Annotated in this window: 86 protein-coding genes, 3 tRNA genes, 3 rRNA genes and 3 pseudogenes (2 of these 95 only partly in view); 45 read left to right on the top strand and 50 right to left on the bottom strand. The window is 56.3% G+C overall.

Annotated features, from left to right (window positions below; translation table 11 throughout):
• The 11 genes from CENROD_RS09660 to CENROD_RS09610 all read right to left on the bottom strand — a co-directional run.
• Positions 1-361, bottom strand: partial view of a hybrid sensor histidine kinase/response regulator gene (locus CENROD_RS09660; protein ID WP_022775368.1) — the start only. 1,931 nt of this gene lie to the left of the window's left edge; only the first 361 of its 2,292 coding nucleotides appear in the window; the start codon lies at positions 359-361; its stop codon lies beyond the left edge, outside the window.
• Between the two features lie 9 nt (positions 362-370).
• Entirely contained in the window at positions 371-1,864 is a 1,494-nt protein-coding gene (locus CENROD_RS12640) for a CheR family methyltransferase (protein ID WP_022775366.1), read from the bottom strand.
• Positions 1,861-2,907: a chemotaxis-specific protein-glutamate methyltransferase CheB gene (gene cheB / locus CENROD_RS09650; RefSeq protein ID WP_022775363.1), complete on the bottom strand. Its 1,047-nt coding sequence runs from the start codon at positions 2,905-2,907 to the stop codon at positions 1,861-1,863. Before cheB ends, CENROD_RS12640 begins: the two co-directional genes overlap by 4 nt.
• A gap of 58 nt (positions 2,908-2,965) precedes the next feature.
• Positions 2,966-4,045 carry a methyl-accepting chemotaxis protein gene (locus CENROD_RS09645; protein WP_022775361.1) on the bottom strand — a complete coding sequence of 360 codons (1,080 nt, stop codon included), beginning with the start codon at positions 4,043-4,045 and terminating at the stop codon, positions 2,966-2,968.
• Positions 4,046-4,071: 26 nt separating this feature from the next.
• A complete protein-coding gene (locus CENROD_RS13955) occupies positions 4,072-4,542 on the bottom strand; it encodes a hypothetical protein (protein ID WP_022775358.1) in 471 nt (156 codons plus the stop codon).
• 64 nt (positions 4,543-4,606) lie between these two features.
• Entirely contained in the window at positions 4,607-5,161 is a 555-nt protein-coding gene (locus CENROD_RS09635) for a chemotaxis protein CheW (RefSeq protein WP_022775355.1), read from the bottom strand.
• Positions 5,162-5,184: 23 nt separating this feature from the next.
• Positions 5,185-6,819, bottom strand: coding sequence for a hybrid sensor histidine kinase/response regulator (locus CENROD_RS09630; RefSeq protein WP_022775351.1), 1,635 nt, complete (start codon positions 6,817-6,819; stop codon positions 5,185-5,187).
• Entirely contained in the window at positions 6,816-7,199 is a 384-nt protein-coding gene (locus CENROD_RS09625) for a response regulator transcription factor (RefSeq protein ID WP_022775347.1), read from the bottom strand. The genes CENROD_RS09630 and CENROD_RS09625 overlap by 4 nt, the downstream gene beginning before the upstream one ends.
• 141 nt (positions 7,200-7,340) lie before the next feature.
• Entirely contained in the window at positions 7,341-8,855 is a 1,515-nt protein-coding gene (locus tag CENROD_RS12635) for an HD domain-containing phosphohydrolase (protein ID WP_187292295.1), read from the bottom strand.
• A gap of 417 nt (positions 8,856-9,272) precedes the next feature.
• Complete coding sequence (groL, locus tag CENROD_RS09615; RefSeq protein ID WP_022775337.1) at positions 9,273-10,922, bottom strand: chaperonin GroEL; 1,650 nt, start codon at positions 10,920-10,922, stop codon at positions 9,273-9,275.
• Between the two features lie 81 nt (positions 10,923-11,003).
• Positions 11,004-11,294, bottom strand: coding sequence for a co-chaperone GroES (locus tag CENROD_RS09610; protein ID WP_022775333.1), 291 nt, complete (start codon positions 11,292-11,294; stop codon positions 11,004-11,006).
• Between the two features lie 481 nt (positions 11,295-11,775).
• On the opposite strand from CENROD_RS09610, the pseudogene fliS reads away from it, so the two are divergent.
• From fliS to CENROD_RS13950, 5 genes and pseudogenes are all read left to right on the top strand, one after another.
• Positions 11,776-12,141 (top strand): annotated as a pseudogene (gene fliS, locus CENROD_RS14390) (flagellar export chaperone FliS); the annotation flags it as partial.
• A gap of 150 nt (positions 12,142-12,291) precedes the next feature.
• Positions 12,292-12,591, top strand: coding sequence for a flagellar protein FliT (locus tag CENROD_RS14385; RefSeq protein WP_051360450.1), 300 nt, complete (start codon positions 12,292-12,294; stop codon positions 12,589-12,591).
• Positions 12,592-12,671: 80 nt separating this feature from the next.
• Complete coding sequence (locus CENROD_RS09600; protein WP_022775323.1) at positions 12,672-13,448, top strand: ferredoxin--NADP reductase; 777 nt, start codon at positions 12,672-12,674, stop codon at positions 13,446-13,448.
• Positions 13,449-13,450: 2 nt separating this feature from the next.
• On the top strand, positions 13,451-14,533 hold the full coding sequence (locus CENROD_RS09595; RefSeq protein WP_022775320.1) for an adenosine kinase: 1,083 nt from the start codon (positions 13,451-13,453) through the stop codon (positions 14,531-14,533).
• A gap of 9 nt (positions 14,534-14,542) precedes the next feature.
• Entirely contained in the window at positions 14,543-14,827 is a 285-nt protein-coding gene (locus CENROD_RS13950) for a hypothetical protein (protein ID WP_022775319.1), read from the top strand.
• Between the two features lie 17 nt (positions 14,828-14,844).
• On the opposite strand, the gene CENROD_RS09585 is transcribed toward CENROD_RS13950, so the two are convergent.
• Positions 14,845-15,132: a hypothetical protein gene (locus CENROD_RS09585; RefSeq protein WP_022775315.1), complete on the bottom strand. Its 288-nt coding sequence runs from the start codon at positions 15,130-15,132 to the stop codon at positions 14,845-14,847.
• Positions 15,133-15,187: 55 nt separating this feature from the next.
• Here CENROD_RS09585 and hemA point away from each other — a divergent pair, with 55 nt between their 5' ends.
• From hemA to CENROD_RS09565, 4 genes are all read left to right on the top strand, one after another.
• Positions 15,188-16,453 (top strand): glutamyl-tRNA reductase, encoded by a 1,266-nt coding sequence (gene hemA, locus CENROD_RS09580; protein ID WP_022775311.1) that lies wholly within the window; start codon positions 15,188-15,190, stop codon positions 16,451-16,453.
• A 30-nt stretch (positions 16,454-16,483) separates the two neighbouring features.
• Positions 16,484-17,617 (top strand): peptide chain release factor 1, encoded by a 1,134-nt coding sequence (prfA, locus tag CENROD_RS09575; RefSeq protein WP_022775306.1) that lies wholly within the window; start codon positions 16,484-16,486, stop codon positions 17,615-17,617.
• A gap of 8 nt (positions 17,618-17,625) precedes the next feature.
• On the top strand, positions 17,626-18,486 hold the full coding sequence (gene prmC / locus CENROD_RS09570) for a peptide chain release factor N(5)-glutamine methyltransferase (protein ID WP_022775302.1): 861 nt from the start codon (positions 17,626-17,628) through the stop codon (positions 18,484-18,486).
• Positions 18,487-18,662: 176 nt separating this feature from the next.
• Entirely contained in the window at positions 18,663-18,917 is a 255-nt protein-coding gene (locus CENROD_RS09565) for a hypothetical protein (protein ID WP_022775299.1), read from the top strand.
• A 2-nt stretch (positions 18,918-18,919) separates the two neighbouring features.
• On the opposite strand, the gene CENROD_RS12625 is transcribed toward CENROD_RS09565, so the two are convergent.
• Entirely contained in the window at positions 18,920-22,153 is a 3,234-nt protein-coding gene (locus CENROD_RS12625; protein ID WP_022775295.1) for an ATP-binding protein, read from the bottom strand.
• A 264-nt stretch (positions 22,154-22,417) separates the two neighbouring features.
• Here CENROD_RS12625 and CENROD_RS09555 point away from each other — a divergent pair, with 264 nt between their 5' ends.
• Complete coding sequence (locus CENROD_RS09555; protein WP_022775290.1) at positions 22,418-23,779, top strand: glutamate-5-semialdehyde dehydrogenase; 1,362 nt, start codon at positions 22,418-22,420, stop codon at positions 23,777-23,779.
• Positions 23,780-23,828: 49 nt separating this feature from the next.
• Here CENROD_RS09555 and radC read toward each other — a convergent pair whose 3' ends face one another.
• Together radC and CENROD_RS09545 are read right to left on the bottom strand one after the other, a co-directional pair.
• Entirely contained in the window at positions 23,829-24,542 is a 714-nt protein-coding gene (radC, locus tag CENROD_RS09550; protein ID WP_022775286.1) for a RadC family protein, read from the bottom strand.
• A gap of 120 nt (positions 24,543-24,662) precedes the next feature.
• Positions 24,663-24,738, bottom strand: a tRNA-Ala gene (locus CENROD_RS09545).
• Positions 24,739-25,002: 264 nt separating this feature from the next.
• Between CENROD_RS09545 and CENROD_RS09540 the strand changes: the two genes are divergently transcribed.
• The 3 genes from CENROD_RS09540 to CENROD_RS09530 all read left to right on the top strand — a co-directional run bounded on the left by CENROD_RS09540 (position 25,003) and on the right by CENROD_RS09530 (position 32,330).
• A complete protein-coding gene (locus CENROD_RS09540) occupies positions 25,003-27,873 on the top strand; it encodes an Ig-like domain-containing protein (RefSeq protein WP_022775281.1) in 2,871 nt (956 codons plus the stop codon).
• Positions 27,874-28,075: 202 nt separating this feature from the next.
• On the top strand, positions 28,076-31,147 hold the full coding sequence (locus CENROD_RS09535) for an Ig-like domain-containing protein (RefSeq protein ID WP_022775278.1): 3,072 nt from the start codon (positions 28,076-28,078) through the stop codon (positions 31,145-31,147).
• Positions 31,148-31,217: 70 nt separating this feature from the next.
• Positions 31,218-32,330 (top strand): hypothetical protein, encoded by a 1,113-nt coding sequence (locus tag CENROD_RS09530; RefSeq protein ID WP_022775273.1) that lies wholly within the window; start codon positions 31,218-31,220, stop codon positions 32,328-32,330.
• A gap of 6 nt (positions 32,331-32,336) precedes the next feature.
• On the opposite strand, the gene pyrC is transcribed toward CENROD_RS09530, so the two are convergent.
• Genes pyrC through ispD form a run of 3 tightly spaced genes read right to left on the bottom strand, consistent with a single transcriptional unit; the run spans position 32,337 to position 34,753 of the window.
• The gene (gene pyrC / locus CENROD_RS09525) at positions 32,337-33,392 is read right to left on the bottom strand and encodes a dihydroorotase (RefSeq protein WP_022775270.1); all 1,056 of its coding nucleotides are present in this window, start codon (positions 33,390-33,392) and stop codon (positions 32,337-32,339) included.
• A gap of 33 nt (positions 33,393-33,425) precedes the next feature.
• Positions 33,426-33,956, bottom strand: coding sequence for a 2-C-methyl-D-erythritol 2,4-cyclodiphosphate synthase (gene ispF / locus CENROD_RS09520; RefSeq protein WP_022775269.1), 531 nt, complete (start codon positions 33,954-33,956; stop codon positions 33,426-33,428).
• On the bottom strand, positions 33,953-34,753 hold the full coding sequence (gene ispD / locus CENROD_RS09515; RefSeq protein WP_238551775.1) for a 2-C-methyl-D-erythritol 4-phosphate cytidylyltransferase: 801 nt from the start codon (positions 34,751-34,753) through the stop codon (positions 33,953-33,955). The genes ispF and ispD overlap by 4 nt, the downstream gene beginning before the upstream one ends.
• Positions 34,754-34,979: 226 nt before the next feature.
• Between ispD and metX the strand changes: the two genes are divergently transcribed.
• The 3 genes from metX (at position 34,980) to thiD (ending at position 37,659) form a co-directional block, all read left to right on the top strand.
• Complete coding sequence (gene metX / locus CENROD_RS09510; RefSeq protein ID WP_022775265.1) at positions 34,980-36,140, top strand: homoserine O-succinyltransferase MetX; 1,161 nt, start codon at positions 34,980-34,982, stop codon at positions 36,138-36,140.
• Positions 36,141-36,209: 69 nt separating this feature from the next.
• Positions 36,210-36,797 (top strand): methionine biosynthesis protein MetW, encoded by a 588-nt coding sequence (metW, locus tag CENROD_RS09505; protein WP_022775261.1) that lies wholly within the window; start codon positions 36,210-36,212, stop codon positions 36,795-36,797.
• Positions 36,798-36,825: 28 nt separating this feature from the next.
• Positions 36,826-37,659, top strand: coding sequence for a bifunctional hydroxymethylpyrimidine kinase/phosphomethylpyrimidine kinase (gene thiD / locus CENROD_RS09500; protein WP_022775258.1), 834 nt, complete (start codon positions 36,826-36,828; stop codon positions 37,657-37,659).
• Here thiD and CENROD_RS09495 read toward each other — a convergent pair.
• Positions 37,625-39,034 carry a purine-cytosine permease family protein gene (locus CENROD_RS09495; protein ID WP_151194613.1) on the bottom strand — a complete coding sequence of 470 codons (1,410 nt, stop codon included), beginning with the start codon at positions 39,032-39,034 and terminating at the stop codon, positions 37,625-37,627. The two genes, thiD and CENROD_RS09495, sit on opposite strands and share 35 nt — an antisense overlap.
• A gap of 230 nt (positions 39,035-39,264) precedes the next feature.
• Between CENROD_RS09495 and tldD the strand changes: the two genes are divergently transcribed.
• On the top strand, positions 39,265-40,725 hold the full coding sequence (tldD, locus tag CENROD_RS09490) for a metalloprotease TldD (RefSeq protein ID WP_041193495.1): 1,461 nt from the start codon (positions 39,265-39,267) through the stop codon (positions 40,723-40,725).
• A 94-nt stretch (positions 40,726-40,819) separates the two neighbouring features.
• Complete coding sequence (locus tag CENROD_RS09485; protein WP_041193493.1) at positions 40,820-41,197, top strand: CZB domain-containing protein; 378 nt, start codon at positions 40,820-40,822, stop codon at positions 41,195-41,197.
• A gap of 65 nt (positions 41,198-41,262) precedes the next feature.
• Here the strand turns inward: CENROD_RS09485 and pyrF are convergent, their stop codons facing one another.
• Positions 41,263-42,138, bottom strand: a complete 876-nt coding sequence (pyrF, locus tag CENROD_RS09480) for an orotidine-5'-phosphate decarboxylase (protein WP_022775244.1) — start codon at positions 42,136-42,138, stop codon at positions 41,263-41,265.
• An 18-nt stretch (positions 42,139-42,156) separates the two neighbouring features.
• Positions 42,157-42,513, bottom strand: coding sequence for a hypothetical protein (locus tag CENROD_RS13945; RefSeq protein ID WP_022775240.1), 357 nt, complete (start codon positions 42,511-42,513; stop codon positions 42,157-42,159).
• 258 nt (positions 42,514-42,771) lie between these two features.
• Here CENROD_RS13945 and CENROD_RS09470 point away from each other — a divergent pair, with 258 nt between their 5' ends.
• The 5 genes from CENROD_RS09470 (at position 42,772) to CENROD_RS12620 (ending at position 50,536) form a co-directional block, all read left to right on the top strand.
• On the top strand, positions 42,772-43,254 hold the full coding sequence (locus CENROD_RS09470; RefSeq protein WP_041194558.1) for a type II secretion system protein: 483 nt from the start codon (positions 42,772-42,774) through the stop codon (positions 43,252-43,254).
• Positions 43,255-43,267: 13 nt separating this feature from the next.
• Positions 43,268-43,639, top strand: coding sequence for a type II secretion system protein (locus CENROD_RS09465; RefSeq protein ID WP_022775232.1), 372 nt, complete (start codon positions 43,268-43,270; stop codon positions 43,637-43,639).
• A complete protein-coding gene (locus tag CENROD_RS09460; protein ID WP_022775228.1) occupies positions 43,626-44,198 on the top strand; it encodes a type II secretion system protein in 573 nt (190 codons plus the stop codon). The genes CENROD_RS09465 and CENROD_RS09460 overlap by 14 nt, the downstream gene beginning before the upstream one ends.
• 22 nt (positions 44,199-44,220) lie before the next feature.
• Positions 44,221-45,486, top strand: a complete 1,266-nt coding sequence (gene gcvT / locus CENROD_RS09455; protein ID WP_022775224.1) for a glycine cleavage system aminomethyltransferase GcvT — start codon at positions 44,221-44,223, stop codon at positions 45,484-45,486.
• 217 nt (positions 45,487-45,703) lie between these two features.
• Entirely contained in the window at positions 45,704-50,536 is a 4,833-nt protein-coding gene (locus tag CENROD_RS12620) for a PAS domain S-box protein (protein ID WP_022775220.1), read from the top strand.
• A 171-nt stretch (positions 50,537-50,707) separates the two neighbouring features.
• Here CENROD_RS12620 and CENROD_RS09445 read toward each other — a convergent pair whose 3' ends face one another.
• Positions 50,708-52,606, bottom strand: a complete 1,899-nt coding sequence (locus CENROD_RS09445; protein ID WP_022775216.1) for a hypothetical protein — start codon at positions 52,604-52,606, stop codon at positions 50,708-50,710.
• A 471-nt stretch (positions 52,607-53,077) separates the two neighbouring features.
• Complete coding sequence (locus CENROD_RS09440; RefSeq protein WP_022775211.1) at positions 53,078-56,983, bottom strand: glycoside hydrolase family 3 protein; 3,906 nt, start codon at positions 56,981-56,983, stop codon at positions 53,078-53,080.
• A gap of 904 nt (positions 56,984-57,887) precedes the next feature.
• Between CENROD_RS09440 and CENROD_RS09435 the strand changes: the two genes are divergently transcribed.
• From CENROD_RS09435 to CENROD_RS13655, 3 genes are all read left to right on the top strand, one after another.
• Positions 57,888-59,621 (top strand): AAA family ATPase, encoded by a 1,734-nt coding sequence (locus tag CENROD_RS09435; RefSeq protein WP_022775199.1) that lies wholly within the window; start codon positions 57,888-57,890, stop codon positions 59,619-59,621.
• Positions 59,622-59,807: 186 nt separating this feature from the next.
• Complete coding sequence (locus tag CENROD_RS09430) at positions 59,808-61,535, top strand: AAA family ATPase (RefSeq protein WP_022775195.1); 1,728 nt, start codon at positions 59,808-59,810, stop codon at positions 61,533-61,535.
• Positions 61,536-61,847: 312 nt separating this feature from the next.
• Positions 61,848-62,867 carry a hypothetical protein gene (locus CENROD_RS13655; RefSeq protein ID WP_151194612.1) on the top strand — a complete coding sequence of 340 codons (1,020 nt, stop codon included), beginning with the start codon at positions 61,848-61,850 and terminating at the stop codon, positions 62,865-62,867.
• Between the two features lie 59 nt (positions 62,868-62,926).
• On the opposite strand, the gene CENROD_RS09420 is transcribed toward CENROD_RS13655, so the two are convergent.
• From CENROD_RS09420 to CENROD_RS13195, 8 genes are all read right to left on the bottom strand, one after another.
• Complete coding sequence (locus tag CENROD_RS09420) at positions 62,927-63,862, bottom strand: Gfo/Idh/MocA family protein (RefSeq protein WP_022775188.1); 936 nt, start codon at positions 63,860-63,862, stop codon at positions 62,927-62,929.
• A gap of 41 nt (positions 63,863-63,903) precedes the next feature.
• Positions 63,904-64,944, bottom strand: coding sequence for an NAD-dependent epimerase/dehydratase family protein (locus CENROD_RS09415; protein WP_022775185.1), 1,041 nt, complete (start codon positions 64,942-64,944; stop codon positions 63,904-63,906).
• A complete protein-coding gene (locus tag CENROD_RS09410; RefSeq protein ID WP_081699870.1) occupies positions 64,941-66,188 on the bottom strand; it encodes a methyltransferase C-terminal domain-containing protein in 1,248 nt (415 codons plus the stop codon). Before CENROD_RS09410 ends, CENROD_RS09415 begins: the two co-directional genes overlap by 4 nt.
• Positions 66,185-66,631 carry a cupin domain-containing protein gene (locus CENROD_RS09405; RefSeq protein WP_022775177.1) on the bottom strand — a complete coding sequence of 149 codons (447 nt, stop codon included), beginning with the start codon at positions 66,629-66,631 and terminating at the stop codon, positions 66,185-66,187. Before CENROD_RS09405 ends, CENROD_RS09410 begins: the two co-directional genes overlap by 4 nt.
• A gap of 94 nt (positions 66,632-66,725) precedes the next feature.
• A complete protein-coding gene (locus tag CENROD_RS09400; protein WP_022775174.1) occupies positions 66,726-67,928 on the bottom strand; it encodes a hypothetical protein in 1,203 nt (400 codons plus the stop codon).
• 44 nt (positions 67,929-67,972) lie between these two features.
• Positions 67,973-68,731 (bottom strand): FkbM family methyltransferase, encoded by a 759-nt coding sequence (locus CENROD_RS09395; RefSeq protein ID WP_022775170.1) that lies wholly within the window; start codon positions 68,729-68,731, stop codon positions 67,973-67,975.
• Between the two features lie 117 nt (positions 68,732-68,848).
• Entirely contained in the window at positions 68,849-68,995 is a 147-nt protein-coding gene (locus CENROD_RS14515) for an NAD-dependent epimerase/dehydratase family protein (RefSeq protein ID WP_022775167.1), read from the bottom strand.
• Positions 68,992-72,378, bottom strand: coding sequence for a glycosyltransferase (locus CENROD_RS13195; RefSeq protein ID WP_081699869.1), 3,387 nt, complete (start codon positions 72,376-72,378; stop codon positions 68,992-68,994). The genes CENROD_RS14515 and CENROD_RS13195 overlap by 4 nt, the downstream gene beginning before the upstream one ends.
• Before the next feature lie 510 nt (positions 72,379-72,888).
• On the opposite strand from CENROD_RS13195, the gene CENROD_RS13190 reads away from it, so the two are divergent.
• From CENROD_RS13190 to CENROD_RS13640, 3 genes and pseudogenes are all read left to right on the top strand, one after another.
• The gene (locus CENROD_RS13190; RefSeq protein WP_151194611.1) at positions 72,889-73,599 is read left to right on the top strand and encodes an IS5 family transposase; all 711 of its coding nucleotides are present in this window, start codon (positions 72,889-72,891) and stop codon (positions 73,597-73,599) included.
• Between the two features lie 44 nt (positions 73,600-73,643).
• Positions 73,644-75,008, top strand: a complete 1,365-nt coding sequence (locus CENROD_RS09375; protein ID WP_022775148.1) for an IS1380 family transposase — start codon at positions 73,644-73,646, stop codon at positions 75,006-75,008.
• Positions 75,009-75,247: 239 nt separating this feature from the next.
• Positions 75,248-75,367: pseudogene (locus tag CENROD_RS13640) on the top strand (IS5/IS1182 family transposase); the annotation flags it as partial.
• Positions 75,368-75,371: 4 nt separating this feature from the next.
• Here CENROD_RS13640 and CENROD_RS13185 read toward each other — a convergent pair.
• Positions 75,372-77,141 (bottom strand): glycosyltransferase family protein, encoded by a 1,770-nt coding sequence (locus CENROD_RS13185; protein ID WP_022775145.1) that lies wholly within the window; start codon positions 77,139-77,141, stop codon positions 75,372-75,374.
• A gap of 602 nt (positions 77,142-77,743) precedes the next feature.
• Complete coding sequence (locus tag CENROD_RS12615; protein ID WP_051360361.1) at positions 77,744-80,743, bottom strand: FkbM family methyltransferase; 3,000 nt, start codon at positions 80,741-80,743, stop codon at positions 77,744-77,746.
• A 177-nt stretch (positions 80,744-80,920) separates the two neighbouring features.
• Between CENROD_RS12615 and CENROD_RS13180 the strand changes: the two are divergent.
• A pseudogene (locus tag CENROD_RS13180) lies at positions 80,921-81,760 on the top strand (IS5 family transposase).
• A gap of 79 nt (positions 81,761-81,839) precedes the next feature.
• A complete protein-coding gene (locus tag CENROD_RS13175) occupies positions 81,840-82,673 on the top strand; it encodes an IS5 family transposase (RefSeq protein WP_081699947.1) in 834 nt (277 codons plus the stop codon).
• A 204-nt stretch (positions 82,674-82,877) separates the two neighbouring features.
• On the opposite strand, the gene CENROD_RS09355 is transcribed toward CENROD_RS13175, so the two are convergent.
• Genes CENROD_RS09355 through CENROD_RS09320 form a run of 9 tightly spaced genes read right to left on the bottom strand, consistent with a single transcriptional unit; the run spans position 82,878 to position 89,571 of the window.
• A complete protein-coding gene (locus CENROD_RS09355) occupies positions 82,878-83,999 on the bottom strand; it encodes a DegT/DnrJ/EryC1/StrS family aminotransferase (RefSeq protein WP_041194544.1) in 1,122 nt (373 codons plus the stop codon).
• A gap of 15 nt (positions 84,000-84,014) precedes the next feature.
• Entirely contained in the window at positions 84,015-84,458 is a 444-nt protein-coding gene (locus CENROD_RS13635) for a class I SAM-dependent methyltransferase (protein ID WP_022775131.1), read from the bottom strand.
• A gap of 42 nt (positions 84,459-84,500) precedes the next feature.
• Positions 84,501-84,770, bottom strand: a complete 270-nt coding sequence (locus CENROD_RS12610) for a class I SAM-dependent DNA methyltransferase (protein ID WP_022775128.1) — start codon at positions 84,768-84,770, stop codon at positions 84,501-84,503.
• Between the two features lie 2 nt (positions 84,771-84,772).
• Positions 84,773-85,201 (bottom strand): cupin domain-containing protein, encoded by a 429-nt coding sequence (locus CENROD_RS14380; protein WP_022775125.1) that lies wholly within the window; start codon positions 85,199-85,201, stop codon positions 84,773-84,775.
• Between the two features lie 31 nt (positions 85,202-85,232).
• Positions 85,233-86,786 (bottom strand): ATP-binding protein, encoded by a 1,554-nt coding sequence (locus tag CENROD_RS09340; RefSeq protein WP_022775122.1) that lies wholly within the window; start codon positions 86,784-86,786, stop codon positions 85,233-85,235.
• 57 nt (positions 86,787-86,843) lie between these two features.
• Positions 86,844-87,143, bottom strand: coding sequence for an addiction module antidote protein (locus tag CENROD_RS09335; RefSeq protein WP_022775119.1), 300 nt, complete (start codon positions 87,141-87,143; stop codon positions 86,844-86,846).
• Between the two features lies 1 nt (position 87,144).
• Positions 87,145-87,381, bottom strand: a complete 237-nt coding sequence (locus CENROD_RS09330; protein WP_238551774.1) for a type II toxin-antitoxin system RelE/ParE family toxin — start codon at positions 87,379-87,381, stop codon at positions 87,145-87,147.
• 31 nt (positions 87,382-87,412) lie between these two features.
• Positions 87,413-87,997, bottom strand: a complete 585-nt coding sequence (locus CENROD_RS09325; RefSeq protein WP_022775113.1) for an FAD-binding oxidoreductase — start codon at positions 87,995-87,997, stop codon at positions 87,413-87,415.
• Positions 87,994-89,571 (bottom strand): ATP-binding protein, encoded by a 1,578-nt coding sequence (locus CENROD_RS09320; RefSeq protein ID WP_022775109.1) that lies wholly within the window; start codon positions 89,569-89,571, stop codon positions 87,994-87,996. The genes CENROD_RS09325 and CENROD_RS09320 overlap by 4 nt, the downstream gene beginning before the upstream one ends.
• Before the next feature lie 128 nt (positions 89,572-89,699).
• Here CENROD_RS09320 and grpE point away from each other — a divergent pair, with 128 nt between their 5' ends.
• The 5 genes from grpE to CENROD_RS09295 all read left to right on the top strand — a co-directional run bounded on the left by grpE (position 89,700) and on the right by CENROD_RS09295 (position 94,373).
• Positions 89,700-90,326, top strand: a complete 627-nt coding sequence (gene grpE / locus CENROD_RS09315) for a nucleotide exchange factor GrpE (RefSeq protein ID WP_022775106.1) — start codon at positions 89,700-89,702, stop codon at positions 90,324-90,326.
• Between the two features lie 180 nt (positions 90,327-90,506).
• The gene (gene dnaK, locus CENROD_RS09310; RefSeq protein ID WP_022775103.1) at positions 90,507-92,450 is read left to right on the top strand and encodes a molecular chaperone DnaK; all 1,944 of its coding nucleotides are present in this window, start codon (positions 90,507-90,509) and stop codon (positions 92,448-92,450) included.
• Between the two features lie 107 nt (positions 92,451-92,557).
• Positions 92,558-93,688 (top strand): molecular chaperone DnaJ, encoded by a 1,131-nt coding sequence (dnaJ, locus tag CENROD_RS09305; protein WP_022775099.1) that lies wholly within the window; start codon positions 92,558-92,560, stop codon positions 93,686-93,688.
• A 48-nt stretch (positions 93,689-93,736) separates the two neighbouring features.
• Positions 93,737-93,988 carry an AbrB/MazE/SpoVT family DNA-binding domain-containing protein gene (locus tag CENROD_RS09300; RefSeq protein ID WP_022775095.1) on the top strand — a complete coding sequence of 84 codons (252 nt, stop codon included), beginning with the start codon at positions 93,737-93,739 and terminating at the stop codon, positions 93,986-93,988.
• Entirely contained in the window at positions 93,972-94,373 is a 402-nt protein-coding gene (locus CENROD_RS09295) for a type II toxin-antitoxin system VapC family toxin (protein ID WP_022775091.1), read from the top strand. Before CENROD_RS09300 ends, CENROD_RS09295 begins: the two co-directional genes overlap by 17 nt.
• Before the next feature lie 68 nt (positions 94,374-94,441).
• On the opposite strand, the gene CENROD_RS09290 is transcribed toward CENROD_RS09295, so the two are convergent.
• Entirely contained in the window at positions 94,442-94,744 is a 303-nt protein-coding gene (locus CENROD_RS09290; protein ID WP_022775087.1) for a hypothetical protein, read from the bottom strand.
• A gap of 17 nt (positions 94,745-94,761) precedes the next feature.
• Here CENROD_RS09290 and CENROD_RS09285 point away from each other — a divergent pair, with 17 nt between their 5' ends.
• The 5 genes from CENROD_RS09285 to CENROD_RS09265 all read left to right on the top strand — a co-directional run bounded on the left by CENROD_RS09285 (position 94,762) and on the right by CENROD_RS09265 (position 101,556).
• Positions 94,762-95,682: a M23 family metallopeptidase gene (locus CENROD_RS09285; protein ID WP_022775083.1), complete on the top strand. Its 921-nt coding sequence runs from the start codon at positions 94,762-94,764 to the stop codon at positions 95,680-95,682.
• A gap of 174 nt (positions 95,683-95,856) precedes the next feature.
• The gene (gene secA / locus CENROD_RS09280) at positions 95,857-98,601 is read left to right on the top strand and encodes a preprotein translocase subunit SecA (RefSeq protein WP_022775079.1); all 2,745 of its coding nucleotides are present in this window, start codon (positions 95,857-95,859) and stop codon (positions 98,599-98,601) included.
• A gap of 123 nt (positions 98,602-98,724) precedes the next feature.
• Complete coding sequence (gene argJ / locus CENROD_RS09275) at positions 98,725-99,954, top strand: bifunctional glutamate N-acetyltransferase/amino-acid acetyltransferase ArgJ (protein ID WP_022775076.1); 1,230 nt, start codon at positions 98,725-98,727, stop codon at positions 99,952-99,954.
• A 12-nt stretch (positions 99,955-99,966) separates the two neighbouring features.
• Positions 99,967-100,419 carry a thioredoxin TrxC gene (gene trxC, locus CENROD_RS09270; protein ID WP_022775073.1) on the top strand — a complete coding sequence of 151 codons (453 nt, stop codon included), beginning with the start codon at positions 99,967-99,969 and terminating at the stop codon, positions 100,417-100,419.
• A gap of 141 nt (positions 100,420-100,560) precedes the next feature.
• Positions 100,561-101,556, top strand: a complete 996-nt coding sequence (locus CENROD_RS09265; protein WP_022775069.1) for an ROK family protein — start codon at positions 100,561-100,563, stop codon at positions 101,554-101,556.
• A gap of 64 nt (positions 101,557-101,620) precedes the next feature.
• Here CENROD_RS09265 and CENROD_RS09260 read toward each other — a convergent pair whose 3' ends face one another.
• Positions 101,621-102,055: a BLUF domain-containing protein gene (locus CENROD_RS09260; RefSeq protein WP_022775067.1), complete on the bottom strand. Its 435-nt coding sequence runs from the start codon at positions 102,053-102,055 to the stop codon at positions 101,621-101,623.
• Positions 102,056-102,257: 202 nt separating this feature from the next.
• Between CENROD_RS09260 and CENROD_RS09255 the strand changes: the two genes are divergently transcribed.
• Both CENROD_RS09255 and CENROD_RS09250 read left to right on the top strand, forming a co-directional pair.
• Positions 102,258-103,634 carry an MBOAT family O-acyltransferase gene (locus CENROD_RS09255; RefSeq protein WP_022775062.1) on the top strand — a complete coding sequence of 459 codons (1,377 nt, stop codon included), beginning with the start codon at positions 102,258-102,260 and terminating at the stop codon, positions 103,632-103,634.
• A 7-nt stretch (positions 103,635-103,641) separates the two neighbouring features.
• Complete coding sequence (locus tag CENROD_RS09250; protein ID WP_022775059.1) at positions 103,642-104,853, top strand: alginate O-acetyltransferase AlgX-related protein; 1,212 nt, start codon at positions 103,642-103,644, stop codon at positions 104,851-104,853.
• 64 nt (positions 104,854-104,917) lie between these two features.
• Here the strand turns inward: CENROD_RS09250 and uvrA are convergent, their stop codons facing one another.
• Positions 104,918-107,869 carry an excinuclease ABC subunit UvrA gene (gene uvrA, locus CENROD_RS09245; RefSeq protein WP_022775055.1) on the bottom strand — a complete coding sequence of 984 codons (2,952 nt, stop codon included), beginning with the start codon at positions 107,867-107,869 and terminating at the stop codon, positions 104,918-104,920.
• 197 nt (positions 107,870-108,066) lie between these two features.
• On the opposite strand from uvrA, the gene CENROD_RS09240 reads away from it, so the two are divergent.
• Together CENROD_RS09240 and CENROD_RS09235 are read left to right on the top strand one after the other, a co-directional pair.
• Complete coding sequence (locus CENROD_RS09240) at positions 108,067-109,257, top strand: amino acid aminotransferase (RefSeq protein WP_022775051.1); 1,191 nt, start codon at positions 108,067-108,069, stop codon at positions 109,255-109,257.
• Positions 109,254-110,621 (top strand): branched-chain amino acid ABC transporter substrate-binding protein, encoded by a 1,368-nt coding sequence (locus CENROD_RS09235; RefSeq protein ID WP_420795868.1) that lies wholly within the window; start codon positions 109,254-109,256, stop codon positions 110,619-110,621. Before CENROD_RS09240 ends, CENROD_RS09235 begins: the two co-directional genes overlap by 4 nt.
• 242 nt (positions 110,622-110,863) lie before the next feature.
• On the opposite strand, the gene rrf is transcribed toward CENROD_RS09235, so the two are convergent.
• The 5 genes from rrf to CENROD_RS09210 form a co-directional block, all read right to left on the bottom strand.
• Positions 110,864-110,976, bottom strand: a 5S ribosomal RNA gene (rrf, locus tag CENROD_RS09230).
• A 98-nt stretch (positions 110,977-111,074) separates the two neighbouring features.
• A 23S ribosomal RNA gene (locus CENROD_RS09225) occupies positions 111,075-113,957 on the bottom strand.
• 331 nt (positions 113,958-114,288) lie between these two features.
• Positions 114,289-114,364, bottom strand: a tRNA-Ala gene (locus CENROD_RS09220).
• Positions 114,365-114,403: 39 nt separating this feature from the next.
• Positions 114,404-114,480 (bottom strand) — tRNA-Ile (locus CENROD_RS09215).
• A gap of 114 nt (positions 114,481-114,594) precedes the next feature.
• Positions 114,595-115,343: ribosomal RNA gene (locus tag CENROD_RS09210) — 16S ribosomal RNA — on the bottom strand; it runs 787 nt beyond the window's last position.
• Together the 16S, 23S and 5S rRNA genes with 2 tRNA genes alongside form the textbook arrangement of a ribosomal RNA operon.

The raw sequence follows: 115,343 nt of genomic DNA, 5'->3' as shown, positions 1-115,343 counted from the left end.
CCTGGCAGACTTCCGCTGGCGCTGGGGTGGCGATATCCCCACCCTTGACTTTGGCCAGCATGGCCGTGAGTGCGTCCACCGCACGGAACAACACGTCGGTGAGCGCGGAAGTCAGCGCGATCTTGCCGCTGCGTGCGGCGTCGAGCACGTCTTCCATCTTGTGCGCCAGTTCGCTGACTCCGGTGATCTTGATCATCCGGGACGAGCCTTTGATCGTGTGCGCGGAGCGGAACAGGCCGTGCAGCACTTCCGGGTCTTGCGGCGTCTTGTCGAGGTTGAGCAACCCCTCGCTGATCCGGGCGCAGTGGGTACCGGCCTCCTCGACGAAGCGTGCGATGAATTTCGAATGGTCAAAAGCCATGGCGGGATTTCAGAGGAGAAGGGACAGTTTGTGGCGGCAAATCGTGGCGAAATGCGCTGTGGAGAACGCAGGAACGACCAGCGCTTGCGCAGGGCTTGGCGAGCCGGTTTCCAGGACACGCAATACGGTGGTGTAGGCGCTGCGGGCACGCTGGCGATCCCCCTGGGTGTGGTGGATCTCTGCCGCGAAAAACTGCGCCGGCCAGCACCCGGAATCCAGATACAGCGCCTGGCGAAAACGATCCAGGGCAGCTTCTGCGTCTTGGTGGCGCAAGGCCAGCCCCAGCATCAGGTAGATCCGGGCATCGACGAGCTGTGCGTCCAGCGCGTGCAGGCAGGCTGCGCAGGCTTCGTCGAAGCGGGCGGCATCGACGAGCAAGCCCGCACGCAGCACTTGGGCCGGGGCGTGGGAGGGGTTCTCTCCCAGCAGGCTACCCAGCACATCAAGCGCGGCATCCGTGCGCCGTTGCGCGGCCAGTTCCTCGGCGCGTGCATACAAGTCTATGCACGGATCTTTGCCAAGGTCTCTGCAAGAGTCTTTGCCTGCATCGACGACCACGGCAGGAGCCGCTGGGACAGATAGGGGGGTATCGACCACAGGAATCGGCAGCGGGGGATGCGCCACGCGATGCGCCATGGTTGTAGGGCGTCGTGAGGTCGGCCAAGCGTGGCTGCCTTTGCCATAGACAAACAGCGAACCATGCTGAATGAGCGAGAGCACGCCTGCGTCGTGGTGCATCGTCTCCGCAGCGCCGACGACCAGATACCCCCCATCACAAAGTGCATCGGCAAGCTGCCGAAAAATTTGCTGTTGCAACGGAGTGGGGAAGTAAATCGACACGTTGCGATAGAGGATCACGTCGGGGGATGCAATCGACTCCGGGTACAGCGCATCGAGCAGGTTGACGACCTCGAACCGCACCTGCTTGCGCAAGGATTCATCGATGCGGTACTGCCGTTCGCCACTGGGGCGGAAATAGCGATGCAAAAAGGCTTCGTGCGATCCCCGAAAAGATACCTCCCCATACACGCCGTGCTGTGCCGTCGCGATGGCGCCCGAATCGACATCGACGCCGACGACATCGAAAAGCACGGTGCTGTCGATGCCAAAGCGCTCGCGCAGAAGCATCGCCACCGAGTAGGGTTCTTCCCCGGTCGAGCACCCCGCGCTCAGGATGCGCAGCCTGGTCTTGTGGCGCCGGGACACCATGTGCGCAAGCAAATCGATCACCAGCTCCAGGTGCGCATGCTCGCGGAAAAAGTACGTTTCGTTGACGGTCAACAGTTCGCAAAGCCTGCGCAACTCGGCGGGGTCGCGCTGCAAGCGTGCGTAGTAGCCTTCGTGGTGGGGCAGGCCCAACGCATCAATGCGTCGGCAAATGGCGCTGCCCAGGGCATGTTCGCGCTCGTTGTCGAAGGTATGGCCGATGGACTGCAACAGCAGTTCCTTGAACGACCGCAGATCGATTGCGCGATCCCGGCAATCGGACGATGCACGGCTCATTGCCGACTGCCGACAACCAGGCGCAATAGTTCGGCTGGGAGATTCGCCAGCACGACGACGTTGTCGATGCATCCCTTCTGGATTGCCACGGCATTCATGCCAAAAACCACCGAGCTTTTGCCGTCCTGCGCGAGGGTGATGCCATGGTGGGCGCGGATGCTCTGCATGCCTGCGACACCGTCGTCACCCATCCCGCTCATGATCAACCCCAGGCTGCGTTCGCGAAACGAGGCCGCCACGGAAGACAACAACGCATCGCAAGAAGGGTTGTAGGGCTTGCGCTGATCCCGATCTCCCAGGATGATCGTGCTCTGGCGGGTCACGATCATCGAATGCTCGGCGGGGTTGACGTACACGTTGCCCGGCATCAGCACCTCACCGTGGCGAGCGACACGCACATGCAAAGGAGTGACGGCATCGAGCCACTCGACCATCCCTTCGGTAAAGCCGTCGGCAATGTGCTGTGCGATGACGATGGGAACGGGGAACGTGCCCGGCAATTGCGCCAGGATGTTGTGGATGGCATGAGGCCCGCCCGTCGATGCAGCGATGGCCACAATGCCGGGGCGACCACCAGCCTGCGGCGTGGCTACGGGCGTGGCCACAGCAGGCTTGGGCTGGGGTTTCATCGCACGCAAGTGCGCATGGACATCGACGATGGCCAGCCGCCGAATTTTGCGGATCAGGTTCTGCGTATTGACGATCGAGATGTCGGGCTTTTCGATGACGTCGAGCGCCCCCTTCGATACCGCAGTGAATGCCATGCGCACCCCGGTCAGCGCCGTGACAACCAGAATCGGAACGGGGTGCTTGGCCATGATCTGCTCAATGGCCTCCAACCCGCCCATGACGGGCATTTCGATGTCCATCGTCACCAGGTCGGGTTGCAGTTCGCCCACCTTGGCGATGGCCTCCTTGCCATCTCCGGCTTCACCAATGACTTGGATATCGGGTTCGGACTCTAGGATGTCGCGCAGGATGTCGCGAATCAGCGGACTGTCGTCGACCAGAAGGACGCGCAGAGGGTTCTTGGACTTGGTCATAACTGGCAGAACGGATCGGAGGAAGGGGCGAGAACATGCATGGGGCAACGCGCCGGAATCAGGCCGCAGGCGCGGTAGGCACCGTCTCCACCGACGCTGTAGACGCCCCGGAAGGCTTGCCTACCTTGAAGCGGAGCTTGGATACCAGGTCACGCAATTGCTGCGAGAGGGCCAGCATTTCCTCGGTGGCGCCGGTCGTTTCTTGCAAGGAGTCGCTGGACTGCCGCACCCCCTGTTCGATGTGCTTGAGCGCCAAAAAGACCTGGCTGCTGGCGATTTGCTGCTGCTGGGTGGACAGGGAAATCTGCCGGGCAGCGCTAGCGGTTTCGTCGACGCCATCAAGGCTCTCGATCAGCAGGGCCACCGTGCGGGAGGCGTACTCCTGCCCTTCCTGGATCAATTGAAAGCTCTTCTCCGAAGACATCACGAGCCGATTGACCGAGTCCAGAATTTCTGTGATCTTGCCTTCGATCTCCGCAGTCGATTCGACGACGCTATCGGCCAGCCTGCGGATTTCGACGGCGACGACGCCGAAGCGCTTGCCTGCTTCCCCGGCGCTGGCTGCTTCCAGGGCGGCGTTGAAGGCAATCAGCTTGGTCTGATTGGCGATGTTGTTGATGATCTCCTTGACCTTGTTGATCTCCTTGGACTTTTGCCCCAGCTCGACGATTTCGGTCAGGTTGGCCTGGATCGTCTGGCTGATGTCGTTGATCTTGAAGGTCAGGTTTTCCACCTCGGCAGCGCCGACTTTCGTGTCTTCGAGCGTTTTGTCAGCGCGCTCGACGACGCTGTGGCTGTGCTGGGCGATATGCGCTGCGGTGGAAGAAAACTCCTCCATCGTCGAAGAGATTTCGACGACGGAACTCGACAACTGCGCAGATACGCCGGATTGTTGATCCATGCTTTTGGCGATGGCATCCGCGTGGGTATGGATCTTGTCGGACATGCCGTCAACGAGGTGTACCGTGGGGGCTAGCACCCCCCGCACGACGAGCAAGGTGACAAACGAAGACACCGCAGCGGCGACGAGCGCCCAAGTCGTCGTGTCACAAATCCGGTCGGTCACGGCCAGGTAGGCAGTCAGGACCAGTACGGCAACGATGGCGGCGGTAAACAGGGACAAAGCGGACAGTTTCACGGCGTGCTCTCTTTCCAGGGGAGGGGTCACAAAAGGGATGGGGAGGATGGCGAGGATGGGGAAGATGGTTCGGCGGAGGATGGGGCTGGCGAAGTAGGCGCGGCAGGCGGCGTCGCTGCCCAGCGCAGGGGGTCGAGCAGGAACACCATACGGGGGCCACGGAGCCAGACGGCCCAGATTCCCGTACGCAATGCCAGGGGTTCGACGGTAGCCGGCAAGGGGCGAAGCTGGGCCATATCGACTTCCCCAATGTCTTCGAGGTCATCGACTGCAATAGGACGAATCCCATCGCGGGTGCGGGTAGACAGCACGAAGGACGTTGTGGATAACGCAGGGCGCCCTGCGGCCCCATCCTGCACGCCCAACATGCCCAGCAACCGGCATGGCGCAACACCAGCTTCCGGCACGGCTATGGCAGTGACGTGCTCGACATCGAAGCCGAACGCAACGCCGTTCACCGTACACAGCAGCAGATGAAGGGTGGCGGGAGGGGACATACAGCGCTATCGATCACGGTAGGACAAAGCAGATGGAGACAAGGCAGACCAAACAAAGGCACATTCACACCACGATCAATGCAGCCAATTTGCCCACATCGAGCACCGGGATGCTTGCCCCGGCGTAAGACAAGGTACCGCTGACCAATTCCCGCGTGGCGCCCTGCAAGGTCCCCAGCGGCGGGCCGATCGTTCCGACGGGAACATCGACCACATCGTCGATGGCGTCGATGAGCACCCCCGTGCGGAAATCTCCCCGTTCGGCCATGAGCACCATGGCGTCATCGGGAGCGCCTTGGCGTTCCTCGACGAAGTGCCCGAGGTCCACGACGGATTCGACGTCGCCTCGAACGTTGATCAGCCCAGGCAGGTACGCAGGCAGCCCCGGAACCCAAGAGATGGGGCTGGGAGGAAGCACTTCCCGAATGTCTGCCCCGCCAAAGGCATACCGGCCCGTTCCACACGACACGATCACGACCTTGACGCGCTCCTCTTCGACATCGACGATGCTGCGGCGCCGTTGCCGTTGCTTGACTTCATCGAGCACGCGCTGGCTTTTGAGGGGCGCGCCGAGGGGGTCGTCGAGGTTTTTGTCGAGGGGGGCGGATTCCAGGGACATAGGCTGCTCCATGTGCGGGAGGGTCACGCGGTGAGGGGGGGGGAATGTTGGATATGCAGCGGCAAGGCGAAAGCGAAAGTGCTGCCTTGGCCCATGCAGCTCTCGACCCAGATCCTGCCCCCGTGGTATTCAACGATTTGCCTGCAAATGGGCAACCCCAGGCCACTGCCTTTGGGGCGATCGGTCAAGGTATCGCCCACTTGCTTGAACTTTTCAAAGACATTGCGGAAATCTTTTTCGGCGATGCCCACGCCGGTATCGCTGACAGACACCAGCAGGAAATCACCCAAATCTGCCCCCAAATCCGGATGGGGTTCGGCAGGGTTGGCAGGATCGGCGAGGTCGGCAGGGAGGAGGTCCGCAGCAGTGCCCTGGCGGACGTGGACGGTGACTGCCCCTTTGTCCGTGAACTTGATTGCGTTCGAAAGCAGGTTGATGAGAACCTGGACGATGCGGTCGCGGTCACACTCGACGGTAGGCAATCCGGCGGTGAAATCCCGAACGATGGGGATACCTTTGTTCTCAAAAATCGCTGCCGTCGCTGCGATAGCGTGTTCGAGCACGTCAACAATGCATACCTGCTGGAACTTCCACTCGATCTTGCCTGCCTCCATCTTGGACAGGTCGAGCACGTCGTTGATCAGCACGGTCAGCCTTTCCCCTTCGGCAATGATGATTTCCATATTGCCCACGATCTGCTGCACGGCTCGCGTCGTTTTGGCATCATCCTGGGAAAGCTGAGGGAAGATGACCTCAGTGAGCTTTTTGCGAATGACTTTTGTAAAACCGAGCACCGAGGTCAATGGGGTGCGCAATTCGTGCGAAACGGTCGAGAGGAAGTCGTTCTTCATCCGCTCGACTTCCTTTTCCGTCGTCACATCGCGAATGATGACCAGGCTTCCCAACAAGGCATCGGGGTTGCCGCAAGCGCTGTATCGTTTGCGAATCGGCGCAGCCACCGCAGAACCGGTATTGCCGTTCGGCAGCTCCAGTTGCACTGCGGCGGGGTGATCTGCTGCGGAGGCCGCCATCTCGGCCAGTGGCGCCAGGTTCCCCTGCAACACTTCCAAACAGTGATGGCCGATCAGGCTGGTCGCGTTGATGCCACACATCTTCCCCAAAGCGGGATTGACGAGCGTGATGTGAGCGTGGGTATCCGTGACGAGCAGACCGTCGGGCATGTTTTGGATGATGGCTGTCAACGAGGAAAGTGTGTTTTCCTGCTCAGTCGTTTTCTTGGCCAAATCAGCCAAGAGTTGCATGTTCTGTAGCTTGAGCTGGTGCTTGGCCAGCGCACGCTTGACCGTGATGACGATCGTTTCCTCGACGCCTTCATCCTTGAGGACGTAGTCGATGGCGCCGCTACTCAAAGCATCGACGGCGACGGAAATGCTGCTGACCCCCGTCACCATGATGATCGGCACTTCCATTCCGTGCTTGCGAATCTCCTTGATCAACTGGATGCCGTCCATGATGGGCATGTTGACATCGGACACGACCAAATCGATCGTGGAGTCGCACATGCATCGTTCCAGAGCGGCTTGGCCGTTGTCGGCCAACGTGGTGTCGTACCCGGCGGATTCGAGGATGGACGACAACATCCCTTGCACGAAGGGATCGTCCTCGACGATCAGAATCTTGGTGCGTAGTCCGTTCATGGCCCTTCGATCCCCAGGACGCTGCGTGCCTTGGCCAGCACTTCGTCGGGATTGAAAGGTTTGGTCATGTACTGGTCGGCCCCCACCTCGATTCCCCTTTGCCGGTCGAATTCCTGGCCCTTGGCCGTCAACAGGATGATGTAGACCTCCTGGAGCCCCATCGCGTGCTTGACTTGGTCACACACGTCAAAGCCGTTGATCTTCGGCATCATCACGTCGAGGAAGACGAGCTGCGGCGTTTCCGCAGCGATGATTTCCAGGGCGGATTCGCCGTTGTTCGCGGTGATGATTTCCACCCCTCCGTCCTCCAGCGTTTCGAGCACTTGTTCCAGCAGCAGACGGATATAGGGTTCGTCGTCGACGATCAGGATTTTGGACATGCGTTCCACTAAAACGGTTGGGTTGCTATGGTGAGACGTATGCAAAACCACCCCGACATCGTGATACCCACTTGCCGTACTACTGGGTACTGTCTGCGTGGGATGCCTAGCCGGAACAATTTTGCGTACGTCCTAGATGGGTTAGAACAGAGGTTGGATTACGGTAGGAGGCACCACGCCACCGGATGAAGCGGAATCGGATGCGGCGGCGCGGCTGGGTGTAAGAATTTTGCGTCGGGCATTCGCGGTGAAAAAGGCATCCATGACGTCGGAAGCAAAAAAAGCGTCCACCACCGCTGGGTCGAACTGCGCCCCCGAATACTTGCGCAGTTCCTCAAAGGCAGCGTCGAGGCTCAGCCCATCGCGGTAAGGGCGATTGCTGGTCATCGCGTCGAAGGCGTCCGCAACCGCGATGATCCGGGCGGTGATGTCGATGTCTGTTCCTCGCAGCCCACGCGGGTACCCCGTGCCGTTGTATCTTTCATGATGCTGCACGACCCCCGCCATCGCAGGCTGGAGGTGGGGAAGGTTGGCGACGATCTCTTCCCCGTAGATGGGATGCCGTTTGATCTGCTCGAATTCTTCTGCGGTCAGCGGGGCATTTTTGAGCAGCACGCTATCGCGCACGCCGATCTTGCCCACGTCATGCAGCGCGGCGCCCATTTGCAGGCGGCGCATGTCCCCTGCAGAAAGCCCCAAGGTTTTGCCAATGGCCAGGCTGTATTCGACGACGCGCTTGGTGTGGTTGCCGGTGTAGGGGTCGCGCTTTTCGATCGTTTCGGCCAGGGTATACACCGTGGAATCGAAGGCGTGGTGGAGCTGTTCGTACAGGCTGGCGTTTTCGATGGCGCCGCCTGCAAGGGTAGCCAACGTCGTGAAGAGTTTGAGGTCTTCCGAGGTGTAAGCGATCGGCGTGGCGTGGCCGATCAAGACGACACCGGCAATGCGATCCTTGGCCTTGAGGGGGGCGCACATCAGGGAGGCAACGGCCTCCACCCCCTCAATCCACCGTAGGTTGGAATGGATGTCGTTAACGATCTGGGCACGCCCAGTACGCCAGACTTCCCGCAGGATGCCCACGACGGTGCCGGTGGACATATCGACCATTGCCGGGCCAAACTGGCCAATGCACCGCAACAAATGCGCGGGGGTAGGTGCAAGGCTGGGTGCAAGGCTGGGTATGGGGTTAGGTATGGGTTCCGGCGCGCACAACAACACGGCCATGCTGCTCAAAGGGATGACCCGCCGCGCTTCCTCGATGACGATCCGGGCGACTTCCCGGGTGTCGAGGCAGGCTGTAACACGATCAACCACGTCGTACAGCAGGGTGACTTCCTTGTAGCGGCTCAGGGTTTCCTCGACAAGGTCGCGTTTGTCGGATTCTGGTTCCAACAGCTTTTCCAGGAACGCCGCGATGGTGGCTACACGGGGAACGCCGACGACCCACGCAACGGCTTCGTCCCGAACCCGTACCGGGAATCGTTGCACAGCCTGCACTACGCACGGGGCAGCCTGCGCTTGCGGCCCTGTGGCCAAAAGCAAGGCACCCTGGGCGTCTTCGACACGAATGCCGACACCCAACTCTTCAGCCAGCCGGGCGATAAGCGGAATGACCGCCTGTTTCCTCATCCACCTGCCAAGGTTGACCCGAGCCACGACGCCATTTCCAGAGGAAGACACAACGCGAGATGCAGGCCCAACCACCTTGGCAGTATGGCCACCGGCACCCTGGTACCGGCTTGCACGAACCGCCTGCGAGCTTGCGCGCCACCCCCGCCAGCGGTACACAACACGGCGCACTGCCGATATGGGAATTCCAAACCAGAAATCCTGATATGGAAAGCCCAATATTTGGCCTTGTCCGGGCAATGCTTCCAAGCATTTCCGAACCATTCCGGGCCAACTTCTAACCGGCGCCGTGTAGAGAAAAATCATTATGCCATCGCACATTGTTGGGTACTTTTGGGCACTTTGGCGTACTCTGAACCCAGGTTTTCGGAACGCCGGGCACAAAAAAACCCCGCAAGAACCATCAGCTCTTGCGGGGTTGGGGGCAGGCTGCGCCCTATGGAATTACATATCCATACCGCCCATGCCACCCATGCCCCCGGCGCCACCAGCACCAGCGCCAGCAGCAGATTCATCCTTGGGGGCTTCGGCAACCATGCACTCGGTCGTCAGCATGAGAGACGCCACGGATGCAGCGTTTTGCAGCGCGGTGCGCGTGACCTTGGTGGGGTCGAGGATCCCCATTTCGATCATGTCGCCATAGGTATCGCTGGCAGCGTTGAAACCATAGTCGCCCTTGCCGGCCAACACCGCGTTGACGACGACAGAAGCCTCGCCACCGGCGTTGTGGACGATCTCGCGCAGGGGCGCTTCGATGGCTTTGAGCACGAGCTTGATGCCGGCGTCCTGGTCGGCATTGCAGCCTTTGATTTGCCCAGCGGCTTGCATGGCGCGCAGCAGGGCAACGCCACCACCGGCGACGATGCCTTCTTCCACCGCAGCGCGGGTGGCGTGCAGGGCGTCTTCGACGCGGGCTTTCTTTTCCTTCATCTCGGTTTCGGTGGCAGCGCCGACCTTGATCACCGCCACGCCACCAGCGAGCTTGGCCACGCGCTCTTGCAGCTTCTCGCGGTCGTAGTCGCTCGTTGCTTCCTCGATTTGGACGCGAACCTGCTTGACACGCGCTTCGATGTCGGCTTGGGTTCCTGCGCCGTCGATGATGATGGTGTTTTCCTTGCCCACTTCGATGCGCTTGGCGGAGCCGAGGTCAGCCAAGGTCACTTTTTCGAGCGTGAGGCCCACTTCTTCCGCGATGACCTTGCCGCCGGTGAGGATGGCGATGTCTTCGAGCATGGCCTTGCGGCGATCACCAAAGCCGGGGGCCTTGACGGCGCAGACCTTCAGGATGCCACGGATCGTGTTGACCACGAGGGTGGCCAGCGCTTCGCCTTCGACATCTTCGGCAATGATGAGCAACGGACGCCCAGCCTTGGCGACTTGTTCCAGCGTGGGCAGCAGGTCGCGGATGTTGCTGATCTTCTTGTCGAAAAGCAGAACAAAGGGGTTTTCGAGGATGGCCGATTGCTTTTCGGCGTTGTTGATGAAGTAGGGCGAGAGGTAGCCACGATCGAACTGCATCCCTTCGACCACGTCCAACTCGCTTTCCAGCGACTTGCCGTCTTCGACAGTGATGACGCCTTCCTTGCCAACCTTATCCATCGCATCGGCAATGATCTTGCCGATGTCTTCGTCAGCATTGGCGGAGATAGCGCCGACTTGCGCGATTTCCTTCGAGGTGGTGATGGCTTTCGATGCCTTCTTCAGCTCAACCACCAAGGCTGCGACAGCCTTGTCGATCCCGCGCTTCAGATCCATCGGGTTCATCCCGGCGGCCACGTACTTCATGCCTTCGCGGACGATGGCTTGCGCAAGCACGGTCGCCGTCGTCGTGCCGTCACCAGCGACGTCGGAGGTCTTGGAAGCCACTTCCTTGACCATCTGCGCGCCCATGTTCTGGAGCTTGTCTTTAAGCTCAACTTCCTTGGCGACGGATACGCCGTCTTTGGTCACCGTGGGGGCGCCAAAGGACCGTTCGAGCACGACGTTGCGCCCTTTGGGGCCAAGCGTCACTTTGACCGCATTGGCCAGAATGTTGACGCCTTCGACCATGCGTGCGCGGGCTTCCCCGCCAAAAATTACTTCTTTTGCTGCCATGATGTTTCCTGAAATGGAGAGAAAAAAACGCCGTGCTGTACCAAACCGAAGCCGCTACGGCGAAAACAATACCAAGAGTGCTTACTTCTCGACGACTGCGAACAGATCGTCTTCTTTCATGACGAGAAGCTCGTCACCGTCGACCTTGACGGTCTGGCCGCTGTATTTGCCGAAGAGCACGCGGTCACCGACCTTCACGCTCATCGCGCCAAGCTCGCCTTTGTCGTTCTTCTTGCCCGGGCCTACGGCAAGGACTTCGCCTTGATCGGGCTTTTCAGCGGCGCTGTCGGGAATGACGATGCCCGAGGCCGTTTTGGTTTCGTTTTCGACACGTTTGACGATCACGCGGTCGTGCAAGGGACGAAGTTTCATGGAATCTCCTATGGTTGAAAGGGGTACTTACGATCACGCGGCAAGACCCAGGTGGGACATTTGGTGCCGTCGTGGACACGAAGAGAGCGACGCTGTACGAAATACGACGCGCCGTGTTAGCACTCATCTATCGCGAGTGCCAAAGTTGAGGGCCTGCGCACGCCTTTCAAGGGGGAGGGAGCAATTTTTTGCAGCCCGCCATCGCGACTTTCCCATTCCACACGCCGCAATACCCAATCGCATACCCAACCGCAATACCCAACCGATATCCCAATACGCCTCTTTTTCCAGAGTTCGAGCCACGGCAGGGGTAGTACAGTGCCACGTGCTGATTTCCGGGGGGAGATGCCAACCCCACATGATCCCAAAGCCCAGAAATAGCAGGGAAAAATGGATGTGATGCAACGATGGATCGAATCAAGAGGGGGGAATGGGACGCCGATAAGACCTTCATCCTTTCTCCAATTTCCAAAGGTGCTTTATGTACAAGACAACCGACACAGACAGGGCGGCCCATCCCGGTAGCCCCAGTGGGGGCAGCCCCACCAGAGACGACGACGATGTCGTGGGCCTGCTGTACGACGGGTTCCTGGATCGGCTCGACCAAGCACGGGTGGCCATCGAACGCGGGGATACCGCCGCGAAGATTCGACACATCGACATGTGCATCCAAATCCTTAGCGAGGGCCTGCAAACCAATGTCGATGCAACCGTGGGTGGCGATCTGGCCAAGAACCTGGACATCGTCTATGCCCATTGCATTTTCCGGCTGATCCAGGCGAATCTCAAAAATGACCCCGCCATCCTGCAAGAGGTACACGATCTCATTGAGCCGCTGGTAACGGCGTGGAAAGCCGTCCGCCCAGACAAACTGGCCCGCTCCGCCGTAGTGGGAATGGACGAAGACGAGATTGCCAAGCAGGCATTCCGGGAGTTTTGTGGTGCCCACGTCTCCGGCGCGGGTGTGTATGCCAAACTTGTTTCACAGGGGTATGACATGTCACAGCAATTGATCGACTATTACCGGGCCATTGAAGACAGCAGTCGGCAAATGCTCGAAGCCGCCAGAGCGCGGGATTGGGAGACCGTCACACGCCACGAGGGGGTGTGTGCGATCCTGATCGAACAACTGCGCGAACGTGCGCAGAACGAGACGCTGCTGCCTGACCAGCGCGCGGAAAAGACGCGGATCATGCAGCGCATCCTTTCCAACGACGCGCAGATTCGTTATCTGGCCGAACCGTGGATCAATGAGGCCGAGCCAGCCGAATCGCCGCCACCACGGTATCTGCATTGACCGCAGGTGCTGCCCGACAAGGGCCAAGGGGGGCTGTTCTAGACTTCCCCCCTTTTTTTTCGACCCCTGCAAGGCCCCGCATGAGCGCATACCTGAATGAAACCGTGTTGAGCGTCCACCACTGGACGGATCGTCTTTTCAGCTTCACCACGACCCGGGACGTCGCGCTGCGTTTTTCCAACGGCCACTTCACGATGATCGGGCTGCGCATGGATGGGAGCAAACCCCTGCTGCGCGCCTACAGCATCGTCAGCGCGAACTATGAGGATCACCTCGAATTCCTCAGCATCAAGGTGCCCGACGGTCCCTTGACCTCGCGCTTGCAGCATATTCAGGTGGGTGATCACATCGTCGTGGGCAAGAAACCCACGGGAACCTTGCTGATCGACTACCTATTGCCCGGCAAGAACCTGTACCTATTCGGCACGGGAACGGGGCTGGCGCCTTTCCTCAGCATCGTCCGCGACCCCGCAACCTACGAGAAATTCGAGACAGTCGTGCTCGTCCACGGGGTGCGGCAGGTGGCGGAACTGGCGTACCACGACTACCTGACGCTGGAGCTGCCCGACCATGAATTCCTCGGAGAGATGGTTTCCCAGCAGATGCGCTACTACCCCACGGTGACGCGGGAATCCTTCCGCAACCAGGGGCGCATCACCACGCTCATCGACAACGGCAAGCTCGCCAGTGATCTGCACCTGCCGCCCATCGACCCCGCCACCGACCGCGCCATGATCTGCGGCAGCCCGGACTTTCTGCAAGACCTCAAAAAGCTATTGGAAAAGCGCGGGTTCCTGGAAGGCAACACCACCCGCCCCGGCGACTTCGTCATCGAACGCGCTTTTGTGGAGCAATGACCATGCATCGAGACTGCGCAGCCCATGACAGCCACGTTGATCACGTTGATCACGCTAATCACACCAATCACGGCAATCGCTACGACCTCTACGCCATCGGCAATGCGCTCGTCGATGCCGAGTACGAGGTATCCGAAGAGCAATTGCGCGATGCTGGCGTCGGCAAAGGGCAGATGGCGCTCATTGATGCAAACCGCTTGGCGCAATTGCAGGCATTGCTGCAAGGCGTAGCCGGGCATTGCGCGGGGGGCGGTTCGGCGGCCAATACCGTCGTGGCCTTCACCCAGCTTGGCGGGCGGTCGTTCTATTCCTGTTGCGTGGCCGACGACGACTTGGGCGACTTTTACCTCAACGACTTGCGTGCCCATGGCGTGGATGGCAACCTGGCCCGTGCGCCCCAGGGGCAGACCGGCAATTGCCTGGTACTCATCACCCCCGATGCCGAGCGCAGCATGAGCACCTTTCTCGGCGTGTCCGCGCAGATCGACCGCAACGCGCTGCACCCCGAAGCCTTGGCCCGTTCTGGCATCTACTACATGGAAGGGTACCTGGCATCTTCCCCCAGCGCGCTCGACGCCGTGCTGGCTGGGCGTGCACTGGCACGGGAACATGGCGTGGATTTGGCCTTGACGCTCAGCGACGTCAGCATGATCCGCTACTGCCGCGAAGGGCTGGATGCCATGGTGGGCAATGCAGATACGGGAGCGCTGCGCTACCTGTTCTGCAACGAAGCCGAAGCCCGCGCCTGGTGCGATGGCGAAGACTTGTCCGCAGCCTGCACCCGGCTTGCCCGGTGTGCGCAGACCGTGTGCATTACCCGCGCCGCGCAAGGGTGCATCGTCGTCGAAGGCGACCGGCGCACCGAAGTGCCTGCGCCGAAGGTACGCGCCATCGACACCAACGGGGCGGGGGACATGTTTGCGGGGGTTTTTCTGTATGCAGTGACCCACGGCCGCAACACCACGCAAGCCGCAGCCCTGGCCAACGCCTGCGCAACCCGGGTGGTGGCGCAATACGGAACCCGGCTGCAGCGGGAGACGTTGCTGGCCGTGTGTGCTGACGTGGAGCGCTCTCTATCGGTATAAACGCCGAGTATGAATGCCGACCCCGATCCTTACCAGCATCCCTACACGTTGGGGAAGATTCTTGGCGCGCTGTTTTGCTGCACTATGGCAGCGATTGCCACCAAAACAGAACATGCCGGCACGTGGAATGCCGTAGGGATCGTTGCCATCGCTACGTGGGCGGGGTGGGTGATCGGTGGTTATATCCACCGTGGCTGTGATACAGGTGACTGGGGCGACTGCGGTGATTGGGACATTGGCGATGGCGGGGATGGTGGAGACGGCGGTGGAGGAGACGGTGGTGGCGGGGATTGATCCCTATCCCTACCCCGTTATGCCCGCCCCCGACATCCGAATACGGTCTGCACCGTCGCGCCGACGATCACCAGAGCCAGATACGTCGCCATTTTTCCATCGCGCCCCAACACCAGCAGGCCCATAACAAGTACAGCGCTGCCCAGCAGCAGGTGCGTCCCTACTTGCCGCTTCCATGCCTGCCCGTTCCAAGCAGCACGTGCGGCCCCTCCCAGCAGGGCAGCGATAGTGGGGAACGCCAGCGCCATCCACAAGGCAGGTGCCAGGAAGTTCGCCAGATGCAAGATAGTGGAATACAGCCCCATGCAATCGCCTACATTGCTCTGTTTCGCCAAAAACCCAAAATTTTAGAATCTGACTATGGCGACCACGGCGGTATGGGCAGTAGGCATCAATCACACAACGGCGCCGCTAGCGGTGCGCAGCCGCTTTGCGTGGGCGCTGGAGCAAGTGCCCCTCGCCTTGCAGGACTTGCGTACTGCCCTGCCCGGCCAGTGTGAAGCCGCGCTGGTTTCGACCTGCAACAGGGTGGAAATCTACGGCGCCGACGACGGTGCCTACGCCGAGCCAGCCCTGGCATGGCTGGCCGACCACGGTGGCATGGCCCCGGACACGCTCCGCACCCACGCCTACACCTTGCGCGATCGGTTGGCGGTGCGCCATGCCTTTCGCGTGGCCAGCGGGCTGGATTCGATGGTGCTGGGGGAGCCGCAGATCCTCGGCCAGCTCAAAAAAGCCGTTCGCGCCGCCCGCAGCGTAGGGACGATCGGCTCGACGCTAGGCCACCTTTTCGAGCGCTCCTTCGCTGTAGCCAAGCAGGTGCGCAGTTCCACCGGCATCGGTGAACGTTCGATCAGCATGGCCGCTGCGGCGGTGCGCATGGCCGAAACCTGCCTGGGCGACTTGCAGCGCACGCGCATCCTGTTCATCGGCGCCGGGGACATGATCGAGCTGTGCGCCACCCACTTTGCCGCACGCCGCCCCAACAGCATGGCTGTGGCGAACCGCACCGTCTCTCGCGGGGAAGAGCTGGCCCGCCGCCATGACGCAGACGTGATGCGCCTGGCTGACTTGCCCGAGCGCCTGCACGAATTCGACATCGTGGTGAGCTGCACCGCCAGCACCCTGCCCATCATCGGACTAGGCGCCATGCAGCGATGTCTACACCGGCGCACGGCACCGATGTTTCTGCTCGACCTAGCCGTTCCCCGCGACATTGAACCTGAAGTGGCTGCCTTGCCCGGTGTCACGCTCTGTTCGGTCGACGACCTCGGCGCGGTGGTGCGCAGCGCTTGTTCCCACCGCCAGGCAGCGTTGGAGCAGGCAGAAGCGATCGTCGATGCCGCAGTGCAAGGGTTCCTGCATTGGGTCGACCAGCGTGGCGCGGTTCCCTTCATCCAGCAGGTCAATGCGCAGTCTGACGCCTGGCGCGACCAGGAATTGGCCCATGCACGCAAGCTGCTTGCGCGTGGCGTTCCCGTAGAGGATGCACTTGCCACGCTGACCCACCGGCTCAGCCGCAAGATGCTCCACGGCGTGCGTTCCGAGCTTCGTAGCGGCGACGCTGCCTCGCGCGAGCGCGCCGCAGCCGCTGCCTTGCAATTCTTTCTGCGCAAGACGCGCTAAGCGTGCGCTGCACGCGCCGCGCCCCCAACGATGAAACTTTTTTTGCGCCACCGGCTTGCCCGCTACGTCGATCGACTCGGCGAACTCGAATTCCTGCTTTCCCGCCCCGACATCATGGCCGACATGGGGCAGTTCCTTGCGCTCTCGCGGGAGCACAACGACGTCGCAGCGGTGGCGCAGCGGTACCAACGCTATCTACAGCGCGAAAAAGACCGCGACGATGCGCAAACCCTGTGCGCTGATGCAGGCAGCGACGAAGACATGGCCACGCTGGCCCGTGAAGAAATGGCGGCTGCGCAGGCGGAGCTGGACGAATTGGAAGGGGAGCTGCTGCGCATGCTCCTGCCCCGCGACCCCGACGATGCCCGCCCGGCCTTGCTGGAAATTCGCGCCGGAACGGGTGGGGATGAATCGGCACTGTTCGCGGCAGATTTGCTGCGCATGTACCTGCGCTACTGTGACCGCCGGGGGTGGAAACCCACCGTCGTGAGCGAATCGGCCAGCGAGCTTGGCGGGTACAAGGAAGTCGTCGTCCGCATCGAAAGCCGGGACGCTGCCACCCCAGGGGTTCCGGGGGCCACGGGTGTATTCGGTACGCTCAAGTTCGAATCCGGCGGGCACCGCGTGCAGCGGGTTCCCGTCACCGAAGCGCAAGGGCGCATCCACACCAGCGCATGTACCGTCGCCGTGATGGCCGAGCCGGACGAGGAACAGGCCATTGCGCTGCTCCCTTCGGACTTGCGCATCGACACCTACCGCTCCAGCGGCGCTGGCGGGCAGCACATCAACAAGACCGATTCCGCAGTGCGCATCACCCACCTGCCGACAGGCATCGTCGCCGAATGCCAGGACGGGCGCAGCCAGCACAGCAACAAGGCGCAGGCATTGCGCGTGCTGGTGGCGCGCATCCAGGACAAAGAACGTGCGCAGCGTGCGGCCAAGGAATCCGCGCACCGCAAAAGCCTCATCGGCAGCGGGGATCGCAGCGACCGCATCCGCACCTACAACTTCCCCCAGGGCCGACTGACCGACCACCGCATCAACCTGACGCTCTACAAACTCGGCGACATCCTCGACGGCGACCTTGACGACGTGGTCTCGGCACTGCATGCCTTCGAGGCAAACAACGCTCTGGCCGAGCTGGAACTGGCTGGCGCAGCGTAAAGGGCGCGATGCTGCCCGGCACCAATACCAATACCGTCACTGTTGCCCAGGCTTTACGCCATCTCGCCTTGCAAGGCGTGGACAGGCTGGACGCGCAACGGCTGCTGGGTTCTGTGCTGGGCTGTGAAGACCGTGGCTGGCTGCTGGCCCATGGTGAAGCTGTTGTATCGGCCCAATCCGCCCGACAGTTGCAGACCTTGCTCACCCGCTACCAAGCTGGGGAGCCAATGGGATACCTGCTTGGCGCGCAGGAGTTCCATGGCCTGCTGCTGCACGTCGATGCGCGCGTGCTCGTCCCCCGGCCCGATACGGAAACGCTGGTCGATTGGGCGCTGAAAGTGCTGCCGCCTGCGCCCGAGCAACCCCTGCGCGTGCTCGACCTTGGAACCGGCAGCGGCGCCATCGCCTTGGCCTTGCAAGCCCGCCGCCCGCAATGGCAGGTTTGTGCCACCGATGCCAGTGAAGATGCGCTCGACGTGGCACGATCCAACGCCCATCGCTTAGGGCTGACCATCGACTGGTTTGCGGGCGACTGGTTTGCGGCCCTACCACCCGGTGCGGCACAGCAAGGCTTTGACGCCATCGTCTCCAACCCCCCGTACATTGCCGAGGGCGATGCACACCTCAGCGCCCTGCACCAGGAACCCGCCCTAGCGCTACGCAGCGGCGCAGACGGCCTCGACGCCCTACGCACCATCATTGGCAATGCCCCGACACACCTGCGCCCCGGTGGCTGGCTACTCCTCGAACACGGCTACGACCAAGCCATGGCCGTGCGCAACCTCTTGCAAGCACAGGGCATGGCGATGGTGTCCACCCGCCGGGATTTGGCGGGAATCGAACGATGCAGCGGCGGCAGAGTGGAGTGAGTAGTAGGAGAAGAAGATGTTGACAGCCCCCTGTGTCACAGTAGATGTCCGAAAAAAACGAGACCACCGCACCGCCCGCCCCAGACTCCATCAACCAGCGGTTGACCTGGATAGAACCTGGATGTAGATTGCCATACACAACATTGTTGAATGTTTCCACAACCCAGGGAATTGCCATGTCAACCGTCCATTTCAGCGTGCCAGACGATGTCAAAGAAGCATGCAACGCCACCTTTGCCGAGCCGAACAAGAGTGCCGTCATTGCCGACTTGATGCGCGAGGCCGTGCAGCGCGCCCACGCCCGCCAGCAGCACATCAGCGCCATTGACCGAATCCTGGCCCGCCGCGCTCATGCACCCAACGTCACCGAAGTACAGTTTCAGGCAGCGCGGGAAGAGGGTCGGCGCCAAACCATTGGCCGATCCCAATAGGCCTACTGCATTTTTTGGGTTAGCCACTTGTATAAAGCGGACTTCAGGATATCCAATGCAATGGGCTTCGTCAGAAAATCGTCCATTCCCACAGCTAGGCAATGCTGGCGGTCTTCTTCATACGCATCGGCTGTCAAGGCAATGATGGGAATGCGTGGCCGGGTGTTATCACGCTCCCATTGGCGTATTCGTTTTGTGGCATCGTAGCCATCCATGACCGGCATGTGCAAATCCATCAGAACAAGGTCAGGACAAGCGCCTTGGGTGATGGTGTCCAGGGCTTGCTGGCCGTCGTAGGCTGGCATCACACTGAGGCCCAGTTTTGTCAGCAAGGACTCGATCACCATGCGGTTGACGGTGTTGTCCTCCACCACCAACACGCATCCGGCAAACAGCGCAGGTTCGGTGACGGTGTTGGCTGGCGCCAGAAGTTCCGCACCAGGTTCTGCACCGCTACGTATTCCATTCTTTGCGGCCTGTTTGACCCGTACACGAAACCAAAATCTGGATCCCCTGCCAGCAAGGCTTTCCACCCCCACGTCACCGCCCATCATTTTGGCCAGATGGCGCACGATAGACAAGCCCAGCCCCGAGCCGCCAAACTCTCGCGTGATCGAGTTATCGGTCTGCGAAAACGGCTGAAAAAGCAAATCCATTTTTTCTGGTGGTATGCCTATGCCTGTATCGCTCACCGAAAACTCCAGCCGGGCAGACTCCTCATCATGTTCCATCTCGACGCCTTCGATGCGAACATACCCCTCCCGGGTGAATTTGATGGCATTTCCAACGATGTTGGAAAGCATCTGACGAACACGGTTCGCGTCAGCCAAGTAGTGACTAACGGGCGAGCCTTTCCATTGGTATTCGAGTTGCAACCCCTTGGAATTTGCTGTGCTAGCAAACAACATTTGTATTTCGCGTAGAAGCAAGTCGGGTTGGAAAATAACGCTATCAAGCTGAAATTTCCCTGCCTCGATTTTGGACAAGTCAAGAATGTCGTTGAGCAGTGTCAACAATGTTTGTCCAGATAAGAAAATAGTTCTTGCATACTCGCGATACTCGTCTTCTTTCAGGTTGGGCATTAACAGCAGTTGCGCCATACCCAAAATGCCGTTCATGGGGGTGCGTATCTCATGCGACATCGTGGCCAAAAATCGGCTTTTTGACAGGTTGGCGGCTTCGGCAGCTTCTTTGGCACGGGTGATTTCCAATTCATACGCTTTTTGCCGAGAAATATCACGCAAGAGCAAGCACTCGCGTTCGGCATCCAGGCGCTTTCGCTCGGTAATGTCGGTAAGAATGCCATGCCACAATATGCTGCCGTCCTCCTGCTTTTCAGGCAATGCATGGCCACGCACCCACTTTCGTACACCACTCGTGGTTTGAATCTGGTGTTCATGCGTCCATGGCGATAACATTTCACAGGCATACAGCACAGAGGCCCGGTGCGATTCCCGATCCTCGGCAACAATACAGTTCGTCATCACCTTGTGGTCGCGGTAGACATCCTCTGGCGATACTTCATACAGCTCACAAAGCCGGGCGCTCAAATACAAAAATGTCCAACTGCCATGGGGCGTGACCAAAAGCTGATATACCACACCAGGCACGGAACTGGTGAGTTTGTTGAATTGCTGTACCGTGGTGTCCGAGGCCAGATGTGCTTGCCGGATTTTGTTGAGTTCTACCGCCAATTTGTGTTTTTGCGCCAGCGCTTCAGACACCGAGTGCGTCAGCATGGCGGCGATGCCGGTATCGGCCCGCGACCAAGGGTCGCTGCGTCCGCGCCAGGTTTCTGTCCATATTTCAAAAGATTTGCGGGGCGTGAGCCGGAAATTGCCCGCCGCATTCTGTATCAGTCCGGTTTGGTAGTTTCCCGCCCATTTCACGGTACTCGGCTTTTCTGGACGCAACCAAACGATGGCATTGCGCATTTTTTGGGTCAATGCGGTCGTCAATACACCTGATGCCACATTAGGGTAAGCCAACGCTGCCGTGTACACCTGCCCGAGTTCGTCACAAGAAAAAACCTGACCGGTGGGTTGCAACCCCAGCCATTGGAGCAGTGCGTGCGTCGATGCCGGGTCTGGCACCACACCATACACATGAGATTGGCCTTCCACTATCACAATCATTCCCGTCGCATGCAGCAAATCCATCAAACGCGGCAGCAGGTTCTGCAATACGACCGACTCTTCTTCCATCGCGATAGATTTGACCAAATCGCTCACCATCGTATTGGCCTGATCCAATTTGGCGCGTTGCTCGATAGCTGCGAAACTGGATAACTTGGCCGACACCATGCGACTAATAAAAATCGCCGATTCGCGCATGGCAATGGAGACCCGCTTGGGCGTCAAATGATGGCAAGCCACCAAGCCCCACAATTGACCGTCTTGCATCAAAGAAATCACCATGGAGGCTGCAACACCAATGTTGCGCAGATAAGCCAAATGAATCGGTGACAAACTGCGCAAGGCCGAATAGGTCATATCCAGCGGCTCACCCGTTACGGGATGGAGTGAGGGTAATAAAGGAACCGGCTGCGCATCAATATCCACCACAATGCGAACCAAATTGGTGGAATATAGGCGCCTGGCCTGCGACGGAATATCACTGGCCGGAAAGTGCTGCCCCAGGTAGGAGTGCGCAAATTCGGCTTTATCCTGCGCAATGATCTCACCATCCCATCGGGAATTGAATTGATACACCATGACGCTGTCATACCCCGTAAGCTTGCGCACCAGTTTGGCAAGCTCGTTGAGGTACTGAATCAGATCGGCGTCCGAATCAAAATTCAGCAAGGTTTGCTGAAACTCCAGTTGTAGTTGCGCCAATTGGGCTTCCAGATGCGTGCCTTCATCGCGTTCGAGTTCCAGCACCCACGGACCATTTCCGCTATACAGGTGCGCTTGCAGCCTGGTTTCAGCACCCCCGCTGGTGACGGCCAGCACTGCGGTAGCCGTATTCCTCTTGCTTGCAAGTGCTATCAATGTCTGCACTTGTGATGCGGCCTCTTCACCCAGAACCTCGACGAGGGGGCTGCCCAGTGCATTGCCTGAAGGCAAATCTACAAAATCTGCCAGGTTCTCACTGGCTTGCTGTACACAATGCAAAGGGGCAGCCCCCAGCACCAAAGCAGCGCCATGCGGTTGAATGTTGCCGATCAGGTGGATGCGCTCCTCTGCACATTCACGCAGCGCCTGTTCAAACTCCTCTTTGTTCAATGGGTTCATGATTGACTCGAAAATGAGGCGAAACGGTTATTTTTGATTGGTTGCGGTGGTCCCGATAGTTTGGACAGTCACCGTGCAGGAATACGCTAAAGCTGGTGCTATAGAAATGGCATTGACATTTCCAAAATGTGAAAAGTGTAGCTGTGGAGCTTCTGGGCAGTTGCCCTCACCCCCCGGCCCCTCTCCCGCTGGGCGGGGGAATTTCGTGAAGCCGCTTCGCGACTTTCACGGTAAGCTACGCTGAGCAAGAAGGAGAGCACGCCCATGCATACGACGTATATCCGGGATTACACGCATTCGCTGGGGTTGCAGGCCAGGCAGGCCGCGCACCTCATGGCCCGTTCCTCTACGGCGACCCGCAACGCTGCGCTGCGGCAGCTTGCTGCACTACTGCGCAGCAACGTGGAGATGTTGCAGACAGAAAACGCCAAAGATCTGGAGCGCGCTGCATCCGCCGGGCTGTCCGCGCCGATGATGGATCGGCTGCGGCTGACGCCCCCTATCCTCGAAACTTGCGCACGGGGCTGTGAGCAACTGGCCGAGATGGCCGACATCATCGGCGAGATGCATGGGGTGCGCGTGCAGCCCAGCGGAATTCGCGTCGGCAAGATGCGCGTTCCCATCGGGGTGTTCGCGATGATCTTTGAAAGCCGCCCCAATGTCACGATCGAGGCCGCGAGCCTAAGCATCAAAAGCGCCAATGCCTGCATTCTGCGCGGCGGTTCCGAATCGATCGAATCCAACATCGCGTTGACCAAACTGGTGCAACAAGCGCTACAGCAGTGCGGGCTGCCCCCTGTGGCGGTGCAATTGGTGCAGACCACCGACCGCGCCGTCGTCAGCCAGATCGTGACGATGCCACAGTTCGTCGATCTCGTCGTTCCGCGAGGTGGCAAGGGGCTGATCGAACGGGTCAGCCACGAATCCCGCATCCCCGTGCTCAAACACGTCGACGGGAATTGCCATACGTATATCGACGACCCCTGCAACATCGAACTGGCGCTGAAGGTGACGAACAACGCCAAGATGAACAAACTCAGCGCGTGCAACGCCACGGAAAGCCTGCTGGTGGCGCGTGGTATCGCGGGGGAATTCCTGCCACGGATGGCGGACATCTTTGCGGCCCAAGGCGTGGAAATGCGCTGCGATGCAGAGGCCATGGCACTGCTGCACAAGTGCCAGGAGGCCCGATTCGCGCAATTGGCTACCGACGCCACCGCAGCCGTTGCCGGGGGAGACGCCCCCCCCGCGCACCCCCAACCGCTGCCGCTGACCACTGCCACGGAGACAGACTGGTTCATGGAATACCTGGCGCCGATCATCAGTATCAAGATCGTCACCGGCGTCGAGGAAGCCATCTCGCATATCAATTACTACTCCAGCCACCACACCGATGCGATCCTGACCCGCGACTTTGCCCACGCGCAGCAATTTCTGCGAGAGGTCGATTCGAGCAGCGTAATGGTCAACACCAGCACCCGCTTTGCCGATGGCTTCGAATACGGCCTAGGCGCGGAAATCGGCATCAGTACGGACAAATTCCACGCCCGTGGCCCCGTGGGCGTCGAAGGGCTGACGTCGATGAAGTACGTCGTCCTTGGCGAAGGGGAAGTGCGCGGGGGGTAGCACGGGCGTTCCCATCCGGGGCTGGAGTTTGATAGCGGCTACCGCGCTTCTACGGTACACAGTATTTCGGCAACACCCCCGCGTCGGCAAAGCTGTACACCACGCTGCCCGCGACGATGGCGTGGTCCAGCACGGGGATGCCCAGAGCGCCGAGCGTCTGCACCAGCAACGCGGTCAGACGATGGTCTGCGGGGGAAGGCTCTGCGCTGGCTCCAGGATGGTTGTGCGCCAGGATCACACTGGCGGCGCGGTGGCGAATCGCGGCTTCCACCACATGCCGGGGGTGGACGTGCGCCTCCCGCACCGTACCTTCCCCCACCAATGCGGGGTACAGCACCCGGCAGCGGCTATCCAGACATAGCACATAGAAGACTTCCTCCGGCCGCCCTGCCATCAGCGGGACGAGGTACCGCTCCACGGCATGGGAATCGCTCAGCGCCGGGGATTCCCGCTCGATCCGATCCTGCAAATAGCGCCGGGTCAGCGCGGGGATCAACGCCAGCAAGGCCGCCGCACGCTGGCCTACGCCATCCACGCTCGCCAAATCTTTCGGGTCGGCCTCCAACACGGCGGACAACGAGCCGAACCGATGCAGCAAGGTATGCGCAATCGGGTTGGTATCTGCGCGGGGAATGGCGTGGAACAACAGCAGCTCCAACACCTGGTGGTCGTCAAAGCTGTCGAGTCCATCTTCCAAAAACCGCGCACGCAACCGCTGCCGGTGGCCTTGGTGGATGGATGCGGCGTCAGGGTTTGCGGCCATGGGGCGCTGGGGGCGAGGGGGCGGTGCGTTGGCGTGGGGAACGCGCCAGACGATCGATTTTGCAAGAGGCTTCACCAACACAAAAAAAAGGCCCGGGGCGCGCCCGAGCCGAATCGAAGATGGTGGAGACAGGCGGGATCGAACCGCCGACCTATTGATTGCGAACCAATCGCTCTCCCATCTGAGCTATGCCCCCATTGCTGGAAATTCTACACAGCCCCAATGCCGCAAGACCTGCGCCCATTCCCCCTGCAAGCCGCGCTACGCCGAGCCGCCACGCTACTAGGGAAAACCCCAGGTACCATCAGAGGGGCCACATAGGGTGGCAAGTACGCGAGGATTACACTCCTGCGCGCAACCGGTAAGGCGATGGCGACAAGGCAATGCCGACTGCGGTACTGCAACGTTGCGGGCGCCTTGCCCACGATGGTTTTTTTCACTCTTTCAGGAGCAATTGGCAATGAAACAACAAACGAAGAACTACTCGCTCACGGCATGCGCCCTGGCTGTCTCCGCGCTCCTCAGCGCTTGCGGTGGTGGTGGTGGCGTGGTGGATGATGTGCTGCCGACGGTGGCGATTGCTGCGCCTACGGGGTTGGTAAATGGGAAAGCAGTGTTCACTCTCACGTTTAGTGAAGACGTGGGGGATTCGTTTGTATTGGAAGACGTGACGGTTACCGGCAGCGGCACTGGTGCTGCTACCTTGACACCCAAGGCGGAATCGGATGGGCTTGTGTACGAGTTGTCTGTCCCAGCACCAACAGTGGCATCGGGTCAAACTGCGGACATCAAGGTTTCCGTAGCCGCCGACAAATTCGAGGATTTGGTAGGCAATGCCAACCTCGCCTTGGCAGAGGGAACATTCACTATTGACAAAAAAGCGCCGGTAGCCGATACGACGAATCCGGTGCAGCCTGTGTATGCCAACGGCGTTGCGACGTTTACGCTCAAATTCGACGAACCGGTCAGCCTGAAAGACGCCAACCTGATCACGGTGACCAATGGCACCAAGGGTGCCCTGACACCGAGCACTGGGTCGGCCAGCACGTTCACGCTGGCTGTAACGCCCAGTACAGGTGCCGCGACAGTCACGGTGAATGTGGGTGCCGGAAGCTTCCAGGATGTCCAGGGCAATGCGCTAGGCACAGCGTTCTCGCAGACTGCCACGATCTCCGATCCGACGCCAACTGGCACCAGTTTGTTGCCCAATGACGGGTTGACTGCTTCGGGTTGGCAATTGGGTACGGGTGGTTCTGCTACTGCGGCCAGCGGTGTCGTCACGGTCGTTCTCGGTACAGATTCGGGCAAAGATAGTTCGGGGGCCAATGCCTTGGCTGGTGTCCTCATGTCTACCCAGACTGGCGGCACAGTGCCCACGTTCTCCTTGTCTCCGCAGCAAAAGACCGTGCAATTGCGGATCAAGGCGCCGGGTGCAGCCACGAAGGTGAAGCTGAAGTTCGAGAAAACCGGTACCACCGTTACCGCCGAAGCAGATGCGGTAACGCAAGCCAACAATAACGATTGGCAAACGCTGACCTTTACTTTCGACAAGATCAAGACTACGGCTACAGACGCAGGAAGTGCGCTGACGTCTACGGTGCCATTTGACAAGATCGTTCTGTTCCCCGACGCCGACTTCACCCGCGTGGCCAGGACCATCAATGTCGATGATGTGATCCTTATGCCTGCCAGTACGTCGACGCAAGATCCAAACAGCGTGTTGCCCGATGCTGGGTTGGCTGCTTTGGGTTGGCAATTGGGCACGGGTGGTTCTGCTACTGCGGCCAATGGCGTCGTCACGGTCGTTCTCGCAGCAGATTCCGGCAAAGATGCAACGGGGGCCAATGCCTTGGCCGGTGTGCAGATGTCTACCCAGACTGGCGGTACGGTAGCGCCGTTCTCTTTGTCGCCAACGCAAAAGACCGTGCAATTGCGGATCAAGGCGCCGGGCGCAGCCACAAAGGTGAAGCTAAAGTTTGAAAAATCGGGTGCAACCCCCACCGTTACCGCCGAAGCAGATGCAGAGACTGTAGCAAACAACAACGATTGGCAAACGCTGACCTTCACTTTCGACAAGATCATGACTGGAGGCGTAGAAGGTGCGCTGACGGCTGCAGTGCAATTCGACAAGATCGTTTTGTTCCCCGATGTCAACTACACCCGCGTGGCCAGAACGATCTCCGTCGACGATGTGATCCTCCTGCCTGCTGAGGAGCCTACGAATCCAGGCGAAGGTGAGGTATTGCCCGATGCTGGTTTGCTTGTTGACGCATGGGGTTTAGGGACTAACGGAAAAGCCGAGGTTGTTTCCGATGGAACGACCACAGGCAACAAGGTTATCAAGGTGGACATTGGAACGGGTGCCGAATCCGGTGCCGGTGTGCTGGTATATACCAATGACACGACCAAGACAGTGCCGACGTTTGTGTTGTCCTCTGTGCAGAAATATGCGAAATTGCTAGTCAAAGCACCTGGTGCAGCAACGAAGATTCAATTGAAATTCGAGAATACCGGCTCTACCGTTGTAGCGAAGGCAGAGGCAACCACGAAAGCCAACAATGATGGCTGGCAGGAATTGATTTTCACGTTCGACAAGCTTTATACAAAGAGCACTACAGGTGAAGTGGAAAGCGGTAGCCTGAACGGGGAAACGGCGTTCAACAAGATCGCTATCTTCCCAGACTTTGGCACGACACCTACGGCACGGACGATATATTTTGATACCGTAACGTTGATGGCCAGCAGCACCAAAGCGTTGGTGGACTTTCAGGGGGATGTGGAATTCACCTCGTATGCCAAAGAGGGTGAAACGAAGCCTGAAGTCACGATCCCCGTTTTGGATCCCGCAGGGTCTACAACCAACAAGGTTGCCAAGGTCAAGATCTTTGGGAAGTCTATCAGTTGGGCAGGTGTACTGTTTGGCACATCCAAAGACATTAGTTATACCGTCAACAATAGCCAATCTGTGTTTGGCAGCAGTGGTAGCAAGAAATTGGTATTGCGAGTACGTGGAGAAAATGGTAGCCTTCCCGCTGGTTTCCCAGTGAACTTGAGGGTGGAACAGGCTGGTTACACATACGCGGATAACCGTCGCCTAGAAGCCCAGGCTATCGCACAGCAGGTTACTACTGCAGATGGCTGGCAGACATTGACCTTCGACTTCGATAGTGGGCTGGTATCGGGTTCTCCTGCATTCAATGCAAGTTATGTTTACAACAAAGTGTCTGTATATTTCAATATTGGCAAGGATTCTTTACTAGATTCAATGAAGACTTACAACTTTGACATAGACCATACCTACTATTTTGATGACCTGAGAAGCGTAGAATAATCGATAGACCTTCTTTGACCGGTCGAGGTCTTTGACCCGGTTTCACAATTCGGCCCGCCAGACATTGATTGCCCTGGCAGGCTATTTGTGAACCGGGTTTTTTGATTTTTATGTTTTCTTTTGGATGTCGTTGTGCCTACCACGCTAAATTGCGTGGTTCCGTAGCGACGTGTTGTTTCACACTTTGTTAGCAGGAGTTCCCATGAAATATCGTCTCCTTCCAGTGGCGTCGGCTGCCATGATGTTGGTTGCGTGCGGTGGCAGTGGTTCAGGGTCCGATCCCTCGACGGGTGGGGTAGCGGTCGATGGCTATTTGCAAAATTCGACTGTGCTGTGCGATGCAACTGGAAATTGGCAGCTCGATAGCGATCAAAACGAAACCACGGTTCCGACAAATGCCCAAGGCCAATTCGTCTTTTCCGAAGGGTGCCAACATCCTCTGATGCTGACGGGCGGGAAAAGCACAGATACCCAATTGGACTTTGTGGGCATGATCAAAGCCCCTGCACTATCCAAGGTAATTTCCCCATTGACGACCCTGCTAGTGCATGGCGCTTCGGCGCAGAATTTGCTCACTGCCCTAGAGTTGGATGCCAGCACAGCGCTGACGGACACCGACCCCATGGTGGAAGCGACAGAGGGTGTGCTCAGCCATCCTAATTTGGCGCGCAAGACCCTTGCCGTACAACAAATCTTGCAGAAGGCGACCGAAGTGCTCGCTACTTTGGCAGGAATCAACGATGTAGACAGCAAAAACGCCATCTATGACGCACTGGCGGCTGGGCTTGCGCAGGCAATCCAGGCATCACCCACAACCACCAAGCTATTCAACGGGCAAGATGTGAACCAGGCTGCACTGCGCACAGCACTGGCGAACATGTTCGGGATCAGCACCTTGCCCACTACAGCCAAGAATGCCGTTGCAGGCGTTGGCGGTGCAGCGCCCTTGGCGGCTGTGCTCGCCCCGACATTGGCAAAACAGGCCGACGCCTACATCGACGCAAGCAATCAGACAGCAGGGTTGACGCAAGTCACGATGGCACAACAGACCGATACGCAGCTTGCCAGCAAGGTGCAGGCAGCCAAGAACCAGGGCCACCTTGGCGCTACCACCACCGAAGCAGCCGCAGCCACCTTGGGCGACGAAATCGCAGGTGTGCCCGCCAACACCCCCCTCACGCTGTCGATCACCGACAACGTCGCTGGCACTGCAACCGGCCCCGTGATCTTCACGTTCACCTTCAGCGAAGATGTTTCGGACTTTGCATTGGGCGACATTACCGTGGATGGCGTGCTCGCTTCGAGCGTGGGTACCTTGTCTGGATCAGGCAAGGTATATACCCTGACTGTGTCCCCGGCTGAAAATACCAGTGGGACGATTACCGTCAGGGTGGCGGCAGGCGCTGCGAACAATGCAGCGGGCAAGCCCTGCCCTGCCCAGTCGGATAGTCAGACTTTCGACAGAACGGTCAATGCGCCTGCGCCCACCCTGGAGATTGGCGACAGTGTTTCCACCACCACGGCAACGGGCGCAGTGACGTTTACCTTCACCTTCAACGAAAGCGTCACGGGTTTTGCGAGGGACGACATTACCGTCACCGGGGTGCCCGAAGCGAACGTGGGCGCATTGTCTGGCTCCGGCAGCGTGTACACCCTGGTGGTCACCCCGCCAGCCAATACCAGCGGGACGATCAACATCGGCGTGCGGGAAGGCGCCGCGACCAACGGCGCTGGGAAGACCAGTCCCACCAAAACGACCAGCCAGAACTTCGATACGACCCTGGCTCCCACCTTGAACATCACGGACAGCGTATCCACCACCACGGCAACGGGTGCCGTGACGTTTACCTTCACGTTCAGCGAAAGCGTTACGGGTTTTGCGAGGGACGACATCACCGTCACCGGGGTGCCCGAAGCGAACGTGGGTGCCTTGTCTGGCTCCGGCAGCGTGTACACCCTGGTGGTCACCCCGCCAGCCAATACCAGCGGGACGATCAACGTCAGCGTGCGGGAAGGCGCCGCGACCAATGCAGCCGGCAAATCAAATGCCACCACACAGGTCGCCCCCCAAGCCTTTGATACCCGCATCGTCGTCGATGAAGGAACGGTATTGGCCAATTTCGAAAGCATACAGGGCGGCTCTGGCGGATATAGCGGTGCCCAGGCAAGTTCCCAAGTTGCGCCCACTGGCGGAACGGGCAACGCCCTCCAAATCACCAAGCCTGCAAGCGCCGACATCTGGGGGGGCGCATGGTATCTAGTGCCGTCAAACATCAACAATGGCAAGGTGCCTTTTGCCACCGGCCGTACCGTGATCGCGGCCAAGGTGTATTCCCCCATCGCCGGTTCGACGATCAAGCTCAAGGTTACTGCGGCAGAACGAGATCCGACGCACGTGGAAGTGGAAAGCCTTCCTTTGGCTACAGCCAACGCATGGCAAACTGTGTATTGGGACTTCACAGGGATTGATGTGAGCAAGGCGTTTACGACGCTGTCGATCACCCCTGACCCCAACCGCACGCCGGACGGCAAGGTCTACTACATCGACGACATCCGTCTTGCACCCGCTGGTACTGTCGTGCCCAATCCAACAGCCTACCTGTACATCGGGGCCGACAACATCAATGTGCGCGATGCTGCGACCACCAGAAGCTACACCCTGGCACAGTTTGAATCCACGGGGATCAACGTTCCGTGGCCTGTGTCCGACGACGCTGCGATCCGCTTTGCGTTGGGAGAACAAGGCACGGTGGTTCTCCCCGCCAACCTGACTGTTCATGCCGCAGTCAGCATTGAGCAGGTCGATCCAGTGGGTCATGGGTTGATGAAGGCCTACATCAAGAACGTGCAAGTGACCAAGACGGGTACCAACGTCACTATCACCGTTCCCACCACTGCCGAAGCCAAGGTGTTCGGCACTTCCTGGGATGGGGAAAACCAGGCCATCGTCAACTTTACGAATTCCGTCAAAGGGATCACGAACACGCTGACTACAGCCGCCAGCACGTTGAGCAACGTGGTGTTTGGAGACGTGGTGAATTGGGGCATCAACGGGGTGGGCAGCGACTTTGCCATGTCCGACCTGTACGGAAAATACAAAGTCACCATCGTTCTGCAAGGGCTGCCTTTGCGCAAGGCAGGGGGGGGCACTCTGCCAACCAAGAGCATCGAAGTACCTACCCTGATCCAGGGTGGCACTGCCTCGCTGACTTCGAGCTTTATCGTCACGGGTCCTGCAATAGAGGGAACCATCATCCTCGGCCCCAAAAATTGACCGCCGTTCCTGACACTACGGAAAAAGCGACGTAGTGCGCAACGCAGCGATCTACGGAGAAAAACGTCCCATGCGACTGGGTTACGGCTTTCCCGTGGTCGCGCTGCGTATAACAATCACAGCGGCGATCACAGCGCTGGGCTACGCCACCGCAGCGCATTCCGCCCCCTGGGATGCGCTGCTCCAGGCCACCCCCCCTGCGGACAAAGCCTACTTGGAACTCTCCACCGACCATCTGAACGGTGCATTGGATGTGTTCCGCGTTCGCGAAGACGACCCCGCCAACGCAGGCACCCCCGCCGGGGACTTTCATTCGGTCGCTATCAGCGGCGGGGCCAAGGTGGCCGGGGGGAATTGGCTGTCGGCTTCGCTAGGCAGAAAGTCGTTGCGCAGTGCTTCGGATGCGTACCACTACACGTCGTGGCAGGTTTCGGCGATGCATCCGCTGGAGTGGATCGGCGGGAACGGAACATGGGCGGCGCGCCTGTCCGCATGGGGCAACCACGCCAGCGCTACCGAATCGACAACGGCCATAGTGGTTCCCGGTGCGCGGCTGCGCACGGTGCATATCGACAAACCCGAAGATCGCCAGATTCAGGCAGATGTGGTGGGAAGCTGGAAGGTATGGGCGGGCGCCACCCTGAGCGCACACGTCGGCATCGGCAAAACCAAGCTGTCGTACCAGGGCATGGAAGCCACGACAAAACGCAACGGATGCCTCTACCACGTCACGTTCTGGGGCAATACGATGCTGGCCAACCTGATCCCCCCCTGCAACGTGGGCGGGATCGTGATGGAGCAGCTCTATGACCGAAGCGGGCTGTACGGTGTCGATATCCCGACCGAAATCGCGTGGCGTGGAAATTTCGCGCAGGTGGGGGGCAACGTGCAATGGCAACGCGGCGCATGGACGTTCAACGTCGGCTATCTCTATCACTACATGCGTCGCAATGGGGTCGATGGCATCCTGGCCGGGCGCGGCGCACGCAGTTACCAGCGCAATGAACATCTGCTATTCCAAGCCAGCTACCCAGTGCGGCCAGGGTGGACGGTCTATGGCAGGGCACAAACCACCAGCCACCTGCTGCTCGATGACATCCCCGTCACCTACAACAGCAGCACCGCCAAACGCTTCGGATCCGGCCACGCAACCTTTGGTGTGGGGGTACGGCGGGTATGGTGAAAGGCATCACCCATTCGCCACGCGCCACCCCAGCCCGCCTTCGGGAATCAAGGGGTGCAGCCCTTCGTCCGCTGTGTCGATGCGCTTCGGGGGTTCCCAGGCTACACGGTGCAAGGTCAAGGCGCCCAGGTTGCGGGGGAGTCCATAGAAATCCGCGCCGTGGTGGCTGGCAAAGGCTTCGAGCCGATCCAGCGCACCCGCAGCCTCGAAAGCCGTTACATACAACTCGATGGCCACGGGCGCGGTAAAGCACCCCGCGCAGCCTTGGGCGCATTCCTTGCGGTGAATGGGGTGCGGGGCGCTGTCGGTGCCCAGAAAGAACCGCCGATCCCCTCCCGTCGCCGCAGCCAGCAATGCATCGCGATGCTCGGCCCGCTTGAGGATCGGCAGACAGTAGTAGTGGGGACGCAGCCCCCCCGCCAACAGCGCATTGCGGTGAAAAAGCAGATGGTGCGCGGTGATCGTTGCAGCCAGGCCCTGCGCAACGGACTGCACGTATTGCACTGCCTCCCGCGTGGTGACGTGTTCCATCACAACGCGCAGCGCGGGAAAGTCTTTGCGCAGGGGGTCGAGCACCGTATCCAGAAACACCGATTCGCGGTCAAAGATGTCGACAGCGGGGTCAGTCACTTCACCATGCACGAGCAGGGGAACGCCCAGGCGTTGCATCGCCTCCAGCGCAGGGGCGACGCGGTGCAGCGCAGTCACCCCGGCATCGCTATTCGTCGTCGCCCCAGCGGGGTACAACTTGACGGCTACCACCCCGGCATCCCGCGCGCGGGCAATGTCTGCCGCCGTGGTGCGGTCGGTCAGGTAGATCGTCATTAAGGGGGTGAACGCCACCCCAGCAGGCACTGCGGAGAGGATCCGCTGGCGATACGCCAACGCCTGTTCCGCCGTAGTGATGGGCGGGAGCAGATTGGGCATGACGATGGCCCGCGCAAACTGGCGTGCCGTATAGGGAACCACCGCCGAAAGCATGGCGCCATCGCGCAGATGGACATGCCAGTCGTCGGGTTGCGCGATGGTGATCGAGGGTACTGGGCTACGGGTTGCACACATCGATACCGCCTTGGAAAACCATCGCAATGGCAATTACTCGTCGCTATCCATACCCATAGAACGCTTGCGTGGCTGGGCAGTTTGCGCCAACAGCACGACGGCCATGGCCTCAATCGACTGCCCCTGGCCGACGGGGCCTAGTTTTTCGGCAGTCTTGGCTTTGATGTTGATCTGCTCCTCTTCTACGCCCAGGATGAGCGCAACAGACGAGCGCATCGACGGGATGTACGGAGCCATGCGGGGGGCCTGGGCAATGACCGTGCTATCAAGATTGAGCAGCTCGTACCCAAAAGATCGCACCCACTGCCAGGCACGCGACAACAATACGGCGGAATCCGCGTTGTGGTACCGGGAATCGGTATCGGGGAAATGCGTGCCAATGTCGCGCAGCGCGGCGGCGCCCAGCAAGGCGTCGGTAATCGCGTGCAGCAGGACATCGGCGTCAGAATGACCGTCCAAACCCATGGGATGGGGAATATCCACCCCGCCGAGGATCAATTTGCGGTCAGGCGCCAGTGGATGCACATCCCAGCCTTGGCCGATACGAAAGGAAGCAGGGTTCATGGAGAGGTCAAAGGGCTAGGGGAGGCTGGAGGAGGGACGGAGCAGGTGCGCCCGCGAAGAATCGTCTCGGCAAATGCCAAGTCTTCCGGATACGTGACCTTGAAATTCTGGGTGCTGCCTCGAACGAGCAAAGGCGATTCCCCCATGGCTTCGATCGCCATGGCGTCGTCGGTCACTTCGTCGGGGGAATGGTGCAAAGCGTCAAGCAGCTTGCCGATGCGGAACATTTGCGGGGTCTGCGCCAGCCATTTGTCCTGACGGCGCAGCGTTGCGGCAACCCTGTCTGCACGGCCGTGCTTGAGGGTATCTGGCAACGGCAGGGCAAGAAGCCCACCGACGGGGTCCGACAGGCAGGCGTCAATCAACGTATTGATCGATTCCGGCTGAATCAGGCAACGAGCGGCATCATGCACCATCACCCAGTCTTCTGCGTGCGCTTCCGTGCGCAGCAAATGCTCCAGGCCTTGCGTCACGGTACGCGCTCTGGTGGCTCCCCCACAGGCGGAGAAGGCAAAGCGCGGATGATCAGCGCACCAGGCCTCCAATAAACCAGCGCCAACCGCATCATTGGGGGCCAGCACGACGAGGGTGGATGCCACGCGCTCCACCCCTGCAAAGGCAGCGAGGGTATGGAACACCATGGGTTGTCCGGCCAATGGGTGGAATTGCTTGGGCTGCCCCGCCCCGCAAGGGCCACAACGCAACCCCGCGCCCGCACAAGGAATCAAGGCAAAGATGCGCTGCGTGGCATCGTCTGCATAGGGGATGGTTGCGTGTTTTGGCAGGGGCATAACCATCGATTGTAGGTAGAGGCATGGCAGCAAAACCGGGCTTTGCAGCGCAATGGTCGGAAGGGGAAAGCGCCGGATTGGCGGCCGATTCGCGGCGTTGTAGCGGCGGTTTGGCGCGAAAATAGTCTATGGCCCAGGCGCTGATCGCGACTGTCATTGCTCCTGCCTCTTGCGCCAGCTTCGTCACCCTATCCCATCACGCACCCATTCCTTCCTCGCGCTTTCCTTCCTCATGCCCTACGTCAATCCCCAGTATCTGCACTTTGCCGACGCACTCCCCCTGCAATCCGGTGCGGTGCTGCGCGAGTACGACCTGTGCTTTGAAACCTACGGAACTCTCAACGCCGACCGTTCCAACGCCGTGCTGGTATGCCATGCGCTCAATGCCTCGCACCACGTTGCGGGCGAGTACGAGGGCCAGAGCAAAAGCCAGGGTTGGTGGGACAACATGGTCGGCCCCGGTAAGCCCATCGATACGAATGTCTTTTTCGTCATCGGCGTCAACAACCCAGGTTCCTGCTTCGGTTCGACAGGCCCGATGCACCCCAACCCCGATACCGGCAAGGTGTACGGGCCAGATTTCCCCGTCGTCACCGTCGAAGACTGGGTCGATGCGCAAGCGCGACTGCTCGACTCGCTGGGCATCGACACCCTCTCTGCCGTCGTCGGGGGCAGTCTGGGCGGGATGCAGGCGCTAAGCTGGACGCTCCAATATCCCCAGCGCGTTCGCCACGCTGTCGTCATTGCCAGCGCGCCGAACCTGACTGCGGAAAACATCGCTTTCAATGAAGTCGCACGCCGCGCCATCGTCACCGACCCCGACTTCCATGGCGGCAACTACTACGCACACGGCACCGTTCCCAAACGCGGCCTGCGCATCGCGCGGATGATCGGGCACATCACGTACCTGAGCGACGACGTGATGAATGAGCGCTTCGGCCGCCAGCTTCGCGACGCCATCGTCGCCAACGCCGCAGAACCGCCCCAACAGCGCCCGTACCGCTACAGCACGCAGGACATTGAGTTCCAGATCGAAAGCTATTTGCGCTACCAGGGCGACAAATTTGCCGAGTACTTCGACGCCAATACCTACCTGCTGATTACCCGAGTGCTCGACTACTTTGACCCGGCTTCGCGCTTCGGTGGCCATTTGACGGAGGCACTGCGCCGCGCCACTGCGCGTTTTCTCGTCGTGAGCTTTACCACGGACTGGCGTTTTTCGCCAAAGCGCAGCCGCGAGATCGTCAAGGCGCTGCTCGACAACAAGCGTGATGTCACCTATGCGGAAATCGACACGCCCCACGGGCACGATGCCTTCCTGCTCGACGATGCCCGGTACCACGGCGTCGTTCGCGCCTACTTCAGCAGGGTCGCCGCTACGCTGGGGCGATGACAGTGTCCCTCACCCCCCAGCCCCTCTCCCACTGGGCGAGGGGGGCTTGATGCCATAGACCTTGAACCCATGACCAGCTTTATCGACCCCACCCAACAAGCCATTGCCGAGTGGATTCCGCCAGGGTCCCGCGTGCTCGACCTCGGCTGCGGCGACGGCGCGATGCTTGCGCACCTGCAAGAAGCGCGGGGATGCAGCGGCTATGGCGTCGAAATCGCCGACGACAACGTGCTGGAATGCGTGCGCCGTGGCGTGCAGGTCATCCAGGCGAACCTTGATGAAGGGCTATCGATGTTCGAGGATGCCTCTTTCGACGTCGTCTTGCAGATCGATACCCTGCAACACCTGCGCAATGCGGAAGTCATGCTGCGCGAGACCGTGCGCGTCGGCAAGGTGGGCATCGTCGCGCACCCCAACTTCGGCCACTGGCCGAACCGCTGGAGCGTGCTGCGCGGGCGCATGCCAGTCACCCCCCGCTTACCTTATTCGTGGTACGACACGCCGAACATCCGCTTCGGCACGCACGCCGACCTCAGCATCCTCGCACGCCGGTGCGGGCTGCACATCCTCGATAGTTGCGGTATTCAGGATGGTCAGGTGGTGCGCCGGTTCCCCAATCTGCTTGCCAGCACATCGGTGTATCGGCTTTCGCGCTGAAGATGATCATTCTTCCCACGCTATACCCATGCAATATCCCCGCGTATTGACCATTGCCGGCTCTGATAGCGGAGGCGGCGCTGGCATTCAGGCCGACTTGAAAACTTTCGCTGCGCTGGGTTGCTATGGCATGTCCGCCATCACCGCGCTGACTGCGCAGAACACCTGCGAGGTGCGGTCGATTCATAGCGTTCCGCCGGAAATGCTGCGCGAACAAATCGACGCCGTTGTGCAAGACATTGGCGTCTGCGCGGTCAAGGTGGGCATGTTGCACTGTGCCGAGATCGTCCACACCGTGGCCCATGCCATCGACCGGTATGTGCTCCCCCATGTCGTGCTCGACCCCGTCATGGTCGCCACCAGCGGGGCGGTGCTGATCGACCAGCGTGCAGTCGAAACGCTCGTCCAACAACTTTTTCCACGCAGCGCCATCGTCACGCCGAATCTCGATGAGGCCGCGCTGCTCGTTGGCAAGCCACTCACCAGCCCCCAGGACATGGCCGAGGCTGCGCAAGCGTTGTTGGGCCGGGGCGCCCATGCTGTCTTGCTCAAAGGGGGACATCTACCGGGGCCGACTGTGACGGATTTGCTGCTCGTGCATGGGCAGGAACCCATCTGGATGGCAACGCCGCGCATCGATACCCCCAACACCCACGGTACAGGGTGTACGCTGTCCAGCGCCATTGCGGCGCATCTGGCATTGGGGGCTTCGCTCGTCGATGCGGTGCAGCGTGCGCACGACTTCGTCGCGCAGGCACTGCGCAGCGGGGCTGCCGTGCGCACGGGCCATGGCAACGGCCCGCTCAACCACGGTTTTGGCCCGGCGCCTATGCGCATCCTGCCGGACGACGCGCCTGCGTAGCCCGCATGGCCCGTACAGCCCACGTCGCGCCGATCGTCAGCGCCAGCGTGGGCAAGGTCGCTCCGTACTGCGGGGCCGCGTTCGCAATGGCGTGGTAGCAGGCCACGCCACCCAGCCATACCCCCGCAGCGCCCCAGTCCACTTTGCCGACCTTGCCCACCAAATCCACGGCCAGTTTGCCCACTGTGTCCAAGGCCAGCGTCGTGCGTTGCCAGCCCAAACTGCCCAAAATCACCCCGTACAGGGGAACGAATACCGAGCTGAGTAGTAGCAAAAAAGGCTCCAGCGCGTGCATCGGCAACACAAAAGCCAGTGCCACACACACCGCGCCCAGCCCCACCGCCCAACGGGACAGCGGCCAACGTGAAACAAGGCTGCTACCGCTGACGGCACACGAATACACATCGCCATAAGCGTTGTCGAGTTCGTCGATGAGGATCAGGCTCAGCGCCAGCAAGCCGCCTTGCGCAAGCAGCAGGGTATGGACGATTCCCGCGTCCGTCGCTGCAACGCTGGCAACGAGAAAGCCCAGCGCGTAACACCAGACATTGGCAATGGCGTAGCCCAGCCACGTTCCCCCCTGCGCGCCGCGAGCATGGATGCCGTGGCGGGCGTAGTCGGCCACCAAAGGCAGCCACGATGCGGGCATGGCTACGACCAGATCCATCGCGGAAAGCCATCCCATTTCTTGCGTTCCCGCACGGTGCCAGAAGGCGACGGGGTTGTCGATGCGCGCCGCGAACTGTGCGCTCAACCATAGCAGAGAAAGCACGACCAACGGCAATGCCACGTGGGAGACGACGCGACGAACCAGCTTCGTCATCGACCCCGCCAGCAATGCCACCAACACCAATCCCCACGGCAGCAAGGCGGCTGCATGGCCCCAGACCCCTTCAAGCCGAAACCCCAGTACCTGCGCAACGACGGCTTGTGTCCCATCGCGCATCACAACCAGCTCGAAGGTCGTCCACCCCACGAGTTGCACCATATTGAGGAGGATCGGCAAGCGGGCGAATCCACTGCCAAAGGTTGCCTGCATCAACCCCGCGCTGGATAGACCGTGCTGACAGGCGATGCGAGCCGTCCACCCCAACAGCCCCGCGCCGACGATAGACCCGACCACGATGGCCAGCGCAGCCCCCTGGGTTCCCATTGCCGGGACGAGGTACGCGCCGACCTGGACGACCAGCAACCCCACCCCGAGGCTGAACCACAGGGCGGTGTGATCCCACCAGCCGAAGACACGTTCGGGGGCGGGGGCAGACAACGAAGCGTTCGAGGAAGAAGCGGGCGCAGGCGCAGGACTGGAATGGAGCGCGGGCGCGAGGGCAGAAGCGGGAGTAGGAGTAGAAGCGGGAGCAGAAGTGGATGCCATGGCAGATGGAGCAGTTCCGCCATTTCCCGCTGGGGGGACGAAGGCACGCAATGCCCCCGAAAAACGGCTTCCCTGCGCGAGGATTACCTCAACAGGTTCAAAGGGACTATCTCAGCCCAACCCCGGCTCGCTGCTCTATGACAGCCAGCCCACAAGGTTCAGCACCCCCAGCGATGGGCAGTGTAGTGGGGCTTCCTTCCTCGCACAGGGGCGCTCCTACAATCTTTGGCATGTCTAGCCTAGCCGCACAGTTCCTTGATAGCGCCTCGGCGCAGCTTCTGGCCCCGGCGGGGCTGGATGAACCACAACTTTTCCGGGCGCTGGAGCTGATCCGCGCACACCGTGTCCAGGAGGCCGAGCTGTACTTGCAGTGCTCCCGCTCCCAAAGCTGGGGGCTGGAAGAAGGCATCGTCAAAACCGGGGCTTTTTCGATCGAACAAGGGCTGGGCGTGCGCGCAGTGAGTGGCGAAAAGACTGCCTACGCCTACTCTGACGACATCTCCGCCCCTTCCCTCTTCGACGCAGCACATGCCGTGCGTTCGATCGCCACGGTCGCGCAATCCCGGCGGGCGCGGGTGGGGGCACGCAAAACGCCACGGCTGCGCAAACCATCGCTGTACGCGGATATCGACCCCACCTCCAGCCCCGACAGCGCCACAAGGGTCGCCTTGCTCCACGACATCGACCGCATGGCGCGCGCCAAAGACCCTCGCGTCGTGCTCGTCATGGCCAGCGTCGCCGCCCAGCATGACACCGTGCTCATCGTCCGCGCAGACGGGCGCATGGTGGCCGATGTGCGGCCCCTGGTGCGCTTGCATGTCAAAGTCATCGCCGAACAAAACGGACGCCGGGAAACCGGTTCCTCGGGCGGCGGCGGGCGCACGGGCTTGTCCGTGTTCGACGCGGAATGGGTAGAGCGTTGCGTCGATGACGCCGTGTCCGAAGCGCTCACCAACCTGGAAGCCCGCCCCGCCCCTGCCGGGGAAATGACGGTGGTACTGGGGGCGGGCTGGCCCGGCATCCTGTTGCACGAGGCCGTGGGGCATGGCTTGGAGGCCGACTTCAACCGCAAAGGCTCCAGCGCCTTCAGCGGTCTGGTGGGCCAGCGTGTCGCTGCCCCAGGCGTCACCGTCGTCGACGACGGCACCTTGCCCCTGCGGCGGGGTTCTCTCAATATCGACGACGAAGGCAATGCCACGCAAAGCACCGTGCTCATCGAAGACGGCATTCTGCGCGGCTACCTGCATGACGCGATGAATGCCCGGCTGATGCGCCTGCGCACGACGGGCAACGGACGACGCGAAAGCTACGCCTGCGCACCGATTCCCCGGATGACCAACACCTTTCTGCGTGCAGGAACGCTGCCCCCGGAAGAAGTGCTGGCCAGCGTGCGCCAGGGGTTGTACGCCACCCACTTCAGCGGCGGGCAGGTCGATATCACCTCGGGCAAGTTCGTGTTTTCCACCAGCCGTGCGTACTGGGTCGAGAACGGCAAGGTGCAATATCCGGTCAAAGGGGCCACGCTGATTGGCAGCGGGCCGGAATGTTTGCAGCGCGTCACGATGATCGCTTCGGACATGCAGTTCGACACCGGCGTTGGCACCTGCGGCAAGGAAGGGCAAAGCGTTCCCGTCGGCGTGGGGCAGCCCACGCTGCGCATCGAAGGGCTGACTGTGGGTGGCACGGCGTAGCAGGCCCCGAGCGTTCTTGGGGCTAATCTGTACAGGAATTCCCCACGTGCGTAATTGCTTTCCTATCGCTTTGCTTTCCTATCGCTTTCTCGTCATGTCCGCCAACGACTTTACCCATCCCATCGACAAAGCACAGCGAGTGCAAGCAGCCATCGAGTCGCACTTTGCCTGGTTTGATCGCATCAAACAAACGATTACCAGTGGGACCAGCGAGTTCACGCCTGCCGAAGTCGCAGTGACCGAAACATGCGACCTGGGGCACTGGTTGCAGGAGAGCTTTCGCTCCTACTGTCCTGACCCCGCCGTCATGGCAGCCATTGAGCGCGTACACCACGAATTCCACTTGCGTGCATCCGCCGCGCTCGACATCGCGCTGCGCGGCGATAACAGCACGGCTTGCCGGGCCATTGCTTTGGGGTCGGAGCTGTCCAACCTATCCGGCAAGCTGGTCGTGCTGCTGCGCAGCATGTAGCACAAAGGCCGCGTTTCTTCTTTCTTCCAGCAAAGCTGCATCGCGACTGCCGTCGCTCCCCCTGCCTATTCCTCGGCTTGTCGGCACGCGGCGCGCAATTGGTCACGGGTATGGGTGGCCTCCCGCCGGGCTGCTGCGGCAAAGTCCTCTTCCGCGCTGGCGTAGAGGATGGCGCGGGACGAGTTCACGATGATTGGCGCGGGTTTCACGGATCCGGCGGATCCGGCCGAACCATCCTTCGCTCCCCGCCACCCCGCCAGCACTGTGGCGCGCACGTCGCCCCCCTGCGCGCCGATACCGGGGATCAGCAACGGCAGCGTGGGGGCCAATGCACGCACCCTTGCGATTTCCGCCGGGTAGGTTGCGCCGACGACCAGCCCAAGCTGCCCGTTGCGGTTCCACGCGCCTTGCGCCAACTGGGCGATGCGCTCGTACAGCGTGGGTTCCCCCGCCACCCCAGCAAGCCGCTGCGTTTGAAAGTCCTCCCCCCCCGGGTTGGAGGTGCGGCACAGCAAAAAGGCTCCCTTGTCGTGCCGACGGAGATAGGGTTCCACCGAATCGAAACCCATAAATGGCGACAACGTCACCGCATCGGCGCCATAGCGTTCAAAAGCCTCGACGGCATAACGCTCCGCAGTGCTGCCGATATCCCCCCGCTTGGCATCAAGGATGACTGGAATGTCTGGCGCAACGTCGCGAATATGGGCAATCAATCGCTCCAATTGCTGCTCTGCGCGGTAGGCCGAGAAATACGCAATCTGCGGCTTGAAGGCCAGCACCAGGTCTGCGGTGGCATCGACGATGGCCGCGCAGAACGCAAAGATCTGCTGGACATCCCCACGCCACCGATGCGGAAAGCGCTCCGGGTCTGGATCCAGCCCCACGCACAGCAGGGAATCATGGTCGCGCTGGGCGCGTTGCAGTCGTTCGAGAAAGGTCATGATCGCTCCCACCCCGTTCTACTGCGCCGCCGACGCAGGCGCCCGACGAATTCCCGCTCGCTCTTCGGCTTCCCGAACCTGGCGGAGCATTTCTTCCATACTCAACGGCGCGGAGCTGGGGACGAGCAGAAAGTGGGGGACGGGCGGGGGGGCAAAAGGGTCTGCGGCGTGGGGGGCGGCTGGAGCGGATGCAGAGGAACTAGCCGCTACGGCGGATGTAGCGGATGTGGCCGAAATGGCAGCAGTGGCCGATGCAGCGGTAGCAGCAGACGCCGCCGGGGAGATTGCAGCGGCCTCCCGCGCCACAGCGATCGACACAGTGCAAAACACCCCGCATAGCGCGGCCAGGGCCAAGGTTTTCCGTAGATTGGGCATCGTTCACACTCCTTTGATTTCCATACCAGTCTCCCTATTGCCCCCAATGCACTGCGGGGACATGCATCCTACTAAGAACCTTGTAGTATCTTGAACCTAGATAGTCCATGAGGCGCACCTTCGGTGCTGTTTGCGTGCAGACGGTGCGTAGGCCCCCCATGCATGGCACCGGCCCCCTCCCCCACCCCCATCCTGACAAACTGCATTCCCTTGGCGTTCCCTGGACTACGAGTCATGCGGCACCCGCCCCTTCCACCCATGCGATGCCTTCCCCACCGACGCACCGGCTTCACCCTGGTGGAAATGCTCGTTGTCGTCGTGATCGTCGGCGTGCTGGCCAGTGCTGCGATGCCTTTCGTGCAGTGGGGGGAGCATCGCGTCAAGGAACGCGCATTGCGCCAGGCGCTGCGCGATATCCGCTCGGCCATTGATACCTACCGCAAAGCCTATGACGATGGCCGCATCGCCCGCCGTGTCGATGCCACCGGCTACCCCCCCGATTTGGCCGCGCTGACCGATGGCGTTCCCGGCGCCAAAAGCCCCGAGGAACGCAAGCTCTACTTTTTGCGGCGCCTGCCGCGTGACCCCTTTGCCGACCCGGACACCCCCATGGAAGACATGTGGGGCCTGCGCAGCTATGCATCCCCCCCCGACGACCCCCAGCCCGGCGACGACGTGTACGACGTCTATTCGCTGCATCCCGGCGTGGGCAGCAATGGCGTGCCGTACCGTGACTGGTAGCCGCTGGGGCGCCATGGCACGCGGGTTCACCCTGATTGAGCTGCTGGTGGTGATGGTGATCATCGCCACGCTGCTATCGATCGCCGCGCCCCGGTATCTGCGTGGCGTGGACGACGCACGCGAGTCTGCGCTCAAAGCCAACCTCTCGACCCTGCGCGAGGCCATCGACCAGTACCACGCCGACCACGGCAAATACCCGCAAGCGCTGACCGACCTCGTAGACAAAAACTACCTGCGTTCGGTACCCGTCGACCCCCTCACCGAAAGCGACCAGACCTGGCAGACCGTGCCCCCTGCTGACGATGCAGAAGCTGCCAGCGTCTATGACGTGCATAGCGGCGCTGTGGGGCTGTCCCGCTTGGGCGAACCGTATGCCAATTGGTAAAAGCTGGGCGCGTTGTGCTCGGCAGGGCTGGGGCGCCCAACAAGGCAGTGGCCAACGTGGCTTTGGGTATGTCGGCCTGTTGCTGGCCGTCGCGTTTTTTGGGCTGGCCTCGGTCGGTGCAGCGCGGATGATGGCTGCGAGCGAGCGCGCGCAACAGGAGGCCGATTTGCTGTTCATCGGCCACCAGTTCCGCGCTGCCCTGCGCAGTTATGTGGCCAGTGGCTCCGGCGGGTACCCCGCGACGCTTGAAGACCTGCTCCTCGACCGCCGCTTTCCCACCGTACGCAGGCACCTGCGGCGCATCTATGTGGACCCCCTGCGCGGCGTGGCCGAGTGGGGGACGATCCCCGCCCCAGAAGGCGGAATCATGGGCATCTACAGCCTGAGCGAGCGCCCCCCCCGCAAAACCGCCGGGTTCGACCCCGAGGATGCCGACATCGCCATCACCGCACGCATGCCGCGCAGTGACGACGCCCCCCCGCTCACGTACCGCGACTGGCACTTCGTGTACCGGCCCGGTATGCCGGATTCTTCTTCCTCCATCGCCGCGCCACCGTAGCCCTAACCACTACCAAGCCCCCATGCATACCTCCCCATCGCTACTACGCACCCCCCTGTACGACCTGCACCAATCCCTGGGCGCACGGATGGTTCCCTTCGCCGGGTACGAGATGCCCGTGCAGTATCCGCAAGGGTTGTTGCAGGAACACCTGCACACCCGCAACGCTGCGGGGTGGTTCGATGTCTCACACATGGGGCAGATTCGGGTTACCGGGCCGCACGCTGCTGCGGCGCTGGAGCGCGCCCTCCCCTGCGATGCCCTCGACCTTCGGATAGGGCAACAACGCTACAGCCTGCTGCTGAACGAACAAGGCGGAATCCTCGACGACCTGATGCTCATCCGCCGTACGTACGACTTTCTGCTGATCGTCAACGCCGCGCACAAGCACGACGATCTTGCGCGTCTCCAACACCTTATCGGCAACGACTGCGCGCTGTGCCCCTTGCCCGACCACGCCCTGCTGGCGCTGCAAGGGCCGCAAGCCGTGGGGGTGCTATCCAAGCTGGCCCCGGGGGTCGAGAAACTGGTGTTTCTGACCGGCGGGTGCTGCACCATCCACGCTGCGGGGCGAACGATGAAAGTGTTTCTGACACGAAGCGGCTATACCGGCGAGGATGGATTCGAGCTGTCCGTCCCCGCCGACGACGCTACTGCGCTGGCACAAGCGCTGCTAGAGGATCCTTCAGTGCGGCCCGTGGGGTTGGGTGCGCGCAATTCGCTGCGGCTGGAAGCAGGGCTAGTGCTGCACGGCAACGATATCGACGCGACGACGACACCCGTCGAAGCCAACCTGTACTGGGCCATCTCCCCGGTTCGTCGCCCAGGCGGCGCGCGCGCCGGGGGCTTTCCCGGAGCGGAAGCCATCGAGGAACGCCGCACTGCCACTGCCACTGCCACTGCCACCACCACGATACGCCAGCGGATCGGGCTTATTGCGATGGAACGCACCCCGGTGCGGGAACCAGCCCCGCTGTATCAGCCAGATGGAGTGGCTGGGCAGCCATCGACTGGGAACACGGTTGCGTATCAGATGGAGCCTCCAGTGGGCCACAAGGGAGAGGATCACTTTTTGCAACAACGTGGCCAACCCAGTACCCAGCAAATAGGCCACGTGTGCAGCGGGCTGTTTTCCCCCACGCTAGGCCAGCCCATCGCCATGGGCTACGTGCCCCATGCCCTCGCCGCTGTGGGGACGCGCCTACACGCCATGGTGCGAGGCAAGCCCGTTGCAATGGAAGTCTGCAAACTGCCTTTCGTCCCCCATCGGTACGTGCGCCGCTGCTGATCTGGGTACCCGGTAGGGCGATATGGAATGGTGCATGGCAACCATCGCGACTTCCATCGCTCCTATAACACGTAACCAACGCAGGGCCTTGGGGTGCTACGCATCACCGTGAGCCGAACCCGAAAGCGCATGGTTTTTTTGGGATCATTGGCGCTACGCTGATCACGCATCGAGCAGGGTTTCCACATACCAAGGGGAAGCAAATAGGACAATCATTATGCAGCATGAGTTCTTACAAAACCTGATCACTGCTTCCCCCTTTGGGTTTGCGCACCATGCCATCATTCTGGATGAACAGAATAATCCAGTTGACTACCGCTTCCTCGAAGTGAATCGAGCCTTTGAGCAACTGACCGGGCTGGTGGCGCAGAAGATTCTTCACAAAACGGTACGCGACGCGATTCCTGGAATAGAGAAATCCACATTTGACTGGATCCGGTTTTACGGCAATATCGCTTTGAATAATGGCAATGAAACATTCGAGCAATATTCCGAAGCATTAGGGTCATGGTACAAAGTGCATGCGTATTCCCACGAGTACGGTTACTTCACAACAGTTTTCATCGATATCACCGAAAGCAAACGGCAATCCGAAGAATTGGAAGAGTTTTTTTCTGTCAATCTTGACCTGTTGTGCATAGCCGACTTGCAAGGGCACTTCATCAAAACCAATGAAGCCTGGACGCATACCCTTGGTTACTCCACAGCAGAATTACACCGCAATACATTTCTGGATTTTGTGCATCCTGACGACAAGGATGCAACGCTGCATGCGATGGGGAGACTGGAATCCGGTGAAGAAATTCTGCATTTCACCAATCGCTTGCAATGCAAGGATAGGACATACCGGTACATTGAATGGCATGCCCGTCCCAATAGGACACTCATGTATGCCTCCGCACGGGACATCACTGCACACATCTTGGCGCAAGAAAAAATTCAACATCAACTGCGTTTGGAGCGTTTGACAGCCGAGGCATCCGTATTATTTACGGCAGTCAAAGACCATACAGCTTTGGATCATGCCATCCATACAGCCTTGCATCTGCTTGGCACCTACTTCAAAGCGGATCGGAGTTATCTATTCCAGTTTTCTGACGACCTGACCATCATGAGAAATACCCATGAATGGTATTCTTCAGATACTGATCCACAGAAGATTACATTCCCAAATCAACCGGTAGAGTTACTGCCATGGTGGGCACAGCGCATTACATCGGAACCATTTGTTCATATCCCTAGCGTTACTGATCTGCCACCTGAGGCCCATGCTGAAAAAACAGAATTTATCGCACAAGGCATACAATCTCATCTTTCCATCCCCCTTGCAGGCGCTGACAACAAGCTTGTAGGGTTTTTTGGTTTTGATTTGATGCAGAAAACGTGTTGCTGGTTGGAAGAAGATATTTCTATGCTGAAGGTGATTGGTGGAATCATCGGCAATTCCATTCATCGCTTGCAAGCAGAGGAAGAACTGGAAGACAGGGACGAGAAACTGCGCTTGATAACCCACAATATGAGCGAGGTATTTTGGCTCCGCAGTGCGGACAATACCAAAATGCTATACATCAACCCTGCATACGAAAAAGTGTGGGGGCGAAGCTGTGAAAGCCTCTACAAAAATCCCGCATCCTTCATGGAAGCAATTTATAAAGAAGACCAAGCTCCTGTTGCCAGAGCATACGAAAAATTTCTGGATGCCGATTTTTTCAATATGGACTATCGGATTTTGCGCCCTGACGGCAAAATCTGCTGGATTCATGGTAAGTCTTTTCCCGTGCGCAATGCATCTGGACGCATTATTCATTACACTGGAATCGCCACAGATATTACCGAGCGCAAACTCGCAGAAGGTCAACTCAAGGCAAGCGAGGCCAATTTCCGCGCCTTCTTCGAATCCATGCAAGATATGCTCGTGGTGGGAACGCCGGATGGCCAAGTGCTGTACGCCAACGAGGCCACGATCCAAAAACTCGGCTACAGCTTGGAAGAACTCCATCATCGCGGCATACTCGGAATGCATCCTCAAGAAAAAATAGAGGAAGCGAAGGAAATATTTGCAGCCATGTTCCGGGGGGAACGAAATGCTTGTCCTTTGCCACTTCAGCGCAAAGAAGGCTCGCTGGTTCCTGTAGAAACCCGCGTCTCGTTTGGAAAATGGAATGGAGAAGATTGCATTTTTGGTATATGCAAAGATCTTTCCAAAGAACAGGATGCTTTGCAGCGATTCGAACGGCTTTTCCGCAATAATCCTGCGCTGATGGCATTGTCCAACATGCCTGATCGGCAACTGATCGATGTGAATGATGCCTACATCAGGACTATCGGATACGAAAGAAGCGAATTGATCGGCAAAAGCGGCGATGAACTGGGTTTATTCCATGATGTAAATCAAAAAAAGGCCATCGCAGAGCTGCTGGCACGTCAAGGCCGCATCAAGGATTTCGAATTGTCCGTTCGTTGCAAAGACGGTTCGGTTCGGCATGGCTTATTTTCAGGTGAAATTCTGGAAACCCAGGGACAAAAATATTTCCTCACCGTGATGGTCGATATCACTGACCGCAGGAGGGCAGAAGAAGCACTGAAGCACGAAAAAGAGCTTTTCAGTGCAGGGCCGGTTTTTACCATCGAGTGGGGATATTCCGAGCATTGGCCAGTGCGAACCGTCTCGTCCAATGTCGAGCAGATTCTTGGCTACAGTCCTGCGGAAATGGTCTCTGTCGAGTTTCGATACGTAGACCTGATTTATCCAGAAGACTGCGAACGCATCGCACGGGAGGTTGCACAGCATATCGAGAACCATCTCGACACCTTTGAACAGTCATACCGCCTGAAAACAAAAGGTGGCGAGTACCGCTGGTTCTACGATTTCACCATGCTGGTTCGCAATGAACAGGGCATTCTGCACAGCATACGCGGTTATCTATACGACCAAAGCATCCAAAAAACGGCAGAGCTACAGCTCGCTGAGGAACGCACGCGTCTGGCCGGCATCATTGAGGGAACCCATGTGGGAACCTGGGAATGGAATGTCCAGACCGGCGAAACCATATTCAACGAACGCTGGGCCGAAATCATCGGCTATACGCTGGAAGAGATATCTCCAGTTTCCATCGGTACCTGGATGAAATTCTCCCATCCCGACGATCTGAGGCAAAGCTGCGAAATGCTAGAAAAGCATTTCCATGGGGAACTGGATTACTATGAATTCGAATCCCGGATGTTGCACAAGAACGGAGAATGGGTATGGGTGCTGGATCGTGGCCAGGTAGCTACCCGAACTGCCGACGGAAAACCAATGTGGATGCTTGGTACGCACATGGACATTACCGAACGCAAGCGAGCGGAAACGCTGATTCTGTCGCAGTCTGCATTGCAACAAACACTGATGGATATTTCCAATGCATTCATCAATGTTCCGCTGGAACAGACAGAGTCCGCCATCAATGAATCGCTTGCCCGTCTAGGTCGGTTTGCCAACACAGATCGTACCTATGTGTTTTCCTACGATTTTGCAGCGCAAATCTGCAAAAACACCCATGAATGGTGCCGGGAGGGCATTGCGCCGCAAATCGGGGAGCTTCAGGCAGTACCTCTGGATGCGATTCCAGACTGGGTCGCGCACCACCGCAACGGGGAAGTGATGTATATCCCCGAAGTTGCGGCCCTGGCGCCCGACAGCGGATTACGGAAAATCCTGGAATCGCAGGGTATTCAGAGCGTCATGGCCTTGCCATTGATGGACGGCTGCCAGTGCATCGGCTTCATCGGCTTCGATGCCGTGCAGAATCTGCACCAATTTTCCGAAAAAGAGCAGGCACTCCTTCAGCTTTTCGCTCTGATGCTGGTGAATTTGTTCCATCGCATCAAGATTCATGATGAACTCATCAAGGCAGTTGCCTCCGCGCAAGCTGCCAACAGGGCCAAATCGGAATTTCTGGCCACCATGAGCCACGAGATTCGTACACCGTTGAATGGGATGCTGGGCATTGCCCAATTATTATTGAAACCAGATATTCAACCCGAGCAATACACCCGGTATACACGTACGATTTTGGACTCCGGCAACACCTTGTTGATTTTGCTCAATGACATTTTGGATCTTTCCAAAGTCGAAGCCGGTGAGTTGAAAATTGCAGCCAAACCTTTTGTTGTCGACTCTATACTTGACAATACGCAATCGATCTTTCAAGATTTGGCAGACTCCAAAGGAATCTTACTAAAGTGTATAAAAACTGGCAATCCACAAATCTTCGTGGGCGATGCATATCGGTTAAGGCAGATGCTTTCCAACCTAGTCAGCAATGCAATCAAATTCACCGAAAAAGGGAATATCTGCATTGAAGCCAAAATCGTTGCCATACACGGCATGGAAGCAACGTTGGAGTTTTCCGTCACTGACACCGGAATCGGTATCGCACCAGATTCCTTGCATCTGCTGTTCAAACCATTTTCTCAAATTGACAGCTCTACCACGCGCAGATTTACTGGCACGGGGCTTGGTTTGTCGATCGTTCGTCGTCTGGCCGAAATGATGCAGGGTAGCGCGTTTGTATCCAGCAAAGTCGGCGAAGGGTCAAGGTTCTGGTTTCAAGTCAGCGTCGGCCTCGGCAGCGAGGACACTGCATTGCCCACAACGACCAAGCCCCACCACACAGAACAACCTATAGTCTTGGCCGGACATGTGCTGGTCGTGGAAGACAATATAGTCAATTGCCTGGTGATCGAAGACATGCTGGACAGATTGGGCTTACAGCGCACAACAACTCATGATGGCCAAGAAGCCATGAATTCCATCATGCAAAACCATTTTGACCTGGTTCTTATGGATATCCAGATGCCGGTAATGAGCGGCTATGAAGCCACGGTACATCTGCGTCAATGGGAACAATCGACAGGTCGGGAGAGAATGCCTGTGATTGCGCTAACTGCCAATGTATTCGACGAAGACCGTGAACAATGCATGACTGTCGGCATGGACGATTTCCTAACGAAACCCGTTTCCTTGGAAATACTCGCGGCCAAGTTACGCCAGTGGTTAGGTTCGTAGCCGGGTTCCTGCTGCGGTGAAGGTGGGTCGAAAGACGTATCTCCAACTGGCCCCGGGCAATGGCGTTGTCGATGTCGATCTGCCCTTCCACCATGGCGCGCTGCCCTGCAGCACGGAAAAGTATGGCCCATAACCATCTTTTCAGTGACGATTCGATAATTTCTTGATCTTTCACAGGTCGTCCGATTTATGAACAACGAAGTGCTCGACAAAAAGAAATACTAAAGCCAGTGCTGTGATAAACATCTCTAGCATTCCCAATGCAAATTCGGAATATGGAAGACGGTATTCGAGCACGATCAAACTTTCCCCGCGCCCAACAGTTATTCCGATCAAATTTCTTTCCGAACGCTCAATCTGCGTAGATTTGCCATTGATCTCGGCCGAGAAACGTGGGTGATACGACAGACCCAAGAATAGCAGATTTTTTTCTAACTCACTATGAACGACCCAAGCATAGCGATGGCGAGAATGGAAGAAACTGGAAACCCGAACATTTCCGATCATTCGACTGAACGTGGCATTACGATACGAAAAAAGATGAAAATGTCCTTCAGACATCACTTCCATCAGGCAAGAAGCCTGCGCAAAACGACTGAGCGCGGGTGGACTCCATGCAAGAATATGCGTTGCACCAGTGCGTTCAAATAGGGTACATATTTCAGATTCTGAAGCATGGTTCAGGCGTGCAATGTCATCATCAAAGTTCAATCGCGATGATTCCACTTGATGGCCCTGAACGAGCGTGCGCTGGCTGAAAACGGCAAGACTGGATGCCAGGTAAACGAACGGCGCATCATGCCCATTGTCCCCGTTCAGTTGGTAAAGAATCACACTTTCTTGCGGTGTTTCCAACCGTATCCGATCCGCAATTCGTAGATAAGAATCCCCCTGAGGGGCTTGCAAAGAAGAAGAAACACGGATTGTGTCGCTCTCCTCGTAAGACTTGGACATTGCACTGATGACCAGAGCGGATACCAACCCCACCAGACCCCATCGAGAGACTTTCCGTGAAGTAGAAGGCATCGTTCCACTGCTCTGCCACAATTGGAATAGAGCAACACTTGCCAAAACCATCGCCACAACACCTGCAAAGCCAAAAGCACGGTGTCTGAATACGGAATTGAATATATCCAACATTCCTCCGAACCGCACGAAACCTGTGCCCAGGAACAAGAGCAAGGCACAAACCACTACCAGTGCGAGAGTACGGTGTCGAAAGCGTTCCAGCAGCAATGCGGCAATAATAATCACCACTACAGATGCGTTGACAAAACCAGTCGAGAATATGCTGCCCGACATTGACTGCTGTAGGAGATCAATATCTCCCCAACCGGTGCGTGCGCCTTGCTCGCCCCAATAACGCACAATTCGAAAAGCGAGGCTTCCAAGACAAACCACCGCTGGAAATCCCACTGCGGCCATTTTGACCCAATCTTCTCGTGCATACTGGCAGCGATATGGTCTTACCGAAGTGAAGTAAAACCACGGCAGGAGTATCGCCAATGTCAAGAATGTAACAGCCAAAGTGATGATGTGTGCCTGAACTATCAACAAAAAGATGCACAGTACTTTCATACCTAATCGCCACCCCCCCTTGTCGCGCCACTGTAGGAAGAACGTCAAAAAATACAGATAAAGCCCCATCCCAAGAGTCTGGTTGATCAACCCGATCTGAAAATGCCCCTGGATGCCTGCTCCAGAAAACACGGAGACCGATACAACCAATACCGCAGCTACGAGCGAAAACAGGACGGACCCCGAAAGGGTGAATGACAGCGCGTAGGCACCACAGATAGGCAAATAGAAAACGCCCACCAGTAGCAGTTTGTAAATATCAATGTCAGCGATCAATGGTGTGAAAAGTGCCTTGCTTGCTGAAAAGACAAGGTAAAACAAATCTGGATAATATGCGTATGGCGAAAATCCCAGATACCACTGGTGCAACAGCCCGTCCCGGAAACCGGTTTCTTGCAGGAGCGAATACTTCTCTACTGATAAATAGTAGTGCGTTCCCAAATCGAGGCCAGTCGGCCAACCTGGTAGAAAAAACCCTCTAAACATCACCATCGCTGAAACCAGGATGAGCAGTAGGAATATTGGACCCCTTGATATCATCACATCCACCACAAATAGGAAACTTCCAGATTCATTGCTGTTCTAGCGATTGCTGTATCCATCTCGAAAAAACTCATACACCGTGAGTGCGTCGGCATGGAAAAATTGAAATAGTGGTGCGGGTTCGATCCGTGCGTGAAGTAATTCCAGCACATCACTCCGGCGCGGCGATGGCCAGCAACACAGCAGCCTCGAATACCACGGCAACGACCCTGGTACGCAGGGGTTCTGGGAAGGGGTTTTTCATATCGTCGAAAAAAATCTGCCAATGCAGATGCCAAAAAAAACGGCGCGCCGCCAAGTCTCCCCGGCAACGCGCCCCGTGGGGTTGGCAACGAACCCGCCGATGGCAGGCCCGTGCCATGGGCAAGGCCGCTTCGAACGACCTCGCCCGACCCCTAGCCGACTATGGTTGCGCCATGGCTAGTTGCATAGCACCGCGTCGGCATCCTTCGCTGCGCCTACAACCCAACGGATGTTGGAGAACGAGGCTTGGAACTGCTTGTTGGTGCCTACGAAGAACAGCGTCAACGCTTTGTCGTAATGGAAGCCTGTGCTGTGGTCATCAGTCGTGTTGACGAAGCACGACAACGGCACCTTCACTGTCTTCTTCGTCGTACCTAGGTTCTGGAACATCTGCGTAGCGGTCCACAAAGCACGATTGGGCCATTGCGAGTCCAACTGCATCGTCACCACCCCCTGCGGAGCCTGGTACACCTGGGCATCAAATACCAGCGCAGTGTCCTTGTTCTGGTATTGCGTCACATCACCGGTGGGTTTCTCATCGCTGCGCTGGATGTACACCTGTCCAAGCTCTGTACCCGTCCACGTGACTTTCTTCGCGCTCGCGTCTGTCGGATCCGTCACCACACTCATTGCCGGCAATACGGCGCTGATCGGCTGCCTCCACCAGTTTTCTCCAGACGCTCCACTCGTTGGCGCAGTAGCAGACCCCAGGTACATCCCGTATGGCGATGGAACGGTTTGGTTCAACAACGCCAGTTCGGGAGTCGTCGGGCTAACGCTCGGGAAGGTCCCATCGCATTGCACCGCGTCGACATCTTTCGCTGCGCCTACAACCCAACGGATGTTGGAGAACGAGGCTTGGAAAGCCTTGTCGGTGCCTACAAAGAACAGCGTCAACGCTTTGTCGTAATGGAAGCCTGTGCTCTGGTCAGCAGTCGTATTCACGAAGCACGACAACGGAACCTTCACCGTCTTCTTCGTCGTACCGATGTTCTTGAACATCTGCGTAGCGGTCCACAAAGCACGATTGGGCCATTGCGAATCCAACTGCATCGTCACCACCCCCTGCGGAGCCTGGTACACCTGGGCATCAAATACCAGCGCAGTGTCCTTGTTCTGGTATTGCGTCACATCGCCGGTGGGTTTCTCATCGCTGCGCTGGATATACACCTGTCCAAGCTCTGTACCCGTCCACGTGACTTTCTTCGCGCTCACGTTTGTCGGATCCGTCACCACGCTCATTGCTGGCAATACGGCGCTGATCGGCTGCCTCCAAGTGTTGGCTCCAGACGCTCCACTCGTTGGCGCAGTAGCAGACCCCAGGTACATCCCGTATGGCGATGGCACGGTCTGGTTCAACAACGCCAGTTCGGCGGTCGTCGTGCTACCGCTGGGGGTTACCGACTCGCAACTTGCATCGGCATCATCCGCAGCGCCGGGAACCCAACGGATGTTGGCAAACGATGCAGAGAACGACGCATTGGCCACCCCCAACAAGAACGGCGTAGCCACTTTCTTGAACGAAAAAGCGTCCTTCTTGGTAAAGCACGTCAACGGCACTTTCGCGGTGTACTTGGTGCCCACCTGCATACTCTTGAACAGGTTCTTGGCGCTCATCGTTGCGATCTTGGGCCATGCATCTGCGATGCGCATCTCGACTTCCCCGGAAGGGGCGGTGTGTACGATGGTGTCGAACACCAGCGCCGTATTGGCTCCGTCCGCTGCATAGCTGCTCAAGTCGTTGGATCCGCCATGCGTGCCGTTCTGCGTGTACTGGATGTACACCTGCCCTTCCCCGTTGTTCGGGGACACCGTGATTTGGAACGCATCCCCCGCTGCGGTGATTTGCTTGCCGGTTTCAATCTGGATCGGAGCAACCGTCAATGACGACTGCGTGCCGACAGGTTTGTACCAATTGTCGGTACCTACCGACGACCCCAGCGCAAGCGTGAAGTCTGTCTGCGCGCTGCCGTTCTTGAAGAACGCAAGCTCTTCGGTAGCAGGCGGAACGACCACTGGAGCCGACTGGCCACACCCGTAATTCCGCGTGGGTTCGGTTTGGTTGGCCACGGTCTTGTTGTCGCCATAGCGCAGACCATACCCATAGGCAAACAGCGGGGTGTTGTCCGTCGCGTATGTCGTGCGATCACTGCCGACATTGAGCGGAGACTGGCACTCGGACTTCGGCCACGAGAAGGATAGCTTGCCGGTAAACCCAACGTTCACGGAACCATCCGCCTTGCGGAACAGCACATCGGCCACGCCCTTTCCTTCCGAACCCGGGAGCCATGCCATGACAAAGGCGTTCGAGCGGTTGAGTTCCTTGTTGACGACCAAAGGCCGACCCGCAATGAACACCGTCACCACAGGCTTGCCCTTGCCGCTGACTTTGTTCAGCACCGCCAAGTCGTCCGGGGCGCGCAGCGCGTGCTCCAACGTCCCCGTGTCTGCCATCGGATCGATGTCACCCTGGGACTCTGCATACGGCTCTTCGCCAAGCACGGCAATGACCGCATCGAACTGGGTCGGGTCCACCCCGGTGGCATCCTTGCTGTAGGTCACGTTGAAGGTGCCTGCGGCCTCCCGGATGCCGGCGAGGATGCTGTCGGCGTTCGGAAAGTCCGCATTGGTATTGCTGGTACCTTGCCAAGTCAGCGACCAGCCACCCATCTGATTGGGAATGCTGTCCGCACTCTTGCCGACGACCAGGATTCTTTTGCCACGCTGTAGTGGCAACACCTCACCGTTGTTCTTCAACAGCACCAAGGATTTCCGCACGGCCTCCCGCGCCAAGTCACGGTGCAGCAGCTTGGCTTCCACCCCAGCATTCGCACGCTGCGTCGGGCGCAGGGCAGCGAAAAGCCCAGCACGCTTCTTGACACGCAAGATGCGGGTCACCGCGTCATTGATACGCGCAATCGGAATGGTGTTGCTCTCGACCTTCGTAATCGTGTCGGTAAGGAATGCCTTCCAGTCAGCCGGCACCATGATGATGTCAACCCCGGCGTTGATGGCCGCAGCACAGCTCGTATTGGTACAGCCTGTGACCTGCGCATGGCCGTTCCAGTCCCCGATGACGAGGCCATCGAATCCCATCTTGGTTTTGAGCACATCGGTCAGCATTTCCTTGCTGCCGTGCATCTTCCCGACGGTGATGCCATCACTGACCCAACTGCTGAACGATGCCATGACCGTCTGTACCCCGGCATCGATCGCGGAGTAGTAGCCCCAGCCATGGATGTTGATCATGTCGATCTTGCTCGACTTGTTGACACCTTCGTTATCACCCAGGTCGGTTCCACCGTCGCCAATGAAATGCTTGGCGGTAGCAATCACGTTCGGGCTGGTGGTTCTCGTGAAATCGCCTTGCAGCCCCTTGACCATCCTGCTTGCATAGTCGTTGACGATCTTCGGGTCTTCCGAATAGCTTTCGTAGGTACGCCCCCATCGGTCGTCACGCGCAACAGCCACCGTCGGCCCAAAGTTCCAGTCAGTGCCCGTGGCGGCAAGCTGCATGGCCGTTGCCTCGCCAATGCGTTGAATCAACGCAGGGTCGTTCGCAGCACCCAACCCGATGTTGTGCGGGAAGATGGTCGCTTTGTAGACGTTGTTGTGCCCGTGTACGGCATCAATCCCCCACATTACGGGAACCTTGAGCCGCGTAGTCTGCGATGCCGCCCAATAATCGTCGGCACGCTGCACCCAATCGGCTGCGCTGGCAGTCTTGTTGCCATCAGGCCAAGTGCCACCTCCGCTCAATACCGATCCGATGAAGTATTGCCCTACCTCGGCCGGTGTGATGCTGATGGTTTCCGGCTGCACCATCTGGCCGACTTTTTCCGCCAGCGTCATGCTATCGACGAGCGCTTTCACCTCTTGCTCGATCGTCGCGTTTTTCTGAATATCGCTGACGAGCGTAGGCCAGTCCGTCAGGGGTGTATAGCTCAACCCCGTAGTGGTGCCGGGGTCGTCCGTGGAGGGGTCGTCCGTGGAAGAACCACCTCCGCAACCTGCCATGATTGCTACAGTCAACGCAGCAGCCAAAGCTACCGCATTGCGCGAATAAGGGAAAAAGGTACGCATAAATGCCCTCACAAATCCTTGTTGGTTGGGGCTACGCCGTGTTACCACGGCAACGAATAATGGCCCGCACTGGTAACTGGGCCTTTGCATCATCGGCCTACCAATCGGTAGCTGTCGGAAGCTGTCAGTAGCTATCGATGGCGCCGGTACTGGAGAGCAGCCTGCGATGCGCCGGAACATCCCCCCGGCAGCGGCCACGCACCCCATCATCCGCAAGCGCTTCGCGCCTAGCGGTCGCAATGCCCCCACTGGGGGCGACATCATGGGGAAAGGGGATTGGCTCTCTGGTCTGCCTGCGCTCCTTTCCTCACGATGCACTACACAGGAACAGGAAAAAAGGCTGTCGAACAGAGGCGGAGCGCGGCAATGCGATCCGCGCTATCGACATACCAGGCTTTCTGTCTGTCACCAACACAGTACGCCCACTGGCCCAATCCCCCGGGTGGTCTATGGCATGTACCAAGTCGGCACTGCACAAGACCGGAATGTGTGAAAAAAGTCACTGTACCACGGGATATTGCCGCGCTAACTACCGCTCCAACCGGGCTGTGCTGCAAGTGTGTCTCTCCCCGGTTTCGGCATCAGTGTGGTTCGTCACTTCGTGTCCCTTCCATGGCGTTCACCCTGTGGATGAGATCGCTACGCACCCGATTGCGCTACTGGCAGCGCGCCCCACTGAGGAATCCAGCATTGTGCAATCCGCTCCTATTTTTCAAAACTTCCTGAAGTAAAGATATTTTTCTGGTAGAGACAGGTGGCTATCATTCAGGAGCAGGTTGCATCAAACTACAACCCATAACAGCAGTGCAACGGTTGCGCGAGCAACGATCCAGAACCGGCCTTCAGGCCGGGGGCTCGGCTTACTGCCCGGAATGGCGGGGTTTCAAACCAGTGTAATTTTTCGATGAACATATTGCCCAAACTTCCTTACGGCCTAAGCAATTTTCACAAATTGATCTCTGAGAACCATTTTTATATAGATCGCACAAACTATATCGCCCAACTCGAAGAGCATGGCAGCTACCACGTCCTGATGCGCCCGCGCCGTTTTGGCAAAAGCCTATTCTTGTCGATGCTGGAGCATTACTATGACCAACTTCGCAAACCGGAATTCGATGCACTATTCGGCAAGCTGCATGTCGGCAGAAACCCGACTCCGCTGGCCAATGCATACCAAGTGCTGGTGCTCGATTTCAGCGGGATCGATACCTCACTCGGCATGGATATGCTGGTGCAAGGTTTTGCCAGGAAAGTAAAACATGGTGCGCTCTCCTTCTTGCAACGGTATGGGTATCCCCAAGAAGCCCACCTTGCCGTCGAACAAGAACCAATGCCCCAAGGCAAGCTCGAAGTATTGCTACGGCAGATTTCGGTTAGTGGCCAGAAAATTCTGCTCCTGATCGACGAATACGACCACTTTGCCAATAGCCTTCTTGCCGAAGATATGAATGCTTTTCGATCCGCAGTCGGCAAAGGCGGGTTCGTTCGCAGCTTTTACGAAACGATCAAATCCGCCACCCAAGCGGGCACCATTGACCGGTTTTTTATTACCGGCGTCACCGCCATTATGCTCGATAGCCTGACGAGTGGGTTCAATATTACCAAAAATCTGACTTTTGAAGAAGACTTTCACGATATCCTGGGCTTTACTCGGGAGGAAACGTTTTCGTTGATTCGCCCTTTGGCTGCATGCTGCGGAATGAACCCTGACGCAATGATGGAAGACGTCACTCTTTGGTACAACGGGTATCGATTCCACCGCAGATGCGACACCGTCTATAACTCAGACATGGTGCTGTACTTCGCAGACAACTTTGACCACAAGGCTTGCGCATACCCAGATCGAATGCTCGACGAAAACATTGCCTCCGACTACGGCAAACTCATGGCATTATTTTCGATTGGCGACCGCGAAGACAACTATCGCGTGCTGGAAGCACTGGTTACAGAAGGCGAAGTTATAGCGCAACAGCAACGGCGTTTTGACTTGGACAAAACCTTTGGCCGCGATGACTTCATCAGTTTGTTGGCATACGTCGGGTTCGCTTCCCTTTCCGGGGGAGATGGGAACGATATGCGGTACGCCATCCCCAATCATGTGATACGCGAGCTGTATTTCCAATACTTTCTCGTTGAATTGGAGCGACGCAATAACGTCGATCTGCCTATCTGGCAAGTGCGAAACGCTTTGCGATCCCTATACCGTTCCAACGACCTCGAACCGTTGCGCGCCCAATTGGAGCGCGTGCTGCGCCATTTGTCGAATCGCGACAGCATCCGCATGGATGAAAAACACATCAAGGTCATCCTGATTACGCTGCTTTTTCAAACTTCCGTATGGCGCCTACAAAGCGAACCGGAAGTAAACCGCCGCTACCCGGATGTGTTGTTGCGCGAACGCAGCCCTTTTGAACTGGCAGGGCAACATTTGATCGAATTGAAATACGCAAAAAAACAGGAAGGCGATGCGGGATGGAAAGCCAAGAGGCAAGAAGGACTGGAACAAATCACCGCATACCGTGCGTTGCCGGAGATTGCGGCTATGGCCAAGCTGCATTGCTGGTTGATGGTGACGGATGGGGAGCGGGTGGAGGTGGTAGAGGTCGTGGATGTGGTCGAATGTGGCCTAGCCAGATAGCCCCAAGTTTGTTGACGCCTTGTAGGAGCGACAGAAGTCGCGATAGCAGCGCATCCTCGGCCAGAATCGGCACCGAATCAAAACCGGCTTTCCGGCCGAGAGCAAGAAATTCGTGACAGGCATTCAGGCCGGGATCGGCTCCCCCTGCCCTGAAGGGCTGGGTTTCAAACCGAAGTTAGTTTTACGATGAACATATTGCCCAAACTTCCTTACGGCCTGAGCAATTTCCACAAATTGATCTCTGAGGGCCATTTTTATGTAGACCGCACAAACTACATCGCCCAACTCGAAGAGCATGGCAGCTACCACGTGCTGATGCGCCCGCGCCGCTTCGGCAAAAGCCTATTCTTGTCGATGCTGGAGCATTACTATGACCAACTTCGCAAACCGGAATTCAATGCACTATTCGGCAAGCTGCATATCGGCAGAAACCCGACTCCGCTGGCCAATGCATACCAAGTGCTGGTGCTCGATTTCAGCGGGATCGATACCTCACTCGGCATGGATATGCTGGTGCAAGGTTTTGCACGAAAGGTCGAACACGGTGTATTGTATTTTTTGCAGCGCTATGGCTATCCAGATGCACTGCAACATGCAGTGCAACAACAGCGCATGCCCCAGGGCAAGCTCGAAGTGCTGCTGCGCCAAGCTGCCCTTCAAGGCCACAAGCTCCTGCTATTGATCGACGAATACGACCACTTTGCGAACAGTCTTCTGGCCGAAGACATAAATACCTTTCGATCCGCAGTCGGAAAAGGCGGGTTCGTTCGCAGCTTTTACGAAACCCTCAAATCTGCCACCCAAGCGGGAACCATTGACCGTTTTTTTATTACCGGCGTCACCGCCATTATGCTCGATAGCCTGACGAGTGGATTCAATATTACCAAAAATCTGACTTTTGAAGAAGACTTTCACGATATCCTGGGATTTACTCGGGAGGAAACGTTTTCGTTGATTCGCCCTTTGGCTGCATGCTGCGGAATGAACCCTGACGCAATGATGGAAGACGTCACTCTTTGGTACAACGGGTATCGATTCCACCGCAGATGCGACACCGTCTATAACTCAGACATGGTGCTGTACTTCGCAGACAACTTTGACCACAAGGCTTGCGCATACCCAGATCGAATGCTCGACGAAAACATTGCCTCCGACTACGGCAAACTCATGGCATTATTTTCGATTGGCGACCGCGAAGACAACTATCGCGTGCTGGAAGCACTGGTTACAGAAGGCGAAGTCATAGCCCAGCAGCAGCGTCGATTTGATTTGGACAAAGCCTTTGGCCGCGATGACTTCATCAGTTTGTTGGCATACGTAGGCTTTGCATCGCTGGTCTCCGCCCAGTCGGATCGGATGCGGTATGCCATCCCGAACCATGTGATTCGCGAGCTGTACTTTCAGTATTTCCTTGTGGAATTGGAGCGGCGCAATCAATTGGTATTGCCGATGCACGAATTGGCCGATGCGCTTTATGCCTTGTCCGGCTCCAACAATATCGCACCCCTGCGCGCCCAGTTGGAGCGCGTGCTGCGCCATTTGTCGAATCGCGACAGCATCCGCATGGATGAAAAACACATCAAGGTCATCCTGATTACGCTGCTTTTTCAAACTTCCGTATGGCGCCTACAAAGCGAACCGGAAGTAAACCGCCGCTACCCGGATGTTTTGTTACGCGAACGCAGCCCTTTTGAACTGGCAGGGCAACATTTGATCGAATTGAAATATGCCAAGAAGCAGGACGGCGAAGCGGGATGGGGAGCCAAGAGGCAAGAAGGACTGGAACAAATCGCCATGTACCGTGCGTTGCCGGAGATTGCGGCAATGGCCAAGCTGCATTGCTGGTTGATGTTGACGGATGGGGAGCGGGTGGAGGTGGAGGAGGTGGTTGAATGTGGCCTAAGCCCCAAGTAGGGCGCCGGGTAGATCGGTCTACGCCCCCTCTCACAGAATAAGCCTTTATCAAGCACTAGGCAACGCTTATCCCCCTCCTGTACCATGGGTATCTACACCTCTCGCAATAGGTCAAAACCAGTAGGTTGCAGATGATATTATTGACCCCTGAAAGTTGGCTGAGGTGCCGCTACGAGATGCTGGAGGCTTCCCATTGCAATAGTCATCCTAAATTTTAAAAAGGCTTTAGTTTTTTCTTTTATAATCAATTCTAAATTTACTATTTTTTATGGCTTCTTCTGATTCAATTTTCATTTTTCAACCACAAATGGCTTGAGTTATATCACCGCACAATTTATTCAGGGCGCAATAATTCACGGAGTATCTGTCACAACAAATTGCCAATCTCTCGGCACAGATGGTCGACATTTGAAACCAGATTTAACGAAGCTAGGCATCAAATATCGCTTGCAGCCGACTGACTCGGAACTGGTATTCGTAGATGAATCCAGAATCATATCTCAAATGCCTGATCTCAATGCAGGATTTTTTGAAAACTTAAGGGAGTATGCGAGGACACGACCGATAGGATTATTTTATGATCAAGATGACACAAACATGATTGAATTCCCAACAGAATTCGCTTGTTTCTTGCCGCACACGAATTGTTTCATGACAAAAAATCCGAGAGCAATTCCAGTACAATGGGGAGCTTCCTTGGAAACGTTTGAGGAAGGAAAGTTGTGGTCAAAAAAAACACAAGTACGTTCCCCCGGGTCTATAGTCTGTAATTTCAATCCTACTTATAGTCAAACAGTGCGGGAGATGATTCTTATTGCAACTGAATCAAGGATTGGCAGCAAATTAATGCTTGACAAGCGCCATCTCTTTGGTGAAGAATATTCTAGCCAACTCCGTAACGCACAGTTCTGCCTTGCCTTTGGCGGGTCATTCCATTGGCCCAAAACAGATTATTCATGGATACGAGAGCATACAAGTCCACTGGCTCAAAAGTTCGAAACATTCCCCTTTCGATCCAGAACAGTAGGAGTATTGCGATGGGACTCTTTCCGATTTTGGGAAAGTATGCTATTTGGGTGTATTCCCATACAGTTGGATTTCGAGCAATACGGCTTTGTTCTACCGGTGCTTCCCACGCCTTGGCTTCATTACATCCCCATAGACCTTTTGAATGTCAGCTCTTGTTTTGAAAGACTTGAAGATCTGCTTCGGTCACCGGAATTACTCAGTCACATGGCAATCGCTACCCGCGAGTGGGCTAACGAGCACTATCACCCATCAGTATTTTTTCAGCGGGTGATCCGGGATATGATTGGATACCAAAAAGGATAAGAGTACATTTATATCATCCTCCCGCAAGGATGTATCCAATCTGTGAATTTCGCGGAACGTTACCGGTCATTTCTCGTACTCGAGACCCTGCACCACTCATTCGACACCGACGACTGCGAATCGAGAAGCCGCTCTGCTTCCGTCAGTACAGTCATCACCGCCAGTGGCAGCGCCCAACCCCAGCGTCCATCACCCTCCGGCGCACGTCCCTGCTCGATGGCAGCGCAAAAGGCCGCCAGTACCGCATTGAGAGGCATGGGATCGGCAAGCTGTGTCCCGTCGAACAACCTTTTTTCCCCCGACTCCAGCACTATTTGGTACTCACGCCGTTTCAGCACAGCACCATTGCCTACCACCAGCACTACACGGCACTGCGCATCGATATCCAGCTCCAGCTCTATGAGCATCCCTTTCTCGCTCCCCAATCGTTGCGCGCGAGTCACCCGCACATTGGCGCCCTGCTCGGCATTCAGCTTGGCCCCCGCCATCCACAATGCCACCGCCACGGCGTGCGGCCCATAATCCCACAGCGCAGAGCAATCGGTGCGGAACGGTCCCAGGTTCATATCCCAACCCTGTACCAGCGTCACCGGCGCAGACAGCCCAGCCACCAGCTCCAGCAAATTGCGATTGAACAGCAGGATGTGATCGACCAATAACAGCCCGCCGCCTGTATCGGCGTGCAGTCGCGCCAGATCCCGAGCCTCGGCGAGAACCAATCCCAGCGGCTTCTCGACCCAAACCGGCATCCCCGGACTCTGCGCCCAAATGGCTTTCAATGTTGGTACATGGGCGCTCGCCGGATTGGTCACGAGCACACCATCTGGCGCAAGTGTCAACGCATCAGCCAGATCCGTGCATACCCTGGTCTCCGCATCCAGCCAACAGCGTGCATCAGCCCGGCTCGTCACCACCGCCGAGAGCCTCGCCCCCGGGGGCAGTGCCCCGCGCAGTCGCACGCCCCAGGCACCCAAACCAACCTGAACCAGGTTCATGACAATGGCTGCACTATGCCGCCAAGTCGCCTCCAAGCCGCCTACTTGTACGCTACGCACGCCCAATGGAAGAAGGACAACAAGCCCTCGTTAAGGGTCATCCCCAGCTCATACCCTAGCTCCCGCCGTGCCTTGGAAATGTCCGGGCACCGCCGTTGCGGCTCGGTGACATAGACATCGGGCGCGGGAACGATCTGATGGGGAATCGGTTCCCCAAGCAAGCCACTGATCCGCTCGATCAGCTCCACCACCGTTTGCTCCGGGCTATCCATACCGATGTTGTAGGTTTCATCCGGCTTACCCTTGAGCAGCGCCAAAAACATTCCTGCCACAGTATTCACTGCAGGGCAATAGGTTCGCGACGGCAATTGCCCGGATGTGTACACCTGCAGCGGTCGCCCATGCACCAGTGCGCTGGCGATGCGCGGAAGAATCCGATGGTCGTTCTCCACCAGTCCAGGCCCAAAACTGTTGAAAATGCGAATTACACCGGTATTGACACCAAATTGGGTGTGATACACATGCGCGAAGGTCTCGCCCATCAGCTTGGAAACATCATAAGAAGAGCGATCATTGTTGGAGGCGATCGCACCGATATACGTCTCCGGCGTTGGTGTCACCGTTGCGGTCTGATATACCTCCGAGGAAGAACAGAACAAGTACCGTGCATTGTGGTGCCGCGCTATCTCTAGTGCGCTGCGCGACCCCTCCAGCGCCACATCAATGGTCTGCAATGGCCGCTGGCGATAGTGAAAGGGACTCGCAATCCCTGCCATATGCACCACGTAATCCAAGGGTTCCACTACCGGCCACAACCTCTGGGTCAAATCATGCGCATGGTAAAGAATGCTCGAATGTGTCACCGTCTCCGGCGATGCTGGATCCGGTAACGCCATATCTACAGCGATCAACTTACAGGGACGATGCAACACCCCTTCATTCAAACGCTCGATCACCCGCACTACCCAACGCCCCAAGAATCCGTTGGTTCCGGTCCACAGCAGCGTTTTGCCCGCAAGCCGTTGCGCATCTTCGCCCAGCATCGCCAGGATGCGGTCTATCTCATACAGGTCTTTTTTCATGACAAGATTCTCGGAAAAGGCATTGGGTTGATCCAGACTAGGTTGCTCAAGGCGGCGTGCTTCTCTCGGATCGCAGCGAAGAAATTCCAGGCAAACACGACTATGACATCCGGCTTCGTCTCCAGCTCATACAGCGCCGCAGACGGTTTGATCGCCAACTGCTTACCTGGCGTGAAACGTCCAACCTTCAGCGGATTGTCATCCACCACATACTCCAGCGCCGTCGCCGGTACTTCATAGGTGTACATCAATGTGGTGAGCTTTGCCGGTGCGCCATAACCCACTACCCTCCGCCCAGCCGCTTGCTGATCCCCGAGCAATTCGTGCAGACGCGCCTTGCCCGCCGCAATCCGTTCCCCCAGCTCCATCCAGGGTACACGGGTAAGCAGCCCTTGCTCCGCCTCGTGGGCCTGCCATTGCGCGATCGTCGCGCTGGCCACCTGATGCGGGCCACCGGCATGCCCCACATAACAGCGCATCGAGCCGCCATGGGTTGGCTCATGCCGCACATCGACCAGCGCCAAACCATGGCGTGCGAAAAACCCGATCAAGGGTGTCAGCGCGTGATAGTCCAAATGCTCGAAGTAGATCATGTCAAACAGTCCCTGCTCCAGCAGATCGCCGACATACTGCACTTCCATTGCCAATAGCCCGCCAGGTGCCAACAGCAATTGGACACCGGTCAACACATCGCTCAAATCGTCGATGTGCGCCAGGACGTTGTTCGCCACGATCACATCCGCTGGGCCATACTGCTTGCGAATCTCGCAGGCCAACGCTGAGGTGAAATAGGCATTCCAAGTGCGCTGTCCCGCCGCATTGGCCGCTTCGGCCAGATTGGCCGCCGGCTCGATGCCCAGGGTGCGCATCCCCTCGAAATACCCAAGCAGGGTTGCATCGTTGGAACCAATTTCGCATACGAACGACTCCGTTCCCAGCTTCAGTCGTTCGCGCAAATCCTTTGCATATTCGCAAAAATGCTGCCGAAACACTGGCGAGGTACCCGATACATACAGGTAATGAGAAAACATCGCCTCCGCGCTGACCACATGGCCCAACTGCGCATGCCCACAATCCGCGCACAGCCACACCTCCAGCGGGTACAACGGCTCCTTCTCCACCGGTTCCATGCGAAAGGCATTGGCCAGCGGAGAATCCGGCAACCGCAGCGCCGGACCCAGCCGCTTGCCAGCACATAGCCGACAACTCGCTCGAACGTGGCACTCCGTCTCTGTCGGCATCATGGCAGGACTGCGACCAGTTCAGGATAAGCCGCCCGTACTGCGGATAGTTCGCTCAACTTCACATCCAGTCGCACCAAATCGGCCTCATAAGCCGCATGCGTGCGGGAAAGCTTGCCCAGCGTCAGGAATTCGCTAGGCTCCAGAAATACCATGCTGTGCTCGACCAAGGGTGGCGTAAAAAATAGCTCCCCAGCGCCGATGCGCGTCACCACCGGCATCTCCTGGCTGCCGACCGGTCGTTCCAAATACAGTAGCGCGCCAGAAAGCAGGTAACAGTAATGAAAATCCTCCCGGTGCCAGTGCTCGGCGCGCACCGCGCCCGCCGTGCTGCGGATCAACACCGCGCTGCCCAGGGAACCATGCACCAGATTTTGGATGGCCCCGCGTGCGTCGATGAAAGGCGGCTCCAAAGGAACCATGGTTGTGGTCGGTATGTCGGTCATGAATGTCTCCAGTAATAGTGGCGGATTGTGCCAGTTTAGACGAAATGCCTTGCAATGTAGACAGCGATATACACAGCAATAGTCAAAGACCACGCTACGCTTGTGGCTGCTCCGTAGCTGGTTCGCCTCGAATAGGCAAGCCCCAACGGGAATGTAGCGCCTCTTGCGCAAAGCCAAGCATTTGTCGCAAACTGGCATAAGCATGGTGGTGGTCTAGTGCATAGCGATGCCTGGCGACAATGCCATCCTTGCCTCCTTCATCAAAAAGGCGATTGGCGTATGCAACCAATGGGGCTGGGTTGATGATGTCATGCGTGGAATAAAAAACGATCATCTCCCGGGGAATATCCCGAATCGGAGGAAGGAATCGCAATGAGTCAGGGACGATGGGAATACCGCCTGTAATCAGTGCATCGAATAAACGAATGGGAATATCATTGAGTACGGGAACGATCCAGTGCGTTTTGTGTCCACACCATTCGTACAGACGCTCCAATGGAGTCTGTGCCCAATAGCCATTCGAAAATCCAATCGAAGGATATATTTGCGAAAGAGTCAGCACAACCCGACGACGGTAATCGTACAAAGCATACTGCGCATGTTTCCCCAAAGGAGCGTTGGATCGTTCGACAGAGACCATGTGCCCAACGTGATCAGCCAGAAAAGTGCGCGTCCATTGCACGCAAGGGGCATATACCGGGCCGGCCACCAGGGGGTTGAATCGGGTAAGTAGATACAGATTTTCATGATGTGCAGGAACGTACACGTCCGTATGTGTGGCCAAAAATGTGCTGAGGTCTAGCCAATGGTGATTATCCCAATCCCACCCAACAAAACAGGTATGGGTACACCGTTCATACAGGGCGGTATATCCTGCACGCACTTCAGGATTCGACATTTCGTTATTATTGAGAATAACGATACATCCTGCCAGATCAGCAATAAGTTGTTCTTGCCGTGCAGGGTCACTCTCACGGAGACGGTTGGTATCGAAGCGTTCCACAACCAGGTCTTCTGCACCTACCTTGTTGTGGGATAGCGCGACCAAATCCCTGTTGCTGAGTGGCAAACAAGAATGGAAAGCAGAACCCACGCAAACCTTGCGAATACCACCTTTTGCAAAAGCAGTATGCAATGCCTGCAAGCGATGCTGCTTGCTGACACCAAGGTGAAAAAAAGCTTCATGCTGCCCGTATCGTATGCCCTCCACCCATTGCAAGGCTGGCTGATTGCGATCAGGGACAGTAGAAAAAAGAGTAGAAATGGGGTGGGTAGTGGGGTTGAAATTGGGATTCATCGTGCATTCAAGATTCGCATAGTTTGCAGTTTATAGTCTCCATGTTACTGCGCGTTGGAATACAAAAAATCAATTCCCGTGAGCTGGCTGACAAATTGATACCCAATCCCCCCCAAATACTGCTGTAGTTTTTCTGGGGAACGGGATTCAATGCATAAGTATTTGAACCGGTGCGCAGCATGGTCGATGCCTTTGAGTACTTCAATCTCCGCGCCTTCCACATCCAGCGACAACAAATCCATCAAGGCTGGCGCATTCGCTTGGCGCAACAACGTCTCCATAGGCACGGCCACAGCACCGAATGTGCAATTCTCGTCCGTGGGGTACAAAAATCTTTTCCCCTCCAGCGCGTGCGCCATAGGGTCTGCAATGTCTGACTCCAGCCCTACCGTTGTAGACATCAAATTGGAATATACCATCTCGACAAACTTTTCTTTGTAGTCGAATGCAGTACAAGCATTGCAGAAAAAAGTGTTCTCGCTGGATCGAACCTTTCTGCAATGCAAATAGTTATGAGGAACAGGCTCGATCAAAATTCCACGCCAATTCCTGTGTTTTTCGTAATACAACGTATTGGATTGATCGATACCATTGTTGGCCCCGATTTCTACAAAAAAGCCATTGTTATAGTTTAGCCATTGCTCTAACTTTTCATCCAACGCACTCAACCCATGGTATTTGATGGAAAGGTGCAAATTGTCTACAGCAGTATTTGCCATGGCTTGCACTGTGGGGGCAAGTTGTGGATGTTCTTTGAGGATATGGTGAATGATTTCGATAATTGTTAGATCAAAAGATTTCATCGTAAAACAAACTGCGGTTAGAAACCCGCCCTGCAGGGCGGAGAGAGCCGATCCTGGCCTGAAGGCCGGGGTTTCGGCGACCGTTTTGGAAAGGGATGCAACCCCTTCCAAAACACATCAGACCGACAGGCATGAATGCCTTTCGCTACTTTCTTGCTGGTTGGCCTTTTTGAACTTTTTCCGCTCGTTCCCACGCTCCAACAGCCTCTCGCACAAGTGCGATCCCAAAAAGCCGGCGCCGCCGGTAACGAGGATGCGTTTCATGGCTGCCCCTCCACTTCTTGCCCTTGCTCCGCCTGCTGCGCCGCTACCGCACGCAGGTTGTGCTCCATCACCGCCAATTGTTGGCGCGCAGGGCCAAAGCCTGGGTTCACGACCAGCGCCCTTTGGTAGGCATTGTGGGCCAGTTCCCATAGCTGCATGGCGGCGTAAACGTTGCCGAGGTTGAAGTGCGCTTCGGCAACATTTTGGTTCAGGGCCAACGCATACAGCAAAAAATACTGCGCATCGCTCAGGTCTCCACGCTGAAAACGCAGTACCCCCAGCATGTGCAGCACGCGGAAGTCAAGCGGCATCCATTGATGCAAACTGCGATACAACGTCTCCGCCTGCTCCAACTTCCCAGCCTGGTGCAGCGCAAAGGTTTGGGAAAGCTGCTGATCGTGGATGGAAGGTGGCACCTCAACCGTTCCCTCCAGCGGCGCAAATCTTTCCAAGACAGCACGCACTTCCTCGGCCATCTTGCCCCAGGAATAGCGGGCCGCACGCTGCAAACCCAGATCGACGTATTGCTTGCGCGTGGGGGGTTTTTCGACCAATTTGAGTACACGCTTCATACTGGCAGTGTCTTCCGGATCGACATAGAGCACAGCGTCCCCAGCGACTTCCGGAATCGACCCCTTGCGGGTAGTAATGACTGGGCATCCGCAAGCCATCGCCTCGACGATCGGCATGCCAAAACCTTCGTAGAGCGAGGGATACACCAACGCCAATGCGCCAGAGTACGCGCATTGCAAGCCGTCATCATCCAATTGCAGCATGTGGACGGCAGCCTCACCAATGTAGGCGGCGTATTCCGACTCCAGCGTAGCAACGGGGCCGGTACAAACAATCGCAAAACGCCTGCGTGCAGCGCCCATGGAGGCAAAGGCGCGAAAAAAGAGAATTGTGTTCTTGTACCCATCCCGCGCACCGACAAGCAGAAAATATGGCCTGCTGATTCCATGCTGCTGGCGAAACGCCGCTACAGCTTGGGGATTTGCGGGGCGAAAGTCCACACCATTGGGTGTCACCGTCACCTGTTCGGGCTTGATCTGCGGAAAAAACCTGCGCAAATCATTGGCCGTGTTTTGCGAGACTGCCAGAAAGTGGCAGGCGTGCCGTATGCCGCGATGCTTTTCGCGCCACATGGGATGATTGAGCACATCTACCCCGGAGAGTTCAGGGATCATGTCATGCGCCAAGAACACCGAAGGGGTAGTAATAGGCGTGGTGTAGTAGCTGGAAATCAACAACTTTGCACCAAACTTATCACAAACCCTCTGGAGCATGGCCCGGTCATCGTCGGTATCTTCGTAGTCGTATTTTGGAATATCGAAATACGTTAGACCTTCGATGCGCGGTGCAGTACTACCCCTATCCAAAACAATCAACCGTTTGCCGAATTCCGTACCCGCCCACTCACGCAACAAAGATTGCCACACGCGGGCGATGCCGGTTTTGTAAAGTTGGAAAAATACTGCATCGACCAGAATAGGGTTGGCTGGATTTGGCAGTTCTGCAAGCCGCACTTTCTTATTATCTAAATTTGCAATTGTATCTTGACTAGATGATTGAATGCCAGCCCCCCAGAAAACATGTGATAATTTGTACACACTAACTGCCTGTTCAATGCATCTATCCCATCCGTAACATAGTGATTTCATAATTGCATTTGTACGAAATGCAATTTTATCAAATCTATTTTTATATAATAATTTTATAATACTTTCTAATTCACACAATTGGTCAATAGAAATATACCAGCTTGCATCGTCCAATAATTTATCATAATTATGTTCCGTATTAATTATAATAGGCAAGCAGGCACCTAGTGTAGAAATAGGATTAATATTATTATATTTTGATATATTTAAAAAAATACAAGCCAACGAATTATTAAGTGTTTTTTTAACTGCAATATTATCATCCATCGATTGAATTAATATATTTTCTCCAAAAAATGCTATCTCTTTATTTTTAATATACTTTGTATAAGATTTATTACTAACCAAAACAAGTACTTTAGTGTTTGCAATTGAATTATTTATTAATAATTTATTAAATAAATCTATTAAATTTAATAAATTACCATCAGTTAAAGATGTCGAAAATATTACAAAATAAAAGTTATCAGTATCAATAAATTCATTTAGCACGAAATATTTACCATCAATATCAGAGTAATTTGTTATTGACGGCTTAACCCATGGTTTGATTGAAATATCTCGTGGATGTTTTTGATGTGTATAGTTAATTAAGGAAGTTGGTTTTTTATCATCACCACATTCAAATTTATACCCACAAGAATGTAATGCCGATTTTGCGTAAGCTGTGATTCTGAATATATCTTTATTATTCGAATTATATATCCATGGAGGAATTTCAAAAAACGATACAACTCTTTTTAGGTTCGCAATTTCAACAGGCGGTTTAATAAATGGAAAATGAATCAATGAATTATCTGGTAGCGCATATACAGAATTAACGATATATTTTTTTTTAAAATCACTATGGGAGTCAATATATTGTTTTGCAAAGTTATCGAAATACGGATGTGCGACAAAATTTAATATAACATCTTTTCTTGCCAAAAGAGAATATACACAATATTCAAGAAACTTATATAAATAATAATCAAATGCTTTAATGTTATATAATAATCCTAATAATGTAATATCTAAATTGACTATTATTGGCTCAATACTTGTCCATTTATAAATAACTGACTCAATTTGAGTAAACGAATAATTATCATGTATAACTGTACAATCTTTACAAAATTTTATTTTAAATCCTTGCAATTTTAATCTATTACTAAAATCAACATCTTCTGATTGATAAAATCCAAGCTGCTCATCCCATTGAACGCTTGAAAAGACACTTGCTTTCATAATACAAAGTCCGCCTGTAATATATACATACGGATCGTTTGTTTCATACGATATCAAATGATGCCCGGTTGGCCCACCAATAGTGGCCCAATCCCAATGCCGGGTACCATCAGGATTCAACAGTCTCACACACAATACATCATAATCATCCCCGTAACTTACGAGGCCATAATAAAAATCCGGCTGAAAAAGCATATCGTCATCAGCCACTACCAAATGATCAAATTTCGCTACGCTACACAATCGATTTCGCATTTCACCTAATCTACCATGACGCGCAGCATCAACTATTTCATAAGTTTTAACATCTTTTCTGCAAAAATCTATTGGCAACTCACCCCCAATCAAGATTTCATAATTCTTAATTCTAAGCGCTTGTATGCTGTTGATTAAGTTATCGAGTTTTATTGGCCTTGCGCCATTTGTAATAATACAAAATGAAATACCAATATCAAAATTTATATGTGATATTTTATTGCAAATACTTGATTTCATATACTACTAAAAAAATAAAATTAGTTCGCGCATGTCGATTATTTTTTTCTTCTCAAGGATAATTTATGAATACCCATGTTTATTAAAAAAGATACCCGATGTTTGTAACTTCTCAATAAGTTATGGCGAAATTACAAATAGTGTATTAGGCACGAATGAGCATTGCCAATCGCGGAATGGCATTAGTTCGCGTGATGCGATCTTCCAAATACCACCAAAACGAAATGCCTTGTTTCCGACAAGTCTTCTTCAAACTCGCAAACGTGTCTCGACATTGTCGCCCAAGGTCGCTACGGGTTCCACCACTCACTTTTCGTTTCTTTACAAAATCCCGAAGATCAGTTTCGCTTCCGTTTGTATGTATCGAGATTTTTGGTCGTTGTAGAGCCTATTTCGGCAAACTAATGATATATAATGTTCATCATCACAATCGCAACAACCTGGATGAAGAAAATTATGGGTTTGATATTTCATGATGATGGGTGGAGATTGCATGATGCACTATGAGAAATAATAAAATTATCGCTCCCTGAACCCAAAAAACATCCCCTAGGTTGCCATAATCCGCGTGTATCTGATCGCAGCGCAATGAACGCAATTCTTTTCGTATTGCGAACTGGCTGCCAGTGGAACGCCTTAAACATTACAGGAATTTGTTCGTGCAGTTCTGCCTATCGACGCTTTCGCGAATGGACGAAAGCAGGTGTATTTTCAGCCCTTTGGGTACAACAATTGGTCGAATACGACAAATCCCAAGGCATCGATTGGGCATGGACATCCATGGATGGAGCATTAACCAAAGCGCCCCTAGCAGGTCAGCAAACAACTGGGGCCCACCCAACAGATCGAGGCAAGCAAGGTGTCAAGCGCAGTGTGCTCACTGATGGTGCAGGCATACCGCTTGCCGTCGCCATCGACGGTGCGAATCGGCACGACATGAAGTTGGTCAGGAGTACGCTGGAAGACATCAAAGCAAAACGACCAGACCCGACGGATACAAAACCACAAGGCATCTGCTTGGACAAAGGATACGATTATGATGAAGTAAGAGAGATCGTCAAAGAATTTGGCTTTACGGCTCACATTCGTTCCAGAGGCGAAGAAGCTAAATCTATAAAGCAAGAAGCTGGTTTCAAGGCACGGCGCTGGGTAGTAGAACGTACACATAGCTGGATCCTGAATCCGTGTTCACCCAGCCACCGTTCACACATAACGCATTGATTACATGAGATAATTACAGTATTTTCAGGCTCACCCAAACGAACATGGCGCGATTTGAAGTCAAGCAAACCAGCAAGCTGCAACTGACCTCGTATTCTGGACTGGCGCTGATCGGGCAATGCTGTCAGGCCGCCCAGGTGGAGGCGGTGATCGACCCGAAGATTCCGGTGTCGCATGGCATGCGCACCTCGGACATCGTCAAGAGCGCGATTGGGCTGCTGAGCTTGGGCAAGAGCGACTTCGAAGCCATCGAATCGTTCCGCAATGACCGTTTTTTCAAGGAAGCCCTGCATCTGTCCAAGGTTCCCGGCAGCGTTTGGCTGCGTCAGCGCCTGGATGCCAAGGCCGACGCGATCCGTGAATGGACCGACGAGTTGTCGCTGCGCCTGCTGAAGCGCACCGAAGCCCCCATCACGCCGCACCAAGGATTTGTCTGTGTCGACATCGACACCTTCGCCATGGACAACAGCGGCACCAAGAAGGAAGAGGTGAAACGCACCTACCAGGGGTTCGACGGGTATACCCCGATCGCCGGTTACATCGGTAACGAAGGCTGGAACATCGGCTTGGAGTTGCGGCCTGGTTCCCAGCACTCTGCGAGCAAGACGGAATACTTCTACGAGCGTCTGTTTCCTCGCATCGAACGTTTGGTCCAAGCCGACCAGCCCGTCCTGTTGCGCGAGGACAGCGGTTTTGACAGCGCCCGCCTGTTGTTTGCCAAGGCGGCGGAAAGGGACCGACTCGCCCGCCTGGGGCGATCCTTCGACTTTCTCTGCAAGTGGAATCCGCGCAAACAGGACAAGGCGGCCTGGGTGGAGCGTGCCCAAGCGGCGGGAAGCTTTGTGGAAACGCGGCCCGGCAAGCGGGTGGGCGTGCTGTCTTTGGACGTGGAACGAAGCTTTGGCAAGGAGAAACGCCGTTTCCGCCTGGTGGCCCGAGTGATCGAACGCAGCATCGACAAGAGAGGGCAACGCCTGTTGGTGCCCGACATCGAACTGGAAGGCTGGTGGACGACGCTGGCCGTTGACGCAGCGGAGGTCATTGATCTGTACAAACATCACGGCATGCACGAGCAGTTTCATTCCGAGTTCAAGACCGACTTGGACCTGGAGCGGCTGCCTTCGGGCAAGTTCGATACCAACGACAGCCTGCTGCATCTGGCAGCGTTCGCCTACAACTGCCTGCGCCTCTTGGGACAGTTGGGACTGACCGGCAAGATCACGCCGATCCGGCATCCGGCCAAGCGCCGACGCATCAAGACCGTGCTGCAGGAGATCATGTATCGGGCAGCGAAGTTTGTGGCCCATGCCCGCCGCCTGGTGCTGGACTTCGGTCGCGGCGTGGCGGCGCATGCCAAGGTGTTTGTCACTCTTCATGCGCGGTTGCAAACTGCCGCGTCTTCGGGATGATGGCCCGCGAACGCCAAGGCCCACAGGTTGCGGATTCCGGATTTGCGGAAGGGGTGGGTTTGCGCGAGGTGCAGAAAATGCGTTGATGGAAGGCACTGATATGGCAGATTTGCCCTGATATCCCGACCGAATGTTCCCCGGATCGGCGGTGACGAGGGAAGAACCCAAGGGAGAACGCTCAAAATTCATGCGTTCAGGCCCGCAAGGACGGGGCTAGTCCAAGGGAACACGGATTCAGGTGGATGAATCGCTTTCGTCGAATTCTGGTTCGTTGGGAAAAACTTACTGAAACGTATATTGCCATGTTGCACCTCACTTGCATCTTGATCACTTTAAGGGCATATTGCCTACTGGAATAGGCTTTTACCGTTTTTGGCCAGAAACTAAATAAGGTTCAATGTACCCCAATAAACGCATCCACCACTGTTCATCTATGTAATCAGACATGACCCGCTTCCATCCAGCCAATGCTATCTTTCGACGCTCATCTTCGTGAGCTAAATAGTATCTCGTTGCATCAATGCACTCGTTCAGGGTATTAAATCCAATCACTTCTTCATCGAGTTTAAATATTTTACCAAGATTATCGCGACAATCGCATATTTGCAATGCACCAAATGCTGGTAATTTCATGAGACGACTATTAACGGGCCCGATGGAATTATGCAAGTTCCAGCCTATTCTTGCATTTCTATATAAATAGTTTAACTGAGGTATGCTTACGTAACCATCAGGCCATCCTTTCCCTCGTAATATAGCATGGGGAAATATTTTATTTAGTTGCTCAAGACGAAGTGCTCTGTCGCTTAAACCATAAATTTGTTCACAGCACATAACAATGTCAAAACAGCGTCCTGTGTTTAATATCGATTCTTTTTTAATTGAACTATCTAGTTCCGAAGTTAATACTGGAAGAGGCAACCATGCTACACGTTTTACTCCCCATTTCAAGTAATCAGGCAGACAAGCAATATTTGCTACGAAAGAAAAATCGAATGAAGCAGCCACCGGTTTGGAAAGATACTCTGAGCTTTCCGGGTCATCTGCACAATAAAATACATTAAATGTTGAAAGTGAACGAATAAAGTCTGGGTGCAACATAGAGCCGCCTGCAGCGATCAGAACGTCTTTATCCTCAAGCTTATCCTCCAATATCCCGTAGCGGCTCATCAAATCAGCACTTTTTGTTTTCCATTTACGGTCTAGCATTGGAAATGGCCACCAAGCCCCGTGGCAGGGGATACCTATCGCTTCTACGTTGTATCCTAGCTGATTTAAATTACTTGCTAATTGACATTCTTCTGCTACTCGATCCAATGAGTAGGCTGGATACACTATTGCATAATTCAACGCCCTCATATCAGCACATTTGACAATACACTGTGCCGCATGATAATTGGTTGTAGAATATGTGCTATTAAGTAAAATTTCTTTATGATCTTTGGCAGCTACTTGTGGCACTTCTGGCTTGCGCAAGACACCACACCAAGAGTGCCTGAGATTCACAATCTCAACTTTTTCTAATTGAAATTCTCGGATAAATCGCTCGGCCCCCTTCATAGAGGCCACAATCCAGTCAAAATGTAGATTCAAAGGCGAGAAATCGTGCCAAACCATAAATCCACCTGGCTTGATTCGATCCCAGACAAGTTTGGAATCCAAATAGACATTTTCCTCATCATGTGCAGCGTCAATGAACACCATTGAGAAATTCTGTAGCCCTGATGGAAGTTGCCATTGAGCTGTATTCCCATAGTACTGCACAATATTTGTAATCCCGCGCTCCCGATAGTATGACCCTATTTCATCTTTCGTGAGAAGGTGTGTGATTAATTTACCAGAGGTGGAATTTTCTTGCTCAGGCAGGATATTGACTGTATGACACTGGTAGCCCTGCTGGAGATTTGTTGCTAGCTTGTAGGTACCTCTACCATGCGAAGTTCCTAGTTCGAGTACATCGCCTTCAGCATTGGCAGCCAAAGTACACAACACTTCAGCATCTCGCCGCGCTCGCCCGTTTGCATCAGTATCGACCTCAACTACATCAAGATCCGTTTCCAATAATACACCATCAAAAGCTAAGCCAAAGTGTGTTTGGAAATCTTTAATAGTTTCGACAATACAAATATTCATAATTTGTCAGTATATTATTTATCAGCGATTGTTATTGTCGTACCGGTGTGCGTAAAAAAGATGTCCATTATTTCACTCAAGCGCTCTCGCTCATCGCATGCATTGACGGGGCCTTTGATACTTTCTTCTTCGAACGCTTGCTCCCAAACCTGCAATTGTTCAGGGCACAAGCAATTTTGCCATCAGTATTCTGGCTTCTCGGCTTTTTTCATTGCCACGGTTTTGAGCGCCGCAGGCACCCTCACTTTCCAGTCCACCCCTTGCAGGTCATCTGGCTGTGCATGTGCTACGTGGCCTTGTGATCGAAATCAATACTGCGCCAAGCGCACAAGTCAGGCGTTGAAATACACACCTATTGGCTGATCGGTGGAATGATTTGAATTTCGGGTGGCATCATTTTTCGTGCTATCTGTTCCTGAAATTACCTGTTAGTACGCGACATCTCGAATGTCTTCCTCCGCCCCCTATCCATAATAAATCTACCAGACATCTACTGTGTCATGGGGGGCAACACATTGAGTCCAAGAAGAGCTGAAGGATGCAACGGGGTAGTATATTCACAAAAATTAGACCAATACACGGTAAGCTGAAATTTTGGATTGTTAAGCTAGTGATTCAATAGCCTTTTTTGCCAGGATGAAGTTAGGGTTCAATTTTAATGCGTGATTTAAATTTACCACTGCTATTTGTTTGTATCCTGAATTTATTTGGCAAACCCCAAGATTAAACAACACAGCGTAGGCAAGCGGTGAACTAATATTATTGTCTAACCATGTCTGATAAAGTCCAATTGCTTCATCAGTGCGCATCTCTTCGATATAACGTTCGGCTGCTGATATCAGTGTAAAAACATCAATCCCACTTACGTTCGATACTGCATGCTTAGATGCTACTGCCGCCTCCACAGCACCGATTGCTGGTTTCCATGTACTTGCTGCTTGAAGTGCATCATGAAAGAAATTTGCATATTTTTGTGCCATCACATTCCAGTCGAAGTTTGCTACAACTGCTGCGCGTGCATGTCGTCCTAACTCCACCCTCAGGTTGGGATCATCCCGAAGTGTACAAACAGCTCTTATAAGTACAGGCAGTTCGCGTTCAACAATTACTGCACTGTAGCCACTGCGTAGGTACTCCGGTACAGTGCCATTATCCGTTGTAATGATCGCACGTTCCATGGCAGCAGCCTCCATAAGCGAGTTGTTATTGCCCTCTTGGTGTGATGTGCAAACATAAACATCAATCGTGTTGTAAAAATTACGCATTTCCACAAGATCAAGATGATTGTCCATGTAACCACAGATAACAAGCTCAACACCTGGAATATGCCCTAGTGGGACAATCAGTTCATCGAAACCCTTAGTCTTGTTGACTCGATTACCAGCCCAGCCAATGCGAATCTTTCCAGCGCCTGAAAAGTCGGCATGGGTTGATGATACAAAAAAAGATGTATCTGTGCCATGCGTAACATAAGCAGTGTTGGGAACAAAAGGACTGAAGATGTTGGTAAGCCGTTTGGAAACTGTGTGGATGCGCTGAAATTGACATGAAAGGTAGTTCACAAACCCCAGAAAATCCTGTCCAGCCCAAGAAGTGTGTGAACGTATGCTGGTAACATACTTGGCTGGCGTTCTTATTTGACTTGACGGAATCAAATTCCATTCGAGAGGATAAAGCAAATCATAATCATCTTCATTATATGACTGCCCATGAAACTTCAGATCGAAGTCGAATTCATTTCCCAGCAACTGGATCAAAACTTGGCAGTGTCGTGCAAATATCCAATTAGGAATATCTGCCATTAACATGATACGAGGTTTTTGACCATTAGCTTTCTTACAGTAGTCACTAGTCGCTTGAGCAGGAATCTTCTCAGGCATAGCAATGACATTAATGCTGCTTCCTACAGGAATTGCTTCCAGAAGTTCACTAGGTGTTGCAGGGCGAAAATCTTGTTCAAAGAAAAAGCAGTATCGGCATGCAACGATCTCTTCCAGCATGGTTGCCGCACTGTCCCCAACACTTTCTAATGTGTAGTTGCATAGTTCCATCACCAGGATTGGTCGCATTTCTCGAAGTGTTCGCGAAGCACCACGTAAAATTTTGTGTTCAAAACCATCAACATCTAGTTTGATCAGATCTACCCTTGTGATGCCCTGTTCATCAAGAAAATCATCCAGACATCTCACCGGAACCGATTCAGGTATTACGTCACGATAGTTTCCATCCAATGGCCAACTATAGTTAAAATTGGCCAGCAAACTACCATTTTCTGAGCCTAACGCTACACGATGAAGTGATAGGTTTGCTAACAATGGATTTAATTCCAGATTGCGGCTAAGTTTGCGAAACGCTTCACTCATAGGCTCGATCGCAAACGCACGTCCAGTCAGTCCAACAAGCTGAGCCATAAATAAAGCATGAGCACCGATATTGGCACCTATGTCTATAACTGTCATACCTGATTTAACCAGCTTTGCTATCGCTGCCGTTGTGGCTGGTTCAAAACATCCTATATCGTATATACTGCGCTCTATTGTTTCGGAAAGATCAAGTTCGAATAATATCCCATTGCGCGTTACCTGGGTAAATTGTATAGTTGACGGAACTTTTGGCGTAACGATCAGCTCATTTTCTGTATTGTCAGTACTAACAGGACAAGAAAACTCGGATGGCATCAAAACAGCCATCTTACTGAGTGCTTTTGATTGGGTTTTAGTAACTGGAATGCCTACCTTCCTTGCTAGCAAATACTGCCAAAGAGAATAATGGAGTCTTGCATATTCTGACCATGTCCAGTCCTCTACAGATTTACGTAGCAGTTCCTTTTTTCGAACTATCCCCTGAAATATCCTCACCAACTCCGGAAGCGTAGTCCAGCCATGAACAATCCCACCTGGAGCATCCAAGTGATAACCCTGCGATGTAACGATTGTCTCAACACCTGCTGTCAATGCATCCATGAATCCCATGGAACCTTCATCGAGACCTGTATATAGGTAATAGTCTAAGGTTGGCATCAACTTTTGATATTCAGTTCGTTCAAAAGCGTTCCAATATCGAACAGAAAAACCTGCCATTTGAAGTTTCTGAACTATATTATCCCAACCAGCACCCATGATTCGAAACTCAAAGTCATTTGGTGAAATATATTGAACAAGATCAAGAAGAATATTTTCACGTTTACATCCACTAGGTTGAACTTTACTGGTAATACCTACAATGTTTTTCCTAGGTAGCACTTGGCCATCGTGACCTGGATTCACAAAACACAACTTCTCCCTGGGTAAACCCTCTGCAGCAAGACGATCTACTGTCTCTGAAGACATGCAGACGGCCATTTCAGCATTTATCAACTGCTGGAGCAAACGTTCACGCTTCCAGTCAGTATCAATATGAGTGACCATGATAGTTTCCGTTGTAGTTTTTCGGCCATCATAATCGTAGTAGATAATGTGGTGATTGATGTCTGACTGCGAATCCGGCTCCTTAGATATTGTCGCTGAAATATCAAATGGCAACAAACACTCCTGCAATCGCAAGGCAAATTTCCCAAGAATCCAACTGTGAACATCTTCATAACAAACAATGTGGACTCTCATGTTTTTCTCCAGGTATTTTTATCTAATTCAAAAGCCACAACGGGCACAGTTTGCCATCCTATACAAGGCGCATATCGTGATACACAAGTAGCATCAAAAAACTTAGGGCCTATTTCGGTAGACTAATTACATATAATGTTTATCATCACAGTCGCAATAACATAGATAAAGAAAATTATGGGTTTGGTATTTTATAATGATAGGTGGAGATTGCATAATGCACTCTGGGGAATAATAAAATTATTCGCTCCCTGAACCCAAAAAACATTCCCTGGGTTGCCCTAATCTGCGTGTATCTGTATCTGATCGCAGCCCAATGAACGCAATTCTTTTCGTATTGCGAACTGGCTGCCAGTGGAACGCCTTAAACATGACGGGAATTTGCTCGTGCAGTTCTGCCTATCGACGCTTTCGCGAATGGACGAAAGCAGGTGTATTTTCAGCCCTTTGATACAACAATTGGTCGAATACGACAAATCCCAAGGCATCGATTAGGCATGGACATCCATGGATGGAGCGTTAACCAAAGCACCTTTAGCAGGTCAGCAAATAACTGGGGCCAACCCAACAGATCGAGGCAAGCAAGGTGTCAAGCGCAGTGTGCTTACTGATGGTGCAGGCATACCGCTTGCCGTCGCCATCGACGGTGCGAATCGGCACGACATGAAGCTGGTCAGGAGTACGCTGGAAGACATCAAAGCAAAATGACCAGACCCGACGGATACAAAATCACAAGGCATCTGCTTGGACAAAGGATACGATGATGATGAAGCCAGAGAGATCGTCAAAGAATTTGGCTTTACGGCTCACATTCGTTCCAGAGGTGAAGAAGCAAAATCTATAAAGCAAGAAGCTGGTTTCAAGGCACGGCGCTGGGTAGTAGAACGTACACATAGCTGGATGAATCGCTTTCGCCGAATTCTGGTTCGTTGGGAAAAACTTCCTGAAACGTATATCACCATGTTGCACATCACTTGTGCCCGAATCACTTTAAGGGCATATTGCCTACTGAAATAGGCTCTTAGAGCCTATTTCAGTAGGCTAATGATATATAATATTAATCATCACAGTCGCAATAACCCAGATGAGGAAAATTATGGGCCTGATATTTCATGATGATGGGTGGAGATTGCATGATGCACTCTGGGGAATAATAAAATTATCGCTCCCTGAACCCAAAAAACATCCCCTTGGTTGCCATAATCCGCGTGTATCTGATCGCAGCGCAATGAACGCAATTCTTTTCGTATTGCGAACTGGCTGCCAGTGGAACGCCTTAAACATGACGGGAATTTGCTCGTGCAGTTCTGCCTATCGACGCTTTCGCGAATGGACGAAAGCAGGTGTATTTTCAGCCCTTTGGATACAACAATTGGTCGAATACGACAAATCCCAAGGCATTGATTGGGCATGGACATCCATGGATGGAGCGTTAACCAAAGCGCCCCTAGCAGGTCAGCAAACAACTGGTGCCAACCCAACAGATCGAGGCAAGCAAGGTGTCAAGCGCAGTGTGCTCACTGATGGTGCAGGCATACCGCTTGCCGTCGCCATCGACGGTGCGAATCGGCACGACATGAAGCTGGTCAGGAGTACGCTGGAAGACATCAAAGCAAAACGACCAGACCCGACGGATACAAAACCACAAGGCATCTGCTTGGACAAAGGATACGATTATGATGAAGTAAGAGAGATCGTCAAAGAATTTGGCTTTACGGCTCACATTCGTTCCAGAGGCGAAGAAGCTAAATCTATAAAGCAAGAAGCTGGTTTCAAGGCACGGCGCTGGGTAGTAGAACGTACACATAGCTGGATGAATCGCTTTCGCCGAATTCTGGTGCGTTGGGAAAAACTTCCTGAAACGTATATCGCCATGTTGCACCTCACTTGCGCCCTAATCACTTTAAGGGCATATTGCCTACTGAAATAGGCTCTTAGTATATATAGCCGACGCAACTCCATTTCTATTAATATGAGCCTATGTGTGATATCCTACGTTCCAACCCTGTTGGGATAATAGCTTGCGGATACCCGCGCCCTGATGCCAATTGTTGATCAAAAAATACAGCCATTTGTACTGGAGGCAACACACACGAATGATTTATAATAGATAGTTATTCGTTATCAACAGCGCTCATTGAGCTAATACATCCCTAACAGTTTTGGCAACTGTATCTATCTGTTCCATCGTCAAAGCCATTCCACTAGGCAAATACAGCCCTTGTTCTCCCATTCGCTCCGCCACAGGATATGCCCCTTTATGAGAAGAGTATTTCTCCTGAAGTAGCGGTTGAAGATGTAAAGGGTAAAAAAAGGGGCGCGTCCCAATCCTTTTTTCTTCCAAACGATGCATAGCCTCATGGGCATCAAAACCTAACGACGCATCCAATACTATTCCATACACCCAGTAAATATTTTGAGCGTAGTCTGTCTGCTGTAAAGGGAGCTGTACCCCCGGCAAGCCATGTAACAATTCATTATATCGCGCCCCCATCGCACGCTTGCGCTGCACAAACTCATCAAGCCGTTCCAATTGCGCTAAACCCAACGCTGCCTGCATGTTCGTCATGCGCAAATTCCATCCAAGCCGATCATGAACGAAACGACGCTGTTGTTGGAAGCAGAGATTGCGCAGGCTGCGGCACGTCGAAGCAAGTTCATCATCGTCCGTGACGACCATTCCCCCTTCCCCTGTCGTGATGTGTTTATTCGGATAAAAGCTAAAAATACTCAGGTCACCAAAACTGCCACAGGGTTTTCCACAATAAGTTTGCCCATGCATTTCAGCAGCATCTTCAATCACCTTCAGCCCATGCTTCTGGGCGATCTCCAAGATTGGACCCACATCAGCAGGTAGGCCGTAGACGTGTACCAGTAGGATCGCTTTCGTACGTGGTGTGATCTTCTTTTCAATTTGACCTACATCCATATTCCATGTTTGCGGGTTACTATCGATAAATATTGGCCATGCACCATTACGGAGAATCTGACCAATACAAGAAATGATCGTGAAAGTAGGAACGATCACTTCGTCCCCCGGACCAATTCCGATTGCTTCCACCGCTGCATCAATAGCCGCAGTGCCATTACAAACAGCAACCCCGTGCTTGCGGCCCACCCGTGCTGCAAATCGTCGTTCAAATTCTTCTACGAAAGGGCCTTCAGAAGAAATCCACCCACTCTCAATGCACTCAATCAGATATTGCTTTTCTTTTCCATCAAGCAAAGGTTTATTAACAGGAATGAAAGAAGACATTTCCATTAAAATTATTTATAATTTCTGTAATACAACAAATACCGCCCATGTTTTTTCACTTGGCGGACATTTTGTGACAATTTCTTCTACATTTATTCTATGAAAACCCGCTCGTTCCGCCCATAAATCTACTTCTGGAATAGAAAAATGACGCATTCTATGCACTTCCGTCCATGTTTTGAATTGCTGCGAATTTCTATTGCATACCTGTATGGTGTAGTGGACATCTACTCGGTTTTCATTAGGATGCAATACTGATTCTGCAATGCGGATGATATCTGCACACTCGTCAGTCATCCTTTTGACACGAACCTCTGGGCGATGTGAATACACAGATGGAGAATACCAGAAGTCGAACAAAAACAACCCGCCTGAATTTAGATGTCTTACTGCACTATCAAAAAATGCCTGTACTGCATCATTCGTTATCTGGTAGCCAAATACATGAAACAAGGACACGACAGCATTAAATTTTTTTCCCAACTCTAGTACAGAAATGTCTCACGTGGCACAGGTGAATCCGCTCCCTTCCTTGGCTTGAAAAATCATTTCCGGACTTCGATCTACGCCATGAACCCTGTAACCCATCTCAGCAAGTAAACGTCCATGTATGCCAGTGCCACAACCGAATTCGAGCACATTGCCATTTTTTACACCACAGTGCGCCAAACTATCGCGAACGTAGGCAGCCTCGGCTTTGTAATTTTTATCTTGGTAGCACAGATTGTAATATTGACTGTAGACATCAAAAACTGGAGTAGGTTCTTGCATGATCATTCAGGAATGTAGATTTGATCAACAGTAGGAATGAAGCGAGTTTTGTCTTGTTCCCCAGCATAAGGCCCTTGCTTCACTTCGATGATCTCACTATCTTCCAGCATTTCAAAACCATGCCCGCCATGAGCCAATAATAATACATCCCCTGTACAGAGAATTCGACTTTGTAAATATTTTTTGTCTTCATTATAGAAATCCACACGAATTTTGCCAGATTTGATAAAAAGAACTTCTTTTGTGTACTGTACTTCCCTTTTTACTGGATTGTGTACATGCGGCGAAATAACGTAGCCAGATGGACGGCTCATGTAAGCCAATTGTTGTGAAAAGTCGTCTGGAGTGAAGAATTGAATACCTTCTGCATGATAATTTGAACGTATAATATATGCAAGTATTTTATTAAGTTCTTCAATAATAATGAACATACAAATCATTACACAATCAAGTTCAACTGAATCATGGGTTTATTTTTTCCACCTCAAACCCCACCACTCCCCTACGCTCCGCACTGAACTCCACCCCAACCAAAACCACATCCACCCCTTCCGCCAAATACGCCCTTGCATATCCTTTTTCTTTGATCTGCGCCAATGCCCGCCCTTCCGGCTCCCATTCCACGACTTTGAATTCAAAAAGAACCACAAGCCCATTGCAGCGAACCGCCATGTCCAATCTGCCTGCGTTGCTGCTCGGTTCTGCCTGTACATCCAGCCCCAGTGCGGCAAAGTAGCTGTAGAACACGCTGGCGTAGTAGCCTTCGTACCTGGCTATGGGGTTGTTGGTAAACCATTCGTAGGGGATGCTGTCAAAAAAGGCTGTGAACAGCTTTTGCATCCCAACAAAATCATTGGCTTGGAGCAAGCGGTACAGCGAAATTCTGCACTGGGCTGTGTTAGCTGCATCGTGGCTCCATGCTTGCAATAGACAGGAATACAGGCTTTGGCGTACTTCCCGGTTCGGGTATCGAAGCTGATAGTACGTGCTGTCTTCCAGGCTGGAAACACTGTCGATGGTGAGGTACCCCGCCTGGAACATCAGCGCTTCGATGAGGATGTTGTCTACGTCGAAGGTGGAAAGCAGTGCTGCATCGCTCACCCGCTGGCCCAATGTGGGCAACCATATCTTGCGCTCGGCGAGCAAGTCGATCAAAAACGTCGGTGTTCCCGTCTCGAACCAATACGCCCGGAATTCCCGCGTCTCGAATAGCAATAGCAGATCGAACGGGTTGTAGACGCTGGTTCCCAGCCAGTTGTAGCCGTTGTACCAGCGGCGAATTTCTTCCCGGTCCAGCCCCCCCAGCTCGGGCGCAAAAACTGAGTCGATGTCGTCGTCGGTGTAACCGCATAGTGCGCTGTACCGCGCATCCAGCGTGATGTCTTGCAGGTTGTTCAACCCGGAAAACAAATTGACCTTGCTGAATTTGCTTACACCCGTCAGCATGGCGAATTGGATGCTGGCATCCTGGCCTTTGATGACGGAGTAGAGGTCCTTCAGCCCTTCGCGCAGGTCGCGGGCAATCGGCGGGTCGGTCAGGTTTTCCAAAATCGGCTTGTCGTATTCGTCGATCAGCACCACTACGCGCTGCCCCACCTTTGCCTGCACCCGGCGTATCAATGCACTGAAGCGGCCTGACAGGGTGGGCTGGTTGGTGCTGACACCGAAGCGTTCTTCCTGGATTTCGATTTGCTCTGCGATCTTGGCGCGAAGCACTTCCAGGCTATGCACCACGCCTTCCGCAAAACTCAGCAGGATGACCGGGTATTGCCGCCCCCAGTCCCACCGCTCTTCCGCCGCCAACCCCACAAACAGTTCGCGGTGGCCTTCGTACAGTTCCTTGATCGTGTCCAGAAACAAGCTTTTGCCGAAGCGCCTGGGACGGCTGAGGAAGAAGTATTTGCCGCGCTCGATCAAATCCAGCGCATAGCCGGTTTTGTCGACGTAGTAGTACCCTTCCTCCCGCATCTGGCGGAAGTTTTGGATACCGATGGGCAACTTGCGGCGGGGGGTCATGTTGGACAGTTAGACGATAAACAGTCTTATCACTGCTGGGGCTATTTCTCTTTGAAATCAGACATGTGCGATTTCAGGGTGAAGCTTGAGACCAAGCGCATGCATGACCTTGAGGATGGTGGCAAAACTTGGGTTGCCTTCGCCAGAGAGTGCTGTGTACAGACTTTCGTGACCAAGACCACTTTCATTGGCAAGTTGCGTCATGCCTTTGGCGCGCGCAATGTTACCAAGTGCCTTGACAATGAAGGCTGCGTCGTCCCCCGCCTCTTCCATGCATGCTTCCAAGTACAACACTATATCTTCCTGAGTCTTGAGGTGTTCTGCACTATCCCATTTGCGCAGTTTGAGCGTTCCCATGTCAGCCTCCTAGTTCCCGCGCAAGTTCCAGCGCAGTTTTGATATCTTTCGACTGGGTAGATTTGCCCCCACCAGCCAGCAATATCACCAGTTCCATTCCGCGCTGCGCGAAATACACACGATAGCCAGGCCCATAGTGAATCCGCATCTCCGATACACCTTCACCAACCGGTCCACAGTCGCCGAAGTTTCCATCTTCCGCACGGTCGATGCGGGCATGGATGCGGCGGGAGTTCATGTTGGGCGAATCACAAATCGCAAAAACCATCTCACCATTGCTGCGGCTGAAACTGCCCGTCATTGCGAATGTCAATACCCTCGCCAGACTGCGCCAGTACATACAACCCCTTGCGGTATGCGTATCGCCCCACTTCATCCGGCAATACCATCCCTGCCACCGCTCCCAATATGCTGAAACCTTTGAATTGCGGAAAATACTCTTTGAAATTTCCAAGCCGTTCCAGATGTTCGTCAACGTCGGCCTGCTTCAAATGCGACTTGCATTCCACTGCAATTGCGACATCTGTGTTGACCACCAACAAATCAATTTCTGCGCGAAATTGCCGGTTATCGTCATACGAGCACATATTGGGAATGACTTGATGCACTGGTAGGTTGCGATCACGAAACAATCTCACCAACGCTGGGCGAACCATTTCCTGCACGAATTCACCCAGCCGATTGCCTTGCAAGCCCAGTTGACGGTTCGTTTCTTTGATTTGCTTGGCATTTTCTTGAACGAGGCGGTCGGTTTCTTGCAGCTTCCGATCGGTTTCCTTGCCCAGCAACGCAATTTCTTGAATCAATCTCCACACATCGTCAAACGTGGGATTTTCTATTCTTTCTATTGTCATGGTTTCCTCGTTGACGTAACTTTTTCCACCTCAAACCCCACAACGCTTCTTCGTTCTGCGCTGAACTCCACCCCAACCAAAACCACATCCACCCCTTCCGCCAAATACGGCTTTGCATATCCTTTTTCTTTGATCTGGGCCAATGCCCGCCCTTCCGGCTCCCATTCCACGACTTTGAATTCAAAAAGAACCACAAGCCCATTGCAGCGAACCGCCATGTCCAATCTGCCTGCGTTGCTGCTTGGTTCTGCCTGTACATCCAGCCCCAGTGCGGCAAAGTAGCTGTAAAAAACGCTGGCGTAATAACCTTCGTATCTGGCTATGGGGTTGTTGGTAAACCATTCGTAGGGGATGCTCTCAAACAGCGCAGTCAGCACGGCTTGCATTCCAACAAAATCATTGGCTTGCAGCAAGCGAACCATGTTTCCTGCTGGCGGGGTGGTGCGCCCGTGCAGCAATGCATGCAATAGCAGTTCGTTGGTTCCCATCCGCACTTCCCTATTCGGGTATTGCAGCGTGCATTCCCAACGGCCTGGGGTCGGTGACGTGGAAGCAATGGTGAGATACCCCGCCTGGAACATCAGCGCTTCAATGGGGATGTTGTCTACGTCAAAGGTGGAAAGCAAGGTCTCCGTAGCGACGAGGTGGCCCAGATTAGGAGTGAATATGTGGCGTTGCAGCAGCAAGTCGATCAAAAACGTCGGTGTTCCCGTCTCGAACCAATACGCCCGGAATTCCCGCGTCTCAAATAACAACAGCAGATCGAACGGGTTGTAGACGCTGGTTCCCAGCCAGTTGTAGCCGTTGTACCAGCGACGGATTTCTTCCCGATCCAAGCCCTCCAGCTCGGGCGCAAAAACTGTGTCGATGTCGTCGTCGGTGTACCCGCATAGTGCGCTGTACCGCGCATCCAGCGTGATGTCTTGCAGGTTGTTCAACCCGGAAAACAAATTGACCTTGCTGAATTTGCTGACTCCGGTCAGCATGGCGAATTGGAGGTGTTCGTCGCAGTCTTTGATGACGGAATAGATGTCGCGCAGCGCATCGCGCAGTTCGCGGGCGGCATCGGTGCGTTGGCTGCTGAGGTTGTCCAGGATCGGCTTGTCGTATTCGTCGATCAGTACCACGACGCGCTGTTGGTGCAGGGCATGGATTTGGACGAGCAAGTCGATAAACCGGCTGCGCGGATGGGTAAAGGTGGATGTCAGCCCAAAACGCCGTTCCAGGTGGGTGAGTTGCAAGTGCAGGTGTTCGGCCAGATCCGCCTGCGAACCCAATACCCCAGCGCCGAAGCTAAGGCGGACCACGGGGTACTGCCGCCCCCAATCCCACCGCTCCTCCGCCTCCAGCCCCACAAACAGCTCTCGATGGCCTTCGTACAGTTCCTTGATCGTGTCCAGAAACAGGCTTTTGCCGAAGCGCCTGGGGCGGCTGAGGAAGAAGTATTTGCCGCGCTCGATCAAATCCAGCGCATAGCCAGTTTTGTCTACGTAGTAGTAGCCTTCCTCCCGCATCTGGCGGAAGTTCTGGATACCGATGGGGAGCTTGCGGCGTGCGGGCACGGGGGCAGTCATGGGCGAATGCGGTGTGTGCAAGGGGCTATTCTGGCACTGTCGGCTGCGTGTACTGGAAAGCGCACTTGAAATTTCCGCGCCACGGCGCCACGTATGACGTTCGTTTTCTCAACATAACCCGAACAGGCATGACCGATTCCACGTTTTCCCATACTCCTGGCGCTGTGTACGCCGCTGCGGCGGAAGACCCTGCCGCCCATGGCGGGCTGGCCGATGCAGCCCCAGCCAGCAGCACTGCTGCTACCGCTACTTCCGCCCCGGTTGGCGCTGTCGGCGCATTCGCTGCCGACGCACTGGCCAAGGCACAGGCCGACCTTGCCGAGCTACGCACCAAAAGCGCCGAACTGGCAGACCAGTTTCTGCGTGCCAAAGCTGAGGCGGACAACGCCCGCCGTCGCGCCGAGGAGGAAATCAGCAAGGTGCGCAAGTTTGCGATTGATAGCTTTGCAGAAAGCCTGCTGCCTGTATTCGACAGCCTGGATGCGGCCTTGGGGGTGAAGGATGGCAGTCTGGAGCAGATTCGCGAAGGGGTGGATGCAACGATGCGCCAGTTGTTGAGCGCGCTGGAGCGCAACAAGGTCGTTGCCATTGATCCGCCCACGCAAGCCAAGTTCGACCCCCACTTGCACCAGGCGATCAGCGTGGTGGCATCTGAGCAAGAGGCCAATACGATCGTGACGGTGTTGCAGAAGGGGTTTTTGATTGCAGACCGGGTGTTGCGGCCTGCCTTGGTGACGGTCAGCGCGGCCAAGTGACTGTTTTGTCTTCCCTCACACCTTTCCCTCACCCTTTTCCCTCACCCCCTGCCCCTCTCCCGGTGGGAGAGGGGTGGTACACCGGCTTGAATTTCGGCATGGCGCCCGCAATTGGGTAGTTATCGACCATTCACTCTTTCGCTGGGCCTGTTGCCCACTCAACCTAGGAAAAAAAACATCATGGCAAAAATCATCGGTATCGACCTCGGCACGACCAATAGCTGCGTGTCTGTCATGGAGGGGAACAACCCCAAAGTCATCGAAAACGCGGAAGGCGCACGGACTACGCCTTCGATCGTTGCGTACCAGGAAGACGGGGAAGTGCTCGTCGGCGCGCCTGCCAAACGCCAGGCTGTGACGAACCCCAGAAACACGCTGTATGCGGTCAAGCGGCTGATCGGGCGCAAGTTTCAAGAAAAGGAAGTGCAGAAGGACATCGATCTGATGCCCTTCAAGATCGCTGCCGCAGACAACGGAGACGCATGGGTGGAAGTGCGCGGTAACCGCATGGCGCCGCAGCAGATCAGCGCAGAAGTGCTGCGCAAGATGAAGAAAACCGCCGAGGATTACCTTGGCGAGACGGTGACGGAAGCCGTCATCACCGTCCCCGCGTACTTCAACGACGCGCAACGCCAGGCGACCAAAGACGCCGGGCGCATCGCCGGGTTGGATGTCAAGCGCATCATCAACGAGCCGACTGCCGCTGCGCTGGCTTTTGGCATGGACAAGAGCGAGAAGGGTGACCGCAAGATCGCCGTCTACGACTTGGGCGGCGGTACGTTTGACATCTCCATCATCGAAATCGCCGATGTCGATGGCGAAAAGCAGTTCGAGGTGCTGTCGACCAACGGGGATACGTTCCTGGGCGGGGAAGACTTTGACCAGCGGATCATCGATTACGTCATTTCCGAGTTCAAGAAAGAGCAAGGCGTAGACCTGAGTAAGGATGTGCTGGCCCTGCAGCGGCTGAAGGAAGCGGCGGAAAAGGCCAAGATCGAGTTGTCCAGCAGCGCGCAGACCGATATCAATCTGCCCTACATCACTGCGGATGCGGCGGGGCCGAAGCATCTCAGCATCAAGCTGTCGCGCTCCAAACTCGAAGCCTTGGTCGAAGACCTGCTCGACCGCACGATGGGCCCGTGCCGTATCGCGATCAAGGACGCTGGCATCAGCGTTGGGGAAATTCACGACGTCATCCTCGTCGGCGGGATGACCCGTATGCCCAAGGTGCAGGAGAAGGTCAAGGAATTCTTTGGCCGCGAACCCCGCCGGGACGTGAACCCCGACGAAGCCGTGGCGGTGGGCGCGGCAATCCAAGGGCAAGTGCTTTCCGGCGACCGTAGCGATGTGTTGTTGCTCGACGTCACCCCCCTGAGCCTGGGGATCGAGACGCTAGGCGGCGTGATGACCAAAATGATCGCCAAGAACACGACGATCCCGACCAAGTTCTCGCAAACGTTTTCGACCGCCGAAGACAACCAGCCCGCCGTCACGATCAAGGTCTACCAAGGCGAGCGGGATATGGCAACGGGGAACAAGCTGCTGGGCGAATTCAATCTGGAAGGGATTCCCCCGTCTGCGCGCGGCGTTCCGCAAATCGAGGTGTCTTTCGACATTGATGCCAACGGCATCTTGCACGTCGGCGCCAAAGACAAGGGCACGGGCAAGGAAAACAAGATCACGATCAAGGCAAATTCGGGCCTGTCGGAAGGCGAGATTCAGCAGATGATCAAGGATGCGGAGATGAACTCTGCCGAAGACAAGCGCAAGCTGGAGCTGATCCAGGCTCGCAACCAAGCCGAAGCCAGCATCCACAGCGTGCGCAAGAGCTTGGCCGAATACGGCGACAAGATCGATGCGTCGGAAAAGGAAAAGATCGAGCAGGCCATGAAGGCGCTGGAAGCAGCGGTCAAGACCGACGACAAAGCAGCCATCGACGACAAAACCGCCGCGCTGATGACGGCCAGCCAAAAGCTGGGGGAAAAGATGTACGCCGACATGCAGGCCAAAAATGCCGCGCAGGATGCCACGGCATCGCAAGACGCTGCGAGCGGCTCTGCGGAAGGCGCGCATGCGGATGACAACGTCGTGGACGCGGAGGTCAAGGAAGTCAAAAAACCTTGATGCGGTGTATCTGCACAGGTGGGGTGGGACGAAATCCCAAACGGGTTCCCTTGTTCGGGTGCCCACCTCGAAACACATTCTGGTGAATAACCAGGCACAGTGAAACCATGGCAAAGAGAGACTATTACGAGGTTCTGGGGGTTCCCAAGAACGCTTCGGACGAGGAAATCAAAAAGGCTTATCGCAAGCTGGCGATGAAGTTCCACCCGGATCGCAACCAGGGTGAAGCTGCCAAAACCGCCGAAGAGAAGTTCAAGGAAACCAAGGAAGCCTACGAGATGCTGTCGGACGCGCAGAAGCGCGCCGCCTACGATCAGCATGGCTTTGCCGGGGTGGATCCGAACATGCGCGGGCCTGGCGGGGCCGATGCCTACGGTGGGTTCGCCGAGGCTTTTGGCGACATCTTTGGCGAGATGTTCGGCCAGTCTCGTTCCCGCGCCGGGGGGCGCCAGATGTACCGTGGCAGCGATTTGAGCTATGCCATGGAAATCACGCTGGAAGAAGCCGCGCGGGGCAAGGATGCGCAGATTCGCATCCCAAGTTGGGAGACTTGCGAGCTGTGCCACGGCTCCGGGGCCAAGCCGGGAACGCAGGTCAAGCCTTGCGCAACCTGTGGCGGCGCGGGGACGGTGCAAATGCGTCAGGGCTTTTTCAGCGTGCAGCAGACGTGCCCCACGTGCCGTGGTTCGGGCCGCCTCATCGCCGAGCCTTGCGTGGGTTGCCACGGCCAGGGCCGGATCAAAAAGCAGAAGACGCTCGAAGTCAAGATTCCGGCGGGGATCGACGGCGGAATGCGCATTCGCAGCGCGGGCAATGGGGAGCCGGGCGTCAATGGCGGCCCGCCGGGGGATCTGTACATCGAGATTCGCCTGAAGAAGCACGACATCTTTGAGCGCGATGGGGACGATCTGCACTGCTCGGTGCCGATCAGCATCATCACCGCCACCTTGGGCGGCGAGATCGACGTGCCCACGCTTGCGGGCAAAGCCGTGATCGACATCCCCGAAGGTACGCAGACCGGCAAGCAATTCCGGCTGCGCGGCAAGGGCATCAAGGGGGTGCGGTCCAGCTACCCCGGCGATTTGTATTGCCACATCCTCGTCGAAACCCCCGTCAAGCTCACCGAGCATCAGCGCAAGCTGCTACGCGAGCTAGACGAGTCACTCAAACGCGGCGGTGGTAAGCACTCGCCCAACGGGGATAGCTGGACGGATCGGCTCAAGAGCTTTTTTAGTTGAGGTGTACATTTTTCCGCCACCGCCCGATGCACCCGCTGGATGTACCCCATGCAACAAACCGCCAAACTATTCCGTAACGGACGTAGTCAAGCCGTGCGCCTGCCCGAGGAATTCCGGTTCGAGGGCCAAGAGGTGTACATCGAAAAACAGGGGAATGCCGTCATCCTCAAACCCAAACCCAAACCCAAGACTTGGGACGATTTTTTTGCACGCACGCCAGCAATGCCGACGGATTTCCTGCTGGATCGGCAAGACGAACCGCCTCAGGATCGGCAATGGCCCCATGATTTGGATGCTTGACACCAATATCTGCAGCTATGTGATGCGTACGCTGCCAGTGACGGTACAGCGCCGATTCGAAAGCATCGGCCCGGAGTACCTTGCCATTTCTGCCGTCGTGCTTGCCGAATTGCGTTACGGCGCAGCCCGCCACCCCACTCGCTCGACTTTGTATTTTGCGGAAATCGACAACTTCACCAGTCGACTGGATGTTTTGGCCTGGACATCGCATGCTGCGGACCACTACGCTCGCTTGCGCGCCACCTTGGAACGACGGGGACAACCTATCGGCAATATGGACATGCTCATTGCTGCCCATGCATTGGCCGAAAACGCCGTGCTGGTCACCCACAATGTTCGTGAATTCGAGCGGGTGCCAGGGTTGACAGTAGAGAACTGGGCGTAATGGTCTGGTCGGCCGACACACTATCGCACCGCACCATGTAGGGGCGAGCTTCCAGCCCGCCCATGGCCCTACCCCCGCCCACCACGCCGCACCTTGAGCCGGATCGCTTCGACCCCCATCCCCACGGCTTCGAGCCGTTCGTGCATGGCGGGCAAAAGCTGGCGCAGTTTGGCTGCGGTGCTGCCGTTATCGAGCAGCAGGCACCAGGTTGTGGCATCGAGGGGGCCTGCCTCCACTGCGGGGCGCAATGCTTCGGGAATCACGTCCCGCACGGCGTTCAGCCTTGCTGCGGAACCTCTGGCGCGTTCCAACAGTGCTGCCAGCCCGGGGTGATCCTGCCCGGCTTCGAGAACGGTTCGTGCAGAATGCATGGTTGAAAGGACAAACGATGCAGTGGATGATCGTGAATGACGCGGCTGGCCGCGTGCGCTACCTGGGGCCGACGCAGGTGCTGGGGTGGGCGGTCATTGTGGCATTGCTATGCGCCACGCTGGGAGCGGGGATGTATCACGCAGTGCTGCGCCTGGGGGTGCTCTACCCGGAGACGGCAGTCGGCGCACTGGTGCATCAGCTTGTGGGGGAAGACTGGCAACGGGTGTTGCAAGAACAGGTTGATGTGCTTGCGCGGGAGGTAGGCACGCTGCAAGTGCGGGTGCTACAGATGGAATCGCTGGGCCAGCGCTTGGAAAGCCAGGCCGGGCTGCCCGCGTTGCAGGACAGGCTGGGGGTGGGCGGTATCTGGGTTCCCGGGCCTGCGCTGTCGGTTGCATCGATGCATTCCCTGCTTGATTCGCTGCGGGAACGGGCTGACACCGGCACCCAAAAGCTCGCCGACATCGACGGGCAGTGGAATGTGATGCAGCACATCCCCCTGCCAACGCAGCATCCGGTGGAACAGGCCGTGGTCAGCTCGCCGTTTGGCTGGCGCATCGACCCCTTTACCGGGCGCAGCGCCATGCACCAGGGGATGGACTTTCGTGGCGCCGTGGGCGACCCCATCTTCGCCGCAGCGGGCGGCGTGATCGTGGCGCGTGCCCACCACCCCGAATACGGTCACATGGTCGATATTGACCATGGCGAAGGCATCCACACCCGGTATGCCCATGCTTCGGCAGTTTTCGTGCAGCAGGGCGACTTGGTGCGGCGCGGGCAGAAGATTGCCGCAGTCGGTAACACGGGCCGTTCCACCGGGCCGCATTTGCACTTCGAGGTGCTGGTGGACGGTGCCGCGCAGGACCCAGAGCGCTTTCTGGCGCAAGGCGGCGCGGCGCTGCAAACTGCTGTGGCTTCCATCGGCGCGCCAAAGTAAGCCCCCAGATAAAATTTTGCGGCTGTAGCGCGCTGTAGCGTGCTGTAGCGCACGCATGTACGCGGTGGCAAGCCACCTGCTTTGCCGCTTATTCCGCGCTTTCCTCCTCCATTCCTTCACTTTTTTCGCGTCGCAGGCCGCCCCCATGCGGGGTTTTCTGTGCGCTCCGCTTCCATGCCCATCCGCCTGCTGACCAAGATTTTCGGAAGTCGCAACGACCGCCTGCTCAAGAAATACCGCACCGTCGTCACCCGCATCAATGCGCTCGAACCGGGGCTGGAAGCCCTGACGGACGAAGCCCTGCAAGCCAAAACGCCGGAGTTTCGCGCGCGGCTGGCGCAGGGGGAAAGCCTGGACGCACTATTGCCGGAAGCCTTCGCCGTCGTTCGCGAAGCCTCCAAGCGTGTCATGAAGATGCGCCACTTCGATGTCCAGTTGCTCGGCGCCATGGCGCTGCACAACGGCAAGATCGCCGAAATGGGCACCGGCGAAGGCAAGACGCTGACCGCGACGCTGGCCGTCTACCTCAACGCCCTGCTCGGCAAGGGCGTGCATGTCGTCACAGTCAACGACTACCTGGCCCAGCGCGATGCGCAGTGGATGGGCAAGCTCTACGGCTTTTTAGGGCTGACGGTGGGGGTCAATTTGCCGCAGATGCCGCGCGAGGACAAACAGGTTGCATACCAGTGCGACATCACGTACGGCACCAACAACGAATACGGCTTCGATTACCTGCGCGACAACATGGTCTACGAAGCCGCAGACCGGGTGCAACGCAGGTTGCAGTACGCCATCGTCGACGAGGTGGATTCGATCCTGATCGACGAAGCGCGTACCCCGCTCATCATCAGCGGGCAGGCCGAAGACCACACCGGCGTGTACGTCACGATCCACCGCGTCGTTCCCCAGCTCGAACGGCAGGAGGGAGAGGCCGACCCCATTACTGGCGAGGGCATCACCAAGCCTGGGGATTTCACCGTCGATGAAAAGAACCACCAGGTTTTTCTGACCGAGCAGGGCCACGAAAAGGCCGAGCGCGTCCTCGCCGAAATCGGGCTGCTCCCCGAGGGGGCGAGCCTGTATGACCCCGCGAACATCTCGCTGGTACACCACCTGTACGCGGCGCTGCGTGCAGCGCACCTGTACCACCGCGACCAGCACTACGTCGTGCAGAACGGCGAAGTCATCATCGTCGACGAATTCACCGGCAGGCTGATGCCGGGCCGACGCTGGAGCGACGGGTTGCATCAGGCCGTCGAAGCGAAAGAGGGCGTCTCGATCCAGCCCGAGAACCAGACGATGGCCTCGATCACCTTCCAGAACTACTTCCGGCTCTACTCCAAGCTTGCGGGAATGACCGGGACTGCGGATACCGAGGCCTACGAGTTCTCGGAAATCTACGGGCTGGAAACAGTCATCATCCCCCCCAACCGTCCTTGCTGCCGCGTCGATCAGCTCGACCGCGTCTACAAAACCACGCAGGAAAAGTACAAGGCGGCCATCGAAGACATCCACAGTTGCTACGAACGCGGCCAGCCCGTGCTGGTGGGGACGACGTCGATCGAGAACTCCGAAATCCTCTCTGCGCTGCTGACCAAGGAAAAGCTCCCCCACCAGGTGCTCAACGCCAAGCAACACGCCAAGGAGGCGGAAATCATCGCGCAGGCGGGCCGCCCCAAGATGATCACCATCGCGACCAACATGGCCGGGCGGGGGACGGACATCGTGCTGGGTGGCAACGTCGCCAAGATCCTCGAAGCGATTGAGGAAGACGAGGCGCTCGACGCCGAGCAAAAGCATCAGCGTGCCGAGATCGTCCGTACACGCTGGCTTAAGGATCACGAGCAAGTGACTGCGCTGGGCGGGCTGCGGATCATCGCGACCGAACGGCACGAATCCCGCCGCATCGACAACCAGTTGCGCGGACGCTGTGCCCGCCAGGGCGACCCCGGTTCCTCGCGCTTCTACCTGAGCTTGGATGACACCCTGCTGCGCATCTTTGCCGGCGACCGTGTCAAGGCAATCATGGAACGGCTGAAGATGCCCGAGGGCGAGGCCATCGAAGCCGGGATGGTGACGCGCAGCATCGAAAGCGCACAGCGCAAGGTCGAGGCGCGGAATTTCGACATCCGCAAACAACTGCTGGAATACGACGACGTTGCCAACGACCAGCGCAAGGTCATCTACCAGCAGCGCAACGAGATCATCGACGCCACAGACTTGGCCCCCCAGGTACGCGCCTTGCGCGAAGGGTGTTTTCGCGACCTCGTCCGCCAGTTCGTCCCGCCCGAGTCGGTCGAAGAGCAATGGGATTTGGCGGGGCTGGAACAAGTGCTGCGCGAATCCTGGCAGATGGACCTCGCCCTGCAACAACATGTGCAGGAGGCTGCGTCGATCACCGACGAGGAAGTCGTCATCACCGTCTGCACAAAGGCCCACGCGCAGTACGAGGACAAGGTAACGACTATTGGCCGCGAGCATTTCACGTCTTTCGAGCGGATGGTGCTGCTCCAAAGCATCGACGCCAACTGGCGCGAACACCTCAGCTCGCTCGACTACCTGCGCCAAGGCATTCACCTGCGTGGGTACGCGCAGAAGCAACCCAAGCAGGAATACAAGCGCGAGGCGTTCGAGCTATTCGGCCAAATGCTCGACACGATTCGCAACGAAGTCACACGCATCCTGATGACGGTGCGCATCCGCTCGGACGAAGAAGCCGCGCAAGCCGCTGCGGAAATGGAAAGCCGCGCCGAGCAGATCAGCAACGTCACCTACATTGCCCCTACTGAAACCGGCGAGGTAGAAACCAGCCTCGACGAAAGCACCGTTGCCCCGGCCACCCGCCGCATCGGCCGCAACGAGCTGTGCCCCTGCGGCAGCGGCAAAAAATACAAACGCTGCCACGGCAAGCTGAAGTAGCCGCCATAGCCGCGCCAGTGGCCTGATCACTGCCCGCACCAAGCTCCACAACACGCCCCACCAAACTGTCATCGACGCCCTATACGCTTCGATACGTTGTTCGGCCTCTCCCCTGCGCACCCCATGCCCGTACACCTGCCCCCACCCGACCCCGCAACCCTGCATCCCATTCCCGGCGTGCGCCTGGGAACTACCGCAGCGGGTATCCGCAAGGCCGATCGCAAGGATCTGACCGTGATGCTGCTGGACCCCTGTGCCAGCGTGGCTGGGGTATTCACCCGCAACCGTTGCGCAGCCGCCCCGGTACAGCTTTGCCGTCAACACCTGGCGCATAGCGCAGCGGTGCGTGCCTTGCTCGTCAATACCGGAACGGCCAATGCCGGAACGGGAGAGACAGGGCTGGCCAACGCCCTGCGCACCTGCGAAGCGCTGGCGCAGCGGGTAGGTATCGCTGCCGAGGCAGTGCTCCCGTTTTCAACCGGGGTCATCCTCGAACCGCTACCGGTTGATCGTGTCGTTGCTGGCTTGGATGCAGCAATTGCCGACGCGCAACCCGACCATTGGTTCGATGCCGCGCAAGCGATCATGACAACGGACACCGTCCCCAAGGCTTTTTCCTCCAGCGCCACGATCGACGGCGCTGCCGTACATGCCACGGGTATTTGCAAAGGCGCGGGGATGATCCACCCCAATATGGCGACGATGCTTGGCTTTCTTGCCACCGACGCCTGCATCGCCCCGGCACTACTACCCACGCTGGTGCGCGAACTGGCCGATGCCTCGTTCCACCGCATCACGGTCGATGGCGATACCTCGACGAACGATTCCTTCGTGCTCATCGCCACGCACCGCGCCCACCACACTCCCATCGATTCGCTGCATAGCCCGGCAGGGCAGGCGCTGTGGGGATTGCTGCTGCCCGTCGCCCAAAGGCTTGCACAGGCCATCGTCCGCGATGGGGAAGGCGCTACCAAATACATCACCGTGCAGGTCGATGGGGGGCGCAATGCCGCAGAGTGCAAGCAAGTGGCGCAGGCCATTGCACGCTCGCCGCTCGTCAAAACGGCGTTTTTTGCCAGCGACCCCAACCTGGGGCGGATTCTGTGCGCGGTGGGCAATGGCGGCATCGAAGACCTTGATGCCGCCACGGTGGATGTGTATTTGGACGATGTCCACGTCGTACAGCATGGCGGCCGCCACCCCGCGTACCGGGAGCAGGATGGGCAGCGCGTCATGAAACAATCCGAGATTACGGTGCGGGTGGATCTGCACCGTGGTGGTGCATCCGAGACGGTATGGACCACCGATCTCAGCCATGACTACGTGTCCATCAACGCAGACTACCGTTCCTGAGGGCTTTGCACCATGAGCGATTCCCTGCATATCGTTTGCCCTGCGTGCCACACGACGAACCGCGTGGCTCGGACTGACATACAGCGTTCCCCCGACTGCGGAAGCTGCCACCAACCCTTGTTTGGCGGCCACCCTGCAGCCCTTGATGAATCCAGCTTCAACAAGCATCTTGTACGCAACCAGATTCCCCTTCTCGTCGATTTTTGGGCGCCATGGTGTGGCCCATGTCGGCAAATGGCCCCCTGGTTCGAAGAGGCTGCCGCAGGTTTGGAACCGCAGGTCCGGCTGGCCAAGGTCGATACCGAGGCCCACCGTGCGCTGGGCGCCCGCTTCAGCATCCGCAGCATCCCCACCCTCGTGCTATTTCACGGCGGGAGGGAAGTGGCCCGCCAGTCTGGCGCCATGAGCGCGGCAAACATCGTCGCCTGGGTGCAATCGCACCTGGGTGCGGTGGATGCCTCATGAAGGGCTGCCCTCACCCGCCCCTTGCGGGGTACCTTCTCCCTGCGCAGTGATGCCCCCGCCACGCGCAAGTGTCCTAGCCATCGCCATCCCTTTTTTCCCCAGCAACCCTTTTGCGCATTTGCGGCGCCTTACCCCTTCAGCATGAACCAAGCCACCCCCTGCCCCCCTTTCCCATCCCTCCCCCCCGGCAGTGCTCCCGTGGCTTGCGTCGATATTGGCGGCACCAAGGTAGCCGTACACATTGCTGATGCAGACGGGGAATGCGCAAAGATCGTTGAACCGACGGTCGTGCAGGGAAGCCGGGATGCCCTGGCAAAGCAAGTCATCGGGTTGATCGAACGCGCTGCTGCGCAGGCAAAGCTGGATCGCAAGCAAATCAGCCGTGTCGGCGTGGCTTCGTGCGGGCCTTTCGTCGTGCAAGACGGGTTTCTGGAATTGGCCGCCCCCAACCTCTGCGGCGGCTTGGCCAACGGAGCCAGTGGGCTGCCCAACGACTGGCTGACTGCGCCGATCGAAGCGCCGCTGCGCGAGCTGTTCCCTTTTGTGCGCGTGGAAAACGACGCTGTCGGCGCGCTCGAAGCTGAGCGCCGCTGGGGAGCGCTGCACGTGGCCGGTTCCGCGCTACGCCACTGCGCTTATGTGACATGGAGCACGGGCATCGGCACGGGGTTGTGCGTCGAAGGGCGCGTGCTGCGTGGCAAGAACGGCAACGCCGGGCACGCCGGGCACATCTTCGTCAGCCGGGACGACTCTGCCCGCTGCGGGTGCGGGAACCTGGGCGATGTGGAGGGGCTTGTCTCCGGCAGCGCAATCACACGCCGCTTCGGCCCGATGGGGTACGCAAATGCGGCATCGCTCTTCAACGCTGCCTACGCCGGAGATGCCCGCGCCGTCTCGATCATCGACGACCTTTGCGACATCATGGGGCGCATGCTCTACAACCTGATAGCAACGCTTGACCTCGAACGCATCAGCATTGGCGGCAGCGTGTACTGGCACCACCGCGACTATCTGCTCCCCCGCCTACGCCGCGTGGTGCAGGGCAAATTGCCTGCATTGACCGACGGCTGCGAAATCGTCAGCGTCGGCCTGGGGGATCGCGTCGGCGACTACGGCGCCCTGGCGCTGGTGGCTTGAACGGCGCGCATACGCGGCGCATGGGCGGCGGATAGGCGGCGCATGGGCGAGGGAATCGCATCGCTCAATCTTGGGCGCTACCGCGAAACATCTGGAACAGCTCTTGCGACGTACCAGGGTTGTCCCGTAGTTCTGACGCGGAGAAGCCGAATTGGAAGAACCGCGCATATTTGGGGAACTGCGCGACCTGCTCAGGCCCGAGGTGCATGTAGCCCATGCTCCAGTGCGCAAAACTGCGTTCTTCCACCCCTTCCTCCGTCATGAACACGATGTTGCAGTGTCGAGGGTCTCGGCAGATGCGGTCAAAGGTTTCATGCACGTCTTCTGGCTGCCCTTCGAGCACTTGGAGAAAACTGCCATCGGAATAGAGCAGCATCCCCGTAATGCCATTGATTTTGTTGTGGTAGTGGCAGGACTGCAAAATGGAAGCCATCTCGGTTTCTCTGCGACCGACCAAATCGCTGCGGTAGATCAATTGGATCAACGGAATCTGGGCCATACATCCCTCTCGTCAGCAAGGTATCGCGGCAATGCAGACCCTTCGCGCCAAGGCATCACAGGGGCCGCCGCGAGTGCACCCAGTGCGCCGGGATGTGTGCTACACATCACCTTCGCCATGGTACTCCCAAGGCCCAATGCACTACGCTTCGCGATATGGGGCTCCCAATAGCTGCCTTTGCTGAACCAACTCTCTTCCATCGATGGTTTTTAGCTCGCTCCTCTTCCTGTTCGTTTTCCTGCCCTTGTTCCTGGGGGTGTATTACCTCGTTCCCCAGCGTGGCAGGTCGTTGTGGATTCTGCTGGGCAGCCTGTTTTTTTACGCTTGGTGGCGGCTGGACTTTCTGGCGCTGCTTGTCGGCGTGACGTGCGGCAGCTACGCGCTGGCGCTGGCCATGGACGCCAGCGAAGCCGCATGGCGCAAGCGCTGGCTTGCCGTAGGGGTGGGGCTGAATTTGGCTGCGCTGGGGTATTTCAAGTACGCCAACTTTGGCGTCGATTCACTCAACGCATTGCTTGCCGGGTTGGGAATGTCCACCCTGTCATGGACGCCGATCTTGCTGCCCATCGGGCTGTCGTTCTACATCTTCCATGCGATCAGCTACCTCGTCGATATCTACCGCCGCGAAGCACCGCCTGCACGCGATCTGATCGACTTTTCGGCATTTATCGCGCTTTTTCCGCATCTGGTCGCCGGGCCGGTGCTGCGGTACCACTTGCTTGCCGAGCAGTTCCGCCACCGGGAGCATTCGCTGCGCAAGTTCTCGCAAGGGTGCCACCTGTTTCTGTTGGGGTTCTGCAAAAAGGTACTGATTGCCGACAGCGTTGCCCCGGTTGCCGATGCCGCCTTTGCTTTGGCATCACCTGGTTTGTGGGACGCATGGCTTGGCACCGTGGCCTACACCATCCAGCTTTTCTTCGATTTCAGCGGATACAGCGATATGGCCATCGGCCTGGCGCTGATGATGGGGTTCACGTTCCCCCAAAACTTCCATGATCCATATACCTCGACATCGATCACCGAGTTTTGGAAGCGCTGGCACATGTCGCTGTCGCAATGGCTGCGGGAGTACCTCTACATCCCGCTGGGCGGGAATCGCAAGGGGACGGTGCGTACCTACTTCAATCTGTTTTTGACGATGGTGCTCGGCGGGTTGTGGCACGGGGCGAACTGGACATTCGTGTTGTGGGGTGCGTGGCATGGCGCGATCCTTGCCGCAGAGCGCTACCGGGGAACGTACCATGGCCCTTCCACTTTGCCCCGTGCGGTGCAGGTGGCATGGACGATGCTGCTGGTGATGCTGGGCTGGGTGCTGTTTCGCGCTGCGGACATCCATGGCGCCTGGCGTATGGTCATGGGGATGTTCGGTGGCAATGGCGTGGGGTGGGGGCTGCATGAGCCTGTGGGTATCGACCAAGCCTTGGTAATGGGTATTGCCATCGTCTGGGTCTACGCTGCACCCTGGGTGCGCCGCCATGCGCCCCCGCAAGCCCGGCTCCTCGTTCTGCCCGCCTTTGTATGGGCCGTGGGGACGCTGTGCGCGGGCACCTTCACCCCGTTCCTGTACTTCCAGTTTTGAGGGCACCATGGCAGACGCTTCCCCATCCTGGCTTGGCGACCCACCGACCCATCGCGGCTGGTGGGCCGATGCTGCGGTGTTGCTTGCCGTCGTGTGCTCGGGCGCGGCGATGATGGCTTCGCTGCTTCCGCAGATTTCGCAATGGGAACTGCCCACGACTTGGGACGATCTGCGCACGGGCCGCACCACGTCGGCACTCGAAAAAAAATTGGAGCAAGCCCTGCCGGGCCGCGATGGAATCATCGCCGCAGCCAATAGCGTGCGCTACCTGCTGTTGCACGGCGGCGGGAAGCAGGTGCTGGTGGGGCGCGATGGGTGGTTGTTTCTGCGCCAAGAAATGCAGGTGTGGCCGACTGCGCCGATGGAACGGCGCATCGCACGCATTGCTTCGGCAACACAGTGGCTGCATCGGCAAGGCCTTCGCACCAAGGTTGCGCTGGTTCCCGACAAGGCGCGGCTGTACGCGGATTCCTGGTATTGGGCAGGCTACCCGGATGCCCTGCGCCCACGCTATGCCCAAGCTCTGCAAGCCCTGCGCGCTGCGGGGGTCGACACCATCGACCTGCTCGCCCCCCTGCAAGCCGCTGCGCGCAATGCCGAGGTGTACTACCGCACCGATACGCACTGGAACCAGATCGGAGCGCAGGTGGCAGCGCAGGCGCTGGCGGATGCCGTTCGCAACGATGCGTTCTCGTCTGGATCGATGCCGAACTCCTTGACAACCCCGACGCCCAACCCGACGCCCTTTGCCACCACCACCGCGCCCACACCCAGCGAACGCCCTGGCGACCTGATCCGCTTGATGGGCTTGGAACACGCCCCCGCATCGGCACGCCCCAGGCCAGACATTGAGCACGACACGACGACCCAAGCCTTGCAATCCCCCGCTGGCGACGATCTGTTCGACAACGCGCAGGACCATGCGCAGGACGACCTGCTTGGCGACTACGCCGTGCCCTACACGCTGGCGGGCACCTCGTATTCGCTGCGTGGCAACTTTGTCGGCCATCTACAGCAAGCGCTGTCTTCCCCAGTCCTGAACACCGCGACGGATGGTGCAGGCGTATGGCGCGCCCTGGCGGACTATGTGCATGACGACGCCTTCCGCTCCGCGCCTGCGCAGATGCTGTTGTGGGAAATTCCAGAACGCCTGCTCTGCGCTCCTGCAGACGATGCGGAACAGCGCGATTGGGAGCGGTTGGGGATCACTCCCCTATAACGTCGCTGGTGCCTGGGCACAGCACTTGTGCATTCCCGGCTCCCCGCCCCAAGCCCCACACGCCTTACCCACGGCATGGCTCCCCAGGCCGACGCAAATAGGGCGCGAGGTAGTGGCCAGTATGGCTGTGGGGCAGGATGGCGAGTTGTTCGGGCGTGCCGGTGCCGACGACCGTGCCACCGCCGTTCCCCCCTTCGGGGCCGATATCGACGATCCAGTCTGCGGTTTTGATGACGTCGAGGTGGTGCTCGATCACCACCACCGTATTGCCTGCATCGCAGAGCTGATGCAGCACCTGTAGCAGCAGGCGCACGTCGGCAAAGTGCAGCCCGGTGGTGGGTTCGTCGAGGATGTAGAGCGTGCGGCCCGTATCGCGTCGCGAGAGTTCGAGGGCGAGTTTGACGCGCTGCGCTTCCCCGCCCGACAGCGTGGTGGCAGACTGCCCCAGCTTGATGTAGCCCAGCCCCACGTCGATCAGCGTGCGCAACCGCCGTGCGATGGCAGGAATCGCGCCAAAAAATTCGTGCGCGGCTTCGACGGTGAGGTCGAGGATGTCCGCGATGTTTTTGCCTTTGTAAAGCACTTCCAGCGTTTCGCGGTTGTAGCGCTTGCCGCCGCAGACTTCACACTGCACGTAGACATCCGACAGAAAGTGCATTTCAACCTTGACGACCCCGTCGCCCTCGCAGGCTTCGCAGCGCCCACCCCCGGCGGACTGCGACACGTTGAAGCTGAACCGCCCTGCCGCATAGCCCCGTTCCCGCGCTAGAGGAACCTCCGCCAACAATTCGCGGATGGGGGTGAACAGCCCGGTGTAGGTGGCAGGGTTGGAGCGCGGTGTCCGGCCAATGGGCGATTGATCGACGTCGATGACTTTGTCGATGTGTTCCAACCCCAGGATTCGGGTATGCGGAGCGGGTTCTTCCCGGGCCTTGTAGAGCGCGCGTGCCATGCTGCGGTACAGCGTGTCGTTGACGAGTGTTGATTTGCCGGACCCGGACACCCCGGTGACGCACGTGAACAGCCCGACGGGAAAGGCCACGTCGATATTGCGGAGGTTGTTGCCCCGCGCGCCTTGCACCAGCATGGCGCGCAGTACCCCGTCCTTGTCGCGCTGTGCAGCACGACGTTGTGGTGGAACGTCGATGCGCAGGCTGCCCACTAAGTACTGGCCCGTCAACGAAGACGGCACGGCGCAAACTTCGTCGACGGTGCCATGCGCGACCACGTGCCCCCCATGTATCCCCGCTCCGGGGCCAATGTCGATGAGGTGATCCGCGCTGCGCATCATGTCTTCGTCGTGCTCGACGACGAGCACGCTGTTGCCCAGGTCACGCAGGTGGCGCAGGGTGCCGATGAGCCGGTCGTTGTCGCGCTGGTGTAGGCCGATGCTGGGTTCGTCGAGCACGTACATCACCCCCGTCAGCCCCGAACCGATCTGGCTGGCCAGGCGGATGCGCTGGGCCTCTCCGCCGCTCAAGGTGTCCGCGCTGCGATCCAGGCAGAGATAGCCCAAGCCCACGTCTTGCAGGAATTGCAGGCGCAGCACGATGTCGCGGACGATGCGCGCTGCAATCTCCCCCCGTACCCCCGGCAGATGCAGGGTACGGAAGTACTCCAGGCATTCGGACAGAGGACAGTGGCTCAGCTCGGCCAGGGTGCGCGCTGCGGAACCATCGCCAATGCGAACCATCCGCGCCTGTTCGCGCAGCCGGGTTCCATCGCATTCGGGGCAGACACGCACGCTGCGTAGCCGGGAGAGTGCCTCACGCACGGCTGCGGAGTCGGTGTCCATATAGCGCCGCTGCATATTGGGCAGGACTCCCTCGAAAGGGTGTTTTTTGTCGACGTCGCGCTGGCCGTACCGCGATTCGACGCTGTAGCGAAAGAGGATGTCTTCGTCCCCAGACCCGTACAGCACCGCCTGCTGCACCCGTTGCGGCAACTGCGAGAAGGGAAGGTGAATATCGCAGCCGTAGTGTTGCGCCAGGCTATCGAGCATCGCAAAGTAGAAGGAATTGGACTTGTCCCACCCCCGGATGGCGCCGTCGGCCAGGCTGCGATCGGGGTGTTCAACGACGCGCTGCGGGTCAAAGTACTCCTGCACCCCCAACCCGTCGCAGGAGGGGCATGCACCGATGGGCGAATTGAACGAAAACAGCTTGGGTTCCAGCTCGCCAACGGCGTACCCGCAGTGCGGACAGCCGAAACGGAGGTTAAAGGGGTGTTCGATCGGGGTATCGCGCCCTTCGCTATGGAGACCTTCGTTCTCCCGCACGGTGCGATCCATCTCGACGGCCAGGGCACGCCCGTCTGCGAGGCGCAATGCGGCCTCGAAACTTTCCGCAAGGCGCTGGCGCAGGGCATCCGCACCGTCGGCACGCACTTTGATGCGGTCAAGGACGACGTCGATATCGTGCTTCTCGTTTTTCTTGAGGTGGGGCAAGTCGCCTGCTTCGCAGACTGCGCCGTCGATGCGGAAACGAACATATCCCTGCGCCTGGAGCTGCGCCAGTTGCTCGGCGAACTCGCCTTTGCGGGCGCGGGCTATCGGCGCAAGGATCATCACCCGGGTATCCGGCGCCAGGGCCAGCACCGTATCGACCATCTGCCCCACGCTTTGCGCCTGCAAGGCGATGCGGTGTTCGGGGCAATAGGGGGTGCCCGCCCTGGCAAACAGCACCCGCAGGTAGTCGTGAATTTCCGTGACCGTGCCCACGGTCGAACGCGGGTTGTGGCTGGTGGCCTTTTGCTCGATCGAAATGGCGGGGGACAGCCCCTCGATGGAATCCACATCGGGCTTATCCATCAACTGCAGGAATTGCCTGGCGTAGGTGGACAGGCTTTCGACATAGCGCCGCTGGCCTTCGGCATAGAGGGTGTCGAAAGCGAGGCTGGATTTGCCCGATCCGCTCAATCCCGTAATGACGACAAGCTGGTTGCGCGGGATGTCGAGGTCGATGTTGCGTAGGTTGTGGGTGCGGGCGCCACGGATACGGAGAAAGTCTTGAGACATAGTTGGTGCTGTGGGAATGGTGTGGCTGGGAATATGCGTTGGGTGGCGGTGAAGGGTGTTGTGTGGCGGCGGGTAGCAATGGATGACAACAGGCACTGCACTACATTGGGGCAATTGCTAACATCGGCGCACCCCGCGCAAGGCCACAAGCTACGCGGGGTCTTTTGTGCCCAACCACGTAGATTCAGGAATATCCCATGTCCCTTTTTTCCACCGTCGAAATGGCTCCCCGCGACCCCATTCTGGGGTTGACCGAACAGTATCAGGCCGACCCCAACCCCGCGAAAGTCAATCTCGGCGTGGGGGTGTACCTGGATGACGAAGGCAAGCTCCCGTTGTTGCAGTGCGTGCAGGCCGTCGAAAAATCGATGGAACCCAAGCCCCACGGCTATCTGCCCATCGACGGCATGCCTGCCTATTGCACCGCAGTCAAACACCTGGTTTTCGGGAAAGACAGCGACTCCGTGACCGGCGGGCGGGTGGCGACGATCCAAAGCCTCGGCGGAACAGGTGGGTTGAAGGTGGGGGCGGATTTTCTCCGCCAGCAATTCCCTGCTGCGCAAATTTTGATCTCCGACCCAAGCTGGGAAAACCACCGCGCGCTCTTCACCCGCGCTGGGTTCGCTGTCGGCACGTACCGCTACTACGACCCCGACACGCACGATGTGCGGTTCGGCGACATGCTCGAAGACTTGCGCGCTGCTCGCGAAGGCTCCATCGTGTTGTTGCACGCTTGCTGCCACAACCCCACTGGTTGTGATCTCGGCCCCGCCCAGTGGGACGAGGTCATCGGCATTCTGCGCAGCCGCAGGCTGGTACCGTTCCTCGACATGGCGTACCAAGGATTTAGCCAGGGGTTGCAGGAGGACGGTGCTGTCGTCGCGAAGTTCGCGCAGTCAGGGTTGTCTTTTCTGGTGTCCACCTCTTTTTCCAAGAGCTTCAGCTTGTATGGGGAGAGGGTGGGCGCGCTTAGCGTGGTGTGTGCCGATCGCGATGAAGCAGCGCGCGTGCTCAGCCAACTCAAAATCGCCATCCGCACGAACTACAGCAACCCGCCCACGCACGGCGCGGCCATTGTCACCAGCGTGCTGGGGCAGCCTGAGCTGACCGCGATGTGGGAGCGGGAACTGGGCGAGATGCGTTTGCGGATCCGCGCAATGCGGCAAAGGCTTGTGGAGGGACTGGCTGCCAGTGGTGTGGCGCGGGATATGCAATTCATCACCCGGCAAGTGGGAATGTTCAGCTATTCCGGGCTGAACAAGGAGCAGATGGTTCGTCTGCGCGGCGAATTTGGCATCTATGGCACTGACGCTGGACGGATTTGCGTTTCCGCCCTCAATGGCAAGAACATCGACTACGTCTGCGCATGTATGGCAAAGGTGATGTGACTGTTTCCCTGCTGACATCTCGCGTGCGCTGTGCGGTGGCTGTGGCCCTGTGCAGCGCATTTTTTTTGGGGATTACCGAAGCTGCTGCGGCGCCTTTGCGGCTTGCGCTGATTGAGGGGCTTAGCGGCCCCTTTAGCAACGCTGGGCAGGCTGTGTTGCGCAATCTGCAATGGGCGGTTGACCGTGTCAATGCCCAAGGTGGGGTGCAGATCGACGGGCAGCGTGTGCCTTTGCAGCTCGACCGTTATGACAGCAAGGGGCAAAGCGACGATGCGCTGACTGCACTGCGCGCTGCCATCGACCGGGGCACGCCCATCGTGCTGCAAGGAAATTCTTCGGCGGTCGCCGCAGCACTGGTCGATGCCATCGACAAGCACAATGACCGCGACCCGGCGCGGCGCGTGCTGTTTCTGAATTACTCGGCGGTTGACCCCGCGTTGACGAACGAGTCATGCAGTTTTTGGCATTTCCGTTTCGATGCGCATGCAGAGATGCGCATGGCGGCGCTGATGTCGGTGCTGCGCACGGATACCACGCTGCACAGCGTGTATGTGATCGGCCAGGACTACAGCTTCGGACGCGCCTTTGCACGCGAAGTCCGCGCCCAGCTTGCGCAGGTTCGCCCGGACGTTCGCATCGTCGGCGACGAGCTGCACCCGATTGGGCGCATTAAGGACTTTCTTCCCTATGCCACCAAAATTCTCGCCAGCGGAGCGCAGGCCGTGCTCACGGGGAATTGGGGCAATGATTTGACTTTGTTGATCAAGGCTGCCCGCGAAGTGGGATTTGCGGGAACGTTCTACACCTTTTATGGCAACGCCCTGGGCGTGCCCACTGCTGTGGGGGAGGCCGGTGTGGGCAAGGTGATCGCCGTGGCGGAATGGATGCCCAATGCCCAGGCGCCTGTTACTAGAGCCGGGGGTGCTCCCGCTGCGGATACCACGTCCTCCAGCGCAGCCATGTATCGCGCCTTTCGTCAGCGCTTTCCCCAGCCGGCTGACGATTATTTTCATTTGCGGATGCAAACGATGGTCGATTTGCTTGTGCAAGCCATCGATCAAGCGAGTACCTCAGTGGTGGAGAAACAGGAAAAAGGAAAGACTACAAAAGGGGGAGATATCCTCGCATGGGCACGTAATCTGGAACAAGTCCATACGAAGATAGACGGGCAACTTGCCGCAATGCGAGCCGATGATCACCAGTTCCAACAACCATTGGTCGTCGGTGTGATGGATAGACAGGGAACAAAAGGCGTGCGCTATGACGTCGAAGGTTCAGGATATGGATTTCGCGTATTACGCACCCTGCATGCTGCAGAAACCGAACGGCCTACGACGTGCAAAATGCGACGGCCTCATCAATGACAAAATCAATCACAAAATAAGATTTACACAAAATCGTCACGGCGTTGTTGTACCGCCTCACTGTACCGTCTTGTACTGTCTTTGTTTGTACGCCAAGCCTGGACAATGTGCGTGTGCGTAAGAACCTATTCCTCCGGCGCCACGCACACTGCTTCGGCTCGCCTGCCTACTGCAATAGGTTCTAAGTCCCAAAACAAAAAAGCCACGGAGCAAATGCCCGTGGCTTTTTTGTTGAAATAGTAGCCTGACGATGACCTACTTTCACGCGGGAATCCGCACTATCATTGGCGCGAAGGTGTTTCACGGTCCTGTTCGGGAAGGGAAGGGGTGGTACCACCAAGCTATGGTCGTCAGGCAAAACTTTTGCTCCCTTTATGGGGGAACCAATTTACGGAGATGATGATCTTGATTGTGTCTAGTCGAATTGGGTGATGGAAGACCTATCAAAGTTATAGGGTCAAGCCGAACGAGCCATTAGTATCGGTTAGCTGAAGCGCTTACACGCCTTACACACCCGACCTATCAACGTCCTAGTCTTGAACGGCTCTTCAGGCAGATCTCATCTTGGAACGAGTTTCCCGCTTAGATGCTTTCAGCGGTTATCTCTTCCACACTTAGCTACTCGGCTATGCCACTGGCGTGACAACCGATACACCAGAGGTGTGTCCACTCCGGTCCTCTCGTACTAGGAGCAGGCTTCCTCAAATCTGCAACGCCCACGGAAGATAGGGACCAAACTGTCTCACGACGTTTTAAACCCAGCTCACGTACCTCTTTAAATGGCGAACAGCCATACCCTTGGGACCTGCTACAGCCCCAGGATGAGATGAGCCGACATCGAGGTGCCAAACACCGCCGTCGATATGAACTCTTGGGCGGTATCAGCCTGTTATCCCCAGAGTACCTTTTATCCGTTGAGCGATGGCCTTTCCATACAGTACCACCGGATCACTATGTCCTGCTTTCGCACCTGCTCGACTTGTCAGTCTCGCAGTCAAGCACGCTTTTGCCATTGCACTATCGTCACGATTTCCGACCGTAACTAGCGTACCTTCGAACTCCTCCGTTACGCTTTGGGAGGAGACCGCCCCAGTCAAACTGCCTACCATGCACTGTCCCCAGTCCAGCTTATGGACCTAGGTTAGAACCTCAAACACACCAGGGTGGTATTTCAACGTTGGCTCCACAAGATCTAGCAACCTTGCATCTTAGCCTCCCACCTATCCTACACAGATCTGTTCAAAATCCAATACAAAGCTACAGTAAAGGTTCATGGGGTCTTTCCGTCTTTCCGCGGGGAGATTGCATCATCACAAACATTTCAATTTCGCTGAGTCTCTGGAGGAGACAGTGTGGCCATCGTTACGCCATTCGTGCAGGTCGGAACTTACCCGACAAGGAATTTCGCTACCTTAGGACCGTTATAGTTACGGCCGCCGTTTACTGGGACTTCAATCAAGAGCTTGCACCCCATCATTTAATCTTCCAGCACCGGGCAGGCGTCACACCCTATACGTCCACTTTCGTGTTTGCAGAGTGCTGTGTTTTTATTAAACAGTCGCAGCCACCATTTCTTTGCAACCCCTTCCAGCTCCATCCGCTAGGGACTTCACCTACTCAGGGCACACCTTATCCCGAAGTTACGGTGTCAATTTGCCGAGTTCCTTCTCCAGAGTTCTCTCAAGCGCCTAAGAATACTCATCTCGCGCACCAGTGTCGGTTTGCGGTACGGTCGCGTGTAGCTGAAGCTTAGTGGCTTTTCCTGGAAGCAGGGTATCACTCACTTCGGCAGCATGCTGCCTCGTTATCACCCCTCATCTATTCCGGGCGGATTTACCTACCCAGTACGACTACAGGCTTGAACCAACAATTCCAACTGTTGGCTGAGCTAACCTTCTCCGTCCCCACATCGCACTACACGTCGGTACAGGAATATTAACCTGTTTCCCATCAGCTACGCATCTCTGCCTCGCCTTAGGGGCCGACTCACTCTACGCCGATGAACGTTGCGTAGAAAACCTTGCGCTTTCGGCGAGGGGGCTTTTCACCCCCTTTAACGCTACTCATGTCAGCATTCGCACTTCTGATACCTCCAGCACGCCTCCCGACGCACCTTCACAGGCTTACAGAACGCTCTCCTACCACTCGCAATTCCTTGCGAATCCGCAGCTTCGGTAACTGGCTTAGCCCCGTTACATCTTCCGCGCAGAACGACTCGATCAGTGAGCTATTACGCTTTCTTTAAATGATGGCTGCTTCTAAGCCAACATCCTGACTGTTTTAGCCTTTCCACTTCGTTTCCCACTTAGCCAATTTTGGGGACCTTAGCTGGCGGTCTGGGTTGTTTCCCTCTTGAGTCCGGACGTTAGCACCCGGTGCTCTGTCTCCCAGGCTCTACTCGCTGGTATTCGGAGTTTGCATTGGTTTGGTAAGTCGCCATGACCCCCTAGCCAAAACAGCGCTCTACCCCCAGCGGTAATACCTGAGGCACTACCTAAATAGTTTTCGGAGAGAACCAGCTATTTCCAAGTTTGTTTAGCCTTTCACCCCTATCCACAGCTCATCCGCTAGTTTTGCAACACTAGTCGGTTCGAACCTCCAGTACCTGTTACAGCACTTTCATTCTGGCCATGGATAGATCACTTGGTTTCGGGTCTACACCCAGCGACTACAACTGAAAGTTTCCTTCCAATTACGCCCTATTCGGACTCGATTTCTCTTCGGCTTCCCTATGCGGTTAACCTCGCCACTGAATGTAAGTCGCTGACCCATTATACAAAAGGTACGCAGTCACCCTCTCGGGCTCCTACTTTTTGTAAGCATGCGGTTTCAGGTTCTATTTCACTCCCCTCCCGGGGTTCTTTTCACCTTTCCCTCACGGTACTTGTTCACTATCGGTCAATGATGAGTATTTAGCCTTGGAGGATGGTCCCCCCATCTTCAGACAGGATTTCACGTGTCCCGCCCTACTTGTCGCAAACTCAGTACCACGGTCTTCTTTTCGCATACGGGGCTATCACCCACTACGGCCGACCTTTCAAAATCGTTCTGCTAAAAAAACCGCTATCTCTTGCAGGCTTCTCCAATTTCGCTCGCCACTACTCTCGGAATCTCGGTTGATGTCTTTTCCTCGGGCTACTTAGATGTTTCAGTTCACCCGGTTCGCTTTCTTGCCCTATATATTCAGGCAAGAATACCCAAAAGGGTAGGTTCCCCCATTCGGAAATCTCCGGATCACAGCTCGTTGCCAGCTCCCCGAAGCTTATCGCAGGCTTCCACGTCCTTCATCGCCTATCATTGCCAAGGCATCCACCACATGCTCTTAATTACTTGACCCTATAACTTTGACGATCTTTCCGACCATCTCCGTCAGGTCACATCACTCTTCTTCGCCTCCCTGGTACTCTTCATACCAGAGCATGTCTCTTCAACATGTTTGTTCGACGCAATCAAGATCTCGTCACTAACTCCGTCATGCCTGGCTCGCGCCATACACAACCGCAATTAGCAACAATTTCATTCTCCATAAATTGTTAATGAACAGCCTACTAGCCTCTTCGGCTAGCATAATCTTTCCGCTTCACTTCATAACCATGAGCAAAACCATTCCAAAACCTTCTTCAAAAGCTTTGGAATGTTCGCCTCGGCATCGCCTTCTCTTTGCACTTGGTGGAGGTGACAGGACTCGAACCCGCTACCTACTGCATGCAAAGCAGCCGCTCTCCCAGTTGAGCTACACCCCCGCGTGTCCCGCCAAGTTCCTTTGTTCGCCCGTTCAACACTGGTGGGTCTGGTTGGTCTCGAACCAACGACCCCCGCCTTATCAAGACGGTGCTCTAACCAACTGAGCTACAGACCCGCTTGGCTTTCTCACCAATCCAGCACCGATGTCTCCAGCGCGGCTCTTCTCCCAATCAGCATTGCCGATCAGATTACAACCGATAAGTGTGGGTGTCTAGCGGTAACTTTCCAGAAAGGAGGTGATCCAGCCGCACCTTCCGATACGGCTACCTTGTTACGACTTCACCCCAGTCACGAACCCTGCCGTGGTAATCGCCCTCCTTGCGGTTAAGCTAACTACTTCTGGCAGAACCCGCTCCCATGGTGTGACGGGCGGTGTGTACAAGACCCGGGAACGTATTCACCGTGACATGCTGATCCACGATTACTAGCGATTCCGACTTCACGCAGTCGAGTTGCAGACTGCGATCCGGACTACGACTGACTTTATGGGGTTGGCTCCCTCTCGCGAGTTGGCATCCCTTTGTATCAGCCATTGTATGACGTGTGTAGCCCCACCTATAAGGGCCATGAGGACTTGACGTCATCCTCACCTTCCTCCGGCTTGTCACCGGCAGTCTCATTAGAGTGCCCAACTTAATGTAGCAACTAATGACAAGGGTTGCGCTCGTTGCGGGACTTAACCCAACATCTCACGACACGAGCTGACGACAGCCATGCAGCACCTGTGTTACAGCTCTCTTTCGAGCACTCCCACATCTCTGCAGGATTCTGTACATGTCAAAGGTGGGTAAGGTTTTTCGCGTTGCATCGAATTAAACCACATCATCCACCGCTTGTGCGGGTCCCCGTCAATTCCTTTGAGTTTCAACCTTGCGGCCGTACTCCCCAGGCGGTCAACTTCACGCGTTAGCTTCGTTACTGAGTCAGCTAAGACCCAACAACCAGTTGACATCGTTTAGGGCGTGGACTACCAGGGTA

It is taken from the genome of Candidatus Symbiobacter mobilis CR (assembly GCF_000477435.1).
Taxonomy (GTDB): Bacteria; Pseudomonadota; Gammaproteobacteria; order Burkholderiales; family Burkholderiaceae_C; genus Rhodoferax; species Rhodoferax mobilis.
Note: the sequence above shows the minus strand (reverse complement) of the source record. Positions and strands in the feature narration are given on the sequence as shown.

Coding starts and splice junctions, on each gene's coding strand:
- CENROD_RS09330 (WP_238551774.1), bottom strand. CDS start 87,381: ATGAACTCCCGCCGCATCCATGCCCGCATCGACCGTGCGGAAGATGGA.
- pyrC (WP_022775270.1), bottom strand. CDS start 33,392: ATGTGTGCAACCCGTAGCCCAGTACCCTCGATCACCATCGCGCAACCC.
- CENROD_RS13945 (WP_022775240.1), bottom strand. CDS start 42,513: ATGCCCAATCTACGGAAAACCTTGGCCCTGGCCGCGCTATGCGGGGTG.
- CENROD_RS09440 (WP_022775211.1), bottom strand. CDS start 56,983: ATGCGTACCTTTTTCCCTTATTCGCGCAATGCGGTAGCTTTGGCTGCT.
- CENROD_RS13195 (WP_081699869.1), bottom strand. CDS start 72,378: ATGAAATCAAGTATTTGCAATAAAATATCACATATAAATTTTGATATT.
- CENROD_RS09335 (WP_022775119.1), bottom strand. CDS start 87,143: ATGGGAACGCTCAAACTGCGCAAATGGGATAGTGCAGAACACCTCAAG.
- CENROD_RS09565 (WP_022775299.1), top strand. CDS start 18,663: ATGTCAACCGTCCATTTCAGCGTGCCAGACGATGTCAAAGAAGCATGC.
- cheB (WP_022775363.1), bottom strand. CDS start 2,907: ATGACCAAGTCCAAGAACCCTCTGCGCGTCCTTCTGGTCGACGACAGT.
- CENROD_RS09610 (WP_022775333.1), bottom strand. CDS start 11,294: ATGAAACTTCGTCCCTTGCACGACCGCGTGATCGTCAAACGTGTCGAA.
- CENROD_RS09635 (WP_022775355.1), bottom strand. CDS start 5,161: ATGTCCCTGGAATCCGCCCCCCTCGACAAAAACCTCGACGACCCCCTC.
- CENROD_RS09625 (WP_022775347.1), bottom strand. CDS start 7,199: ATGTCCAAAATCCTGATCGTCGACGACGAACCCTATATCCGTCTGCTG.
- CENROD_RS09595 (WP_022775320.1), top strand. CDS start 13,451: ATGCATCGAGACTGCGCAGCCCATGACAGCCACGTTGATCACGTTGAT.
- CENROD_RS09555 (WP_022775290.1), top strand. CDS start 22,418: ATGCATACGACGTATATCCGGGATTACACGCATTCGCTGGGGTTGCAG.
- CENROD_RS09400 (WP_022775174.1), bottom strand. CDS start 67,928: ATGAATCCCAATTTCAACCCCACTACCCACCCCATTTCTACTCTTTTT.
- CENROD_RS09460 (WP_022775228.1), top strand. CDS start 43,626: ATGCCAATTGGTAAAAGCTGGGCGCGTTGTGCTCGGCAGGGCTGGGGC.
- CENROD_RS09600 (WP_022775323.1), top strand. CDS start 12,672: ATGAGCGCATACCTGAATGAAACCGTGTTGAGCGTCCACCACTGGACG.
- radC (WP_022775286.1), bottom strand. CDS start 24,542: ATGGCCGCAAACCCTGACGCCGCATCCATCCACCAAGGCCACCGGCAG.
- CENROD_RS09530 (WP_022775273.1), top strand. CDS start 31,218: ATGCGACTGGGTTACGGCTTTCCCGTGGTCGCGCTGCGTATAACAATC.
- CENROD_RS12610 (WP_022775128.1), bottom strand. CDS start 84,770: ATGCAAGAACCTACTCCAGTTTTTGATGTCTACAGTCAATATTACAAT.
- CENROD_RS12625 (WP_022775295.1), bottom strand. CDS start 22,153: ATGAACCCATTGAACAAAGAGGAGTTTGAACAGGCGCTGCGTGAATGT.
- tldD (WP_041193495.1), top strand. CDS start 39,265: ATGTCTAGCCTAGCCGCACAGTTCCTTGATAGCGCCTCGGCGCAGCTT.
- CENROD_RS09340 (WP_022775122.1), bottom strand. CDS start 86,786: ATGACCCCCCGCCGCAAGTTGCCCATCGGTATCCAAAACTTCCGCCAG.
- CENROD_RS09470 (WP_041194558.1), top strand. CDS start 42,772: ATGCGATGCCTTCCCCACCGACGCACCGGCTTCACCCTGGTGGAAATG.
- CENROD_RS09285 (WP_022775083.1), top strand. CDS start 94,762: ATGCAGTGGATGATCGTGAATGACGCGGCTGGCCGCGTGCGCTACCTG.
- CENROD_RS09415 (WP_022775185.1), bottom strand. CDS start 64,944: ATGAAAAAAGACCTGTATGAGATAGACCGCATCCTGGCGATGCTGGGC.
- CENROD_RS12640 (WP_022775366.1), bottom strand. CDS start 1,864: ATGAGCCGTGCATCGTCCGATTGCCGGGATCGCGCAATCGATCTGCGG.
- ispF (WP_022775269.1), bottom strand. CDS start 33,956: ATGAACCCTGCTTCCTTTCGTATCGGCCAAGGCTGGGATGTGCATCCA.
- CENROD_RS09485 (WP_041193493.1), top strand. CDS start 40,820: ATGTCCGCCAACGACTTTACCCATCCCATCGACAAAGCACAGCGAGTG.
- secA (WP_022775079.1), top strand. CDS start 95,857: ATGCCCATCCGCCTGCTGACCAAGATTTTCGGAAGTCGCAACGACCGC.
- CENROD_RS09300 (WP_022775095.1), top strand. CDS start 93,737: ATGCAACAAACCGCCAAACTATTCCGTAACGGACGTAGTCAAGCCGTG.
- CENROD_RS13950 (WP_022775319.1), top strand. CDS start 14,543: ATGAATGCCGACCCCGATCCTTACCAGCATCCCTACACGTTGGGGAAG.
- CENROD_RS14380 (WP_022775125.1), bottom strand. CDS start 85,201: ATGTTCATTATTATTGAAGAACTTAATAAAATACTTGCATATATTATA.
- dnaK (WP_022775103.1), top strand. CDS start 90,507: ATGGCAAAAATCATCGGTATCGACCTCGGCACGACCAATAGCTGCGTG.
- CENROD_RS09250 (WP_022775059.1), top strand. CDS start 103,642: ATGGCAGACGCTTCCCCATCCTGGCTTGGCGACCCACCGACCCATCGC.
- thiD (WP_022775258.1), top strand. CDS start 36,826: ATGCAATATCCCCGCGTATTGACCATTGCCGGCTCTGATAGCGGAGGC.
- CENROD_RS12615 (WP_051360361.1), bottom strand. CDS start 80,743: ATGAGAGTCCACATTGTTTGTTATGAAGATGTTCACAGTTGGATTCTT.
- CENROD_RS09395 (WP_022775170.1), bottom strand. CDS start 68,731: ATGAAATCTTTTGATCTAACAATTATCGAAATCATTCACCATATCCTC.
- CENROD_RS09495 (WP_151194613.1), bottom strand. CDS start 39,034: ATGGCATCCACTTCTGCTCCCGCTTCTACTCCTACTCCCGCTTCTGCC.
- CENROD_RS09430 (WP_022775195.1), top strand. CDS start 59,808: ATGAACATATTGCCCAAACTTCCTTACGGCCTGAGCAATTTCCACAAA.
- prfA (WP_022775306.1), top strand. CDS start 16,484: ATGAAACTTTTTTTGCGCCACCGGCTTGCCCGCTACGTCGATCGACTC.
- CENROD_RS09535 (WP_022775278.1), top strand. CDS start 28,076: ATGAAATATCGTCTCCTTCCAGTGGCGTCGGCTGCCATGATGTTGGTT.
- groL (WP_022775337.1), bottom strand. CDS start 10,922: ATGGCAGCAAAAGAAGTAATTTTTGGCGGGGAAGCCCGCGCACGCATG.
- CENROD_RS13185 (WP_022775145.1), bottom strand. CDS start 77,141: ATGAATATTTGTATTGTCGAAACTATTAAAGATTTCCAAACACACTTT.
- CENROD_RS09630 (WP_022775351.1), bottom strand. CDS start 6,819: ATGAACGGACTACGCACCAAGATTCTGATCGTCGAGGACGATCCCTTC.
- pyrF (WP_022775244.1), bottom strand. CDS start 42,138: ATGACCTTTCTCGAACGACTGCAACGCGCCCAGCGCGACCATGATTCC.
- gcvT (WP_022775224.1), top strand. CDS start 44,221: ATGCATACCTCCCCATCGCTACTACGCACCCCCCTGTACGACCTGCAC.
- CENROD_RS13175 (WP_081699947.1), top strand. CDS start 81,840: ATGGGCCTGATATTTCATGATGATGGGTGGAGATTGCATGATGCACTC.
- CENROD_RS09265 (WP_022775069.1), top strand. CDS start 100,561: ATGAACCAAGCCACCCCCTGCCCCCCTTTCCCATCCCTCCCCCCCGGC.
- CENROD_RS09290 (WP_022775087.1), bottom strand. CDS start 94,744: ATGCATTCTGCACGAACCGTTCTCGAAGCCGGGCAGGATCACCCCGGG.
- CENROD_RS09585 (WP_022775315.1), bottom strand. CDS start 15,132: ATGGGGCTGTATTCCACTATCTTGCATCTGGCGAACTTCCTGGCACCT.
- grpE (WP_022775106.1), top strand. CDS start 89,700: ATGACCGATTCCACGTTTTCCCATACTCCTGGCGCTGTGTACGCCGCT.
- hemA (WP_022775311.1), top strand. CDS start 15,188: ATGGCGACCACGGCGGTATGGGCAGTAGGCATCAATCACACAACGGCG.
- CENROD_RS09260 (WP_022775067.1), bottom strand. CDS start 102,055: ATGGCCCAGATTCCGTTGATCCAATTGATCTACCGCAGCGATTTGGTC.
- CENROD_RS09405 (WP_022775177.1), bottom strand. CDS start 66,631: ATGACCGACATACCGACCACAACCATGGTTCCTTTGGAGCCGCCTTTC.
- trxC (WP_022775073.1), top strand. CDS start 99,967: ATGAGCGATTCCCTGCATATCGTTTGCCCTGCGTGCCACACGACGAAC.
- dnaJ (WP_022775099.1), top strand. CDS start 92,558: ATGGCAAAGAGAGACTATTACGAGGTTCTGGGGGTTCCCAAGAACGCT.
- ispD (WP_238551775.1), bottom strand. CDS start 34,753: ATGGTTATGCCCCTGCCAAAACACGCAACCATCCCCTATGCAGACGAT.
- CENROD_RS09325 (WP_022775113.1), bottom strand. CDS start 87,997: ATGACAATAGAAAGAATAGAAAATCCCACGTTTGACGATGTGTGGAGA.
- CENROD_RS12620 (WP_022775220.1), top strand. CDS start 45,704: ATGCAGCATGAGTTCTTACAAAACCTGATCACTGCTTCCCCCTTTGGG.
- argJ (WP_022775076.1), top strand. CDS start 98,725: ATGCCCGTACACCTGCCCCCACCCGACCCCGCAACCCTGCATCCCATT.
- CENROD_RS09410 (WP_081699870.1), bottom strand. CDS start 66,188: ATGATGCCGACAGAGACGGAGTGCCACGTTCGAGCGAGTTGTCGGCTA.
- CENROD_RS13955 (WP_022775358.1), bottom strand. CDS start 4,542: ATGTCCCCTCCCGCCACCCTTCATCTGCTGCTGTGTACGGTGAACGGC.
- CENROD_RS09240 (WP_022775051.1), top strand. CDS start 108,067: ATGTCCCTTTTTTCCACCGTCGAAATGGCTCCCCGCGACCCCATTCTG.
- CENROD_RS14515 (WP_022775167.1), bottom strand. CDS start 68,995: ATGAAACGCATCCTCGTTACCGGCGGCGCCGGCTTTTTGGGATCGCAC.
- CENROD_RS09355 (WP_041194544.1), bottom strand. CDS start 83,999: ATGTCTTCTTTCATTCCTGTTAATAAACCTTTGCTTGATGGAAAAGAA.
- CENROD_RS09445 (WP_022775216.1), bottom strand. CDS start 52,606: ATGGTGATGTTTAGAGGGTTTTTTCTACCAGGTTGGCCGACTGGCCTC.
- CENROD_RS14385 (WP_051360450.1), top strand. CDS start 12,292: ATGTCACAGCAATTGATCGACTATTACCGGGCCATTGAAGACAGCAGT.
- CENROD_RS09435 (WP_022775199.1), top strand. CDS start 57,888: ATGAACATATTGCCCAAACTTCCTTACGGCCTAAGCAATTTTCACAAA.
- CENROD_RS09320 (WP_022775109.1), bottom strand. CDS start 89,571: ATGACTGCCCCCGTGCCCGCACGCCGCAAGCTCCCCATCGGTATCCAG.
- CENROD_RS09295 (WP_022775091.1), top strand. CDS start 93,972: ATGATTTGGATGCTTGACACCAATATCTGCAGCTATGTGATGCGTACG.
- metW (WP_022775261.1), top strand. CDS start 36,210: ATGACCAGCTTTATCGACCCCACCCAACAAGCCATTGCCGAGTGGATT.
- CENROD_RS09375 (WP_022775148.1), top strand. CDS start 73,644: ATGGCGCGATTTGAAGTCAAGCAAACCAGCAAGCTGCAACTGACCTCG.
- CENROD_RS09540 (WP_022775281.1), top strand. CDS start 25,003: ATGAAACAACAAACGAAGAACTACTCGCTCACGGCATGCGCCCTGGCT.
- CENROD_RS09420 (WP_022775188.1), bottom strand. CDS start 63,862: ATGAACCTGGTTCAGGTTGGTTTGGGTGCCTGGGGCGTGCGACTGCGC.
- metX (WP_022775265.1), top strand. CDS start 34,980: ATGCCCTACGTCAATCCCCAGTATCTGCACTTTGCCGACGCACTCCCC.
- prmC (WP_022775302.1), top strand. CDS start 17,626: ATGCTGCCCGGCACCAATACCAATACCGTCACTGTTGCCCAGGCTTTA.
- CENROD_RS09465 (WP_022775232.1), top strand. CDS start 43,268: ATGGCACGCGGGTTCACCCTGATTGAGCTGCTGGTGGTGATGGTGATC.
- uvrA (WP_022775055.1), bottom strand. CDS start 107,869: ATGTCTCAAGACTTTCTCCGTATCCGTGGCGCCCGCACCCACAACCTA.
- CENROD_RS09255 (WP_022775062.1), top strand. CDS start 102,258: ATGGTTTTTAGCTCGCTCCTCTTCCTGTTCGTTTTCCTGCCCTTGTTC.